90 protein-coding genes, 4 tRNA genes, 1 rRNA gene and 1 pseudogene (1 of these 96 cut by a window edge) are annotated in these 107,406 nt (G+C 33.8%); 24 read left to right on the plus strand and 72 right to left on the minus strand.

Annotated elements, in window-relative coordinates:
• The 6 genes from pcnB to sppA all read left to right on the plus strand — a co-directional run.
• Positions 1-1,244, plus strand: the 3' portion of a protein-coding gene (gene pcnB, locus J3U24_RS03795) for a polynucleotide adenylyltransferase PcnB (protein WP_065734779.1). 58 nt of this gene lie to the left of the window's left edge; the window shows 1,244 of its 1,302 coding nt (coding positions 59-1,302); its start codon lies beyond the left edge, outside the window; the stop codon is at positions 1,242-1,244.
• A 74-nt stretch (positions 1,245-1,318) separates the two neighbouring features.
• Positions 1,319-3,700: an LPS assembly protein LptD gene (lptD, locus tag J3U24_RS03800; protein ID WP_267336696.1), complete on the plus strand. Its 2,382-nt coding sequence runs from the start codon at positions 1,319-1,321 to the stop codon at positions 3,698-3,700.
• Between the two features lie 62 nt (positions 3,701-3,762).
• On the plus strand, positions 3,763-5,076 hold the full coding sequence (gene surA / locus J3U24_RS03805) for a peptidylprolyl isomerase SurA (protein WP_065562371.1): 1,314 nt from the start codon (positions 3,763-3,765) through the stop codon (positions 5,074-5,076).
• Complete coding sequence (rsmA, locus tag J3U24_RS03810; RefSeq protein ID WP_220225160.1) at positions 5,069-5,866, plus strand: 16S rRNA (adenine(1518)-N(6)/adenine(1519)-N(6))-dimethyltransferase RsmA; 798 nt, start codon at positions 5,069-5,071, stop codon at positions 5,864-5,866. Before surA ends, rsmA begins: the two co-directional genes overlap by 8 nt.
• A 4-nt stretch (positions 5,867-5,870) precedes the next feature.
• Positions 5,871-6,683, plus strand: coding sequence for a bis(5'-nucleosyl)-tetraphosphatase (symmetrical) ApaH (apaH, locus tag J3U24_RS03815; protein WP_065562373.1), 813 nt, complete (start codon positions 5,871-5,873; stop codon positions 6,681-6,683).
• A gap of 32 nt (positions 6,684-6,715) precedes the next feature.
• Positions 6,716-8,533, plus strand: coding sequence for a signal peptide peptidase SppA (gene sppA, locus J3U24_RS03820; protein WP_267336694.1), 1,818 nt, complete (start codon positions 6,716-6,718; stop codon positions 8,531-8,533).
• Between the two features lie 27 nt (positions 8,534-8,560).
• Here sppA and J3U24_RS03825 read toward each other — a convergent pair whose 3' ends face one another.
• The 4 genes from J3U24_RS03825 to moaC all read right to left on the minus strand — a co-directional run bounded on the left by J3U24_RS03825 (position 8,561) and on the right by moaC (position 11,751).
• Positions 8,561-10,375, minus strand: a complete 1,815-nt coding sequence (locus J3U24_RS03825; RefSeq protein ID WP_267330031.1) for a sulfatase-like hydrolase/transferase — start codon at positions 10,373-10,375, stop codon at positions 8,561-8,563.
• Between the two features lie 192 nt (positions 10,376-10,567).
• A complete protein-coding gene (gene moaE, locus J3U24_RS03830) occupies positions 10,568-11,011 on the minus strand; it encodes a molybdopterin synthase catalytic subunit MoaE (protein WP_255305717.1) in 444 nt (147 codons plus the stop codon).
• A 4-nt stretch (positions 11,012-11,015) separates the two neighbouring features.
• Complete coding sequence (gene moaD / locus J3U24_RS03835) at positions 11,016-11,261, minus strand: molybdopterin synthase sulfur carrier subunit (protein WP_267330030.1); 246 nt, start codon at positions 11,259-11,261, stop codon at positions 11,016-11,018.
• A gap of 4 nt (positions 11,262-11,265) precedes the next feature.
• Entirely contained in the window at positions 11,266-11,751 is a 486-nt protein-coding gene (gene moaC / locus J3U24_RS03840) for a cyclic pyranopterin monophosphate synthase MoaC (RefSeq protein WP_065562378.1), read from the minus strand.
• Positions 11,752-11,939: 188 nt separating this feature from the next.
• Here moaC and priA point away from each other — a divergent pair, with 188 nt between their 5' ends.
• Complete coding sequence (priA, locus tag J3U24_RS03845) at positions 11,940-14,096, plus strand: primosomal protein N' (protein ID WP_267336693.1); 2,157 nt, start codon at positions 11,940-11,942, stop codon at positions 14,094-14,096.
• Positions 14,097-14,140: 44 nt separating this feature from the next.
• On the opposite strand, the gene J3U24_RS03850 is transcribed toward priA, so the two are convergent.
• From J3U24_RS03850 to accD, 21 genes are all read right to left on the minus strand, one after another.
• Complete coding sequence (locus J3U24_RS03850; RefSeq protein ID WP_267336692.1) at positions 14,141-14,440, minus strand: ComEA family DNA-binding protein; 300 nt, start codon at positions 14,438-14,440, stop codon at positions 14,141-14,143.
• Positions 14,441-14,592: 152 nt separating this feature from the next.
• The gene (locus J3U24_RS03855) at positions 14,593-16,464 is read right to left on the minus strand and encodes a SurA N-terminal domain-containing protein (RefSeq protein WP_267336691.1); all 1,872 of its coding nucleotides are present in this window, start codon (positions 16,462-16,464) and stop codon (positions 14,593-14,595) included.
• Between the two features lie 127 nt (positions 16,465-16,591).
• On the minus strand, positions 16,592-19,027 hold the full coding sequence (gene lon, locus J3U24_RS03860; protein WP_267330026.1) for an endopeptidase La: 2,436 nt from the start codon (positions 19,025-19,027) through the stop codon (positions 16,592-16,594).
• A gap of 162 nt (positions 19,028-19,189) precedes the next feature.
• A complete protein-coding gene (gene clpX, locus J3U24_RS03865) occupies positions 19,190-20,455 on the minus strand; it encodes an ATP-dependent protease ATP-binding subunit ClpX (RefSeq protein ID WP_065734766.1) in 1,266 nt (421 codons plus the stop codon).
• A 19-nt stretch (positions 20,456-20,474) separates the two neighbouring features.
• Positions 20,475-21,077 (minus strand): ATP-dependent Clp endopeptidase proteolytic subunit ClpP, encoded by a 603-nt coding sequence (gene clpP, locus J3U24_RS03870; RefSeq protein WP_305054763.1) that lies wholly within the window; start codon positions 21,075-21,077, stop codon positions 20,475-20,477.
• Positions 21,078-21,166: 89 nt separating this feature from the next.
• Positions 21,167-22,468: a trigger factor gene (gene tig / locus J3U24_RS03875; protein ID WP_267336690.1), complete on the minus strand. Its 1,302-nt coding sequence runs from the start codon at positions 22,466-22,468 to the stop codon at positions 21,167-21,169.
• Between the two features lie 105 nt (positions 22,469-22,573).
• Positions 22,574-23,602, minus strand: a complete 1,029-nt coding sequence (lpxD, locus tag J3U24_RS03880; RefSeq protein WP_267336689.1) for a UDP-3-O-(3-hydroxymyristoyl)glucosamine N-acyltransferase — start codon at positions 23,600-23,602, stop codon at positions 22,574-22,576.
• On the minus strand, positions 23,602-24,090 hold the full coding sequence (locus J3U24_RS03885) for an OmpH family outer membrane protein (RefSeq protein WP_065734762.1): 489 nt from the start codon (positions 24,088-24,090) through the stop codon (positions 23,602-23,604). The genes lpxD and J3U24_RS03885 overlap by 1 nt, the downstream gene beginning before the upstream one ends.
• A 41-nt stretch (positions 24,091-24,131) precedes the next feature.
• A complete protein-coding gene (gene bamA, locus J3U24_RS03890; protein WP_267336688.1) occupies positions 24,132-26,555 on the minus strand; it encodes an outer membrane protein assembly factor BamA in 2,424 nt (807 codons plus the stop codon).
• 25 nt (positions 26,556-26,580) lie between these two features.
• Positions 26,581-27,891, minus strand: a complete 1,311-nt coding sequence (gene rseP / locus J3U24_RS03895; protein WP_267336687.1) for an RIP metalloprotease RseP — start codon at positions 27,889-27,891, stop codon at positions 26,581-26,583.
• Between the two features lie 13 nt (positions 27,892-27,904).
• Entirely contained in the window at positions 27,905-28,741 is an 837-nt protein-coding gene (locus J3U24_RS03900) for a phosphatidate cytidylyltransferase (protein WP_267330021.1), read from the minus strand.
• Positions 28,735-29,460 carry an isoprenyl transferase gene (locus J3U24_RS03905; RefSeq protein WP_065734759.1) on the minus strand — a complete coding sequence of 242 codons (726 nt, stop codon included), beginning with the start codon at positions 29,458-29,460 and terminating at the stop codon, positions 28,735-28,737. Before J3U24_RS03905 ends, J3U24_RS03900 begins: the two co-directional genes overlap by 7 nt.
• 47 nt (positions 29,461-29,507) lie before the next feature.
• Complete coding sequence (crp, locus tag J3U24_RS03910) at positions 29,508-30,140, minus strand: cAMP-activated global transcriptional regulator CRP (RefSeq protein WP_034903327.1); 633 nt, start codon at positions 30,138-30,140, stop codon at positions 29,508-29,510.
• A gap of 85 nt (positions 30,141-30,225) precedes the next feature.
• Positions 30,226-30,432: a YheU family protein gene (locus tag J3U24_RS03915; protein ID WP_065734758.1), complete on the minus strand. Its 207-nt coding sequence runs from the start codon at positions 30,430-30,432 to the stop codon at positions 30,226-30,228.
• Between the two features lie 126 nt (positions 30,433-30,558).
• Complete coding sequence (locus tag J3U24_RS03920; protein WP_267336686.1) at positions 30,559-31,659, minus strand: hypothetical protein; 1,101 nt, start codon at positions 31,657-31,659, stop codon at positions 30,559-30,561.
• 117 nt (positions 31,660-31,776) lie between these two features.
• On the minus strand, positions 31,777-34,452 hold the full coding sequence (locus tag J3U24_RS03925; protein WP_267336685.1) for an inverse autotransporter beta domain-containing protein: 2,676 nt from the start codon (positions 34,450-34,452) through the stop codon (positions 31,777-31,779).
• Positions 34,453-34,909: 457 nt separating this feature from the next.
• Positions 34,910-36,424 (minus strand): amidophosphoribosyltransferase, encoded by a 1,515-nt coding sequence (gene purF, locus J3U24_RS03930; RefSeq protein ID WP_065734755.1) that lies wholly within the window; start codon positions 36,422-36,424, stop codon positions 34,910-34,912.
• A gap of 18 nt (positions 36,425-36,442) precedes the next feature.
• A complete protein-coding gene (locus J3U24_RS03935) occupies positions 36,443-36,928 on the minus strand; it encodes a CvpA family protein (protein ID WP_065562475.1) in 486 nt (161 codons plus the stop codon).
• A 70-nt stretch (positions 36,929-36,998) separates the two neighbouring features.
• Positions 36,999-37,553: an SPOR domain-containing protein gene (locus tag J3U24_RS03940; RefSeq protein ID WP_065734754.1), complete on the minus strand. Its 555-nt coding sequence runs from the start codon at positions 37,551-37,553 to the stop codon at positions 36,999-37,001.
• Positions 37,543-38,832, minus strand: coding sequence for a bifunctional tetrahydrofolate synthase/dihydrofolate synthase (gene folC / locus J3U24_RS03945; protein WP_416380469.1), 1,290 nt, complete (start codon positions 38,830-38,832; stop codon positions 37,543-37,545). The genes J3U24_RS03940 and folC overlap by 11 nt, the downstream gene beginning before the upstream one ends.
• A 3-nt stretch (positions 38,833-38,835) precedes the next feature.
• On the minus strand, positions 38,836-39,726 hold the full coding sequence (accD, locus tag J3U24_RS03950; protein WP_065562398.1) for an acetyl-CoA carboxylase, carboxyltransferase subunit beta: 891 nt from the start codon (positions 39,724-39,726) through the stop codon (positions 38,836-38,838).
• Between the two features lie 307 nt (positions 39,727-40,033).
• Between accD and tmaR the strand changes: the two genes are divergently transcribed.
• Entirely contained in the window at positions 40,034-40,354 is a 321-nt protein-coding gene (gene tmaR / locus J3U24_RS03955; protein WP_065562399.1) for a PTS system regulator TmaR, read from the plus strand.
• A gap of 62 nt (positions 40,355-40,416) precedes the next feature.
• Here the strand turns inward: tmaR and yciH are convergent, their stop codons facing one another.
• From yciH to tmk, 7 genes are read right to left on the minus strand one after another with little or no spacing between them, the layout of a single operon-like run.
• Entirely contained in the window at positions 40,417-40,737 is a 321-nt protein-coding gene (gene yciH, locus J3U24_RS03960; RefSeq protein ID WP_065562400.1) for a stress response translation initiation inhibitor YciH, read from the minus strand.
• Positions 40,738-40,742: 5 nt separating this feature from the next.
• The gene (gene pyrF / locus J3U24_RS03965) at positions 40,743-41,447 is read right to left on the minus strand and encodes an orotidine-5'-phosphate decarboxylase (RefSeq protein WP_065734751.1); all 705 of its coding nucleotides are present in this window, start codon (positions 41,445-41,447) and stop codon (positions 40,743-40,745) included.
• A gap of 30 nt (positions 41,448-41,477) precedes the next feature.
• Entirely contained in the window at positions 41,478-42,653 is a 1,176-nt protein-coding gene (locus tag J3U24_RS03970; protein WP_267336683.1) for a hypothetical protein, read from the minus strand.
• Positions 42,646-43,905 (minus strand): DUF459 domain-containing protein, encoded by a 1,260-nt coding sequence (locus tag J3U24_RS03975; RefSeq protein WP_267336682.1) that lies wholly within the window; start codon positions 43,903-43,905, stop codon positions 42,646-42,648. Before J3U24_RS03975 ends, J3U24_RS03970 begins: the two co-directional genes overlap by 8 nt.
• A gap of 18 nt (positions 43,906-43,923) precedes the next feature.
• On the minus strand, positions 43,924-45,324 hold the full coding sequence (locus J3U24_RS03980) for an MBOAT family O-acyltransferase (protein WP_267336681.1): 1,401 nt from the start codon (positions 45,322-45,324) through the stop codon (positions 43,924-43,926).
• A 58-nt stretch (positions 45,325-45,382) separates the two neighbouring features.
• The gene (gene holB / locus J3U24_RS03985; protein WP_267330013.1) at positions 45,383-46,372 is read right to left on the minus strand and encodes a DNA polymerase III subunit delta'; all 990 of its coding nucleotides are present in this window, start codon (positions 46,370-46,372) and stop codon (positions 45,383-45,385) included.
• Positions 46,373-46,383: 11 nt separating this feature from the next.
• Positions 46,384-47,010: a dTMP kinase gene (gene tmk / locus J3U24_RS03990; RefSeq protein ID WP_065562405.1), complete on the minus strand. Its 627-nt coding sequence runs from the start codon at positions 47,008-47,010 to the stop codon at positions 46,384-46,386.
• 452 nt (positions 47,011-47,462) lie between these two features.
• Between tmk and J3U24_RS03995 the strand changes: the two genes are divergently transcribed.
• The 3 genes from J3U24_RS03995 (at position 47,463) to frdD (ending at position 49,169) form a co-directional block, all read left to right on the plus strand.
• The gene (locus tag J3U24_RS03995) at positions 47,463-47,981 is read left to right on the plus strand and encodes a hypothetical protein (protein WP_267346972.1); all 519 of its coding nucleotides are present in this window, start codon (positions 47,463-47,465) and stop codon (positions 47,979-47,981) included.
• Positions 47,982-48,366: 385 nt separating this feature from the next.
• Positions 48,367-48,798 (plus strand): hypothetical protein, encoded by a 432-nt coding sequence (locus tag J3U24_RS04000; protein ID WP_065562410.1) that lies wholly within the window; start codon positions 48,367-48,369, stop codon positions 48,796-48,798.
• 14 nt (positions 48,799-48,812) lie between these two features.
• Complete coding sequence (frdD, locus tag J3U24_RS04005; protein WP_065562411.1) at positions 48,813-49,169, plus strand: fumarate reductase subunit FrdD; 357 nt, start codon at positions 48,813-48,815, stop codon at positions 49,167-49,169.
• 63 nt (positions 49,170-49,232) lie between these two features.
• Here frdD and J3U24_RS04010 read toward each other — a convergent pair whose 3' ends face one another.
• The 5 genes and pseudogenes from J3U24_RS04010 to J3U24_RS04030 all read right to left on the minus strand — a co-directional run bounded on the left by J3U24_RS04010 (position 49,233) and on the right by J3U24_RS04030 (position 55,972).
• Positions 49,233-50,093, minus strand: coding sequence for a hypothetical protein (locus tag J3U24_RS04010; RefSeq protein ID WP_065735187.1), 861 nt, complete (start codon positions 50,091-50,093; stop codon positions 49,233-49,235).
• Between the two features lie 231 nt (positions 50,094-50,324).
• Positions 50,325-51,908 (minus strand): annotated as a pseudogene (yejF, locus tag J3U24_RS04015) (microcin C ABC transporter ATP-binding protein YejF); the annotation flags it as partial.
• Positions 51,905-52,936: a microcin C ABC transporter permease gene (locus tag J3U24_RS04020; RefSeq protein ID WP_267330009.1), complete on the minus strand. Its 1,032-nt coding sequence runs from the start codon at positions 52,934-52,936 to the stop codon at positions 51,905-51,907. The gene J3U24_RS04020 and the pseudogene yejF, both read right to left, overlap by 4 nt.
• Entirely contained in the window at positions 52,936-54,024 is a 1,089-nt protein-coding gene (locus tag J3U24_RS04025) for a microcin C ABC transporter permease YejB (protein WP_267336678.1), read from the minus strand. The genes J3U24_RS04020 and J3U24_RS04025 overlap by 1 nt, the downstream gene beginning before the upstream one ends.
• A 1-nt stretch (position 54,025) precedes the next feature.
• A complete protein-coding gene (locus tag J3U24_RS04030) occupies positions 54,026-55,972 on the minus strand; it encodes an extracellular solute-binding protein (RefSeq protein ID WP_267346975.1) in 1,947 nt (648 codons plus the stop codon).
• A gap of 400 nt (positions 55,973-56,372) precedes the next feature.
• Here J3U24_RS04030 and J3U24_RS04035 point away from each other — a divergent pair, with 400 nt between their 5' ends.
• Positions 56,373-56,531, plus strand: a complete 159-nt coding sequence (locus tag J3U24_RS04035; RefSeq protein WP_267336676.1) for an HD domain-containing protein — start codon at positions 56,373-56,375, stop codon at positions 56,529-56,531.
• Between the two features lie 33 nt (positions 56,532-56,564).
• Here J3U24_RS04035 and J3U24_RS04040 read toward each other — a convergent pair whose 3' ends face one another.
• From J3U24_RS04040 to J3U24_RS04095, 12 genes are all read right to left on the minus strand, one after another.
• Positions 56,565-56,798: a hypothetical protein gene (locus J3U24_RS04040; RefSeq protein ID WP_267336675.1), complete on the minus strand. Its 234-nt coding sequence runs from the start codon at positions 56,796-56,798 to the stop codon at positions 56,565-56,567.
• 37 nt (positions 56,799-56,835) lie between these two features.
• A complete protein-coding gene (locus J3U24_RS04045) occupies positions 56,836-57,351 on the minus strand; it encodes a ClbS/DfsB family four-helix bundle protein (RefSeq protein WP_267336674.1) in 516 nt (171 codons plus the stop codon).
• A 1-nt stretch (position 57,352) separates the two neighbouring features.
• Positions 57,353-57,670 (minus strand): chorismate mutase, encoded by a 318-nt coding sequence (locus J3U24_RS04050; RefSeq protein WP_065735181.1) that lies wholly within the window; start codon positions 57,668-57,670, stop codon positions 57,353-57,355.
• Between the two features lie 84 nt (positions 57,671-57,754).
• Positions 57,755-57,830: transfer RNA gene (locus tag J3U24_RS04055), tRNA-Ala, on the minus strand.
• A 120-nt stretch (positions 57,831-57,950) separates the two neighbouring features.
• Positions 57,951-58,949 carry a protein translocase subunit SecF gene (gene secF, locus J3U24_RS04060; protein WP_065562478.1) on the minus strand — a complete coding sequence of 333 codons (999 nt, stop codon included), beginning with the start codon at positions 58,947-58,949 and terminating at the stop codon, positions 57,951-57,953.
• Positions 58,950-58,961: 12 nt separating this feature from the next.
• Entirely contained in the window at positions 58,962-60,818 is a 1,857-nt protein-coding gene (gene secD, locus J3U24_RS04065; protein WP_081303426.1) for a protein translocase subunit SecD, read from the minus strand.
• Between the two features lie 45 nt (positions 60,819-60,863).
• Positions 60,864-61,193, minus strand: coding sequence for a preprotein translocase subunit YajC (gene yajC / locus J3U24_RS04070; protein ID WP_065562420.1), 330 nt, complete (start codon positions 61,191-61,193; stop codon positions 60,864-60,866).
• A gap of 123 nt (positions 61,194-61,316) precedes the next feature.
• Complete coding sequence (locus J3U24_RS04075; RefSeq protein WP_267336672.1) at positions 61,317-62,819, minus strand: NADH-quinone oxidoreductase subunit N; 1,503 nt, start codon at positions 62,817-62,819, stop codon at positions 61,317-61,319.
• Positions 62,820-63,026: 207 nt separating this feature from the next.
• Positions 63,027-64,565 (minus strand): complex I subunit 4 family protein, encoded by a 1,539-nt coding sequence (locus J3U24_RS04080; protein ID WP_065735177.1) that lies wholly within the window; start codon positions 64,563-64,565, stop codon positions 63,027-63,029.
• A 17-nt stretch (positions 64,566-64,582) separates the two neighbouring features.
• A complete protein-coding gene (locus J3U24_RS04085) occupies positions 64,583-66,430 on the minus strand; it encodes an NADH-quinone oxidoreductase subunit L (protein ID WP_267330001.1) in 1,848 nt (615 codons plus the stop codon).
• On the minus strand, positions 66,427-66,729 hold the full coding sequence (gene nuoK, locus J3U24_RS04090; RefSeq protein WP_065562424.1) for an NADH-quinone oxidoreductase subunit NuoK: 303 nt from the start codon (positions 66,727-66,729) through the stop codon (positions 66,427-66,429). The genes J3U24_RS04085 and nuoK overlap by 4 nt, the downstream gene beginning before the upstream one ends.
• Before the next feature lies 1 nt (position 66,730).
• Positions 66,731-67,222, minus strand: coding sequence for an NADH-quinone oxidoreductase subunit J (locus tag J3U24_RS04095; RefSeq protein ID WP_065562425.1), 492 nt, complete (start codon positions 67,220-67,222; stop codon positions 66,731-66,733).
• 324 nt (positions 67,223-67,546) lie between these two features.
• Between J3U24_RS04095 and ppc the strand changes: the two genes are divergently transcribed.
• Positions 67,547-70,189 carry a phosphoenolpyruvate carboxylase gene (gene ppc / locus J3U24_RS04100; RefSeq protein WP_267336671.1) on the plus strand — a complete coding sequence of 881 codons (2,643 nt, stop codon included), beginning with the start codon at positions 67,547-67,549 and terminating at the stop codon, positions 70,187-70,189.
• Positions 70,190-70,200: 11 nt separating this feature from the next.
• Here the strand turns inward: ppc and J3U24_RS04105 are convergent, their stop codons facing one another.
• The 5 genes from J3U24_RS04105 to aspS all read right to left on the minus strand — a co-directional run bounded on the left by J3U24_RS04105 (position 70,201) and on the right by aspS (position 75,629).
• On the minus strand, positions 70,201-71,274 hold the full coding sequence (locus J3U24_RS04105) for an SEL1-like repeat protein (protein WP_267336670.1): 1,074 nt from the start codon (positions 71,272-71,274) through the stop codon (positions 70,201-70,203).
• Positions 71,275-71,465: 191 nt separating this feature from the next.
• Positions 71,466-72,929, minus strand: coding sequence for a 4-hydroxy-3-polyprenylbenzoate decarboxylase (gene ubiD, locus J3U24_RS04110; RefSeq protein WP_267336669.1), 1,464 nt, complete (start codon positions 72,927-72,929; stop codon positions 71,466-71,468).
• A gap of 50 nt (positions 72,930-72,979) precedes the next feature.
• Positions 72,980-73,396, minus strand: a complete 417-nt coding sequence (locus J3U24_RS04115) for a hypothetical protein (protein WP_267329999.1) — start codon at positions 73,394-73,396, stop codon at positions 72,980-72,982.
• Positions 73,397-73,411: 15 nt separating this feature from the next.
• Entirely contained in the window at positions 73,412-73,861 is a 450-nt protein-coding gene (gene nudB / locus J3U24_RS04120) for a dihydroneopterin triphosphate diphosphatase (protein WP_267329998.1), read from the minus strand.
• A gap of 10 nt (positions 73,862-73,871) precedes the next feature.
• Positions 73,872-75,629 carry an aspartate--tRNA ligase gene (aspS, locus tag J3U24_RS04125; RefSeq protein WP_267329997.1) on the minus strand — a complete coding sequence of 586 codons (1,758 nt, stop codon included), beginning with the start codon at positions 75,627-75,629 and terminating at the stop codon, positions 73,872-73,874.
• Between the two features lie 285 nt (positions 75,630-75,914).
• On the opposite strand from aspS, the gene J3U24_RS04130 reads away from it, so the two are divergent.
• From J3U24_RS04130 to dusC, 6 genes are all read left to right on the plus strand, one after another.
• Positions 75,915-76,460 (plus strand): cysteine hydrolase family protein, encoded by a 546-nt coding sequence (locus J3U24_RS04130; protein WP_267329996.1) that lies wholly within the window; start codon positions 75,915-75,917, stop codon positions 76,458-76,460.
• A 32-nt stretch (positions 76,461-76,492) separates the two neighbouring features.
• The gene (locus J3U24_RS04135) at positions 76,493-77,269 is read left to right on the plus strand and encodes a DUF3100 domain-containing protein (RefSeq protein WP_267336667.1); all 777 of its coding nucleotides are present in this window, start codon (positions 76,493-76,495) and stop codon (positions 77,267-77,269) included.
• A 10-nt stretch (positions 77,270-77,279) separates the two neighbouring features.
• Positions 77,280-77,789, plus strand: a complete 510-nt coding sequence (locus J3U24_RS04140; RefSeq protein WP_267336666.1) for a hypothetical protein — start codon at positions 77,280-77,282, stop codon at positions 77,787-77,789.
• A 20-nt stretch (positions 77,790-77,809) separates the two neighbouring features.
• Positions 77,810-79,129 (plus strand): amidohydrolase, encoded by a 1,320-nt coding sequence (locus J3U24_RS04145; protein WP_267336665.1) that lies wholly within the window; start codon positions 77,810-77,812, stop codon positions 79,127-79,129.
• Positions 79,130-79,205: 76 nt separating this feature from the next.
• Complete coding sequence (locus J3U24_RS04150) at positions 79,206-79,985, plus strand: molybdopterin-synthase adenylyltransferase MoeB (protein WP_267336664.1); 780 nt, start codon at positions 79,206-79,208, stop codon at positions 79,983-79,985.
• Positions 79,976-80,926 (plus strand): tRNA dihydrouridine(16) synthase DusC, encoded by a 951-nt coding sequence (dusC, locus tag J3U24_RS04155; protein ID WP_267336663.1) that lies wholly within the window; start codon positions 79,976-79,978, stop codon positions 80,924-80,926. Before J3U24_RS04150 ends, dusC begins: the two co-directional genes overlap by 10 nt.
• 1 nt (position 80,927) lies before the next feature.
• Here the strand turns inward: dusC and J3U24_RS04160 are convergent, their stop codons facing one another.
• The 5 genes from J3U24_RS04160 to J3U24_RS04180 form a co-directional block, all read right to left on the minus strand.
• On the minus strand, positions 80,928-81,857 hold the full coding sequence (locus J3U24_RS04160) for a hypothetical protein (RefSeq protein WP_065735166.1): 930 nt from the start codon (positions 81,855-81,857) through the stop codon (positions 80,928-80,930).
• A gap of 28 nt (positions 81,858-81,885) precedes the next feature.
• Positions 81,886-83,424, minus strand: coding sequence for a murein biosynthesis integral membrane protein MurJ (murJ, locus tag J3U24_RS04165; protein WP_267336662.1), 1,539 nt, complete (start codon positions 83,422-83,424; stop codon positions 81,886-81,888).
• 138 nt (positions 83,425-83,562) lie between these two features.
• Positions 83,563-84,918 (minus strand): citrate/2-methylcitrate synthase, encoded by a 1,356-nt coding sequence (locus tag J3U24_RS04170; protein WP_065562440.1) that lies wholly within the window; start codon positions 84,916-84,918, stop codon positions 83,563-83,565.
• Positions 84,919-84,935: 17 nt separating this feature from the next.
• Positions 84,936-86,198 carry an NADP-dependent isocitrate dehydrogenase gene (icd, locus tag J3U24_RS04175; protein ID WP_267336661.1) on the minus strand — a complete coding sequence of 421 codons (1,263 nt, stop codon included), beginning with the start codon at positions 86,196-86,198 and terminating at the stop codon, positions 84,936-84,938.
• Positions 86,199-86,217: 19 nt separating this feature from the next.
• Complete coding sequence (locus J3U24_RS04180) at positions 86,218-88,482, minus strand: aconitate hydratase (protein WP_065562442.1); 2,265 nt, start codon at positions 88,480-88,482, stop codon at positions 86,218-86,220.
• Positions 88,483-88,874: 392 nt separating this feature from the next.
• Here J3U24_RS04180 and J3U24_RS04185 point away from each other — a divergent pair, with 392 nt between their 5' ends.
• On the plus strand, positions 88,875-90,434 hold the full coding sequence (locus J3U24_RS04185) for an AbgT family transporter (protein ID WP_065735161.1): 1,560 nt from the start codon (positions 88,875-88,877) through the stop codon (positions 90,432-90,434).
• Between the two features lie 21 nt (positions 90,435-90,455).
• Positions 90,456-91,685 (plus strand): peptidase T, encoded by a 1,230-nt coding sequence (pepT, locus tag J3U24_RS04190; RefSeq protein WP_267336660.1) that lies wholly within the window; start codon positions 90,456-90,458, stop codon positions 91,683-91,685.
• 52 nt (positions 91,686-91,737) lie between these two features.
• Here pepT and J3U24_RS04195 read toward each other — a convergent pair whose 3' ends face one another.
• The 9 genes from J3U24_RS04195 to znuA form a co-directional block, all read right to left on the minus strand.
• Positions 91,738-93,843 (minus strand): TonB-dependent receptor, encoded by a 2,106-nt coding sequence (locus J3U24_RS04195; protein ID WP_267336659.1) that lies wholly within the window; start codon positions 93,841-93,843, stop codon positions 91,738-91,740.
• 321 nt (positions 93,844-94,164) lie between these two features.
• Positions 94,165-94,240, minus strand: a tRNA-Lys gene (locus tag J3U24_RS04200).
• Positions 94,241-94,376: 136 nt separating this feature from the next.
• Positions 94,377-95,120 carry a tol-pal system protein YbgF gene (ybgF, locus tag J3U24_RS04205; RefSeq protein ID WP_065735159.1) on the minus strand — a complete coding sequence of 248 codons (744 nt, stop codon included), beginning with the start codon at positions 95,118-95,120 and terminating at the stop codon, positions 94,377-94,379.
• 67 nt (positions 95,121-95,187) lie between these two features.
• Complete coding sequence (gene pal / locus J3U24_RS04210) at positions 95,188-95,661, minus strand: peptidoglycan-associated lipoprotein Pal (protein WP_065562447.1); 474 nt, start codon at positions 95,659-95,661, stop codon at positions 95,188-95,190.
• Positions 95,662-95,832: 171 nt separating this feature from the next.
• Positions 95,833-97,128 (minus strand): Tol-Pal system beta propeller repeat protein TolB, encoded by a 1,296-nt coding sequence (gene tolB, locus J3U24_RS04215; RefSeq protein ID WP_065735188.1) that lies wholly within the window; start codon positions 97,126-97,128, stop codon positions 95,833-95,835.
• Between the two features lie 373 nt (positions 97,129-97,501).
• Positions 97,502-98,311, minus strand: a complete 810-nt coding sequence (mutM, locus tag J3U24_RS04220; protein WP_267336658.1) for a bifunctional DNA-formamidopyrimidine glycosylase/DNA-(apurinic or apyrimidinic site) lyase — start codon at positions 98,309-98,311, stop codon at positions 97,502-97,504.
• Between the two features lie 13 nt (positions 98,312-98,324).
• Positions 98,325-100,649 carry a bifunctional glycosyl transferase/transpeptidase gene (mrcB, locus tag J3U24_RS04225; RefSeq protein WP_267336657.1) on the minus strand — a complete coding sequence of 775 codons (2,325 nt, stop codon included), beginning with the start codon at positions 100,647-100,649 and terminating at the stop codon, positions 98,325-98,327.
• 124 nt (positions 100,650-100,773) lie between these two features.
• Positions 100,774-102,135: a murein DD-endopeptidase MepM gene (gene mepM, locus J3U24_RS04230; protein WP_267329985.1), complete on the minus strand. Its 1,362-nt coding sequence runs from the start codon at positions 102,133-102,135 to the stop codon at positions 100,774-100,776.
• A gap of 29 nt (positions 102,136-102,164) precedes the next feature.
• Positions 102,165-103,097 carry a zinc ABC transporter substrate-binding protein ZnuA gene (znuA, locus tag J3U24_RS04235; RefSeq protein WP_267336656.1) on the minus strand — a complete coding sequence of 311 codons (933 nt, stop codon included), beginning with the start codon at positions 103,095-103,097 and terminating at the stop codon, positions 102,165-102,167.
• Positions 103,098-103,191: 94 nt separating this feature from the next.
• Between znuA and znuC the strand changes: the two genes are divergently transcribed.
• The 3 genes from znuC to J3U24_RS04250 all read left to right on the plus strand — a co-directional run bounded on the left by znuC (position 103,192) and on the right by J3U24_RS04250 (position 106,405).
• Complete coding sequence (znuC, locus tag J3U24_RS04240; RefSeq protein WP_220225240.1) at positions 103,192-103,962, plus strand: zinc ABC transporter ATP-binding protein ZnuC; 771 nt, start codon at positions 103,192-103,194, stop codon at positions 103,960-103,962.
• Positions 103,962-104,762, plus strand: a complete 801-nt coding sequence (znuB, locus tag J3U24_RS04245; RefSeq protein WP_267336655.1) for a zinc ABC transporter permease subunit ZnuB — start codon at positions 103,962-103,964, stop codon at positions 104,760-104,762. Before znuC ends, znuB begins: the two co-directional genes overlap by 1 nt.
• Before the next feature lie 119 nt (positions 104,763-104,881).
• Positions 104,882-106,405 (plus strand): YifB family Mg chelatase-like AAA ATPase, encoded by a 1,524-nt coding sequence (locus J3U24_RS04250; protein ID WP_267336654.1) that lies wholly within the window; start codon positions 104,882-104,884, stop codon positions 106,403-106,405.
• A 4-nt stretch (positions 106,406-106,409) separates the two neighbouring features.
• On the opposite strand, the gene J3U24_RS04255 is transcribed toward J3U24_RS04250, so the two are convergent.
• From J3U24_RS04255 to rrf, 4 genes are all read right to left on the minus strand, one after another.
• Positions 106,410-106,748: a DUF413 domain-containing protein gene (locus tag J3U24_RS04255; RefSeq protein WP_267336653.1), complete on the minus strand. Its 339-nt coding sequence runs from the start codon at positions 106,746-106,748 to the stop codon at positions 106,410-106,412.
• A gap of 134 nt (positions 106,749-106,882) precedes the next feature.
• Positions 106,883-106,958, minus strand: a tRNA-Trp gene (locus J3U24_RS04260).
• A gap of 8 nt (positions 106,959-106,966) precedes the next feature.
• Positions 106,967-107,043, minus strand: a tRNA-Asp gene (locus J3U24_RS04265).
• A gap of 32 nt (positions 107,044-107,075) precedes the next feature.
• A 5S ribosomal RNA gene (rrf, locus tag J3U24_RS04270) occupies positions 107,076-107,191 on the minus strand.
• Positions 107,192-107,406 lie beyond the last annotated feature (215 nt).

A 107,406-nucleotide genomic window follows, 5' to 3' on the forward strand; every position in this document is an offset into this window, starting at 1 on the left:
ATAATATTTCTCGTAAGAATATAAGCGAAAATGCGTTGAAAGTACTTTATCGATTGAATAAACAAGGATATGAAGCCTATCTCGTAGGTGGTTGTATTCGCGACCTTCTATTAGGTAAAAAACCAAAAGATTTCGATATTGCGACAAATGCTACACCAGAACAAATTCAAAAGATCTTTCGAAATTGCCGCTTGATAGGTAAACGCTTTCGTTTAGCTCATATTATGTTTGGAAAAGAGATAATTGAGGTTGCAACGTTCCGAGGTGATCATGATGATCAGAGTGAACAAAAGAACATATCAAAACGATCACAAGCAGGTATGTTATTACGAGATAATGTCTATGGAACGATAGAGCAAGATGCCGTTCGTCGTGATTTCACAATGAATGCACTTTATTATAGCGTCAAAGATTATACAATTCGTGATTATTGTGGTGGACTAAAAGATTTACAAAATGGCATTATTCGATTAATTGGTGATCCACAAACAAGATATCGTGAAGATCCAGTCAGAATGTTAAGGACAATCCGTTTTGCAGCAAAACTTAACATGAAAATTGACCCAGCTACTGCTGAGCCAATAAAAAAACTGGCTCCATTATTAAATAATATTCCTTCAGCCCGTCTTTTTGATGAATCATTGAAATTACTACAATCAGGATATGGTTACGATACTTATATATTATTAAAGCAGTATCATTTATTTAAACAATTGTTTCCAGTGGTTGAACGTTTATTTACACATGACCATGAAGGAAATATGGAAAAAATGATTGCTCAAGTGTTAAAAAATACTGATTACCGTATAGCAAATGAGCAACGCATAAACCCTGCTTTTTTATATGCAGCATTTTTTTGGTATCCAATTATAGAACAAACTCAATTAAACTGCATTGAGAGCGGTTTGCAATATTACGATTCTTTTTCTATGGCAATTAATGATGTACTAAATGAGCAATGCCGTATTATCGCTATACCAAGACGTTTTACAGCGGTTATGGGTGATATGTGGCGATTACAATTAAGAATGAAAAAACGAGAAGGAAAGCGTGCATTTGTCATTTTAGAGCATCAGAAGTTCCGAGCAGCTTATGATTTATTAGAAATGCGAGCTTCAATCGAAAAAGGTGAGCTTTTAGATTTAGCTAAGTGGTGGGATGAATTTCAACAAGTATCGACTGAAAAGAAAATAGCCATGGTAAGACAACTTGGTAAAACGAATAAACGACGGACTAAACGTTAATTTTCATTCGCACTTTTATAAATAACCGCTATAATGTTTCAATTAAAATAATCATAATCATATTCTAATCATTAATGAAAAAATTATCGCTTTCTCGTATTGCTATAGCTGTAACATTTTCTTTGTACAATTATAGCAGTTATGCAATAGATTTACCCCAAAATGACACTACTAATCCGCAGTGTCTTGTTGGTGTACCTAAATTTGAGCGACCAATTGTTAATGGAGATATAAATACATTACCTATTAATGCAGAGGCAGATGAGTTTGAAGGACTTTATCCTAATTTAGCTATTTACAAAGGTCGTGTTTATGTAGAGCAAGGCAATCGTACAGTTTTAGCTGATAAAGTGACGATTGACTCAAAAGATACAAATAATCGGATGGTTACACTCGATGGTGATATCACTTATCAAGATAATATGATACAAACCAAAGGTAACCACGCATCGATGAATCTAAACAACAATGATGCCAATATGAATCCAAGTGAGTATCAATTAGTTAATAGACTTGGACGAGGTGAAGCCGATGAGATCAAACTTGATAAGAATCGCTATGTAATTCTTAAAAATGGTAGTTTTACCTCCTGTCCTGTAGGAGATAGTGCTTGGAATATTACAGGTTCAACAATTATTCACGATAATGAAGAACAGTTGTTAGAAGTTTGGAATGCGGTATTTAGAATAGAGAAAGTACCTGTTCTTTACTCACCTTATTTACAATTGCCTACAGGCAATAAAAGACGATCAGGGTTGTTAATTCCTAGTTTTGGTTACGATAGTGTTGATGGTATCGATTTTTCATTACCGTATTATTGGAACATTGCTCCAAATTATGATGCGACTATAACACCGCGAATACTACAACACCGTGGTGTACAGTTACAAACTGAGTTTCGCTACTTAAATCAATTAGGATTAGGGACTTTCGCTTTTGACTGGTTACAGCATGATAATCAATACAGTGACGATAGAAAAAAATCAACAAATGGCAACAGATACGATAACAATCGTAATCGATGGTTATTCTATTGGAAAAACGACGAATTAATTAACTACAATTGGCGTTTTATAGCTGATACTACACGAGTCAGTGACAATCAATATTTAACAGATCTCAGTTCTAAATATGCGTCTCAAACAGCTGGATATCTGACTCAGTTTTATAAATTAGCATACAATGATGAAAATTGGGATGTTGCTTTAGGTTACAAACACTTCCAACCATTCCACTATGATATTCTTTACCAAACTCAGCCTCAATTAGATATCAACTATTATAACTACGAGCTGGGACCATTAAAATTTAAGACTTTTTCACAACTTTCTCATTTTATAAATTCAACAGATAATGAACCCGAAGCTTGGCGAGTCCATATAGAACCAACTATCAATTATACAGTTACAAATTCTTGGGCAAATTTATCTGCAGAAACTGGTTTTATGGCAACTCATTACAACCAGAAAAACATATTTAAATATAATAATAATCTTGAACACATAAAAGAAGGGATAAAGTTAGATCGCACTGTAAATCGTTTTATACCGAAATTTAGTATTGATGGTAAAGTAATTTTTGAAAGAGACTTTGATCTAATCGATGGGTATAGCCAAACACTCGAACCTAGAGTGAAATATACTTATAACCCTTATCGTAACCAATCAAATATTGGAAATTACGATTCCACACTCTTACAAGCTGATTATATTGGTTTATTTAGAGATCAAACATATAGTGGTTTAGACCGTATTGCATCAACAAATAAACTTTCAACGGGTGTAACTACACGTTTTTATGATAGTAACAAAGTTGAAAAATTTAATATGTCCTTAGGGCAAATTACCTATTTTACAAAATCTAAAACCGGTGATCACAATAATGAATTAGATAAAAATTCTGATACGGGTAGTGTCACTTGGGCAACAGATAATTTCTGGCGAATTAGTGACGATATTATTTTCCGAAGCGGGATTCAATACGACACCCGTATCGATACTATTTCGCTAGCCAATACAACGTTTGAATATCGACCATCGGGTGACAAATTAATTCAATTATCTTATCGTTATGCCAATCGTAACTATATTGACACTGTAGATGACAGGTATAAGTATTCCGCATATAAAGGTTACAAACAAGATCTTTCTCAAGCCGGCATTATGGTTAGTTGGCCACTATCTGAAAAAGTGAGTGCTGTGGGATCTTATTATTATGATATTAAGCAAAAACAGATTTCAGACAGTTTTATTGGGGTAAATTATAGCGATTGCTGTTGGGGAGTAACCGTACAATATGGACGCAAATTAACCGACTGGGATAACACAGAACATATAAGTAAATACAAAAACAAACTGTCAATTAACTTTGAACTTAAAGGTTTAGGAAGTAATCGTGACACGCAAGCCAAAATGTTAAACTTTGGTAAATTACCTTATACAACAACATTTGAATAAACATACTAATAAATTTATTGTGGTAAATTTAATACCGCAACAACATAATGAGTTGAGTAAATATGAAATTATTAAAACTTTTTATTGCATTAAACTTGAGTGTTAATTTAGTGCTCTTTACACCTTTTTCAGCAAATGCAGCTCCAAAAGTGGTAGAACAGGTTGCAGCTGTTGTGAATAACAACGTCATTTTAGAAAGTGATGTTAGTGACATGCTCAAAACGATTAAAGCGAGCGCCGATCCTAAATCTTTACCTAATGATAAAATACTTAGAAAACAAATTATTGATCGCCTTGTTGTTGAAAAATTAATTTTACAAAGAGCGGCTAAAGCAAAAATTACTATTAGTGATGATGAAGTTACCGCCGCAATCGATAGAATAGCTGCTGAAAATGGTATGACAATAGATCAACTAAGAAGCAGATTATCAACTATGGGCATGAGCTATAGCACTTATCGTGATCGTATTCATACTGATATGCTAATAGAACAAGCGCGCTTGCATGAAGTTCGACCTAGAATCAAAGTCTCTAACAGAGAAGTAGAACATTTAACCAAAACAATAGCTAACCAACCAACTAACAATATTGATGTTAAAATTAGTCATATTCTAATTACTATTCCAGAAAAAGCGTCTAAACAACAAGTTGATAGTGCTACCAATAAAGCGATGGACATCATCAATCGAGCAAAAAAAGGGGAAAATTTTGCTAAATTAGCCGCGTCATACTCAAATGATGATCTTGCTTTAAAAGGTGGATCAATGGGCTGGAAAAAGTTAAATGAGTTACCTACTATTTTTGAGGAACGACTAATTCGAGCGCCAAAAGGAAGTATTATAGGACCAATTCGCTCTGGAGTTGGGATTCACATATTAAAAGTTGACGATAACCGTTCTGAAACACCACAAAAAATTACACTTCAAGAAGTTAATGCTCGTCATATTTTAATTAAAACCAACGTATTAGTTACCGATCAGGTGGCTAAACAAAAATTAATTAACATTCGCAAAGCCATTACCAGCGGAGCAACAACTTTTGCTGCAGCAGCAAAAGCTAACTCAGAAGACACAGGTTCAAAAGATAGTGGTGGTAATTTAGGATGGAATAGGCCAGAAGTTTATGATGAAGGTTTCAGGACTGCATTATCACAATTGAAAAAGGGTGAAATCAGTCAACCAATAAAATCATCTTATGGTTGGCATATAATCCAACTAATTGATACCAGACAAACTGACGGTACAAACTTAGTTAAAAAAGATCAAGCTTATCGGATGATTTTCAATAGAAAATTTGCTGAAGAAGCACAAGTTTGGATTCAAGAGTTAAAAGGTGATGCATATATCAAAATTACAGGTGAAGGTAAGAATGAATAATCGTGTTCATCAAGGTCATTTTGCCCGTAAACGATTTGGTCAAAACTTTCTACATGATAATTATATTATTGAAAGTATTGTGGCAGCCATACAACCTAAGAAAGGAGAAGCACTAGTTGAAATAGGACCAGGGCTTGCCGCATTGACAGTACCTGTAAGTAAATTGGTAGATCATTTAACTGTTATTGAGATTGATAGAGATTTAGCTAGCCGATTAGTTGAAAATCCTTTTTTACAAAATAAAATCAGTGTGATTGAACAAGACGCACTAAATTTTGATTTCAACAAATTGTCCGATACATTAGGTCAACCTCTGAGAGTTTTTGGTAATTTACCTTATAATATTTCAACACCATTGATGTTTCACTTATTCGAATATGCACCAATCATTACTGATATGCATTTTATGCTGCAAAAAGAGGTTGTTACTCGTTTAGTTGCTGCACCTAACAGCAAAAGTTATGGTCGATTAAGTGTTATGGCACAATACTACTGCCAAATCATCCCTGTTTTAGAAGTACCACCTACAGCTTTTAAACCAGCACCTAAAGTTGATTCAGCTGTAGTTAAACTAATACCTTACAAAGAAAAGCCCTATTTAGTTAATGATATTAAAGTACTATCACGTATTACTACCGAAGCTTTTAACCAAAGACGTAAAACAATTCGTAATAGCTTAAGTAATTTATTTAACAGTGAGCAAATAGCTGAATTAGGTATTGACCCGAATTTACGTGCGGAAAATTTGACAGTACAACAATATTGTCTATTAGCAAACGCTTGGAAATAACCTTATGGCAAATCTAATAATTGGTGATATTCACGGCTGTTATGATGAGTTTATGCGACTATTAGAGAAAGCTGATTTTTCATCATCTGATACCTTATGGCTTACTGGGGATTTAGTTGCTAGAGGACCAAAATCACTTGAAGTTCTTAGATTTGTAAAACAAAACAGCGAACAAATAAGATTAGTTTTAGGTAACCACGACTTACATTTACTCTCAATTTACGCCAATGTTACACCATCAAAAAAGAAGGATAATCTTGACGAACTCATCCACGCTGATGATTTCGATGAACTAATGAATTGGTTGCGTAAACAACCATTAATTCAAATAGATGAAAAATTAAAACTTATTATGACTCATGCCGGAATATCTCCACAATGGGATCTTGAAACATTGAAAAAATGTGCTAATGATCTTCATCAGGTTTTAAGTAGTGACTCATATCCCCTCTTTCTTGACAAAATGTATGGTAACTTTCCTGATGAATGGTCATATGAATTACAAGGGTTAGATCGATTACGCTTTATTGCTAATGCTTTAACAAGAATGCGTTACTGTTACGAAGATGGACGGCTTGATTTTTATTGTAAAGATCAACCAGATGAGGCCCCATCGAAACTTAAACCATGGTTTTCATTACCAAGTAAAATTCCGTCAGAATATAGTATTGCTTTTGGTCATTGGGCAGCATTGAATGGAAAAGGAACACCTGAAAATATTTACGCACTCGATACAGGGTGCTGTTGGGGTGGCAAATTAACATGTTTACGATTTGAAGATAAAAAATATTTCAAAAAGAAAAACATGAAAAATTAAAAATAAAAGAATAATTAAAGGGTTATTTTATTATGTCTGTACTAACTGTTATAAAATCAATTTGGAAAGGTATCAATTTAATTAGAGAAATATTTCTTAACCTAATTTTCTTAATCATAATCCTATTGATCTTGAGTGGTATTGCATTTTTTAAAGAATCACAAAAGCAAGACATCATTCCTCAATATGGCACATTAGTTATAAATCTTGAAGGCGTTATTGTCGACAATTCACTTTATAGTGATGAATTGTATGAAATACAAAATAAATTATATGGTAAAAGAGTAAATCTATCACGTGAAAATAGTTTATTCGATTTAGTGCAAAAAATATCACAAGCTACATCAGATCCTAATATAAATAGCATAGTCCTAAAATTGGATAACTTTGTCGGAGCAGACTTGAGTTCTTTGCAATATATTGGTAAATATTTAAACAGATTCAAAGAGGCAAATAAGCCTATTTACGCTATTGGTTCAAGCTTCAATCAAAGCCAATATTATTTAGCGAGTTATGCTAATAAAATCTATTTAACCCCATTAGGTGCAGTTAATGTTTTTGGATTATCCGCCAATAATTTGTACTACAAAACATTATTAGACAACTTAAAGATTAATACTCATGTTTTCCGTGTAGGAACTTATAAATCAGCTATTGAGCCATTTATCAGAGATAATATGTCAGAAGAAGCAAGAAGTAACACTTCTCGATGGTTAAATTTAATGTGGAATAACTACCTTAATGACATTTCTGCAGAACGCAAAAAAGCACCTACACAACTAGTTCCTTCAGCCGATAAAATGTTATCAGAACTAAAATCTGTTAATGGTAATATGGCCCAATACGCTTTAGCAAACGGTTTAATTGATGCGATAAGTGATGAATTTGATTTTGAACTTGAACATAAAATAAAACAAAAAGTCAGTATCTATGATTATAGACTTAAGGAAAATGCTGAAGAATCAAACAAAGAACCAAAAATAGCTGTCATTTTTGTGAATGGAACTATTACTAACGGCGCAAATAGCAGTAATGTAGCTGGTAGCCAAGATATTGTTAAACAATTAAGAGATATTCGTAATAAATTACAAAGTAATAACATACAGGCTGTCGTACTCAGAGTAAATAGTCCAGGAGGAAGTGTCGAAGCTTCAGAAGCAATTCGCAGTGAACTAGAAACTTTACGTCGTTACCAAATCCCGGTTGTTGTTTCTATGGGCGGAATGGCTGCTTCCGGAGGATACTGGATATCAACAGCTTCTGATTATATTGTCGCTAGTCCGAATACGATTACAGGTTCAATAGGTATTTTTGGCATTGTACCAACTTTTGAAAATTCACTTTCTCATATTGGTGTTTATAACGATGGGGTTTCAACCTCACCATTGGCAAATAACAGCTTAACTCAAAATTTATCCGATGAAATGAATCAATTTATTCAAATGAATATTGATAATGGTTACTTTAATTTCATCTCTTTAGTAGCAAAAGCTCGTAATATGACCTCAGAACAAGTAGATCATATAGCTCAAGGGCAAGTTTGGCTCGGCTCCGAAGGAAGTAAAAATGGCTTAGTGGATAAATTAGGGGATTTTGACGATGCGGTTGATATGGCTGCAACATTAGCCAATATTTCTAATTATAAAATAGATTGGCAAAAGCCTGAAGGCAGTTGGTTCAATGCACTTTACTCAGATATGTTTGCTATGATGCCAAAATCAACAGCAGAGGCATTTTTTGAGCATATCCCAGAAGTAAAACAAATTAAGCAACAAGTTTCACTATGGGATAAGTTCCAAGATTCACAAAACCGTTATATTTACTGTCTAAACTGTGCTGATGTTCGATAATAAAAATCCACCTTACGGTGGATTTTTTTATTTTTGTGTTTGGAAAAAATAACGCATATCATTCATTGCCGCTTGGATTGTTTTATAATCAGGTGTTTTATCGACCTGATTATTATGACAATCAAAATAGTGGCTTATACCAAGACGATTAACAAAATAGATGTTGTCTCTAGTCCGAACGGCATAAGAACTATAATTTGACATTAATAGCCAATCTCGATCGATTATTGGGCTAAATAAATCATAACCTGTCGAATAATCTGAAATATCATTTTCCACATGCAAATAATGTCGCATTATTGTTGGAACGACATCTTCATGGCTGGTAAATTTATTTATATTATCTGTGATATATTTAAGATCTTTTGCTCCAACTATGATAAAAGGTACTTTAGTTTGAGCATCAGTATAGTTACCATTATGCCCCCAAAAACCCAGATTATTGTCATTCATTTCTTGTGAATGATCACCTGTTATAAAGATTAACGTATTATCTAGCGAGCCTGATCGTTCAAGTTCATCATAGACCTTTTTAAGCAAATAATCATCATAGTAGACACTTTGTTTATAACGATTAAAAATGGGAACAGGATCTGTATCATTGCTTAATGTCATATAATTCAGCTCGCCAATTGGATTGAATTTAACTTCAAAATAATTGGGAAAATCATAAGCATGTGGTGCATCAAAAAATAAAAATGAAAAACTTGGTTTAGATGTATCTCTACTCTTATACCAGTTTAGCCAATCATCAGTTAACTGTTTATCTCGACTCGATGCAGATCCATCTTTACTACTAATTCTTAAGTTTTTAATGGTTAAAAATGCCGTACGATCGAATTCTGGCGCAGTAACTTTGGCTGAAGTAAATATACCTATATTATAATTTTCTTTTTGCAATGTTGTTATGAATAACGAGGGAATTCTATTTCTTAAAAAAGCATCCCAATACGTGCCGGGGATACCATAAAAAAGTCCAAAAATACCAGTTCGAGTTGCATTCCCTGTTGAGTAATGATTATTAAAAATTATTCCATTATTCTGTTTCACAAAATGGTAAGTATTGGGTGAAATCTCTTGACTAAAAGTATCATAACGCCAAGAATCTAAGACAATAAACATAATATTGGGTGTTGTAGTATTATGAGGGTTAATCATCAGCTCATTTTTAGGATAATAGATAGTTGCGTGTTGGTTCTCCTTTTCTATAAGTGTCTTACGTTGCCCTGATTTATCAAACAATCCCATTATCTTTTTCGAGGTAAATGGACGATATAATGGAATATATTCTTTAACAATCATGATGGGGGAATAGGCATAATAAAACGCAACCATATGGATTAAATGACTAATAAAAAAACAACCGAAGAGAAATACTGTCGATACGATTAATATTCTTGAACGTTTTTGGCTAAATTTTTTATCTAACAAATAAAGAATTAAATATTCTGCTCCAAAAGATACTAATATTAACAAAAACATCAAAACATAAGTGATCGTTGAAAAATCGACAACTTGCCCCGAGAAAACCATTGATAGCACAGATTCATTGATATGAAATCGATACTGCTGAAAAACAATAGTATCAACATACAGCACAATCTGTAACAAACTAAATAAAGCAGCTAAACAAATATTACTTAACGTTCTCTTCACCCAAATAAACGGAAAACATAAAATAAAAAGTAATAAATAAACAGAGAAAAAATGGCCTAACACGGCAAATAGAGAAAAAAAGCTTCCATCCCAACTAAACGATGAACCAGGCACCCAAAAATATCGGATAGTAATGATAGACGAAATAAAAATATTTATTAATACGAACGAATAGAGTTTTTTCATATAGCTCCACGAGCAATAGGATTAAAAATTTTTAATAATAGCGATTTTTCTACTTAAAATTAGTACTTTCCTCAAAATTTTTAACAAAAAAAGATAAATATGAAGAGATTAATATAAGCTTAACAAAAAAGGCTCTTTTTTGAGCCTCTGAAGACATTTTGATGATGAAATCTATTATAGACTAAATAAATATTAATACCATTTCTTCAATGCATTTATATCCGATTGCTTGGCTTCTACCCAATTTTCGCCACTAGAAGTCTGTTCCTTCTTCCAAAATGGAGCCTCATTTTTTAGTACATCCATAATAAACTCCGCTGAAGCAAAAGCATCACTGCGGTGTGCTGCACTAACCCCAACAAAAACAATACTTTCATTTGCATAAATTTGACCGACACGATGGACTATTGCAACACGATTAATCGACCATCTATCTCTGGCTTGATTAATAATATTGCACAGCACCTTTTCAGTCATTTCTGCATAATGCTCTAACGTTAAACTTATAACTTGGTTTTCAAAACTACGCACCTTACCCATAAAAGTCACTACAGCACCATCTATAGGCGATTGATAAAGCCAAGTTATTAATGAATTCACATCAATGGGAGATTGGTTAACTTGAATAATGTTCACGCTGTTAACCACCTGTAACTGGAGGGAAAAAAGCAATTTCATCACCCTTTTTAATGACATAGTCATAGTCAACTAAAGTCTGATTAACTGCACATAATACTGTTTTTTCTTTTAAAGCTAATACCCACTTATCACCACGCAAACTAAGGTGATCTAAAAGTTGATTTATTGACATTTGCTCTACCGATAATTCAAGTTTTTCAACCCCAATTAATTCTCTAATTTGTGCAAAAAAAATAATTTTGTTCATAGTATCACTGCTCTGCCGCATTAAATTCGCCCGATTTACCACCAATTTTATTCAGTAACCGAACTTGATTAATAACCATATCTTTTTGATTAGCTTTACACATATCATATATCGTTAATGCAGCAACTGAAGCAGCAACTAAGGCCTCCATTTCGACACCTGTTTGGCCCCTTAGCCGACAAATTGTTTCAATCCTAATGCTGTGATTTTCAAATACAGGTTCGATATTGACTTCAATTTTACTTAGAAGTAGTGGATGACAAAGTGGAATCAAATCCCATGTTCGTTTAGCCGCTTGAATACCAGCAATTCTTGCAGTTGCAAAAACATCACCTTTATGATGTTTCCCTTCAATAATTAGGTTAAATGTTTCAGCATTCATTAATACTATTGACTCGGCTCGAGCTTCTCGTAAAGTTAACTTTTTTTCAGAAACATCAACCATATGTGCATCACCATGTTGATTAATGTGTGAAAATGATGCTGACATTTTTAACTACCTTTAAATATTATGCTTTAACTTGCCGTTCAAGATAACAAATTTTGTTTATGGATACTACTATCATATAAATAAAGTTATTAGATAGTTAACTCAAAAATAATTAATTTCTCTATGTAACTTTTGCGAGTTAAATAAAATCTGCGTACAATATCAATTTTTAATAATAGTGATTGTTAATGCTGATTGCCCATGTAGCCTTACCGGTACCCCTTTATCGACTGTTTGATTACAAACTAACAGTACCTGCTGAAATTGGTGCGCGGGTTAGAGTACCTTTTGGTAAAAGGGAAATGATTGGAATAATCATTAAAATTGATCAGCAATCGACCTTTGATAGCGAAAATTTAAAATCAATTACCGCAATTATTGATACCAAAAACCCCTTTCCTCAACCAATTTGGCAGTTATTGAATTGGGCAACAAGTTATTATCACTTTCCAATTGGCGAAGTCATATTTCATGCCATGCCAGTTCTATTAAGGCAAGGTCGTCAAGCTATCAAGGATGATATAAAACAGTGGCAATTAACACCTCTAGGGCAACAAATTGATTTAAGCTTATTATCACGTGCACCAAAACAAAAGTTATTATTATCTTCACTTAGAAACAACTGTTTAAATGAAGACGAATTTAGTTCAAATTTATATCAAGAATTACAAAAAAAACAGCTTATAGAATTAGTTTATCAACAACCTGACAATATTTGCTGGCAATACTCGACCAACCCAACATCGATCCAATTAAATGATGAACAATCTAATGCCATAGAGACTATTAATAAACAGAATAAACAATTTGGTGTATTTTTGCTTGATGGTATAACTGGTTCAGGAAAGACTGAAGTTTATTTAAATATAATTGCAGATGTGTTATCACAAGGTAAGCAAGCTTTAGTTTTAGTTCCTGAAATTGGTTTAACACCTCAAACAATAAAGCGTTTTAAACAGCGCTTTAATGCCCCGATTGATATTTTACATTCAGGCTTAACAGACAAGGAACGTTTAGATGTTTGGTTAAGAAGTAAAGAGGGTGAAAATGCCATTGTCGTAGGTACTCGTTCTTCGCTTTTTACTCCCTTTAAAGATTTAGGTATCATTATTATCGACGAAGAGCATGATAGTTCTTACAAACAACAGGAAGGATGGCGTTATAATGCTAGAGATCTAGCAATTATCCGAGCTAGAATTGAAAATATACCTATAGTTTTAGGTTCCGCAACACCTTCTCTTGAATCGATTAATAATGCACAAACTCATAAGTACCAGCATCTCAAACTTACTCAAAGAGCGGGTAACGCCCAATTAGCCAAACAATCTATTTTAGATATTCGCGGCATGGCTTTAGCTTCAGGTTTATCTCAACCACTTATAGAAAAAATAAAAACGCATTTGAATAACAATAACCAAGTTATGTTATTTCTTAACCGTAGAGGGTTCGCACCATTAATAATTTGCCATGATTGTGGTTGGATAGCGGAATGCCCACGTTGTGATCGCCCTTATACTTATCATAAAAAGCAGCATAAACTGATTTGTCATTATTGTGATACGCCAAGGGAAGTGCCAAAACAGTGCCCTAAGTGTGGTTCGACCCAGTTACTACCAATTGGATTTGGAACGGAGCAACTTGAAAAACAACTTAATATTTTGTTCCCAAATATAAAAGTTACTCGTATTGATCGCGACACGATAACTAAAAAAGAAGCATTGAATACCTATTTAAATGATATTCATAAAGGCGGAGCTCATATTTTAGTCGGTACACAAATTTTGGCTAAAGGTCATCACTTTCCTGATGTAACGTTAGTTGGCATAATTGATGTTGATGGCGCCTTATTTTCAAGTGATTTCAGAGCAACGGAAAGATTTGCTCAGATTTATACTCAAGTATCAGGCCGAGCTGGTCGTGAAACAAAAGCTGGCGAAGTGATTCTACAAACCTATCATCCAGAGCACCCTTTATTAAATACTTTATTAAATGAAGGTTATCAGGCATTTGCAAAACAAACACTAATTGAACGTCAACAAACTTTACTGCCACCATTTAGCTATCAAGTGTTAATTCGTGCTGCTGACCGTAATAATTTACAGGCACCAAAATTTTTACAGCGCATCCATGATTGGTTAAAGTCCAATTATGACCATAATTTATGGCAACTTGGTCCAATGCCTGCTAGTCAACCTAAAAAAGCGGGTTATAATCGTTGGCAATTATTATTACAACATACGAACAGACAATTATTACAACAAATATTAGATAATCTTATAACTGAACAGTGGAGTGAAGCATCAAACGTAAGATGGAGTATTGACGTTGATCCAATTGATAATTAAAAATATCTTCCAACAGATAGATTATCTCTTGGAAGATAGGATATTTATAAAGTGATTTTTCCTATATTTTTATCCAGCGTTGCTTGACCAATACCAGAAACTTCCTTTAATTGTTCTATAGAAACAAAAGGACCAAATTTTTCTCGATACTCAATAATTTTCTTAGCTTTACTCATCCCAATACCAGTTAATACTTTACTTAGCTCTTCAGCTGTTGCCGTATTAATATTGACTTGTACAATTTGCTCATCTTTTATAGTGACATCTGCTTTCGAATCAGCAAAACTAACTGTTGAAAAAAGTAAAGATGAAAATAAAAGGCATAATAGTGTAAAAATTTTCATGTAAATTAACTCCAATATAATTATGCAACTAAATTTGCTTCATAACTATCTCATGGAATTAATTTGCTAAATTTTAATATTCATAAAAATGCGAAAAGCCACCAAAGTGGCTTCTCTTTTTTTGATTTATCACCAAAATTTTTCGATCTTTATCACAAATTTGCATCAGGCATGATTTCAATCTTCGCTTTAGAACGAATATCATTTGCAAGATAATGAAAAGTGTTAGACATAGATAATGGTAATAATTCTGGTGAAATATCTTGATACTCCTTAGGCGTATCAACTTTAATTAAGGTGAAAATATAAGCAGTATTATTTTCTAAATATTCCACATTAAACTCATCAGATTTAACACCTGAAATTGGTGGTTCTAAACTAAAAACCATATCAACTACTTTTTTGTCTAAATCTTTCGAATCTCTGTGCAAAACATATTTCTTACTAAAGCTTACTTTATCTGAATTTCCAGTAGTATTTAACTCATTTAAAAGGCTTTCAACATTAGCTTTAAAACGACTCTCGGAGATATTTTTAGATAGTTTTTTATTAATTTCATCTTTAACCTCATCAAACGGAGCTATCCCCTCTGGGTGATAGTCAGTAACTTGAATAATAAAATCATAGCTACCATGAGATCTTTCAACTGGAATTAAGTCTGATAATTTAAGAGTCGGTTGCCCATTAGCGATCATTTCTTCGCTAAAGACTAAATCACTAATTTCAGGATGAATCATGATTGTAGACATATCTTTATAAGTTGTCCAATCAGTTGTTTGAACTTCAAGACCCGTTTTTTCAGATAACTCTTCAATTGATTTAGGTGATTGAGATAAGGCATTTTTCATTTTATCTTCAACAGCATTAAATCCATTTTGTAATTTTTGTTTAGTTAAATTCTCGTAAATTAAAATTGAAGCATAATCAAAATCCATAGCCTTTGGTGGTAACTCAGCATCAAGTTTAATTATGATAAAGCCATCATCAGTCGGAATTGGATTTGAAATTTGATTAACTTTTTTCAAGTTTGCTTTTTTAAAGAACTCAGGCAGAGAATCATCATCAGCAAACCAACCTAAAGAACCATTCTTACCATAAGCTGAAATATTATTATTATTTTGATTTAGACTTTCAGCTATATTTTGAAAATTTGCGCCTGAAGATAACTCTTTAACGATCTTGTCTGCTTGCGCTTTGTCTGTAACAAAAATAGCACTAAACTCTTTTTTTGCTGGGTAGGTATATTTTTTTAAATTTTGTTCATATTCTTTTTTTACATCATCATCAGTAACCTTAATGGTTTTAGCGATGTCATCTTTTGAATTATAAATAAATTTTAATTTTACTCGCTCTTTCCTCATAAAATCATTTTTATGTTCATCATAATACTTTTTCTCATCTTCTTCGGTAATATTAATGTCTTTCATATCATCTATTGAAGAATCAATCTTAGTAGCATAGATAGTTCTTGTCTGATCTTTTAACAAGGAAATTTCAGATTCAGAAGGTAAAACAAAGCTAGTTGTGACTAATGCACCAATAACTTGTTCTTGTTGTAACGATGTTTTTAATGAGCTTGCATAACTTTCTGGAGTAAAACCATTTTCAGCAAGTAAATTTAAATAATTTTGATTATCAAATTTTCCATTTATAAAGAAAACTTTCTGATTTTTAATAAAATCTTTTACGCGCTCGTTACTGATTGCTGCATGAATATTTTTTGAAAATTGATAAGCTAAATAATTATCTATTTGCTCAGATAACACTTTTCTTCGGATTACTTTGGTAAGCGAAGCATCACCACCTGTAATTTTACTTAATTCATACTTTACTTGAGACTCAAATTGAGTTCGACTGATCCCTTCTCCGTCGACTTTAGCAACGTACAATTGCTCATCATTTGCACCACTGCCACCACCAAAGCCTAAAAATCCAACACCAGTAAAAATAAAACATAAAATAATAATAGCAAAGATTATTTTAACAACAAGACTGTTTGCAGCTGTTCTTATTTTTTCCATCATAGCTTGTCATTCTCCATATACCTGAATTTTAATTTCGCAAGTATATCATATTTGCCAAAATTGGCTATTATCTAATTAAAGGTCGAAAAAAAAGCCAACATAAGGTTGGCTTTTTGATTGGTTTATTTTAGTTCAATCGAGTTGAAATATTTGCTGTATTTTTAATTTTTTTAACAGATTTTTTAACTGGCGACTTTATTTGAACTTTTTCCTTAACCGGCTCAATACCAAATGGATTATTTTGCAATGCAATCGTCAATACATCATCTATCCATTTAACAGGTTTTATATCAATTTCAGCTTTAACATTTGCTGGAATTTCTTCGAGATCTTTAACATTATCAATAGGAATTATAGCTGTTTTTATGCCACCTCGGTGAGCAGCCAATAATTTCTCTTTTAATCCACCAATTGGTAATACTTCACCTCGTAGAGTAATTTCACCAGTCATGGCAACATCAGCACGAACAGGGTTACCCGTTAAAGTAGATACTAATGACGTACACATTGCAATACCTGCACTCGGACCATCTTTAGGTGTAGCACCATCAGGAACATGCACATGTATATCACGCTTTTCATAGAAATCGCTATTAATACCCAATTTTTCAGCGCGCGAACGAACAACCGTAAGTGCCGTTTGAATAGATTCTTGCATAACGTCACCAAGTGAGCCGGTATAAGTTAATTTTCCTTTACCAACAACACTCATTGATTCAATGGTTAGCAAATCACCACCGACTTCTGTCCATGCCAAACCATTCACTTGACCGATCCGGTTTTCACTTTCGGATTTACCATAATCAAAACGCTGTACACCCAAGTAATCTTTTAAGTTAGTTTGAGTTACACTTACTTTACGCAAACGCTTGTTTAAAGCCAATTGTTTAACAACTTTACGGCAAATTTTAGCAATTTCTCTTTCTAAGCTTCGGACCCCTGCTTCACGAGTGTAATAGCGAATAATGCCAATTACAGCTGAATCATCAATATCAATTTCATTTGCTTTTAGGCCATTATTAGCAATCTGTTTAGCGATTAAATGTTGTTTAGCAATGTTCAATTTTTCATCTTCGGTATAACCAGATAGCCGAATAACTTCCATTCTATCAAGTAGTGGTGCTGGAATATTCATTGAATTAGCTGTCGCAACAAACATGACATCAGATAGATCATAATCCACTTCTAAATAATGGTCATTAAATGCATTATTTTGTTCAGGATCCAGAACTTCTAGTAATGCCGATGCAGGATCACCACGCATATCAGAAGCCATCTTGTCAATTTCATCTAATAAAAATAGCGGGTTTTTTACACCAACCTTTACCATACGCTGAATTAATTTACCTGGCATTGAACCAATGTAGGTTCTTCGGTGTCCTCGTATTTCCGCTTCATCGCGCACACCACCTAAAGCCATACGAACATATTGTCTACCCGTAGCTTTAGCAATGGATTGACCTAATGATGTTTTACCAACGCCTGGAGGCCCGACTAAGCATAAAATTGGACCTTTAACTTTATTTACTCGACTTTGTACAGCCAAATACTCTAAAATTCGGTCTTTTACACGATCCAGCCCATAATGATCTTTATCTAAAACTTTTTGTGCAGCATTAATATCTTTTTTTACTTTACTGCGTTTATTCCAAGGAACTTGTAACATCCAATCAATATATCCGCGAACAACAGTTGCTTCGGCAGACATAGCAGGCATCATCTTAAGCTTATTAAGCTCAGATAGTGTTTTTTCCTTTGCCTCTTTTGGCATTTTTGCTTTAGTAATTTTTGAGTTTAACTCTTCAAATTCATCAGGTTTATTATCTATATCACCTAACTCTTTATGAATTGCTTTAATCTGTTCATTTAGATAATATTCCTTTTGCGCTTTTTCCATTTGTTGTTTGACGCGTTGACGGATATTTTTTTCAACTTGCAACAAGTCAATTTCTGATTCCATTAATGAAATAAGCAACTCGAAACGTTTTTCTAAATCAGCAGTAACTAAAATCTCTTGTTTTTGTTCAACTTTTATATATAAGGTAGCAGCTATGGAATCTGCTAATTGAGATGATTCTTTAATTAAATGAATTGAATCAACAACCTCTTGAGTGACTTTTTTATTAAGTTTCGCATAATCATCAAAATTTGATAATAAGACTCTTATCATCGCTTGACTAATATTATCAGCTTTCTTAGCTTCTTTTAGCGGTTTAATATTTGCAATTAAAAAATCATCATCTTTTCGTTCAATAATATCAACAATTTTAGCTCGCGCGACACCCTCAACCAGAACTTTAACTGTACCGTCAGGTAATTGAAGTAATTGTAAAACATTGGCTATAGTACCGACTTCATACAAGTCCTCTACATCAGGTTCATCTTGTGAAGGATATTTTTGTGTTACAAGAAAAACTTGTTTATCCATCTCCATTGCACTTTCCAAACAACGGATTGATTTATTACGACCAACGAAGAGAGGAATTACCATATGTGGAAATACAACAACATCACGCAATGGTAAAATAGGCATAATCATTTGTTTAGTTTGTTTTGTCTTCATTTTATTCTCTCGGTAGTACAAACTTATCTGTCTTATATTGGGGTGATTTTAAGATATTCAAGCTTATCCTGTTTTAAATACGTAGTACAATAAATGTACATACGTATTTCACTTTTTACATAAATGCTGCTTACCAGTTTGAATAGGATAATTGCTTATCTATTATGCAGATAGTTCTGTATCTTCACGAAAAATCAATTTAGGTGATTGCAAATGATTTACCGTATCTTTCTCAACAAGTACTTTTTTTACGTTTTGCATTGATGGTAAGTCATACATTGTATCTAACAGTATATTTTCGACAATTGAACGTAATCCTCGAGCACCTGTTTTACGTTTCATCGCATTAATTGCAATGGCATCTAAAGCTTCTTTAGTAAATTCCAGTTCTACACCATCCAACTCTAATAAAGCATTAAATTGTTTGGTTAAAGCATTTTTAGGTTCGGTTAATATATTAACTAAAGCATCTTTATCAAGTTCTGATAACGTTCCAATAACAGGTAATCGACCAATAAATTCAGGTATAAGACCAAATTTAACCAAATCTTCTGCCTCTATCTGAGCTAATAACTCAGATTCTGTCGCTTTATTCTTAGTGCTTTTTACATCAGCACCAAAACCAATACCTGTGTTGGTAGAGACTCGATTTTCAATAACTTTATCTAATCCACTAAATGCGCCCCCACAAATAAAGAGGATTTTAGAAGTATCAACTTGTAAAAACTCTTGTTGTGGATGCTTACGTCCGCCTTTAGGAGGAACAGATGCAACAGTACCTTCAATAATTTTTAATAAAGCTTGCTGAACACCTTCACCAGAAACATCTCGAGTAATAGATGGATTATCTGATTTTCTAGAAATTTTATCAATTTCATCAACATAAATAATCCCACGTTGCGCTTTTTCTACATCATAATCACAACTTTGTAATAATTTCTGAATAATATTTTCTACATCTTCACCAACATATCCAGCCTCAGTCAATGTAGTTGCATCAGCCATGGCAAAAGGGACATCAAGAAAACGTGCTAATGTTTCAGCTAATAATGTTTTACCACTACCCGTAGGACCAATTAATAAAATATTGCTTTTACCTAACTCAACATCACTACGGTTAGAATAGCTACGTAAACGTTTATAATGATTATAAACAGCAACTGATAATACTTTTTTAGCCCGTTCCTGACCAATAACATATTCATCAAGATGAGCTCGTATTTCGTGCGGTGTCGGTAATGGTTTACTAATAAATTCTTCATGTGAAAGAAAACTTTTTGTTTCTTCTTTTAGAATATCATTACATAGTCCAATACATTCATTACAAATATAAATAGATGATGGCCCAGCAATTAGCTTACGGACTTCATGTTCACTTTTGCCACAAAAAGTACAATAGAGTAATTTTTCTGAGTTTTCTTTATCCACTTTCTTTACCTATTTATTATTAAGATCGTTTACTGTATATGGCGTCAACTAATCCATATTCAACTGCTTTCTCGGCTGACATAAAGTTATCACGATCTGTATCTTTTTCAATTACACTAATATCCTGACCAGTATGCATTGATAAAATATTATTTAATCGGCTTTTAACCTGTAATATTTCTTGAGCATGAATTTGAATATCTGACGCTTGTCCTTGAAAACCACCTAATGGTTGGTGGATCATGACGCGTGCATTAGGCAGGCAAAAACGTTTACCTTTAGTACCAGCAGTTAAAAGTAATGAGCCCATTGAACATGCTTGTCCAAGACAAATAGTACTCACATCTGGTTTAATAAATTGCATCGTGTCATAAATAGCCATACCAGCAGTCACTACTCCACCAGGGGAATTGATATATAAATGGATATCTTTTTCAGGATTCTCAGCTTCAAGAAAAAGCATCTGAGCAATAATCAAATTTGCCATATTGTCTTCAACTTGCCCAGTTAAAAATATAATTCTTTCTTTTAATAATCGTGAGTAAATATCATAAGCTCTCTCGCCACGAGAACTTTGCTCAACAACCATTGGAATCACACTCATGTATGGTTCTAAAGGCATTTTCATCTCCTAATTAAACAAAATAGCCCAAACAATTGATCCTTATTTGGGCTTATAATGAATTTTAATTAAATAAAGTGACAAGCTGCTTAAGCAACTTGTTGATTCATTAATTCTGAGAATGAATAAGTCTTATCTGTCACTTTTGCGCTAGCTAATAATAAATCAACTACTTGATCTTCTAGTGCAACAGAACGGATATTATCCATTGCTTTCTTATCTTTACGATAATAATCAACCACTTCTTTAGGATCTTCATAAGCAGTTGCAATTTCATCAATTAAAGATTGTACTTTTGCTTCGTCAGCCTTTAACTTGTTACTTTCAATGATTTCGCTAAATAATAATCCAACTAACACACGGCGTTTAGCTTCTGCTTCGAATAACTCTTTAGGTAGATCCATTGATTGTTTAACATTACCGCCAAAACGAGTTAAGGCTTGTTGACGTAAGACATCAATTTCGCGATCAATTAAAGCAGATGGAACTTCAATATCATTATTTTTTACTAAACCATCAATGACTTGTGTTTTGATTTTATTGCGAATTGTTGCATTAAGTTCACGTTGCATATTTTTACGGACTTCTGCTCGTAAACTTTCAACTGTGCCATCAGCAATACCAAATCTTTTCACTACTTCTTCAGTTAATTCTGGTAACTCAAGTTCTTCAACTTTTTTAAGTGAAGCAGAAAATACTGCTGGTTTACCTTTTAAATTCTCAGCATGATAATCTTCTGGGAATGTAACATTGATATCAAATTCATCTCCAGCTTTGTGACCGATGATTGCATCTTCAAAACCAGGGATCATTCGACCTTGTCCTAATACAAGTGCAAAATCATCAGCTTTACCGCCTTCAAATTCAGCACCATCAACTTTACCTAAAAAGTCAAGCGTGACACGATTTTGTTCTTTTGCTGTCTTTTTAACAACTTTCCAAGTACCTTGTTGTTTACGTAAGGTTTCAACCATTGTTTCCACATCAGCATCAACAACTTCAGCTACGGGTTTTTCAACTTCGATTTTATCTAAATCTTTGATTTTAATTTCCGGATAAACTTCAAATTCAACAGTGAAAGTATAATCTTCACCATTTTTATATTCTGTTGGAATATAGGTTGGCGCACCAGCTGGATTTAATTTTTCTTGGATAATAGCATCGATGAAATTACGTTGCATCAAATCACTTAGAGCGTCTTGTAAAATAGAAGCACCATAGCGTTGTTCAACAATTTTTAAAGGTACTTTTCCTTTACGGAAACCATCAATACGGACTTTTTTTGCTGTATTGATAAGTTCTTTATCAACTGCTTTGGTAATATCTTCTGATTTAATTGTAATTGATAAACGACGGCCTAAACCTTCTGTTGTTTCTACCGAAACTTGCATCTTTATACCTCGGAATTATTGAATATATTTGCTCATAATTATAAATTGATTAATTGAGCTAATTAAATTTATAAAATAGGGAAGCATTATACCGACCGTAATCGTCTACGTCGAGACATTTAATAGCTTCTTCTCAAGTGCTTTCAAACGTTTATTCATTTCATCAATATGTAAAACTAATGAAGCTGTTTTACGCCATACTTTATTTTGTTGTAATGGAATACCCGATGAATATACACCCGGCTCAGTAATTGGTCTCATAACCATACCCATTCCAGTCACAGTTACTTGATCACAAATTTCCATATGGCCGTTAATAACACTCGCACCACCAATTAGGCAATGGCGTCCAATCTTTAAACTACCCGCCATAATAACACCACCAGCGACAGCAGTATGATCACCAATAATATCGTTGTGCGCAATTTGACATTGATTATCAATAATGACGCCATTACCGATGACAGTATCATCTAAAGCACCACGATCGATTGTTGTTGATGAGCCGATTTCAACGTTATTACCAATTACTACTCGACCAAGCTGAGGAATTTTTATCCATTTACCTTTGTCATTTGCATAACCAAATCCATCTGCACCTATTACTGTTCCTGATTGGATCAAACAGTTTTCACCAATAATACAGTTATGGTATATAGATACATTAGACCATATTTTTGTGCCTGCACCGATTTGAGTATCTTTCCCAATAAAACAGCCAGCACCAATACAACAGTTATCACCAAGATTTACACCACTTTCTATAACAGCATTTGGACCAATTGATACATTTTGTCCAAGCTTAGCAGTAGAATCAATCACCGCTGATTGTGCGATACCTTTAGCGGGTAACGGTGTCGTATCTAAAAGTTGTGCTAATTTTGCATAAGTAAGATAAGGATCTTTAACAATCAAAGCAGCCCCATTCCAATATTTAAGGCTATCTTCTGTCATAACAACTGCTGAAGCGTTACAAGTTAATAAATTGTTTTGGAATTTTTTATCCGACAAAAAAGTGATTTGACCTTTTGTGGCACTTTTCATTGATGCTACACCGGTGATAGTTAATTCACCATCACCATATAATGTAGCATCAAGCTTGTCAGCTAATTGCTCTAAACGAAAAGCAAACATTATTTTTTAACCTTCTCCAAAACTTTGTCAGTAATATCTACAGCGTCAGAGGCATATAAAACCGTATCTACTCTTAAAATAAGATCATATTTTTCTTCAGCAACAATGGTTTTGACTGCTTCTTGAATTTTGGTTAGTAATTTACCAGCTTCTTTTGTTTCGCTATCACGATATTCATTTGAGAAAGCTGTGGCTTTATTCTGAAAATCTGCAATAGTTTTATTTAATTTAGTTTTTTCAGAAGATGACAAAGTTAGCCCTTCTTTCTTTAAACGTGCAGCTGCTGCATCAGCAAGCTTTTGTTCTTTTTCTAATGCTTTAGCTCTCGCTTCAAATTTTTGGTTCAATTCTTTACCGATTGCTTCTCGTTCTGGCATACGATCCATTACAGATTTAATATCGATAACACCAATTTTAGTTTCAGCGTTTGCAAAGCCTGTAAAAAGTAGAGCAATACTGATGCCAACAACAGATATAATTTTTTTCACTTTATTCACCTATGTGTATTTTAGTTATTAACAACATGGCATTACCATGTTGAACCTATATTAAATTGGAATTGCTGAGCTGAATCACCATGATATTTCTTTAACGGCTGTGCATAAGAAAATACCAATGGCCCTAATGGCGACATCCATTGAACAGCAAGACCAGCAGACATTCTAATATCAGATGGGGAACTATAATCAGGAATATTTTTGCCTTTTAGATCCCATTCACTATCCCAAACCGTTCCTGCATCAAAAAATACTGATGTTCTAATACTATCTGTATATTTTTCACTTGCAAATGGTGTTGGAACTATTAGCTCCGTACTTCCGAATGCTAACGCATTACCACCTATTGCATCTTTAGAACTAGTACATTGAGCTGTATCACCTAAGGTTCTACATCCGGTTTTATTAAAATATACCGCTTTAGGGCCGACAGTATTTGCTTTAAAGCCACGCAATACAGTTGAGCCACCTGCATAGAAATTCTCATAGAACGGTAATTCTTTTCCACCTAATCCAGCACCATAACCTAATCGGCCACGAGCTAAGAATACCCATTTATGATCGGTATCAATTGGATAATAATAAGAAGCATCACTAACCATTTTATAGAATCTATTGTCAAATACTGGCACTGTCGCTTTTAAATTAGCGGTTAGTTTTAACCCATCTGTTGGGAAATAGCCGCGATTTAACGTGTTATATGTCCAATAGGCATTCAATAACAAATCATTGGTGTCATATGAATAAGACTTATCTTTATCTTTCATATTTTCACCCATAGACTCAAAATAACGCCACATATTATACTGTGGTTGCATATCAGTTAATTTATGATTAGCGTATTCTGTACCAAAACGGACAAAGTTATTTTCACTAATCGGGAAGCCTAAGTCTAAATTAGCCCCCCAAGTTTTACTTGAATACTCAGATTCATCATCATCACTATCAGTTTTATAAGTATTGTAGTAAACGCTACCACCTAAACTGACACCATCAACAGTAAAATAAGGATTAACAATCGAAACAGATGCAGTTTTATCACTGCTGGTTGTATTAATATCAAATGAAACGCTATTACCCGTTCCTAACCAGTTATCTTGAGAAATTCCAGCATTAAAACTTAAACCACTGTCTGAGCCGATACCCACGCCAAATTTAATACTACCGGTATTACGTTCAGCTACTTTATAAATAATATCAACTTGATCATCAATGCCAGGAACTCGTTCAGTATTCGCTTCAACACTTTCAAAGAAACCTAATCGATTTAAACGTTCTTTACCAAGTTCAACCAAACCATTACTTAACCATGAGCCTTCCATTTGACGAAGTTCACGACGAACCACACTCTCACTTGTAATGGTATTGCCGACAATTTTAATATTGCGTACGTAAAAACGTTGCCCTACATCAACTAATACTACTAATTTAACAGTATGTGATGAGTCATCCATTTCAGGCTGAATAGCTACTTGAGGATAAGCATAGCCAAAATTAGCCAGCAATCGCTTAATATTATCCTCAATATCAGTTATTTTTTTACCATTATAAAGTTCACCTACAGTAAGCTTTTCTTTGGCTAGTTTTTGTATTGCCTCTTCATGTCCTGCAAAGTTACCTTTAAAATCAAAATCGGCTAACTTATATTGCTCACCTTCATGAATATTAATAGTGACATAAATCCCTTTTTTATCTGGCGTTAAGCTAACTTGTGTAGACTCAATATTAAATCGAGCATAACCTCGATTTAAATAAAAGCTTTGCAACTCATCTAAGTCCGATGCCAATTTTTGCTTTTGATATTTACGATCACCAAGCATATTCCACCAAGGCACTTCATCACGTAATGAAAAACGTGAAATAAGCTCTTCAGATGAAAAAGCTTTTGCACCCACGATATTGATTTGATCTATTAAAGCAGATTTACCTTCAGCAATAACTAATTTTAAATCAACACGATTTCGAGATAATGGTGTTACGACCGCTTTGATTTGAGCATTATATTTACCAACACTATAGTAAAAATCTTCTAGACCTTTCTCAATTCCCGAAAGCATTGTACGATCTAATGCATCGCCTTCACGAATACCGGTACTATCTAAATTCTTTTTCAACATGTCATCTTTGACAGATTTATTTCCGGAAAAGGTAATACTTGCTATAGTTGGGCGTTCTTGGACATGAATAATTAATCTGTCGCCATCACGAGAAACAGTAATATCATCGAAATTACCGCTGGCGTAAAGTGATTTAATAATGCGGCCTAAATCAGATTCATTCACATAGTCACCGACTTGAACAGGCATTTCAAGCATTGCAGCACCGATTGTGACTCGCTGCAAACCTTCAAACTTGATATCCTTAACCACAAAATCATCAACACAAAATGCATTGGAACTATATACTGTTGTGGTACTAAACAGCAAAGATGCTATAAGTAATTTATTTATTTTCATCGTATATATTTATAACCTCATCCCATTACAATCGTAAAATATCATTAAATAGTGCAATTCCCATTATTACCATTAATAAAACAAATCCGATACGAAAAAAACGCTCTTGTGCTTTATTTGATAAGGCATTTCCTTTTATTTTCTCAAAAAATAAAAAAAGCAACTGCCCGCCATCTAACATAGGTAATGGAACAAGATTGATAACTCCTAAACTTATACTAATAAAGGCTAGAAAATATAAGTAAGGGGTAAATCCATAACTTGCTGTTTGCCCTGCGCTTTTTGCTATTGTAATTGGTCCTGATAAATGTTTTAGACCAATCACTCCTGTTACTAATTGATAAAGAGAACGAACCGTTAACTTAGTCGTTAACATTGTTTGTTTCATCGCTTTATCGAATCCATTAAAAAAATCATATTGTTTAATTACTGCATCAGATGTCGGATAGAAACCAGCAACACCTTCCCCATTTCTATTTCTTTTTGGCTCAAGTGTAAGATCGACGTCTTTATTGTTCCTACTTACCTTCAGTTTTATAATTCGAGCTTTTTTTATAGTATCAGTAAAATCATTCCAATTTTGATAAAGGTGCTCATTATAACTGATTATTTTATCACCTACTTTTAAACCAGCTTGAGCCGCTGCTGAATCGGGTACAATTTTACTCACAATTGGATAAATTTCCAATTGTTTAGGTATAAATCCAAATGCTGCGATTGCAGATTCCTTTTCAATATCAAAAGACCAATTACTAATATTAACATCCCGACTAACTTCTTGTTGCTCAATATCAGTACGATAGGTAACATTAATATTGCTTTTACCTAAAGCAGAAATCAATGCTGCATTTACATCATTCCAAGTGTCTATTTTAGCATTATCAATCATTCTTAACTCGGCATCTGCTGGCATATTTATAGATGCAGCTGGTGTTGAAGGTATAATACTTTTTATTTTAACAGGATAATCAACCACACCCGTCAAAAAAATAACCCAATAAATAATTAAAGCTAAAACAAAATTAGCAAATGGCCCTGCAAAAATAATTGCAGCCCGTTGCAAAATACTTTTTTTATCAAAAGCGCGTTTTTCTAAATTGGGGGATAATTCACTCGTTTTGCTATCGAGCATTCTAACATATCCGCCAAGTGGAATCATAGCGATAACTAATTCAGTTCCGTTTGAAAATCTATGCGACCATATTTTTTTTCCAAACCCGATTGAAAAACACTCTACATGCACTTTACATAGCCGAGCAACAAAAAAATGCCCAAACTCATGAACTGTAACTAATATACTGATAGTAATAATAAATAACAACAGTGACCAAAGCAAAATCAGTAACCCTTTAGAATAAATGCAAAGATAATACAGTAAATACAGGAACTGCCGACGTTAAACTATCAATACGATCTAAAATACCACCATGTCCTGGGATAAGATTTCCACTATCTTTAATTCCTGCTTCACGCTTAAACATGCTTTCAGTCAGGTCACCTAATACCGAAGCCAAAATAGCCAATAGGGAGCTAAATAAAAATTGAGTAAAATTAATATTAAAATAACCAGTTAAGTAAGCGATCACACAAACTAAAGTTGCTAAACTGACACCACCGATAAAACCTTCTACCGTCTTTCCTGGTGAGACTTTGACAGCTAATTTCCGTTTACCAATCGCTCTTCCAGCAAAATAAGCACCTGTATCGGTTGCCCATACTAACACAAATACATAGAGCAACCAAATAGCCCCAGTATAACTATTAACACTGTAATTAATAGTTCGTAATTCAAGCATTCCTATAAAAAAAGGGACTAAGGTAAAAAAAGCAAACAACAGCTTAATTAATGATGATTTAGACCAGTATTTTGCTGAGTTAGGATAACCTACAACTAATAACAAAGCGGTTAACCACCAAATAACTGATAAGCAAATTATTAAAGCAAATAACTGACTTTTTAGTGTTGACTCAATGGGGATGAAGTAAAGCAAAACTATTGAAAAAACAATAAAAAACAAAAGAACTGTTTTCTCGGTTCTTTTTGCTAAAAAATTACGCCATTCCCATGCTGCTAATGCACAAACAGCGATGATTAAATAAGAAAATATCGATAAAGGTGCAAAAAATAGTGCAATAATAACAAGGGGAATAAGTACGATGGCAGTTAAAATACGCTGGATTAGCATGAAAGGTCCTCATTTAGAACGCCACCAAAACGCCGTTCTCTAGTGTTAAAAATATTTATCGCTTCATCAAATGATGCCTGATTGAAATCAGGCCACAATGTGTCAGTAAAATACAATTCTGCGTATGCACATTGCCATAATAAAAAATTACTAATTCGGTATTCGCCACCGGTGCGAATAACTAAATCAACTTCAGGTAAATCATTCATACAAATAATCGAGCCAAAATATTCCTCATTGATATCCTGTGGCGTTATTTTACCATCTAAAGCTTGTGAAGCTATTTTTTTAGCTGATTCAACAATATCCCAACGACCCCCATAATTAGCTGCAATATTCAAGGTAAGGCCAGTATTATCTTTGGTTAAAAGCTGAGCATTAATAATAAGGTTTTGAAGATTTTGATTAAATTTTGATATATCACCAATGATATTTAATCGAACATTATTTTTATTTAAATTTTTAATTTCGCGATTTAACGCATAAATAAACAGTGAAATTAAAGCAGTAACTTCATTAGCTGGACGTTTCCAATTTTCACTACTAAAAGCATATAACGTAAGCACTTTTACATCTAATTTTGCTGCATATGTGACAATTTTACGCACCGCTTTTAAACCAGCTCGATGGCCTTTAGCGCGTAATTGATTTCTTTGCTTAGCCCATCGACCATTACCATCCATAATAATCGCCACATGGTTGGGAATATATTGTGTCATGTATAATCTCGTTATATATCTATCATATTAATGATAATTTCGATAAATCAACGGGTGCCATAAACAACTATCGTCTTACCATGTGCTGAAATTAGGTGTTGATCTTCAAGCATTTTTAAAATTCTTCCAACGGTTTCACGTGAACAGCCGACAATTTGCCCAATCTCTTGGCGGGTTATTTTTATTTGCATACCATCTGGGTGAGTCATCGCATCAGGCTGTTTAGTTAAGTTTAATAGTGTTTGTGCAATTCGTCCCGCGACATCCAAGAAAGCTAGATTACTGACTTTTTCTGATGTAACTTGTAACCGGCTTGCCATTTGACTAGCTAATCGCATTAATATATCTGGGTTAACTTGCACTAGCTGTTTAAATTTTTTATAGGATATTTCGGCCACTTCACAACTTGTTTTCGCTTTAACCCAAGCACTACGTTCTGTACCTTCTTCAAAAAGACCTAATTCACCTAAGAATTGATTTTGGTTTAAATACGACAAAATCATTTCATTACCTTCATCATCTTTAATCAATACCGCTACAGATCCTTTTAAAATATAATAGAGAGTTTCGGCTTTTTCACCTTGATGAATAAGGGTACTTTTAGCTGGATATTTATGAATATGGCAATGAGATAAAAACCATTCCAATGTTGTATCTGATTGCTGTTTACCAATCATTATTCCTTCCTCTCTATTCAAATTACTACAGTAACACTATAACAAAGTTACAGAATAAATCATATACTCACTAAAATGATTTTAATCATTATTTAATAAATTTAATATCTACTGTTTCATGTAATTCAGACCAAAAAATTGCAGCTGAACCATTAATTAAATGAAGTTTTACATCATTCACTTTATCTTCAAGTGATTTTTCTTGCTCACCATAATCAGTCCCTTCACGTAAAACAAAGTATTCTATTAGATTGTTTAGAGTAGTTGAATCAAGAGATTGCCAAGGAATTATCATAATTATATTTGCTGAGTTAACTTACATTAATTTATTTTAACAAGTTAATTATAAGAAGTGCATATGGAATATTAAATAAAAAAACCACTCAGTTGAGTGGTTTTAATTAGTTTCATTAAATAATGATTAGTTTGCAGTGACTTTAAGTTTGAAGCCTTGAATACCTGCATCATAGCCATCGCCACTATTAAGGCTACCGTATACTGTATTATGTTTTACACTACCAGTGCCACCTAACTTAATCACGCCATAACCTTCTGGGCTAGCATCTGCATCTCCAGCCGGTACACCAGCTAGAGTATCAGTTGCTGCAGCAGTTTGAGATCCATTTGCAGCACTATTATTACCATCTAGACTCCATGTAAATGTGTAAGATGCTGATTGGTTTGTATCTCCTCCAGGACCAGTGGTGAAGTTAGGCGTTGTGCGAGTATCAGTTGGATTAGCTTTCAACCATACAACAGCCGCTAGTTTATCACCATATTTTGGTACTGTAGTAGAAGTACTAGCAGCAAGGTTGTCCGCAAAATCTACACTACCTGAAGGAGTATATTTAAATATACCTAACGTTGTAGCACCAGGATATTCAATAGGACCTACAGGGATATCTGGATCTTTATCACCAGGACCGTGTTGATCTTGACCTGGATCTGTAGGATTAGAAGAACCATGACCTGGAGTAGTAGTACCATCCCAAATATCACTTACCCATAACCATTCATTTTCTCTTGGAGCACCATAAGGAGTAATTTCTTCAAGTTTGAAACCGATTTTTGTAGCACCCGCCATAGAAGGACTAATTTTGAAATAAATATGACCTTCTTGATCATTGACGGTAAAATCTTTAGTTATATCTGAAATTTCAGTCCAAGTACTAGTAGTGCCGATTTTAGCATAAACTGTAAGTGTATTTAATACAGCCTTTTTAGTAGTTGAATCTTTATCTCCATCTGCATCTACTAAGTCATAAAAGATATGAATGTAATCACCAACTTTAGCTTTTACACCATTACCAAGAGATGTTGCACCTGTTGTATCATTTGAAATACGAAGAGTCAAAGATCTTTCAGCTGGGGCGCTAGTATGTGCACCTTTTGACCAAATTACTGGTTTATTACCTTCTATTGAATTTTGAGTTATTGCTGGACCTACTGCATAAGCACTGCTAGCAGCATAACCTGCTAAAAACAAACTTAATGCAACTTTTTTAATTGCTAATTTTTTCATGTTTAACTTCCTATTTTCTCTAATAAATTAACATGTTATATTTATATAAATACACCGTTTTTATTGGTGTTGCCTTTTAAATCACCTTCGATAATTCGAAGATGATTAAAAACTTTTTTAATTAACTGAAACTTGTAATTTAAATCCTTGATCTCCAGCACATGCTACTGGTGATGCTGTTACCTGGTTTAGATCTAAATATGTAGGAGCTCCAGCCACAGCAGGAATACTTGTGCCTGTTGTTGCATAACTAGTCATATTAGTTCTAATAGTGTAAGGTGCATTTGGTCCCATACTTACATTAAACCAAGGGCCATTAGGACTATCAACATAACTTGGTAATGTTGTCATTGCACTTCCAGGACACGCCGGGCTATTTGAACCAACAAGTGACCAGATAACAAATGGGTTGGTAATTTCTACAGCTTCAGTATCATCGACATAAGCTTTTACGGTATATTCAGTACCTACATACCATCCAGTAATACCTGGTTCAAAATCAAGTACGTTTCCATTTTGTCTAGCAACTAAAGTGCCATCACTACGATATACTTTAATGTAGCCCGCTCTACCACCACCAAAATTAACCGTAGCTTTGTTGAAAGACTGACCATAACCATCTAATTTGATAGAAAAATCAACTGCTCCATCAAAGTTTGACGCAACGTCGATGGTATAAGTATCACCAATAGCTGTTGTGCCTGCTGCGGTAGAAGCATTTGCTGAAATGCTGTCACCCATTTTGACTTTTTCAAAAGATTTAACAATGACACAACGTTCTGAGGTAGGGCAACTTCTTACCGTACCAGAAGTACCATCAATCAAAGTGACTTTTGTACCATTACTGGTTGCTGTCCATAAATCAACTACTGAGGATTTGAATGTATTGCCTACTTTAGACATCAATGATTGGTCACTAAAACCATCATAACCATCCCCAAAGCTTCCACTTCCAGTAGGTGTTCCAGGGGTAACCAAACTAGCTAATAGCGTTACTGAAGTTGTACCATCAGCTGTATTTTGCACAGAAGTTGCTGGATCTCCTGAGCTATCAACCGCCCAAACACCTATTTTACGAATACTTAAATTAGGAAGAACTTCAAACGAAACTGAATTAGATGTTGCTGATTTTCCTTTGCTATCAGTAACCGTTACTGCTAGGCTATAAACGCCATTTGTACTAATTGGCAATCTGTTCCCATTTCGATCTACATAACTAGGTGCAACAATCTTCCAATTCTTAACATCAGCAGGAGGTGTTAACCATGAAGAGCTAGTACATACTCCCGCAGCAGAACACAAGAAACCACCACCATTATCAATATCTTGCATATTGCCTGACCAAGCTAAGCTTGATATACCTTTGGCGTTATGAACACCTATAACTAGATCATGAGTAGTACCTTCGAGTAATTGAAGAGAATCTAACCCTAAATCAACAGTCATTTTCTTTTCTTTATATTCAAGAACGATATAGTTATTACGATCAACTAAATCATATCGACTGCCTTTTAAAGAACGAGCCGCTTGAACCATATCCGGATCTAGCTGATCTTTTAACGGTGTACCAATACGATAATTCATGGTTAATTCAGCAGATGTGACTTTTTTACTATCCTGTCCGCGCTTATGTTGAGCTTTAACGGTAAATAAAGGAACCGGGGTATAATCCAATCCGACTGTGATCGCTCTTGGATCTTTTTGTAAATTATCCTTACCAAATAAAGCAACCTTATCACCATAGTATTGTTCATACATAAGTGATCCGCCTAAATGAGGATATTGAGGTAAATAGCCCTGAAAGCGAATATCAAAACCTCTAGCAGCTCGTTCTAAATAGTCATCAAAGTCTCTTGAATCTTTCCAATCAGACAGTGGATGATAATAGTTAGCTGCGAACTTCATATAATCAGTCCAAGCTTCAGCACCTAGGCCTAAACGATTGTGTGAACGTTGGAAATCATGATCAAGAAAGGCGTTATATCCTAATAACCATGTATTATCAGCAACATCCCAACGTTGACCAATACCAAAGTTACCAATATGACGATTATGTTCATATTCTTGGAATGATAACTGACTAAAAATCAATGTGCTGTCAGTATCAATCAATGGGCTAAATAATTTAACATTGATATTATTGAATTCACCCTTATCGCCTAAATCGAACTGTAATTGAGCAGTACCAAAACGCCCTAAAAAATTTTGAGCAGCGCTACGAAGAGGATCGACTACTTGTGAATGAATACCATTGCGAACATAGTTTTCAGCATAATCTTTACCTTTGTTTTTCAAATGGCCAGAGATACCGCCATTATCTGCTGAAGTAATATTTTTCCAATCTTGAGTTGCAAGAGTTTGCAAGGTGGTAGCTACTTGGCTTGATAGTGCATCTTTGTCTTTTTTTACATCGTAACTATCATCAGAGCCTAGCGAAGGTAAATTTGAGTATTTATCTTTTTTATTATTATTATTTATTGCAGGTAATAAAGGAGAATTTTCAGGTAAAACTAGTCGTTCATCGACTTCAACCATATCTTTTTTATCGAAACGACCTGCATTCATAGCTCGTAATTCAGAAATTGAAATATTGCTTAATAATGCAATTTGGTACAAACTGCGTTTTTGATTATTAATCATTTCTCGAGCTTTAGTACCATTTTTTAATTCAATGATTTTATTGCTATCAACCTCATTCGACGATAGCTGAGTATCAATAGCATAAGCATAATTCCAACTTAACGTAGCTATTACAAATGCTGAGATAACTCTTAATCTAAGATTCTTTCTCACCGTAGTCATTCCTTATATCTCACTAACTTTACAAATGCATCGTATTTATTTACGTTGTAAGTAAAGTTTTTATTATTTAATGTGTTGTTTTTAATATGCGATTTTAAAACTAAATAATATTCGCCTAAAAACTAAAACTTCTTTACAAAACAGCTAAGTTCAGGAGGATTTTATTACATAAATGTAATTTATAAAACTATTTTGTAACTTTTTTTGACATCTTTTTGTAAAGACGTTTTTTTGATATATTAATCAACAAGTTAATTAATTATATTTTTGTTTAAAACTTACTATTTTTATTAATTAATCAATTTTATATTACTTTTTAGTAATAGAAATCAAACAACAATATGTCAATTGTAAAGAAGAAAGGCTAATTTTGGGGATGAAAATAAGCTTGAACTGTTCACTTCAAGCTTATTTATGACTTTAGGTTATATTTTAGAAAATTAAATGACTAGTATTGACCTTCATTATAAATTTCAAGATTTTCAGATTCTGGCGTGATTGATTTGTTTTCAGCTCTGTGATGCTCTAGCGTATCAAAATAATTATCATCAATTCCTTCAGTAACATATTTTCCATCAAAAACAGAACATTCTAGATGATGAATATTAGGATTTTGCTCTTTAATACAATCAATTAAATCCGAAAGATCTTGAAATATTAATTTATCTGCTCCAATTTCTTTGGCAATTTGACCAACAGAGCGGTTATAAGCTATAAGTTCACTAGCAACTGGCATATCAATACCATAAACATTAGGATGTCTAATTTCAGGCGCTGCCGAAGCGAGATAAACTTTTTTAGCACCAACTGAACGCACCATCTCAAGTATTTTTTCCGATGTCGTTCCTCGAACAATAGAATCATCAACTAGAAGAACATTCTTACCTTCAAATTCAATACGATTAGCATTTAGCTTTCTTCTTACTGAAAGTTTTCGTTCCGCTTGACCTGGCATGATAAAAGTACGTCCAACATAGCGGTTTTTAACAAATCCTTGTCGATAGGGTTTATTCAGAATTCTGGCAATTTCAAGCGCGGCATCACATGATGTTTCAGGAATAGGAATTACTACATCAATATCAATGTCTTTCCATTCTCTAGCAATTTTTTGACCTAGTTTCTGTCCCATTAATATACGGGATTGATATACTGAAACACCATTCATCAATGAGTCAGGGCGGGCAAAATAAACATATTCAAAAATACATGGATAATATTGAGGATTATTTGCACATTGTTTTGAATAAAGTTGTCCATCTTGAGTAATATAGATAGCTTCACCTGGTTCAACATCACGCATAAATTCAAAATCGAGAATATCTAAAGCAACACTTTCCGATGCAACCATATATTCTGTCTTTTGATTATCAAGCACTTTTTTACCTATCACCAAAGGACGAATACCATATGGGTCACGAAATGCGACTAATCCATGTCCAATAATCATTGCAACACATGCATAAGCACCTTTAATGATTTGATGTACCCGATTGATAGCGGTGAAAATATTTTCTGCAGTTAATGGATAGGTAGGGAATTTATCAAGTTCGCTAGCAAAAATATTAAGTAATACTTCTGAATCAGAACTTGTATTAATGTGGCGTCTTGCTAATTCAAATACTTTATTTCTTAATTGGTCAGTATTAGTTAAATTACCATTGTGTGCAAGTGCAATACCATAAGGTGAATTGACATAAAATGGTTGCGCTTCTGAAGGACTTGAGCTGCCCGCAGTGGGATAGCGAATATGCCCTATTCCTAAATTACCTTGTAAACGCAACATATGATGTTCTTGAAATACATCTTTAACTAAACCATTTGCTTTACGTAAGCGAAAACGATTTTGCTCGTCGATAGTTACAATCCCCGCAGCATCTTGTCCTCGATGCTGCAAAACAGTTAAAGCGTCATAAATAGATTGATTAACTGTACTGCATCCTACAATACCAACAACACCACACATACAATGATTACCTCAAAGTTATTGAACTAAAAATGAAGACGACTGCTGTATAAAATCAAAAAACCAACGAATAATAAAATGAAAATGCGGAATTAGCTGCGATTGCTCCCATTCAGGAGATTGGGATAACGGTGTGAAAGTATCGACAAAAAAGAGCACTGCCGCCACAACTAAAATACCCCTTAATACACCAAAACAAATACCTAATACGCGATCTGTACCTGATAGTCCTGTTTTTTGAACCAATTGCCCAATAATATAAGAAACAATGGCACACACAATTAGTGTAGCAATAAATAAAATAGCGATAGCTACAGCAATACGAATTACATCACTATCAAAATAAGTTAAGTAACTAGTGATATGCATGTAAAAACGACTTGCTATAAAAAAAGCCAGAACCCAACTTATTAGGGATAACGCTTCTTTAACAAAACCTCTAATAATACTAATTAGTGCAGATAAAATAATCACACCAATAATCGTATAATCAACCCAATTCATCATAATAACTCACAATTTTATATTAATATTTTTATTTAATGTTTGTACTCATTAAAGAGTAAAATAATTTTTAATTTGTAACAATGACACCTTTTAATTTTGTTAAATTGTTTAGGTTACTAAGCAACTGCTCTGCTTGCTCTTTTTTTGCATAAGGACCGACCTGTAATTTTATTAATTGATTAGGTCCTGGATTACTTGGAATGATTCTAACGTCATAATTGTTAAGCCTTAATAATGCCACTAATTCCTCAATTTTTTTCTTATTTTTCAATGCGCCAAGTTGAATCATGTAGGGCTTATCTGTTTGTTCAGAAATAGATGAAGCATCGCTATTATCATTATCAGGTGATGCTAAAGGGCTAGTATATTGATCAGAATCAGGTGTATAAGATTGTTCAAATCCTGAACCACCATTAATAGTTGACTCATTTTGTGATGTAATCACTTGATTTTGTTCATTTACTACTTCTGGTTGTAAAATAGGAATTGTAGGCGTATGTAAATTAGATTTATCTGTAATGATATTAGGTGCAATTATAGCAATAGTTAGCAATAATGTAGCAAAACCAACTAGTTGATTCCTAATTTTATTTGAAGTAGTTTTCTCTTGATTAGTATCCATGATTACATTTGCCTAATTTATCTAAAACGGCAGATACAGTATAAAATGAACCACAGACGACAATAATATCATCTTCTTTTGAATCTTGCATGACCTTTTGATATGCATTATCAACTGATTCAAACGTAGTTATATTTTCTACTTTATTATCTTGCAAATACTGCTTTAATACCTCAGCATTACATCCACGCTCACCGTAAAGTGAAGCACAATACCATTGATCAGCATTTAATAAAGATAGAGTGCTTTTAATATCTTTATCTTTCAACATACCAATGACAAACCTAATCTTACCAATAGTAGGTTGTTTCTTTACCAATAACTTAATTTGGTTAGCTAAATAGTTAGCAGCATGAGGATTATGTGCAACATCAACAATTACAATTGGTGATGTCTGTATTATTTGAAATCTTCCAACTAAATTTGTTTTTTTAAGACCCTCGATTATTTGATTCTGGTCAATTGAAAGCGAAGAATAAGTTAGTGCTGCTATTGCAGTAGCAGCATTAGCTAAAGGCACATTGGGAATAGGCAATTGATCATACTGTTTTAACGGTGAAATGAATTGCCATAATGAATCATCAATTTGTTGATATGTCCAATCTTTATTAACTACATAAATAGGACAATTTACAGTTTTAGAAACATCTATAATAGATGATGGTATCTCTGGCTCACCAATAATAGCAATACTATTGGGTTTAAAAATACCTGCTTTTTCTCGACCAATACTTTCTCGAGTATTGCCTAAATATTCTACATGGTCGATACCGATTGTAGTAATAATTGCTATATCAGCATCGATAATATTGGTGGCATCAAGTCTTCCACCTAAGCCTACTTCTAGAATAACTACATCCAATTGAGCCTGTTTAAATTGATATAATGCAGCTAACGTTGCATATTCGAAATAAGTTAAGGAAATATTTCCTCTCGCTTTTTCAATTTCAACAAATGCATCAACTGTGTCTTGTTCTTTTGACTCTTGATTATCTATTCTAACCCTTTCAGTAAAACGCACTAAATGGGGAGAGCTGTAAACTCCAACACGCTTATTTGCAGCAAGTAATATCATCTCAAGCGTGCGGCAAGTCGTTCCTTTGCCATTAGTCCCTGCCACCGTAAAAACATAAGGGGCTGGCTGCAAAAGATCTAGACGCTCTGCAACTGTTCTAACACGCTCAAGTCCTAAATCAATGGTCGTTGGATGTAATTGTTCCAAATAAGAAAGCCATGTTTCAAGATTAGACATGGCATCAGGAATTTCAGGTCGCATGATTAATTAAATAGTCTCATCATTAACGATAGAATCAAAAGGAACTGGGAGTTTCATTAATTTAGCTAACAGACCTGCAATTTTAGGGCGCATATCACGACGATCAATAATCATATCAATTGCACCTTTTTCTAATAAGAACTCGCTACGTTGGAATCCTTCTGGCAGTGTTTCACGCACTGTTTGTTGAATTACTCGAGGCCCCGCAAAACCAATTAACGCTTTAGGTTCAGCAATATTAATATCACCTAGCATCGCTAGACTAGCAGATACACCACCCATTGTTGGATCGGTCATCACAGAAATATAGGGTAAACCTTCATCTTGCATTTTTGCTAAGATAGCACTCGTTTTTGCCATTTGCATTAATGAAAATAATGCTTCTTGCATTCGAGCGCCACCACTGGTAGAAAAACAGATTAATGGGCACTTATCTTCAATTGCCTGTTCTGCGGCTCGAGTAAATAAAGCACCAACCACAGACGACATCGAACCACCAATGAAAGCAAATTCAAAGCAGGCAACAACGACTGGAATGCCCAGTAATGTGCCTTTCATTACTACCATCGCTTCTTTTTCATGTGTTTCTTTTTGAGCGGCAGTTAAACGATCTTTATATTTTTTGGTATCTTTAAACCTCAAAATATCTTTAGGAGCAAGTTCTGAACCAATCTCTACATCAGAACCTTCATCTAAAAAACGATATAAGCGAACTCGGGCAGGAATATGCATGTGATGATCGCATTTTGGGCAAACTTCTAAATTACGATCAAGTTCAGCTTGATAGATAACCTGTTCACAATTACTACATTTGGTCCAAACACCACCTGGAATATTTGCCTTTTTATGATCTGACGATATATTATTTTTACTCAGAATTTTTTCAATCCAGCTCATTATGATTCTCTCATTTGGTACTCTTTTCAATTAACGACACATTGTATAATACTTTGCAATAATTCTTAATAGTTGTTTTTATTTTTATCGCAATTAGAAGGAAAATCGATAAATTTATCGACAATTTTATAAAAATATTATTATTTCATACTTCAAAAAATTTGATTTAAAACAAAACTCAGCAAGCTTGATTGATATTTAAATTTAACATTTTTCAATAAAAGTATATTTAGTATGACCTTAAAAAATTATTGGTATATAATTAACTCAGAATCGTTTTCCATTTTTTAGAAATAAGGGGTTATAGATGGACAAGGAAAAATCAGCCGCACCATCATTTCAAGATGTACTTGAATATATTCGTTTATCACGTCGTTTAAATAAATTAAAACGTGAAATTTCAGATAACGAGAAAAAAATTCGTGATAACCAAAAACGTGTGCTATTACTTGAAAATTTAAGTGATTACATTAAACCTGATATGACTTACGAAGAACTTCAAGCTATTATTGCTAATATGAAGAGTGATTATGATGATCGTGTTGATGATTATATAATCAAGAATGCTGAAATTTCTAAAGAAAGACGTGAAATCAGCAAAAAAATGCGTAGTTACCGTTCTAATTAATGTTTTTATGAATAACAACGCCCTTTTTCTCAATAGGGCGTTATTACTTTATTTTTAATCAATTAACCGCCAGCAAATTTAACTTTAAAACCTTTATCTTCTAATAATGATTTTAATAGTTCACGTTTGTCGCCTTGAATTTCAATTTTCCCGTCTTTAACTGAACCACCGCAACCACAACGCTTTTTCAGCTCAGCTGCTAATTGCATCAACTGAGAATCCTCTAAATCGAATCCCTCGATAACACAAACTCCTTTACCTTTACGCCCTGATGTCTGGCGTGAAATACGAATAAAACCATCGCCTTTAATACGAGGTTTAGCAGCCTGCTTTGGCGTAATTCGACCATGTTCAGTTGAATAAACAATAGCGTTATCAGACATAATTATTAACTCTTTGATAAATCTAGTGTTGTTAAAATAGCATGTAATGCTTTGGTTGGGTCTTCCGCTTGAGTAATAGGACGCCCAATAACTAAATAATCTGAACCAGCAGCTTGTGCGCGTTGAGGTGTCATAATACGGCGCTGATCATCAGGTGTTGATCCTGCTGGACGAATTCCTGGAGTAACTAATTTAAAATCACTTCCTAGTCTAGTTCTAAAACTTTGTACTTCTTTAGCAGAACATACAACTCCATCGAGTCCGCAATTCTTTGCCAGTAATGCCAGCTTTGTTGCTTGCTCTAATGGTGAAACGTTAATACCTATTTCTTTAAGATCAGAAGACTCCATACTCGTTAATACAGTCACTGCGATTAACATTGGTGCATCCTTACCGTATGAATAAAGCGCATCTTTTGCAGCTTCCATCATACGAGCACCACCACTAGCGTGAACATTTGTCATCCAAACACCTAAATCGGCGGCTGCAGCTACTGCTTTAGCAACAGTGTTAGGAATATCATGGAATTTAAGATCCAAAAAGATATCAAATCCTTTTTGTTTTATTTGCCTAATAAAGTCAGGACCTGCATGAGTAAATAATTCTTTGCCTATTTTAAGACGACAATCTTTTGGATCAACTTGGTCTATAAAGTTCCATGCTGACTTAGTATCTGAAAAATCAACAGCAACAATGATTGGAGATGACATAACTTATTTGTTCCTTTTTAATTATATATTCTATCTTTTCTTCTTAATAAACTCATTAAAACCAGTATAGAAAATTTTAGCACTTTCTTTGTAGCCTTGTAAGGTTTGATGTACTAAATCTGGTCGAGTCAGTCCACGTTTTTGCCAAACTTTAACTGAACCAGCTCCCCCCATAGCTGCTTGCCAATTCCAATATAGTGTCCTTTCAGATTTAGCTACTTGCTTTTGAATACTCATAATTGCTAAAAATGATTTAGGGATACTATTTTCATTTACCATTGTATCTGGAGGTGTCATCAATAAAATGGCTGCATTAGGTAATGCTCTACGAATTTGGCGAATATTATTCACTAAGTTTTTGCGGTAATCATTAACATCTAAAGTTTCATCAAAACTTTCATTTGTTCCGTATTCAAGAATAACTAAATCACTTTTTGAAGCAGATAATTCTTTCAACCAACTTGAACCCCATTTTTGCCATATGCTCTGTTTAGCGCCATTAGTTGCAATTGAAGATACAATAACCCCTGATTTTTTTGAGCGATTTAACCAAATTCCTCCAATTTCAACATCACGGTTTCCTTTAATCGTAAAAGGGTTTTTAGTCACAAATGACACCGTTTGCCAAACACTACTTTTGGGTAAATAACTTATATTTATTTTTTTACCGTCAGCATCATAAATACTCAATAAATTAGGGGTATTCTTCAATGCTCTGAAGGTTAATTTTACTTGCCAATTTTTGTTATCTAAACTTTTTGGTATTATTTGTATAGTGGCTGAATCGTTAGTCGCTTTTGCAATAAATCCACCCATTGGAAAATCTACGTCACTTACTGTACGGCTACTTATTACACGCCAATCTTTTACTTTCCAACCAACTGCTGTATGATTTTGACCTTTAATGGCAACAGGTGTAACCCAACCAATTCCGGCATCACCGTATTTTTGTTGCATTAATGTTCGAAACTCACCAGTAAAAAAATCTGCCGCTGAATGAGAATCCCCAAATTGAATTATATTAACGACTTGATTGCCATTTTTATTTCTAGCTAATGAATTTAACCGTTGAGCTAATTGTTTTGCATTTGGGTCACCAAAGTCAACAACAGTAGATTGTGCATCAGTTTTACTTTCTGCTACACTGCATCCTACTGAAACAGTGATAGTCACTATAGTAATAATATACTTTAAAAGTTTAATCACTATCGTCATCCTCAAATTGTTTAAAAATGATTTTATCCATAATTGCTTTAGCTAAAATTTTTTGGCCTATAAGTGTAAAATGGATTCCATCATCAACTCTAACTTTTATTTTATCTTTATTCGATTCAATAAAACTATTAAATGTTTCATAAGTACAACCTAATAATTGATTGGTTGTTAAAAAGTGTTGTTGTCTCTTTTCTACTTCAGACTGATACAGCGTATTTAAATAAACCATCCCTAAATTTAGTTGCGGTTTGCGCATACAAGGAGCAGCCAGCCAAAGCACTTGAACATTATGTTCACTAGCACTATTTAAAATTGTGGCGATACGTAAACGGTATTGTTCTTCCCACAACTCGGATTTAAATTTAACGTATTTAGCATAACCTTTTACAGGAAAGTCCCAAGGATCATTAGGTCCTAAAAAAACAACAAGTAACTTGATAGAAGGATCGGCAATTAAATTATCATTGATTGTTTTTGGCCAATTGAAAGCCTTTGGATAAGCGAGCCCAGTACTTTGTTTGCTTAGATTTACACTTTCTATTTTATATTGTTTAAATAACATTTTTTTAACATATGGTGCAACGCCTTGCATCAAAGAGTCGCCAACAAACAATACTTTGTCATTTTGAGTTAATACAATCGGTAAGGGCTCATGAATTAATGGAATATTTTGAATTTTAGGTGCTTCATCTTTAGCTTCGGTATCTATTTGTTCAGTTACTGGCGTTCCATCAAACCTAGTTTTGCTTAATTTAGTATTTTCTTGCTTAATTGATATTGGTTGAACATGAATTTTTTGCCTTTTTTTATCTTTTTTAATATTAACCATTTCGGATGGTGAAATAACTAACACATTTTTTACTGGTTGGTTTAAATGTGACTCATCATCAATGGAGCTAATGACATTATTTTGATCAATAACTACATCTTTCGAATATTCTTCTACTCGACCATCAGAATCGTCTAGATCCATTTTTTGGGTCATACTTCTTGAATTAAATAGATCATGATGATACGTTTGTTGCCAATAAATTAATACCGATTTGTGATAAATTGCTATTAATGCTATTGCGGTAATCAATAGCATAATAAAAACATATTTAGGTGAAAGTGATTCTTTTTGAGTTATTGCAGCTTCTGATACTTTAGTCTTAGCATTATGCTTTCTTGATTGCTCATGTAAGCCATTTTCGAACAAATCAATTTGTTGTCTATTTTTTGATAATGTTTTTTTATATTTCATTTTTATTGTTCTTCATAATCAAAAATTAGCATAAATAAAATTTGGCACTCCAGATGGTGCAAAATAGATAGTTAGCCATAATATAAATATAAAAATGATAGGCAAATAAATCCGATTTATTTTGCTAAGTTGTAAAGCGCACCAATCAGGAATATTTTTAAATAATGGGTATAACAAAAATATTACACATATACTTAGAAATACCTCAACATAATGTGACTCAATTAAAAAGTTATGGCCTAGAGCCGTTAAATAATCTAATGCGTCAGGTAAGCTTGCACAATAAAAAAATAACCAAGTAAAACAGATATAATGCCAAGTAATTAATCTAGCAATAATTGGGAAACGTTGAGTAATCCAACCTCTTCCCATATAACAATCTAATATATTAAGAACAATAATCCCCAAACCATGACATCCTCCCCAAATAACAAAATTAATCCCAGCTCCATGCCATAAACCTGACAATAACATAGCTGACATAACATTAATTTGAGTGCGAATAAAACCACGACGATTGCCACCAAGAGGGATATAAATATAATCGCGGATCCAATGAGATAAACTAATATGCCAACGTTCCCAAAATTCGCGGACATTACAGGCTAAATAAGGAAAGTTAAAGTTGATAGGAAGTCGAAAACCTAATAATAAAGCAATACCTGTAACAAGGTCGGTATAACCAGAAAAATTCAGGTAAATTTGTATAGCATAACCGTATAAGCCTACCAATAAATCAAGAGTACTGTATTCTAATGGATTTGAAAAAATCGGAGTTATCCAGTTTTCGCTAATTAATCCACCTAAACAATAAACTTTTATCACGGCCAGAATAATTAACGTAAATGCCCGAAAGGGTTCTAAAATCTCTCTAGGTTGACTCACCACAATTTGTGGAATAAATGTTTTTGCTCGATTAATTGGACCCGCAATTATACAAGGAAAAAAGGATAAAAATAAGGCAAAATCCGAGAATTTAGCAACAGGTAATTCTTTCTTTTTTATCGAAACTAAATAGCTTACCGAGTGGAACGTATAAAAGGAGATGCCTATTGGAATAAAAATGGTTATTGCTGGCAATAAAATAGATAAATTTAGATAGTTAAGCAATGATTGTAATTCATATCGAAAAAAATCAAAATATTTGAACAATGCTAAATTGATTATTGCGGCACTTAATCCTAGAACCAGCCATCTTTTTGCGTGTTTTTTAGACGTTGCAATCATTATTGAAAAGAAATATATCACGCTAGTGTAGCTAAAAAGGATAACAGCAAATTGAACACTATAACTAGCAACAATAAGGTAACTTGAAATCAAAAGTAAATTATTTTGGAATTTTGGTAATAATCTAAAAGACCAATATAAAGCAAAGAGAACTACAAAAATTAGACCAAATTCAATTGATAAATAACTCACTGCAATCCTTTCATATGTAAATCTACTATTGACCTAAAATTTTATTATTCTATAAAGTCTATTTCTGATACCCAATTAATTGTGATTGAGCAAGAACATTATAAACAATCAACTCCCTATTTAACCCATTTATCGATAACAAGTTTTTTGCCTTTAACCACAGTTGATAAAGCGAAATAATTTCATCATTACTTTTTGTGGCAAGTAGCCTAACTAACGGAACCTGATCACGATTCACAATATATCGACCAACTTTCTGTTTAGCTTTTAACGCATCACCTAGCAATGCACAAAACCAAGTGATACGCTCAAAAAAGTCCTCATGATTAAATGTCTTTGCTAATTGCCAAAAATTGTTTTGTGGCAAGACATTTAACAAGTTTTCACAAAATAATTTTCGTTGTTGCCAATTTTCGGGTTGCAACAGAAGAGCTGCATTTAGTGGCGCATTTTCACTCAATAACAGAGCAGTGGCAAGCTCATTATCACTGTATAAATCATTATGTATCTTTTTTAACCAATTAATAGATTCTTCTATTTTTGGTATTTTTAAAAAATAACAAAAACAACGGCTATGAATTGTAGGTAAAAATTGACTATTATGGTTATCACTTAAAATAAAATAGGTATTTTCTGGAGGTTCTTCTAACGTTTTAAGCAACGCATTTGCAGCGGCTTCTGTCATAAAAGCAGCATGTCTAATCCAGATGACCTTATTACCTCCCTGTTGGGATTTTTCATAGATTTTTGTAGAAATATTCCGTATTTGATCAATACCAATCGATTGTTTTCCCTGTTCATTTGTTATTTGGTAATAATCAGGATGATGTTGAGATAAAAATAACTGACAACTATGACATTTACCGCATGGTTCCAACTGTTTTGAAGATTGACAGAGTAATCGATTAGCTATTAAGTTGATTAATTCTTCTTCACCACTACCTTGAATATAATTGATTAACAAAGCATGATGAGCACGATGATTAACAATCGTTTCTGCTAACTGTTCAAAAGGTAATTTAAGCCATGGATATTCGTTGAAAATCATAAAATCGAAACCTAATTTGTTAACCATGAATTTAATGTTGTTTCAATCTGAGCTGTCACTTCTGTAATTGATTTTGAAGCATCAATAGTAATGATAGTGTTATCATTTTCAGCTAACTCTAAATAACGCTGACGAATTCGCTCAAAAAAAGGCAGTGATTGTTGTTCAATACGATCAAGTTGCCCTCGAGATCTTGCCCTCATCAATCCAAGTTCTGGAGAAATATCTAAATACAACGTTAAGTCTGGTTTAAAATTACCTAAAACCTGAGAGTGTAGTGTTTCGATAAAAACTCTGTCTAACTCTCGTCCGCCACCTTGATAAGCTTGAGTAGATAAATCATGTCGATCACCAATGACCCATTTCCCCATTTTCAGTGCAGGCTTAATCACGTTATCGACTAATTGAATACGCGCAGCATATAACATAAGTAATTCAGCTTTATCAGTTAATGGCTCATTATCTAAACCATTTTTAATAATATTACGCAATGCTTCAGCAATCGGTGTACCACCCGGTTCACGAGTAAATTGCAGATCGCAAATATGATGTTGATTCAAAACACGCGCAACAGTATTTATGGCAGTCGTTTTACCGGCGCCTTCCAAACCTTCGATGACAATAAATTTGCCTGTCATACTTATTTCCTAAACTAATTAAGCTGATGAACGAGTAAACATTGCGCTATTGTACGCTATTTTTACCAATTATTTTAGTTCGTATCGTAAATACCTTGTTAATACTTATCAAATATGAGTACTTTTTAATATACCGACATAGTAAAACTATCCTGTTTAATTATTAGCGATTCGTCTATAAGATCAAAATAAAAATAGTTTGAAGTTGTTCATTAATAGGAAAATCATTGAGTATATGAACTTTGTATTTATTACCTTCTAGAAAAGAGATATCGATTGATATTTTTCACTCACTTATCATTTGTTTAGTAAACAATTCATAGTATTATGAATTAGTATTTAACACTGTGTTGCTAGAGAAAATAAAGTTTTTAGATTATAAAATCATTAGGCGGATTTCCAACCATACCTGAACAAGAATATAAAACAAAATTAATCTGGAATGCCAAAGAATGAAAAAAATACTCCTACTATTAGTCGCATTTATGTCAATAGTAACATTAACCAGTTGCAACAAAACACCTTTAGAAAAGGTTTTAAAAGATGTAAAAAACAATCATCCTAAAACCATAACCTTATCTGATTATACCAATTTTAAATGGGATGAAGTTTGGATAATCAGTGGCAGTATTAGTGGACGGTATATCATATTAATGCGAGAACATAATATTGATGTCAAAAAAGTAGAAAAACCTAAAAGGAAATATGGAAAATATCAAGAGCTTTCTAAGACTGTAGTGTATGTATATAATAAAAAAGTTGTCTATTACGAATTTCCTCCGGATAACAGGGACAGGGAGTTTTCTCTTTTAGGTTTTGTAGAACCATATGCACTTTTAGATTTTAACTTAGAAAGAGGACAGATAATGGTTGTTTCCAGTAATAATTCTGAGTTTGAAGTAAAAGGCAAAACATTAATCCCCATTAAGCCAATTAAGATCTACGAAAACATGGATAAAAAATTGAAATGATACCTAATGAATTAACAATTCTAGATATTCTGAAAATTTCAAATGCCATGATTTTTATATTTACTTATTGAAATATTATCCCCAATTAAAAAATATAAAAATCTATCGTACACAATTTAGTTTTTATGATATCTAGTGTTTAATCATACTAATTATCTGCTTAAAGGTAATTTGTTAATCTCGCAACAATGCGATATAGATTTCTTTTATACTTAATATGAATTAAGCCCAACGCACTTTCTGCCTAGTGTTGATAAGTAAAAAACCGATATCATTCGTGACTTTAATTTGACGATATTAATCACTTAGTGTTTATAATACTGAAATGAACATTGATCGCTTAAAAGATTAATAACGTGATAATACTACCTCCATTGAGAATGTTATGATTAAAAAAAATAATGAAAATTATCAATCCAATACTAAGTTAATTAATACTAACAATCAGCCTGAACATATTAATTTATCAAAAAAACAGGCGCGATTTTTTTCAATTGTTAATAAATTAACCCCTTTTTCCATGATTTGGGTAAGTATAATATTGATGTATGGGGTTATTTGTATGTACACAAACGCAATGGGGCAAGACGAGTTTTATCGTTTTATCTTTTTCTTGCAAAAGCCTTTAGTTGTTGTCATCAATTCTATTGCTTTATTACTTGCTTTATTTCATTCAATTAATTGGTTTAGATTAATACCGAAAGTTATTTTTAAGCAAGATTCGCATAAAAAGGGTAAAGTATATTTACTTATTATTGGCTTTTGGTGTGTAACACTTTTACTTTCATATTACTTACTATTATTGATTATTAAATAAGTGGTGTTTGATTAATGAAAAAACAAGAAAATCAACCAATACGCTCTGATTCAACAGTGGCAAAAGGACTATTTGCTTTAGGTGGACTTTGGGCAGCTATTTTTGCTCCCGTGGTATTGGGTATCATTGCATTTATTATCCCTTTTGGTGATGCAATAACGCGTTCATCAATTCTTAAATTAGCCAACACTGAATTAGGCAAACTATTTTTATGCTTAATGATTTCGCTACCAATTTGGTGTGGATTACAACAGATTCTAACTTTGCTGCATCATTTCAACATACATCCAAAACGAGAAAAGCTACTAACTTTCTGTTTAGCATTCGCATGGACTGCTCATGCAATTTATATTTTATTTGTCAGAGTCTAAAGCTACTTTGATATTAATTTATTGGCGCTATCGATTACTTTTGATAACGCCATTTAAATTTGATTAATAATAGGTAATTTGTCGAACAATATTAGTCTGTTTGTTTTTTCTATTTTGTTTAGACTGACTTGCACTAAGCCAATCATTTTTTTCATTAAAAGTTAAGAAATCGGTTATATAATTTGTTGTATCTTTACCCACCATTGAATAAGCTGAATGAATGGCCATTAATCGGTTAATTTCATCAAATTGGTAAGAAAAATTACTTTCATTTTGGGTTTTATTGCTATATTGCGCTGACACTTTTGCTAATTGATGATTTTGGTAAGTAAATGAATATACCGAAGCACCTTTTTGAACAGTTCCAACTACATCTCCATTAGCATTCAACTCTTTTAGCTGCCATTGAACATTTTTATTAACTAAACAATTGTTATTATCAAACTGATAATTGTCATTCTCAATAAATGTAAAATCAGGAGCCTTCTTTATTTGTTCCGACGCAATAATACGGCCTTTTTCATCTGTTTTGAATTGAATCGTACTGTTAGTTTTATCTTCAATATCTTGAATAACATTTTGCCAACCAAATTCTGTTTTTTGTAGATGCTCAGAATAAAGTTTTTCATTTTTATCAGAATAAAGGTCGTAATGACTTTCAGTAATTAAGCCATTGGAATCATAATTTAAACTATGTTTCGCAATTGAACGGATCGCACCTGTATCTGATGTGATTGTTGAAGTTCTAACTTCTTGTTTTATACCTTTAGCTTTAGAATCAATAAAATCTAATATTTTGAAGATATAATTATTTGCCTCAACTTTATTTTGCTCAACATCATCAGAACACGTTAATGCCATGACATTTATTGAGACAAATGATAAACATGAAGCAGTTAAAAATCGGAATACTCGTTTTTGCATAATTAACCTGTTTAATCTTTTTTACTAAATTAAATTTTTAATTATGGCCTATACCTAAGCCGTATAAATTTATTTTTTGCGCATTAACAATGCATCTTCCCAATTGACCTTTTTTTCTTCTTCACCATCATGCTTTTCAACCTTTTCTATATTTTCTTCTGTTTCAGCTTTCTGCGTTTTTTCAAGAATATCAGCATGAATTAGGGTTTTAGTCGCTTTTCTAGGTGGTTTATCTAAAAATGAAAGTAAATCTTTTGTATAGTCAGTTTCAGGCGTATAGAAGATTTGTTCACGAGAGCCTTGTTCAATAATTTTTCCATCTTTCATCACAACAATTTGGTGACAGAAAGAATAAACTAAGGCAAGATCATGACTAATAAATAGATAGCTAAGATGGTGTTTTTCTTGCAATGATTTAAGCAAATTAATTATTTGCTTTTGAATAGTATGATCTAATGAAGAAGTTGGCTCATCTAAAATCAATAATTCTGGTTGTAAGATTAAAGCTCTAGCAATGGCAATTCGTTGTCGTTGTCCGCCAGAAAATTCATTAGGGTAACGAAAACGCATTTCAGGCTCTAATCCAACTTCTTGCATAATATCAATCACGGCTTGTTCACGCTCTGTTTTACTCAATTTCTTATGAGTAATTAAGCCTTCACTAATAATTTGTTCAACGTTTAAGCGCGGATTAAGTGAAGAGTATGGGTCTTGAAATACCACTTGGATTCGGCTGCGAAACGGTAATAATTTTTTAGCGGATAAATTCTGTATAGGATGGCTATCGAATAAAATATCACCTTGTGATTGAATTAAACGCAAAATAGCTAGTGCAGTAGTACTTTTACCTGATCCTGACTCGCCAACTATACCCACAGTTTCACCTTGGTGCACCGTGAAGCCAATATTATCAACAATTTTCTTCTTTTTACTACTAAATAATCGTTTTTGCGCGATAACTTCAACATTTAGATGATTAACACTGAGCAATATACCCGGTGTATCAGGTAAAGGAACGGGTTCACCACTAGGTTGTGAATTTAATAATGTTTGGGTATATTCTTGTTGAGGGCGCAAAAAGATGCGTTGTTTATTATTGAATTCAACAATTTGCCCATTTTGCATTACTGCCACTTTATCTGCCAGTTTTTTTACAATCCCCAAATTATGTGAAATAAATAGCATACTCATATTAAGTTCTTTTTTAAGTTCTTTGAGTAAATCAATAATTTGTGCTTGAACTGAAACATCTAAGGCTGTAGTTGGTTCATCGGCTATTAATAATTTAGGATGCGTTAAAATTGCCATTGCAATCATGACCCGTTGTCTTTCGCCGCCAGACAATTGATGAGGATAAGCAGAAAGTTTAGTTTTAGGCTCTTTGATTCCAACACGATCTAAATATTGTAAAATCTCCCCCCGAGCAACATTATGTCGCATACCACGATGTAATGATAATACTTCGTAAAGTTGTTTTTCCACTGTATGTAATGGATTAAGTGATACCATTGGTTCTTGGAATATCATACTTATTTCATTACCACGAATTTTGCGTAACTCTTTTTCAGGCGCATGTAATAACGATTTATCCTCAAAAATAATATCGCCAGATGGATAGATCACCTGCTCTTTGGGTAACAATTTTAAGATCGATAGTGCAGTCACACTTTTACCAGAACCAGATTCACCAACTAATGCAACCGTTTCTTGTTCGCCGATATCAAAGCTAATATTTTCGACAATTTGACTTTGCAAGTCTTGACCAGTTTTAAACGCAATACTTAAATCAACAATCGATAATAAAGGAGAACTCATTTATATACTCCTTTGTTTGGATCAAATGCATCTCTAATTCCTTCACCAATAAAAATTAAAAGTGACAATAATATAGAAATAACTAAAAAAGAACTAATACCGAGCCAAGGTGCTTGTAAATTGTTTTTACCTTGTAGAAGTAATCGACCTAAGGATGGTGAATCAATGGGCAAACCAAAACCTAAAAAATCCAATGCAGTTAACGTTGAAATTGAACCACAAAGAATAAATGGTAAATATGTTAATGTGGCAACCATCGCGTTGGGCAACATATGTCGAAACATGATTTTACTATCACTCACTCCCATTGCTTTGGCAGCTCGAATATAATCAAAGTTACGAGTACGTAAAAACTCGGCTCGCACAATACCAACTAAAGCCATCCATCCAAATAATACTGTAATAGCTAATAACCACCAAAAATTGAGTGGTAAGATACTTGCAAGTAGAATAATTACAAATAATTCTGGTAATCCGCTCCAAATTTCAATGAATCGTTGTCCCAATAGGTCGACTTTTCCGCCATAATAACCTTGGATTGCACCGATAAGTACACCAATAATGGAAGTGAAGAAAGTTAAAAATACTGCAAAAAACATCGATATTCTAAATCCGTATAAAATATTGGCTAATACATCAAATCCAGCATCAGTTGTGCCAAGCAAATGCGTTTTAGATGGTGGTGTTGGAAATGTGCTAGCTGTATCATGAATTACAGTATTATAGGTATATCGGAATGGAGGCCAAAATATCCAACCATCTGATTCAATCTTATTTTGTACTGCGGGATCTAAATAATTAGTTTGCGTTTGAAACTGCCCACCAAACTCTGTTTCCGGATAAAAATGAAATATTGGCGAGTAATAGTTATTTTGATACTTTATGAAAATGGGGCGATCATTAAATATAAAATCAGAAAATAGACTTATTATAAATAATATTGAAAATAGCCATAACGAATAATACCCACGTCGATTGCGTTTAAATCGTTGCCAACGTAGCTGATTAATTGAATAGTGCATAGTCATCAGTTGCGAGCCTCAAAGTCAATACGTGGATCAATTAACATATAAGTTAAATCTGATAAAAGTTTAGTGAGTAGGCCAATTAATGTAAATATATATAATGAGCCAAAAATAACAGGATAGTCACGTTGAATAATTGCCTCATACCCTAATAAACCTAATCCTTTAAGTGAAAATATCGCTTCAATAAGTACAGAGCTAGTAAATAAAATTCCGACAAATGAGGTTGGAAAACCCGATACGATAAGTAAGGTTGCATTGCGGAAAACATGTTTATACATAATTTGCCTTTCACTCAAACCTTTAGCTCTGGCAGTCACAACATATTGTTTGCGAATTTCATCTAAAAATGAGTTCTTAGTTAGCATAGTTAATGTTGCAAAACCACTAACCACCATAGCAATAGTTGGTAAGCAAATATGCCAACAATAATCTTTGACTTTGCCCCAAAAATCTAATTGTTCAAAATTATTTGAGATTAATCCTCGAAGCGGGAAAATATCCCAATAACTCCCCCCAGCGAAAAGGACTATTAGCAACACGGCTAATAAAAAAGCGGGTATTGCATAACCAATAATGATTAAAGTACTTGTCCAAAAATCAAATACTGAACCATCTTTAACTGCTTTACGAATCCCTAATGGAATTGAGATTAAATAAATGATTAATGTACTCCATAACCCCAATGAAATAGAAACAGGTAAACTTTTTGCAATTAAACTTAGCACTGATTCACTTTTGAAAAAGCTGTTACCAAAATCAAACTGAATAAATTGTTTCAATGTATTAATGTAGCGTTCCCAGATCGGTTTATCAAAACCATATTGCTTTTCAATCATTGCCACAATTTCAGGATCAAGACCTCGCCCGCCCTGATAATTTGATTGTTTTTTTTCTTCTTTTAATATTGTTGGGCTAGTTTCACTGCCTGGTAACAAGGTTTGTCCTGCTTCTGGTCCATTTTCAATCATAGACAATGCTTGATCAACAGGACCGCCGGGTGCAATTTGTACAATAAAAAAGTTGATCGTCAAAATGATTAGCAATGTTGGAATAATTAGCAATAATCGACGGATAAAATAATTCAGCATATTAGTGTTCTCTATTCTTTGATAAGCTAGCTGCTTTATCTTCATCATACCACCAGCTATCAATTCCTATTGCATAAGTTGGTTGTTGGGTTGGCTGGCCAAATTTATTCCAATATGCATAAAAAGTTTTACTGTTATACCACATTGGAATCATCGGATATTCTTGCGTCAAAATTCGATCTAGTGCTCGTCCAAGTGGAACTAATTCCTCCTGGTTTCCAACATTTTTAATTATTTCATTAATAATTGAATCAATTGCCTGATTATGTAAGCCTGAGCCATTATATGTAGAGTTTAAATACTCGGTTCCCCAAAAAATCATTAAACTTGAGGATGGATAATCTATCGAACTATAATTACGTGGCATCATATCATAATCACGTTCACGCATTCTGCGATTGATCTGCGCGTAATCAAGTGAGATTATGTTCATTTTAATACCTAAACGAGCTAAATTTTGCTGGAAAGGGATCGCATATTTGATGTCGTCACCAAGGTAAGTTAACAATTCAAATTCAAAAGGTTGTTGGGTTTTAGGATTAATTAATTTACCGTCTTTAATGATCCAACCTGCTTCTTCCAATAATTTAGCAGCTGTTAATAAGTTATTGCGATTAAAACCTTGCCCATCACTTTTAGGAACAGTAAAAGCTTCATCAAACGCTTGTTCAGGAATAATATTTTTATAAGGAGTTAACCATTTAAGCTCAAGTTCACTCGGTTTACCTTTGGCGGCATAAATAGTATTTTCAAAAAAGCTAGATGGTCTTTTATAACTATCATAATAAAATGCATGATTTAACCATTCAAAATCAAAAGCTAAGGTAATCGCTTTTCGAACTTTTATATCTTTAAAAAAATCTTTCTGCAAATTAAACGCTAACCATTTAGTATCTACTGCTGTTTCAACGATTTTTTCTTTTTTAATGATATCTTTTGAATCAAAGTATTTTCCTTGATATTGAGTAAACCAATTTTTCGGTTGCCCTTCACCTCGAAAATCATACTCCCCAGCTTTAAAAGCCTCTAAAGCAATGCTCGTATCCATATAATAATCGATACGTTTTTCATCAAAATTATTAAGACCTTTATTAACCGGTAAATCTTTTGCCCAATAATCAGGATTTCGCTTATAAATGACATACTGTCCCATTTTATAATCGCTAATATAATAAGGTCCGCTACCAATCGGAGGCGTACTTACTGGCTCGGAAAAATTACGATCTTTCCAATAATGTTCAGGAATAATATGCATATTACCAACAAAGGATAGTAATTTTTCACGGTCGGCTTCAGGTAAGTCGACACGAACGCGATAATCGTCTATGGCTTTAACATTTATCCCTTTGTTGTAAACCCGATATTGTGAAACACCTTCAGTCATAAATTTTTGAAAAGTAAATTCCACATCATGTGCGGTTATTGGCTTACCATCTTGAAAACGCGCATTAGCATTAATTTCTACCTCTGCCCAGCGATAACTATCTGAATAAGTGATTGAAGTGGCAATTAGTGGATAAAAACTCGAAATATCATCAGCTGTTGTGGTAAATAGAGAATCATATAAGGAGCCGGAATAATGTTCAGGTGCGCCACGACTTGCGAAACGATTAAAATTATCAAAAGTACCTATTTCATACAATTTAATAATTCCACCTTTAGGAGCATTGGGATTGACATAGTTAAGATGTTCAAAATTTTCAGGGTATTTAGGTTCACCTAACAATGAAAATATAGTTTTGTGATAAATATGTTCATTAGGTTGAGAAGGCTCAACATTATCAATTGATTCTATAGTCTCAGTTGAGGAATTAACCTCTTCTACCGTCTCGGTTTGCAACGTGAGATTTGAGTCTTCGGCATAAGCAGTCATTGAACAAAGGAAAAATCCACTCAAACAGCTTGAGATGAATAACCTCTTAATAATTTTTTTTCTTTGACTAATCATCCTAATTTAGTTCCTGTTTTATCTTCAACCTACCAATATGAGATTTTACTTTAATTGAAAATTTTAAATTATCTAAAGTACTTAAAATAATACATAGTAAGTTAGCTATTTTGCCAAACTTCAATCAAATGAGCAAAACCTAATTCATAAACTTAATAGCTAATATTAATTATCCCATTAATATTTATCGATATTTGTTTAAGATATATCCTGCTATCGTTAACCGAATATTTTTTAGTACACAAATGTGATAGCCAATTAAAAAAAGTTGAGGAACGGGGTTTTTGAGTATAAAAATTTAGCAATTTAGCCAATATTCTTTTATTATTCTAATATTAATGGTAATACACAGCTTCACATTTCAAACAATTGGCTGATAAAAATAGGGATATCCTTTTTAATGTGCGAATCATTTAATCAATATTGGGGAAAGTACCAACCAGTCGATCAATCAAGTGATTATCATCTTTTACCTTACCACAATTTAGATGTCGCCGCGTGTGGATACCATATTGTCAAAAATAATGACTTAAAATTAGGATTTATCACGTCTATATAGAGACCAATTTAATAGTTACAGCAAAAAAATCAATTAACATTGATTGACCAAAGCCAAAATATTTTGGATTGCGGTTTTTGCCTGATGGCTGTTTTTCCAACATGATGATCCGGTTAATAAGGCACCTTTATTCAGTATTTCATCTAAAGAAGTATTACGCAACTTTTCAAATGAATCGAATTCCATCTGTTGTAATCTTTCTATGATTTTATCGCCAACGTATTTTAGTTCTAAAAGGTGTTTCTTTTCTTGTTCTGAAAAAGCCATACAGTTCCTTATCTTTTTGGGAATAAATGTTATGATTTTACTGATTTGAATTTAATTTTTTCCATTTTCTAATTTTAGCTCTAAAGGATTTAAATGGTGCAACAGAATTAATATGGATAAATCGTGCAACAGTCCATGCTGGAGGAAAAGGTTTAGTCCAATTACGCGTGTCTTTTATGAAAAGTGTACTATCATCTAATGAGTTAATCCAATTATTCCAGATAACAATTTTCTCATTAAATAATTTAATCAGTTCTTGTAATGAATAATCCTGATAAATCTTATAAAAGTGTTGATATAATGTGCCTAACTGATTCCATTTGTAGCCTTCTGCTGGTAATGTTGGGGTTTCTCCAGCAAGTTCAAGATCATCCCAAGACTTAACAAGATCCAACCATCCTAACTGATAAGCAATCATTTGACTTGGAGTTCGATCTACTCCATCTATTAACTTATCTTTATCTAGTTCGGATAATTCGCTGAATTCATCAATAAATAGCTTAGCAGTTTTATTTATCTCATCCAATAGATGCTGTTTGTTTTCATAATTCATCTTATTTATCTGCCTTATTAAAATGTTTCATTTCTTCATTAATAAAATATTTAACTAAGTTAGCATACAATTGTTTAATCACTTCACCATCAAGTCCCAACTCATTAGCCCAAAGCATACGTTGCTCTAACATACTGTTAAAACGAGCTTGAGCCTGCACATCAGTGACATTTTTTTTGAATTGGCTTGCAGCTTTAACATACTCGAACCGAGCGGCTAATAATTGAATTACCAAATGATCTATTCTGTCGATTTCAGCTCGAATATCATTCATATCACGACATTCATTAGCTAATATTTTTGAATGGTATTGAATCATATAGAGTACTCAATAGTGAATAGTTTTGCTATCTTAGCACTAGATATATGTATTTGAAAGAATTTGATTTAAGAAATGGGGAATTGGTGGAGCCAAGGGGGATCGAACCCCTGACCTCAACGCTGCCAGCGTTGCGCTCTCCCAGCTGAGCTATGGCCCCAAATAGGTAAAACTTTGGCTAATAATATGCAACTAGTTAGAGGGTGTCAAATAGTTTGGTATTATTCGCTTAAAAAACAGTCTAATAAAGCTCTGCCAAACCATGACAGAGCTTAAGTAGTTAATGAATAATTGCGTTTTGATCTGCACCTTCAACTTCAACTTTTGGTGGCATAAAGTGCTCACGTTTAACACCCAACTTAAGTGACATATATGCAGCCACATAGATTGATGATATCGTGCCTAACACAATCCCTACGCCTAATGTTTCAGAAAAACCTTTTAACATTGAACCGCCAAATATATACAAAATAATAACAACAGCTAAGGTTGTACCTGATGTCATTAAGGTTCGATGTAATGTTTGAGTTAATGAGATGTTGATCACATCGTATGGCGACGCACGTCGAATTTTTCTAAAATTCTCACGAATTCGGTCAAATACAACGATGGTATCATTTAGCGAATAACCAATGATAGATAACATCGCTGCGATAATAGTCAAATCTAACTCTCGATTAAATAACGATAAATATCCTGCGGTTATTACAACGTCATGCGCTAATGCGACAACAGCACCTGTACCAAATCGCCATTCAAATCGAAACGCAATGTAGATTAAAATACAGATTAAAGCAGCACAAATCGCTAATATTCCATCTTGAGCTAATTCAGTACCAACTGTTGGGCCAACGAATTCAATTCGTTTAATTTCCGCATTACTATCAATATTTTTATGCACTAAATTTGAAATTTTCATACCTAATGCATTATCAATCGTTGATGATACACTACCTTCACTTTGGTTGGCCGTTGGTAGTCGAATAATGATATCTTTACTGCTACCATAATATTGAACGATTGGTTCATGATAGCCCTCATCACGTAAACTGTTACGTAGGTCATCAAGGTTTATAGCTTTAGTAACGGTTAACTCAACAGTTGTCCCACCAGTAAAATCTTGTCCAAGATTAAATCCTTTAACAAAAATTATTACAAATGACGCCACAACTAATATCATTGAGATGGCAAAAGCAATAAAACCAAATTTTAAAAAGTCGAGGACTCTGCGGCCATGATTTAGCTCTCTAACATCATGATTTTCTTTTTTATCAACAATCACAATAAACCTCTAAATTGATAACTTATCAACACGACGACCACCATAAATAAGATTGGCCAATGCTCGAGTCCCTACGATCGAGGTAAACATCGATGTTACAATACCGATACCTAATGTAATAGCGAAGCCTTTAATTGAGCCAGTACCAACCGCATAAAGAATAACCGCAGTAATCAGTGTGGTGATATTGGCATCAAAAATACTACTCCAAGCACCCGCATAACCCTCGCTAATTGCGTGTTGAACACCTCGTCCGTTACTTAGTTCTTCTTTTATTCGCTCGTTAATCAATACATTAGCATCGACTGCCATACCTACGGTTAAAACTATACCGGCAATACCTGGCATACTCAATGTCGCACCTGGTAATAATGACATGGTGCCAACAATCAAAATTAAGTTCGCTACCAGTGCAAGACTTGCAAATACTCCAAATAGGCGATAAACCACCAGCATAAATATGACAGAAATTAATAATCCCCAAACACAAGATTCTAAGCCTTGTGTGATATTTTCTTGCCCCATTGAAGGACCTACTGTTCGTTCTTCAATTATTTGAATCGGAGCAATCAACGCACCAGCTCTAAGTAATAATGATAAATTCTTAGCTTCATCAATACTACTTATGCCTGTTACTTGGAATCGGTCACTAAAAATACCTTGGATAGTTGCGACATTGATGACTCTCTCTTGTTTTTCAAGAATAGGTTTATCATTTTCATCACGTTTTCCAGTATCTTTATACTCGACAAAAAGTGTTGCCATTGCTTTTTTCAGATTTTTTTGCGTGAAACCAAGCATGGTTTTACCACCAGCACTATCAAGAGTGATAGAAACCTCTGGTTGGCTATATTCGTTTACTCTAAATGAAGAATCGGTAATATGATCACCTGTTAATACTACACGTTTATAAAGTAAAACTGGTCGGCCGTTTTCCATATATTTAATTTCAGAACCATATGGAACACGCATATTGCCGTTTAAAATTGCAGCTAAGTCAATTGAGCTATCATCATTCACTTGCCTAAATTCAAGGGTAGCTGTCGCACCTAAAATGCGTTTAGCCAATGCAGTATCTTGGATACCGGGTAATTCAACCACAATACGATCTGAGCCTTGGCGTTGAACAATTGGTTCAGCCACACCTAACTGATTAACTCGATTACGTAAAATGGTAGTATTTTGTTGAACTGCATCATTTTTCGCTTGTTGCAGTCTCTGTTGACTAACACTAATGACAATGCTGTTTTCATCTTGTGAAGTTAACTCATAATCTTGTAATCCATTGATCTTAGTAATAGCTTTATTTCGATCTTCAACATTATCAAATTGCATTGTTATTTGTTGATTAGGATTTTTGCTGATTGTTTTATATACAAGATTGTTTTTATTAAACTCTGCTTTTAAATTTTCAATCGACTGGTCTGTCAATTTACTTAATGCAGTAGTCATATCTACTTCCATTAAGAAATGAACACCGCCGCGCAAATCGAGGCCTAATTTCATTGGCTCGGCGCCAATCACAGCTAACCACGATGGTGTTGCTGGTGCTAGATTTAGCGCAACAGTATAATCTTCACCTAATTCTTGTGATATTAATTCTTTAGCTTTAAGCTGAGTATCATTATCACTTAATCGAATTAAAATAGATTTATTTTCATATACGAGTGATTTAGGTTCAATTTTGTTTTTCACCAAAAGTTGCTTAACTTTATCTTGCATAGCAACATTAATTTCGGTACCGTTTGAACCTGAAATTTGTATAGCAGGATCTTCACCATAAATATTTGGAAGCGCATAAAGCAGGCCGACGCAAATTACGACGACCAACATAATGTACTTCCACAAAGGATAGCGATTTAGCACGACATTTTCTCTTGTGGAATTAGATAATTAATACAATGAAATTTATTATAATGATTTCATTGTTCCTTTTGGTAAAACAGATGTGATAAAGTCACGTTTGATAACAACTTCTGTTGTATCATTTAACTCTAACGCAATATAACCATTGTCGTTAACTTTTGAAACTCGACCAATAAGTCCACCATTAGTTAATACTTCATCACCTTTAGAAATTGATGCCATTAACTCACGATGCGCTTTAGCGCGTTTTTGTTGTGGGCGCATAATCATAAAATAGAAAAATAACCCGAATACCACTAACATAATTGGCATTAAATAATCAGCACCAGGCTGAGCGCCATCGGCTGCATATGCATTAGAAATAAAAAAGTCCATATCGGTCCTCTTAATTATTACAAAAATATTAAAGTTCAGAATTATAACACAATAAATATGTCGATAATTAACTATTTCTTGTCAATGTCTTTTTAATCAATCTCAAGAAAGTAACAAAAATAATTAAGTCGTTAAATATTGAGCCATACTAACTAAGTTAACTAACCATTTTGGATAGACACCACATACAATCGTTAAAACTGCTGCAAGAACAATTAGCAATTCGCTCATTTTTATATCCTGCCATTTTAATCTGATGTTCGAATTCAGCTGTTCATCATTGGATGGTTTGATATAAAGGTTGAGAATAAGTCTTGCATAAAAATAAAGTCCTAGTGTGCTACCAATAACCACTGCCGCAATTAACCACCATAATTCAGCCGTTACACCCAACAATATTAGAAGGAAACGCCCAACAAAACCAGCTGTCAGTGGAGCACCGGCTAAAGAGAGTAAACCTATACCCATTGCTAATGCTAAAACAGGACGACGCCAGAATAATCCTGAAAGATCGACTTCGTTTTCATGATCCTGTAACTCGTTGGAATGTGATTCTAAACTGATCACGCCCAAAATACAGATATTGGCAAGAATGTAACCAATCAAATATACACCAATGGTTTCTAAGGCCAATACTTGATATTGCACCGCAATTAAAGCAAGTAATAAATAACCAAAGTGAGCTACGGATGAATAAGCTAATAAACGCTTTAAGCTACTTTGCATTAAAGCAGATAAATTACCCCATAGTATTGAACAAAAAGCCATAATCACCAAAATAATACGAATTGTTTCATTATTAACAATTGGCGCAAGTAAAAATAATCTGGCAATAGCACAAAATACTGCCACTTTTCCTACTGTTGATAATAATAATGCTACTACAGTCGGCGCACCTTGATAAACGTCAGGCAACCAAAGTTGAAAAGGTACCAGTGAAAGCTTAAAACCAATTCCCACTAATATTAAACAAATGCCAATTAATAATAATGTACTTTGATAATTCATGGTTGAAAGCTGGTAACTTAAACCACTAAATGTAAGCTCTCCAGTTGTTGCATAGTAGAAGGCTATTCCCATTAACAAAAATGAACTAGCTATTGCAGATAGAATCATATATTTGATCGCAGCTTCTAACGCATGTGTTTGTATATATTGATAACCGATCAATCCAATAAATGGTATCGAAAGTAATTCTAAGCCCAGGAAGAATGACATTAAATGACTTGCATAAACTAAAGTTACGCCGCCTAATGCCATAAGTAATAAAATTACATAGAATAAACCATGTACGACCAGTTCTTGTACAAACCATTGATAAGCGAGTGAAGCAACTACAATAGAAATAATCAAAATCAAACTGGTATAAAGTAATCCATAGCCATCACAGGTAAATAACGCTGTAACTTGATGAGCACGCCATTTATTATCAGTATTATCATCAGTTTGTGTAGTATCAATAACATTCTGAGGTGGGCCTACAAAATCTTGTTGAACCATAGGTTCAGAGTTCTGGTCATTTTGAATGGATGATGTTTCCGTTGGAACTTCATCAACGGCTATAGTTTGCTCACTTGATAAATCAGTATCAGTTGAACCTTGTGAAGTAGGTACAGATATTTGCATATTGTCACTACTAATATCAGTTATTGCGGGTGTGTTATGAGAAATTTTAAAGCCTAGAATTGATGAACAAATTAAAGCGCATATCAACCCTGATATAGCTAAAATAGCGCATTTTTTAGTTCCTACTTTAAAAACAAAAAGCGCTATGAGCAAAACAATTATGGCAAAGCTCAATATGAATATTGGCAATAAAGCTATCATAAATTTTTACTCTCCCACTCGTTCTGCTGTTATATACTGCTGTGTTTGGTTGACAGTAGAATAAGATATATCTAACACTATCTTAGGGTACAACCCGATAAAAATTAGAACAATCAAAACACTAGATAATAATAAAATATCTTTTTTACTTAAAAAGTGTTTGGTTACATCTACTTTATCAACTACTCCATAAAAAATAGGTTGCATACGAATAATTAAGGAAATTGACAGTAACAGCAACCCAATAACCAGCAAAATTGTATAATATGAATAAGAGGTATAACTACCTAATAACATCATATAATTACCAACAAAATTAGCTGTACCTGGTATGCCTAATACAGCTAACATAAAAAATAAAGTAAAAGAGGACAGATATCTCACTTGCTCTTTTAATCCAATAAATTGGTTTATATTCCGAGTTAAATAGCATTCAGCCAATAATCCGCTAATCATAAACATGCCAACGATAGCTAGGTTTATGGCTATCATTTGAATAACAACGCCTTGAAATGCTATTACAGATCCACTATAAATAATTGTAGTAACAAACCCCATTAACGCGATATGGATATAAGCAATTAATTTTTTTATATCTGTTTGGTTAAATGCTAGTAAAGCAGCATAAAAAACAGTAAACATAGCTAGTATTGAAATAACAGGCATAATGGCCAAAGACGCGTTTGGAAAAAGGGGGATTACAAAACGTAATAAACCAAATGTTGCCGTATTAAGTAATAAACCACTTATCATCATTGAACCACTTGTTGAAGATTCAATATGTGCTTCAATAAACCAATTGTGAAAAGGAACTAAAGGAATGCGTATAAGGAAAGCTGCTAGAAATCCTAACATTAATAAAAATTCAGTATTACTTGAAATTGGTGTTTTAGTTAAAATTTGATAGTCAAAAGTCCATTGACCGGTTAAATTCCAATTAATTAGTGCTAATGAAACAATAGATATTAGCATTAATAAACTACTTATTTGTGTGTAGATTAAAAATTTATTAGCACCATTGAAGCGTTGTGAATTTAAATCTCTCCTTCCCCACAATGAAATTAAGAAATAAATCGGAATAGCTACCGCTTCCCAGAAGAAAAACATCAAAAACAGATCAGTAATGACAAATAACATCATAATGGCTGATGTCATAAATAATACACATAAGTAAAACAACCCAAGGTTATTTAGGTTTTCTTTGCTAGAATAAATAATAACTAGTAGTACAATGAAAAGTGTCGAAGTAATTACTACCAACGATAGACCATCCAATAGAAGATGAAAATGGATACCAAGTAATGGGATCCAGTCATAATTAACCTCTTTACTCCAACTTGTATCTGGTTCTACATTTATTGCATTCGCCCATAAAATTATGGCTAATATTAATGTGATTAATATAGTCGTGAAAGCAACCATAATTGGTAAACGTTGCCAACGCAATTGTACATCAGTTGATACTACGATTCTTTGTAAGAATACTTGACATAACCAACCAATGAATCCGCCAATTACAGGTAAGAAGACAAGCCATAACAACATGAAAGTTCACACCTTTATTAAATAAAAATCAATAACATTAATATAATAATGCTACCTATGACCATTGAAACCATATACCATCGTATCTGTCCATTTTCTAGGCTAACAATATATGAGTTTATTTTTTTAATTCCCCACATTATCCAATTGTCCCATATCGCTAACGGATCTTTTTTCAGGAAATCCGCTAAATAGATATAAGGTTTTACGAAGATATTGTTCAAGACAAAATCAAATCGCCAATTGCTTTTACATAATCTTCCTAAAAATTTGACCATCGGAGTATTAAGTATTTCATGAACCTCACTATTAAGATGCCCATAAAGAATATAAGCAATAACTAAACTCAATATAGTCACTGCACTTAATAATATCCGAAATGGTAACTGTTCCTGAGTATCAAGATGGGCTATAGGAATTATTCCTTGTATCGGTAATGGGAAATAAATAAATAATGCAGTAGTAAATATTAACAATATAAAAATTGGAAAATAATTTATCGTTTTAATTTTTATAATATGATCCATTTTATGGGTATGATGGAAAACTAAAAAGATTATGCGCCAAATGCCCAAACTTGATAATAAAACACCTAATAAACCTATGGTGCCAGCCATCAAGCTATCTTGTGCCATTAATCTCCAAATAATATCGCCTTTAATATAAAAAGATGCAGAAATATAAGGGAATGCACTAAGTGAAAGCATTATAATTAGAAAAATAGCATATAATATTGGGTTAGATTTTAATAAACCACCAATTTTGCTAATGTCTCTTTCACCTTGGCATTGTTTTAATAAAATTGCTGAAGCTAGTATTAATAATGTACTGGTTACAGAATAATTTATCAAACAATTTAATGATAAATTCCAACTTTGAGTTGAAAAGGCAAAAAATAGGTAACTAATTTGAGCTAAATTAATATAGGTTATAATTCGTTTTATATCATTTTGAACCAAAGCAATACTACTAGCAAATATAATAGTTAAAGATGCAAATAAAAGCATTATATAAAGTGTATCACTAGACATCATAAACAAATTGCTTAATCTTAAAACAAGATAAACTCCGGCCAATATGACAGTTGAAGACTGTAATAGAGCAACAGCTGGCATTGGTGCTAATGTGGTTTCTGTGAACCATGTATGCATTGGAAAAAGAGCCGATTTACTCATAGCGCCAAGGAACAACATAATGGTGATCCAAAAGATAATATCTGAATCGATAGCTAAATCGTTATGTGCTTTAAATAAAATCTCGCTGATTTTTAATGTTTCTACTGTTTGATAAAGTAAAAATATACCAATAATTAGAAATATGTCGGTTAAATGCATCATAACAAAAGCTTTAACGGCAGCATAACCATTACGAGCCTGTTTGTAATAAATACCAATAAGTAAGTAAGTGCTTATACTCACACCTTCCCAACCGAGTAGCATCACAAACAAATTATCAACAAGCACAACTGTTAACATGCTAGTTATGAGTAAATTACTATATGCATAGAAAGTATAAATATCTTCCCGTGATTTTAGATAACAGGCAGCAAAGATAGAGATCAATAAACCAAAGAAAGAAATTAGCACTAAAAAAGTTAGCGATAACCCATCCAAAGTTAAGGAAATCGGAACTTCAAAATCACCGACAGAAAACCAAGTCCATAGATTTCTTGTATAAACGAGTGTCATATCTGGGACGGTATTGGTAGAAAAATCAATACATGAAAATATTGTTATTAAACCAACAATAAATATAGTACTAATTCCGATTAACTTAACATTAATGGATTGTATTTGTCGCCCAAAACAAACCTGTATTAGAAAAGATAGTAATGGAACAATGATAGTTAAATAAAGTAAATTCATCCTTTCATTTCGCTCAATGAATCAATATTAAAGTTTTTACGTCGATAAATTAATTTAACAAGTAAAGCAAGCCCGACACATATTTGAGTTAAGACAGTAATTACAGCTAAGATAGCTAAAACGCCACCATCTGATTGCTGCCAATAACTACTCGCGACAAACAAAGCTGCTATTGCTCCATTATTCATGATAATAAGGCTTAATAATAAAAAATAGAGATTTCGTCTAATCATTACACCTAACAGCCCGATTACAAACAAGATAGAAGCAAAAATTAGCCCATGCATAAGTGGTATCACGTTATTTCTCCGAAAACATTCGATGCATAAAATGATAAGATATAACTACTGCACCTAATAACAAAAATGCAGCTAACTCCGTCATCAAAATATAAGCATAGATAGACATTTGATGCATTAATTCATGTGTTTCTTTAAGTTGTGAATAGTCAGTGCTTACTACACCATATATAAGAATAACTAACAATATGAATGCCAAAACTAATGGCCCCAACCAAATCTTAGGACTTATGCCATGTTTATTATTTTCAACATTATCATTACGAATTTTAAGCTTTAAAGAAACACCCCAAAAAAGGATTATGCCACCGCAAATAAAAAAGAGGATATATAAAGCAGCTGAAATATATGTTTGTAACAGAATAAATATTAATGCTGATGCAAAAAGTGAAATAGCGAGATATAAAATTGCCTTCTCTACCCTTCTACAAAAAATCACTTTTAAACTAGCAATAATAGCTATTATCGATGCAATATAAAAAACAACGATCATTAGATAATCCAATACTTATTCATAATGATATTAGTATATACCCAATCGACGACAATATACAGTTTACTAACGTTTCGTTAATACAAAAAATTCTTTCTAAATAATTTATTATCTTTATATAGTCAACAGAATGTTATTTTTACCAAATATAATAAAAACGATGGAAATAATAAAAACTATAAGATTTTATTATTTAAATTCAATACAACATTGTTATAAAGTATATATCCTGAGCAATTAACTTATATTTATACCTTTTTCTTTAATTTTTGGTCATACAGCTTAAAGGCTCTTAGGCAAAATATAAACAAAGTAGAGAATAGAATGAATAGCCAATACTCATCAATGCGAAGCAACGTCAATATGCTAGGTACATTATTGGGCGATGCAATTAAACGAGCAACAGGGAATGAAACTTTCGATTTGGTCGAAAAAATAAGGCAGTTATCAAAATCAGCTCAACAAGGTAACAAACAAGCACATAATGAATTACTAAAATTGATTGAAAATCTTAATGATCAAGATTTACTCCATGTTGCACGTGCGTTTAATCAATTTTTAAACTTAGTTAATACTGCTGCTGAGTATTATGGAATTTCACCACATGGGGAAGCATCGAGCAGCCCTAAAAAAATGACCGAATTATTTAAAACACTTAAAAATTTAAATTTCGCGCCTAAAACAATTGAACAAGCTATTGATAATTTATCTATTGAGTTAGTGCTTACTGCACATCCAACTGAAATCAATCGCCGAACAATGATTAATACTTATACCGCTATTAATAATTGTTTGTCACAACTTGATCATAACGATTTAGCGGATTATGAAAGAGAACGTATCATGCGTCGCCTTAAACAACTTGTTTGCCAAGCATGGTACACCGACGAAATTCGTAAAAAACGCCCTACTCCTCTTGATGAAGCTAAATGGGGATTCTCTGTAATTGAAGATAGTTTATGGGAAGGCGTCCCGTTATTCTTACGTGAGTTTAATGACCAATTAGTTGATGCATTCAATGCTGAACTATCTGTTGAACATGTTCCAGTGAAATTTACCTCTTGGATGGGGGGAGATCGAGACGGTAACCCAAATGTAACAGCTAAAGTTACAGGAAGGGTGATGTTGCAAGCTAGATTAAAAGCAATTGAACTATTTTTAGCTGATATTCAAATTTTAGTTCGTGAATTATCAATGACTGAATGTAGCCAATCAGTCATTGACTTATTAGATGAACAAAATAAAACAGCAACAGAGCCTTATAGGGCTGTAATGAAACAGTTACGTTCACGTTTAACTAAAACCCATAGCTACATAGTTGCATTATTAAATAATGAACAAGTTTTAGCACCTAATGATCTTTTAATAAAAAATGAGCAATTATGGACACCACTTTATACATGTTATGAATCATTAGTTGAAAACGGAATGTCAACTATTGCTCATGGCCCACTATTAGATACATTAAGACGTATTAAAAGTTTTGGATTGCAATTAGTTAGATTAGATATACGTCAAGATAGTTCAGTGCATACTGAAGCGTTAGACGCCTTAACTAAAGAGTTAAACTTAGGCAGCTATGCTTCATGGTCAGAAGAAGAAAAACAAGAATTTTTATTAACCGAATTACAATCTAATCGACCATTACTACCCTATAATTGGCAACCAGATGAAATGGTTAAAGAAGTATTAGACACTTGCCGTGTTATCAAAAAAGCAGGTGAAGAATCGATTGCGTCTTATGTCATTTCGATGGCAAAAGCACCTTCTGATGTCCTAGCTGTTTACTTACTTTTAAAAATTGTTGATTGCCAAAAAAATATTCCTGTTGCGCCTTTGTTTGAAACCTTAGAAGATTTAAATAATGCAAAATCTGTTATGCAAAAGCTTTTAGATATTCCTTGGTATCGTGAAAAAATCAATGGCAAGCAGATGGTTATGATTGGCTATTCTGATTCAGCAAAAGATGCAGGAACTCTCGCAGCATCATGGGCACAGTATCGTTCACAAGAAGAATTAGTTAATTTATTTGAACAATATAATGTTAACTTGGTGTTATTTCATGGTCGTGGAGGTTCAATCGGACGGGGAGGCGCTCCTGCTCATGCAGCTTTACTGTCACAACCACCAGGATCATTAAAAGGTGGCTTACGTGTTACAGAACAAGGTGAGATGATTCGGTTCAAACTTGGTTTACCTGAAGTTGCACTTAGTAGCTTAATGCTTTATGCATCAGCTATATTACAAGCTAATTTATTACCACCACCTGAACCGAAGCAAGTCTGGCGTGATATTATGGATGAAATGTCTGATTATTCATGCCAATGTTATCGTAGCTACATAAGAGAAAAAGCTGAATTTGTTGATTATTTTAGATCAGTTACACCAGAAACCGAACTTGGAAGATTACCTCTAGGCTCTCGACCACAAAAACGTCGTACCGGTGGAGGAATAGAAAGTTTACGAGCAATTCCGTGGATTTTTGCTTGGACTCAAAATCGCCTAATGGTTCCATCATGGCTAGGTGCAGGAAGCGCACTTAGGCAAGTTATCAATGAGGGCAAAAAAGAACAACTTAAAGATATGTATCATAATTGGCCATTTTTTAATGCCCGATTAGGTATGTTGGAAATGGTTTACGCTAAAGCGGCGCCGAATATTCATGAGTACTATGAACAAAGGCTAGTTTCTCCTACATTATGGCCATTAGGAGAGGAGTTAAGAAATTTATTAACCGAAGATATTAATACCGTATTAACGATTACTGATGATATTAGCTTGATGGCAGACTTACCTTGGATTGCGGAGTCTGTTGCATTACGTAATACATATATTGAACCACTTAATTTATTACAAGCAGAATTATTAAGTCGTTCTCGTAAAAATGATAACGAAAATACTATAGTTGAACAGGGATTAATGATTACCATTTCTGGTATTGCGGCAGGAATGCGAAATTCAGGATAAGAAAAAAGGGCTTATTCGCCCTTTTTATTTTTTTTAGCTATCTCTTCTAAATAAGCTTTAGCGTCGGTATCCCCTTGCTCACTAGCTTTAGTAAACCAATAAACTGCTAGGTTATCATTTTTTTTAACGCCTTCACCTTCTAAATATTTAATACCTAAATTATATTGCGCATCAACACTTCCTTGCTTGGCTGCTTTGGTATACCAATCGATTGCTTTTTGTTCATCTTTAGGAACTCCCCCGCCAACATCATACATAACCGCTATATTATATTGTGCATCAGCGTTACCACCTTCAGCGGCTTGAGTAAACCAATATGCGGCTTGAGTGTTATCTGGTCTTGTTCCTGTTCCGGTTGCATACATAATGCCTAAATTGTACATTGCTAGTACATAACCGCGTTCGGCCGCTTGAGTATAAAAATAAAGGGCAGCAACATTATCCTGGGTTAAACCGTCACCAGTTTGGGACATTAATCCTAAATAGTATTGTGCTTCTGGATTGTTATCTTTTGCGGCTTTACTAAACCAATCGGCCGCTACCAGGCGATCTTTATCAACGCCATCACCCGCAAAGTACATAATGCCTAAATTTAAATAAGCATCATAAATACCTTGATCGCCAGCTTGGGTAAAATAATCAATTGCGGTAGACGTTTTTTTTTCTACGCCTTCACCATTTTTATACATCAAAGCTAAATTATATTTAGCTAAAGCATAATTTTGATCGGCAGCCAATTTAAACAATTTGAATGCCTCAGATAAATTAGCTTTAGTCCCTAAACCATTTTGGTACATATAAGCTAAATTATTTTGAGCTTTAGCTAAACCTTGATCAGCGGCTTTCTTAAACCAGAAAAAAGCCTTTAGATCATTAACCTCAACCCCTAAACCCTGCTTATAAATTGTTCCTAGCATATATTGTGATTGCATATCACCCTTTTCAGCAGCAATTAACAACGAAGGAATTAATGAACTAGGGTCACTTACTTTTAACTCAGTATCCGATTGTGTTTTAGCTTCGCTTGCAACTGCTCCACAAGAGATAGATAACACCAAAGCCAATATAATTTGAAGTTTTTTCATAATTTTTTAAATGTCATAATATTAGCAATAATTATACATAATTGATTAAAAGGGGAATAGTTTTGTTTTTTTAAATATACTTTTTTTTATTATTTAATTGAAAGTTAAAGTTATTCAAATATTGTAAATATTATTAAATCGCTTAATCGGACTCATTATAAAAAATATAATTAATTATTTAACAAAAGCTATCACAATCCAAGTTTGTCCCAAATTTCATCAATATGAGCGACTACTTTAGCATCTTTAGTAATAATTTTACCCCACTCACGATTAGTTTCACCCGGCCACTTGTTAGTTGCATCAAGTCCCATTTTAGAGCCTAAACCGGAAATAGGTGAAGCAAAATCCAGGTAATCAATTGGCGTATTATCAACAAATGTTGTATCTCGATGTGGATCCATTCTTGTCGAAATAGCCCACATAACATCTTTCCAATCTCTAGCATTAATATCGTCATCACAAACAATAATAAATTTAGTATACATAAATTGTCTTAAATAAGACCATACCCCCATCATCACTCTTTTAGCATGTCCCGGGTATTGTTTTTTGATTGTCACAATGGCAATACGATAAGAGCAACCTTCAGGAGGTAGATAAAAATCAACAATTTCAGGAAATTGTTTCTGTAATATCGGGATAAATACTTCATTTAATGCTAATCCCATTACAGCCGGCTCATCTGGAGGTCTACCTGTATATGTAGAATGATAAATTGCATCTTTACGTCTGGTTAAATGTGTAACTGTGAAGACAGCAAATTTTTCTACTTCATTGTAATAACCAGTATGGTCACCATAAGGCCCTTCCACAGCTTGCTCATGGGGATCAATATAACCTTCTAAAATAATTTCGGCGGTTGCAGGAACTTCTAACTCATTTGATAATGATTTGACCACTTCTGTTCGGCTATTACGCAATAATCCAGCAAAAGCATATTCAGATAAGGTATCAGGTACTGGTGTTACTGCACTTAATATTGTTGCAGGATCAGCCCCAATAGCTACACTAATAGGAAATTTTTCATTTGGATAAGATTGTTGCCATTCAGCAAAATCAAGTGCCCCACCTCGATGGGACAACCAACGCATGATTAATTTATTTTTACCTAGTAGCTGTAATCGGTAAACACCTACATTTTGACGATCTTTATGTGGTCCTTTAGTTATAGTTAGTCCCCAAGTTACAAGTGGAGCTACATCATCTGGCCAACAATGCATAATAGGCAATTGAGTTAAATCGACCTCATCATTTTTAAATATTAATTCCTGACAAGGCGCTGAGGAACGCCGTTTTACCGGCATATTTAGAACTTGTTTATATTTAGGTAATATATTAAAAAATTGTCGAATACCTTTGGGTGGCTCTGGTTCTCGCAAAAAAGCTAGTAATTCACCAATTTCTCTTAATTCTGTAGTCTTTTCTCGCCCCATCCCCATAGCAACTCGTTTAGCTGTACCAAAAAGATTGCAAAGTACAGGAATGTCATAGCCAATTGGGTTTTCAAATAATAGAGCTGGTCCCTGAGAGCGTAAAACTCTATCAGCAATCTCGGTCATTTCAAGATGAGGGTTAATTGGATAAGTAATGCGTTTTAATTCACCTTGCTGCTCAAGGTAATCTAAAAAATCACGAAAATTAGACAACGACATTATTACTCCTTTTAACTCTCGCTATTGAAATACTAATTGATGAAGATTAACTAATCTTCATCAAAGTTCTCACTATATATGGGAAGTTGTTTTGTTTGATTACATTCAACGATTTTAGGTAATAATGCTTCAAATTGTTTTTGGTCAACTTCAATAATTTCGTTTTTATCAACTTGATAAAATAGATAAGATTCTGATTTATCATCAGTTTGTATCGATGCTAACCAATAATTACGATCTTCACTATTTTCATTTGTAAAAATTTTAATAATGCTATTTTCTCTTTTTTCAGGTTGATTATGTAACTTGTAATCAATAATTTTTTCAGCAATTTGTGAATCATATTCATCAAAAATTAAAGCTTCTTCTTTAGTTACTTTGCATTTTTTTATATTCATTTCTGCATGACTGATAGATATTACAAAAAACAAGCTGAATAACGAAATAACATAATGGCTAAGTTTCATTTTGGATCTCTTGTATTAATTTTTATCAATTGAGCCAATTTTACTAATAGCCTCACAATTATTTGGCGATATAGTAAGATTGGCTGCACTATTTATAGTTAACCATTGATAAGATAAATGTTCAGTAAGCAATGGCGTTATTTCATCATTAAGAGCTAAATAAAACCAATGTTCTTTATTTATCTTTACTTCTGGTGCGTACCGATATCTAAACTGTGGAAAAATTTCAAACTCAACCGTATGTTTTGCATCAATTAATTTAAGATTTTCTTCGCTAATATCTATACCGGTTTCTTCAAAAACTTCACGAATTGCCGTATCTCTAGGTAATTCATTATCTTCCATACTACCTGTAACTGATTGCCAAAAATTAGGATCATCCTTACGTTGCAACATAAGAACACGCAAAGTCCGTTTACAATAAATAACGACTAATACTGACTCAGGGTTCTTATATTTTTGCATATAAATATCGCTATTTTTTGCTCACTTCTATACCTAATTCCATTAAAGCTGTAGGATTTGCAGGACTAGGCGCATCAGTTAATAAACATGTTGCTGCAGTCGTTTTCGGGAAGGCAATAACATCTCGAATATTATCTGTTCCAGTTAACAGCATAGTTAATCTATCTAGGCCAAATGCTAAACCCGCATGAGGTGGCGTACCATATTTTAATGCATCAAGTAAAAAGCCGAACTTTTCACGCTGATCATGTTCATCAATTCCTAAAATAGAAAAGACAGCCTGCTGCATTTCACTGCGATGAATACGTACAGAACCACCGCCAACTTCATAACCATTGATTACCATATCATATGCATTAGCTACTGCATTTTCAGGATTGCTAATTAATTGCTCTGGGGTAAAATCTTTTGGTGATGTAAATGGATGATGCATTGCACTTAAGCCTTCGTCAGTTTCCTCAAACATAGGGAAATCAACAACCCAAAGTACCGCCCACTTACTCTCATCGGTAATACCTAAATCTTTACCAACTTTCAAACGCAATGCACCTAATGCATCACTCACTACTTTATAACTATCCGCACCAAATAATAAAATATCACCATCTTTAGCATTGGCACGATTAAGTAATGCTTCCATTTGAGGTTCATTAAAAAATTTAGCTACTGGGCTTTGCACACCTTCAAGGCCTTTACTACGATCATTAACTTTGATCCAAGCCATACCTTTAGCACCATAAACTGAGATAAATTGCGTATAATCATCTAATTGTTTACGTGTTAGTTGGGCTCCATTTGGAACGCATAATAAAGCCACTCTTCCTTTAGGATCATTTGCTGGTGTTGAAAATACTTTAAAATCGATATCTTTAACCAAATCCGCCACATCAATAATTTCAAGCGGATTACGTAAATCAGGTTTATCACTACCATAACGACGCATTGCCTCAGCAAAAGTCATAATTGGGAATTTGCCTAAATCAATATTTTTAACATGCAACCAAAGTTCGCGTATCATTTTTTCCATGATTTCGCGCACTTGTTCAGCTGTCATAAACGAGGTTTCAACATCTATTTGTGTAAATTCTGGTTGGCGATCGGCTCGTAAATCTTCATCACGAAAACATTTAACAATTTGATAATAACGATCAAACCCAGACATCATCAGTAACTGTTTAAACAGTTGTGGAGATTGAGGAAGCGCATAAAACTCACCATTATGAACTCGACTTGGAACAAGATAATCTCGAGCACCTTCTGGTGTTGCTTTGGTTAACATTGGTGTTTCGATATCTAAAAAACCATGCTCATTCATAAATGAACGGACAAATGCCGTAATTTTTGCGCGAGTTTTAAATATAGTCGCCATTTCTGGACGGCGTAAATCTATATAGCGGTATTTTAAACGCTGTTCTTCACTATTATTTTGGTTGAAATCAAGCGGTAAAACATCACTACGATTAAAAATCACAAGCTCAGTCGCCAGTATTTCAACCTCACCAGTTACCATATCTTTATTAATTTGGCCCTCTGGTCGTGCTCTTACTTTTCCTTTAATTTGAATACAAAATTCATTACGTAATTCGCCAGCTAATTGATATGCTTGTTGATAATCAGGATCAAAAAAAACTTGCACAATTCCTTCACGATCACGCATATCAATAAAAATCATCCCACCTAAATCTCGGCGTTTATTGACCCATCCACATAGTGTGACTTCTTGATTAATATAGCTTGCGTTTAGCTGTCCGCAATAAATTGTTCTCATTAAAAATATCCTGTGTACAGTTATCAAAAATAATAATTATTATAGAGCAATTTATCAGGGTATAAAGACTATGTTTGAAAATAATCACTATTTAATTTATTTATACTCGATTTATTATAATAATTTTACTTTATACATTTTTTTACAAACTATTTTAAATTCAATTAGATAATAAATATAAAATCGTTTTATCTTGATAAGCTTTTAAAATGATTTATTTAAGAGCTTGTCTTATCAGATATTTATTACTAAGCTTTAGTATTATTTGGATATTACTCATATGATATGAAAGCTTTAATTTCAATTGACTATACTAATGATTTCATCGCTGACGATGGCGCTTTGACTACAGGTTCTGCTGGGCAACAAATTGAGTCAGAAATATTAAATTTAACTAAATCATTCATTCAAAATAATCAATTTATCGTTTTTGCGATTGATTCTCATGACCCTTCAGATAAATATCATCCAGAAAATAAACTCTTTCCCCCTCACAATATTATTGGAACTTTTGGGCAACAGTTATTTGGTAATTTACATCCTCTTTATCAAAAACATCAGAATTCAGATAATATTTATTGGATGAATAAACGACACTACTCGGCATTTTGTGGTACGGATCTCGATCTACGCTTACGCGAAAGGCATATTACTGAAATCCATTTAGTTGGTGTCTGCACAGATATTTGCATATTACACACAGCGATTGATGCCTATAATTTAGGCTACAAATTGATTATTCATCAAAATGCAGTTGCTAGCTTTGATCCAATCGGTCATCAATGGGCTTTAAAACACTTTCAAAACACTTTAGGGGCAACCGTAATATAAAATATAGATAAAAATTAAAATAAGGAGCAGGAATGGAAGTTTTACGAGACTATAAATTGCATATAATTGCACTGTTAGTAGTAATTATTTGCGAACTAATCGGTAAACAATCAATATGGATTATCGCCGTTTATCCAATGTTATATGCAATGATCTTCGGCGGTGTAATCAGCCTACCAAAGCTAAAAATATTAACTAAAAAAAATATGCAGCATGCCAGTTTAGTGATGATGGTTACATTAATATTACTTATTGCAAAGCTTGGTGTAGCTGTAGGTCCTAAAATTGACATGATTTTAAACGATGCCAAGTTAGCCCTAATTTTTCAAGAATTAGGCCATTTCGCAGGAACAATTTTACTAGGATTACCATTAGCTATGTTATTAGGTATGAAAAGAGAGGCAGTTGGTGCAACCTACTCTGTTGCTCGCGAACCTAATATAGCTATTGTTGCAGATAAATATGGGCTAGATTCACCTGAAGGACGAGGTGTTATGGCTATGTATGTATGTGGGACTCTTTATGGTGCAATTTGGATGAGTATCCTTGCAAGCATAATAGCACAATTGAATATTCTTCACCCTTATGCTTTAGCAATGGGAGCTGGAGTAGGTAGTGGGAGCATGATGGCTGCTTCATTGGCACCGATAAGTGATTTATATCCTGACTTATCAGAAAATATCAATGCTTATGCAACAACAGCGAACTTAATGTCTGGTATTGTAGGCATATATATATATACACTATTTTCTTTGCCTTTCGCTTCTTTCATGTATAACACTTTAGCTCGCCTTCGTCGCAATAAATAAGGAATCGAATATGAAAATTTTAGAAACAATTTTTGTACTTATTTTAGTAGCCGTTATCATGGCAGCAGGTAACACTGTAGGATCCTCCGATATTGATTGGTCTAATCTAATTCGTATCATGGCAGCAGGTGAAACTGTAAAATATAAAATTGATTTTATGCCATCGCTTGAAGCATTAGCTGTGTTAGTTGTCATATCTATTGCAGGATTATTAATAAGTAAATTACCTGTTTTAAATAAACTCCCTGTAATTCTATGGGTATCCGTTGTTGCTGCTATTGTATCAGCACCGATATTCCCATATCATCAAGAAGTCGTTGCAATTACAGATCAAGTCTCATTACTTGCTGTTTGTACACCAGTACTTGCTTATGCGGGACTAGCGATTGGTAAAGATCTTGCGCTATTTAAAAATATATCTTGGCGTATCATTCCCGTATCTTTAGCTGTTTTTTCTGGTACGTTTATTTTTGCTGCCCTAATTGCTCAAATAACTTTACATTGGGAAGGCGTTATCTAATTTGGATAAGGATTTTATTTATGACTAAAGAAGAACTAAAGAAAAAAGTCTGCGATGCAATTGCAAATCGAAAAGCAGATATCAAGTCGATTGCTGAAGCAATTTGGTCAGAGCCAGAACTTGGTTACAAAGAACATAAAACAGCTAAAAAAGTAGAAGACGCTTTAGAGAAATTAGGTGTTCCATTTAAAAATAAATTAGCCTTAACTGGTGTTAAAGGTCGATTAAAAGGTGGGAAAGGAAGTAAATATAGCATTGCCATTATTGGCGAGCTCGATGCAATTATTTGTGCCGACCACCCTGCCGCAGACGAAACTTCAGGAGCGGCTCACTGTTGTGGACATAATGCGCAAATCGCTAATATGATGGCTGTCACTATGGGGCTAATTGACTCAGGTGCAATGCAATTTTTAGCCGGGGATGTGGTACCATTTGCTGTCCCTGCAGAAGAATATGTTGAAATTACCTATCGAAACCGATTAATTGAAGAAGGCAAAATCAAATACATTGGCGGAAAACCAGAATTGATTTCACGAGGTGATTTTGATGATGTTGATATGGCATTACAAATACATTTAACAAGCGTCCCAAATGAACGTCAGGATGGTTTTATTGAAATCTCAACCACAAGTAATGGTTTTATCGGAAAATTAATTAAGTATAAGGGAGAGGCAGCTCATGCGGCAGCAGCCCCTCATGCTGGCGTAAATGCTTTAAATGCAGCTATGATGGGGATGATGGGTGTTCATGCTATTCGCGAAACCTTTCAAGAAAAAGATTATATTCGCTTCCATCCAATTATTACCCAAGGTGGTGACTTAGTAAATGTTGTACCAAGCGATGTAAGAATGGAAAGCTATGTACGAGCAGGTAATGTTCCTGCAATGATCGATGCGAATGAAAGAATCAATCAAGCATTAAAAGCTGGTGCAATGGCTGTTGGTGCAACTTGTGAAATTAAAGATTTACCAGGCTACCTACCATTACATAATAACCCAACACTTAATGACCTTTTAAAGCAAAATGCTGAAAATTTAATTGGTGAAGAAAACGTTTCAATCGCACCACATATGACTGGAAGTACAGATACTGGCGACCTATCTCATATTATGCCAGTAAGTCACCCTTGGATTGGTTCGGTTAGAGGTATTTTACATGGAAAAGACTATACCGTATTTGATGAAGATATGGCCTATATTCGCCCTGCTCAAATGATGGCTTGTACCATTATTGATTTGCTCTATGATGATGCGAAACCAGCCGAAACATTAATGGTGAATTACAAACCGTTAATGTCTAAGGAAGAATATTTAAAATTCCTATCGGGTTTTGACAAATAAAGTTAAAAACTTGGCACAATCTTGTGCCAAGTTTTTGTTATACTATCCACTTCATCATCAACCTTTATAACTTCATATGTTAACGCTTACCGACCAAGAATTGTTTCGTTATGACAGGCAAATAGCTTTGCATGGTTTTGATATTGATAAGCAGCAAGTTTTAAAAAACAGTACAGTTTTAATTATTGGATTAGGCGGGTTAGGTTGTGCTGCATCCCTCTATTTAGCTGCATCTGGCATAGGCAAAGTGACTTTAATTGATTTTGATACCATATCCGAATCAAATTTGAATCGACAAATTTTATACACGCCAAAATCCATAAATCAATATAAGGTTGATATAGCTAAGCAAAAATTAAGCCAAATCAATCCAAATATGATTATTGACACCATTAATCAGAAGCTGGTTGATAGTGAATTAATGACAGTAATCAAACAGCATGATATCGTCATTGATTGCACTGATAATTTAACGAGTCGTGAACAAATTAATCGTTGCTGTTTTCAAGAAAAAAAACCTTTAGTTTCAGGCGCTGCAATTCGAATGGAAGGTTTACTGACTGTATTTAATTATGAAGATGATCAACCATGTTATCATTGCTTAAGTCAATTATTTGGTCAAAACCAGCTTACTTGTATTGAAGCAGGCATAATGGCGCCATTAGTCGGTATGTTTGGTTCAATTCAAGCACTAGAATCCATCAAAGTACTTACCAAGTATGGGAAACCTCTAGTTGGGAGAGTATTGATGGTTGATGGCATGACGATGGAGTTTAACCAATTTACATTTGCTAAACAAAGTAATTGTATTATTTGTGGAAATAAACATACTAAACAGGCCATAAAATGCAAATAAATCGAATTATTTTAGCACCAATGGAGGGAGTGCTTGATTATCATGTTCGAGAAATATTAACTGAAATTAATAAGTTTGATTATTGTGTAACTGAATTTGTAAGAGTGACCAACCATAAATTATCTAATCGAACTTTCTTCCGACTATGCCCAGAACTTCATAATGATGGCAAAACAATATCAGGAACGCCTGTACGTATTCAGCTACTGGGACAATCACCTGAATGGGTAGCTGAAAATGCCGTTAAAGCTATCGAGTTAGGCTCTTATGGTGTAGATATTAATTTTGGCTGTCCGGCTAAAACAGTAGTAGGCAACCATGGTGGTGCTTATTTATTACAATATCCGAATCAGATATATAACATTGTGAATCAAGTTAGAACAGCAATAGGTTCTAATCCCGTATTATCAGTTAAAATTCGATTAGGATGGGAAGATAAATCCCGTTGTTACGAAATTGCAAAAGCAATTGAAAATGCAGGAGCAAATGAAATTGTCATTCATGGTAGAACAAAAATAGATGGATATAAAGCTGATAAAATTGATTGGTCAACAATTGGAAAGATAAAACAAAAACTAACCATTCCAGTTATTGCTAATGGCGAAATTTTTTCTATTGAAGATGCCTACAACTGCATAAAACATAGCCAAACAAATGACATCATGCTTGGCCGTGGGATACTAAATATTCCTAATTTAGCTAATAAAATTCGTTATAAACATTCATCATTAATCTGGCAAGAAGTCATAAAAATACTACTTAGTTATGCGATGACGGCTATTGACGATGTAAAGCCACTTTATCATTCTGCTCGAATTAAACAATGGTTAGCTTATTTAAAACAGCATTATCCAGAAGCATCGGTATTACTTCCTGAAATAAGACAATTAAAATCACAAATTGAAATCTGTGATTTTTTGAAAACTAAATTAAATAATTAATCTAACTGGTTTTGGCACTCTTGAAATTTGTCTTACCAAAATAATATTTAGTTATTTTATTAAGTACTAGGCAAATCCATAAAATAAGAAATATCAATAAAAATAATATACGAATATACTTAAATAATATATCAAACAAATCAATATAGTATTTGGTTGGATTGTCATAAATAATGGTAAAGATAATATAAACAACGGCTAAAATTAAAATATTTGATATTGATACACTCTTAAAAAGTTTTATATAGATAACTTTATTAGAAAAAATATGAAACCATCGTTTGCTCAATACAAGACCCAATAATAAAGCACTCAGATAAATAGCAGTAAAAAAATTAGAAATATCAAATTTTTTTGAAAGAGGTTCATAAAGAAGGTTAAAACCTTTAATCAATATAAAGCCACTAAAAATAGAAAAAAGAATAAAGTGAATTTCAGAGGAATTTTTTTTAGTCAAAATAAATTCATTTTGATCTTTAACAAAATAAATTTTAGAAAAGTCAATTAAATAATACAAAAGCAAGACTTCGAGTGAATAACGAATAATAGCAAATGCTAAACTAAATAATATTGAATAAAGGTGATAATTTTGGGGTTTAACGTTTGTATTAATTGCAATGAAAGATGCAATAATTGAATAAATCAACATTAAAATGATTAGTGAAACTATATTAGCTTTATTAACAATATGAATATGGAAAGAATAAAAGAAGACCGCTAAAAGACCAAAAACCCATAATGCTTCTATAAAACTTTTTTCAAATAAAAACCGAAATAAAAAATCTGATTCAAAAAAGAAATACCAAAACATATTATCTGGAATTGAAGCATTGTGTTGCAAATATAAAAAAGATGTATTCAAAAATGTGCTAAATAAAAAATAAACTAAACATCCTGTTAACGGCAATTTAAAAAAAGATACTTTTTGCATTTAACTTCCTTGTTATCAATACCACAACTTATTCAATTCTTTTAATAAAATGTTTTATTTTAAAGCCCATCAAGGCCAACGAGCCAAAATAGATACAAATACCAACAATAACTAGCAAGAATAAATATCCAATTCTAGTTAGCATTGAGCCTGTAGACCAATCGGGTAATAACTGAGCTCCAAACCACAACGCTACTGACATCAATAAAACAGCAATAATAACCTTGAGTAAAAATCGATACCAACCTGGTTGTGGTTGGTAGAGTTTCTTCTTACGAAGTTGCCAAAACAATAAACCAGCATTAAAACATGCTGCAAGTCCAATTGATAATGAAAGGCCTGCATGTTGTAAAGGTCCAATAAAAGCCAGATTCATCAATTGCGTTAAAATAAGGGTTATTATTGCAATTTTCACCGGTGTTTTAATATCTTGTCTGGAATAAAATGCGGGGGCTAATACTTTAATCAAAATTAATCCAAGCAAACCAATTGAATAAGCGACTAATGCGCGTTGAGTCATCAAAGTATCATTTAAAGTAAATTGACCATACTCGAAAAGGGTTGATATTAATGGTTTAGAAATAACACCTAATGCCACAGTACTTGGCAAAGCTAATAAAAAACAGAGGCGAAGTCCCCAATCTAACAACTCTGAATATTGTTTGTGGTCACCTTTGGCAAAACTTTTGGCTAAAGAGGGTAACAAAATAGTTCCTAATGCAACACCTAGTACACCTGCAGGAAATTCCATTAATCTATCAGCATAATACATCCATGAAACAGAACCTGAAATCAAAAATGATGCAAATATTGTATTAATAATTAACGATATTTGACCGACTGATACACCTAAGATAGCAGGACCCATCTGCTTTAACACTCGCCAAACACCACTATCTTTAAAACTAATACGAGGCAAAACCAACATACCAATCTTTTTCAAATAAGGTAGCTGATATAGCAATTGTAAAACTCCCCCCACCACAACAGAAACAGCTAACGCAAGCACTGGTGGATTAAAATAAGGGGTTAAGAATAAGGTAAAAGCAATCATGCTAATATTTAACAATGTTGGCACAAATGCAGGTACAGAAAAACGATTCCAAGTATTAAGTATAGCGCCCACTAATGATGCAAGTGAGATAAAAAAGATATAAGGAAAAGTAATTCGTAGCATAATTGTTGCAAGTTCAAATTTATCTGATGATTCTTGCATAAAACCTGGTGCAGTTATCATTATAATAAATGGTGCAGTTACAACACCAATTAAAGTAACGATAGCTAATACCAGTGTTAATAAACCTGCGATATAAGCCACAAAAGTACGTGAAGCCTCAATGCCTTGCTGATTTTTATACTCAGCTAAAATCGGTACAAAAGCTTGGGAAAAAGCCCCTTCAGCAAAAATTCGTCGAAGTAAATTGGGCAGTTTAAAAGCAACAAAAAATGCATCCGTAGCCATTCCCGCTCCAAAAAAACGGGCAATAATAGCATCACGAACAAACCCCAAAACGCGTGAAACCATTGTCATTGAGCTAACTGTAGCTAAAGATTTTAAAAGATTCATATACGATTTATGTACCAAGTACATAGTCAAAAACGATTAATGAAGCATAGTCTACAAACTATTGTTCTAAATCACCATGATTTTTTAATAAACAGCCATTTTAATATCACCGTCAGAATGATACTGACGGTATATGTATCAACGATCTTTCAAAGGAATAAAAGGCATAAGTTCGCCAATGTTTTTATAGGCAGGACGTATAATTCGACGATCATCAAAATTAAGTTCTTCAATGCGATGAGCACACCAACCAACGATTCGCGACATAGCAAATAGTGGCGTGTAAACTTCTTTTGGTAACCCAATCATGTCATAAACAAAACCTGAATAAAAATCGACATTAGCACAGACTTGTTTTTTAGTTCTGGCATTTTTACGATTAACTATTGCATGAATCGCACGTTCCTCAAGTAAGTTTAGAAAGTTAAATTCTTTTTCTCGGCCTTTTTCTTGAGCAAGTTTATGGGCCATCTCTTTTAGCAACATGGCTCTTGGGTCTGATACGGTATAAACCGCATGACCAATACCATAAATTAACCCTTTTCGATCAAACACTTCTTTATCTAAAATACGTTGTAGATATGCATCAATTTCATCTGCATCAGTCCAATTTTTAATCTCTTCGGCAAGATGTTTAAGCATTTTTCCTACTTGCAAATTAGCCCCACCATGCAATGGACCTTTCAATGATCCTATACCTGCAGCAATAGATGAGTAAGTATCGGTACCCGTAGAACTCGTTACGCGAACGGTAAAAGTTGAATTATTCCCGCCACCATGTTCAGCATGAATAATCATGGCTAAATCAAGTACTCTTACATCAAGTTCTGTGTATCGACCGGATCCTTTCATCATATAGAGAAAATTTTCTGCAATTGAAAAATCTTCGTGTGGATGGCGGATATGCAGTGATTTACCTTTAGCACTATGACTTAACATATTGTAAGCATAAGCAATAATTGCTGGGAATTTAGCAATTAAATCGATGGATTGACGCATTAAATTATCACGTGAGGTATCATCAGGTTCAGGATCATAAGTATACATTTCAAGAACAGTTCTAGCCAAAATGTTCATCACATCATGGCCTTCAAGTTCCATTATGGCAATCTTAGTTTGTTTTTCTAACGCCATCGACTCACAGAGTAAACGTGAAAAATCTCGTAATTCTTCTTTATCGGGTAAGTAACCAGATAATAATAAATAGATAGTTTCTTCAAACCCTGTTCGTCGCTCTTGTTGAGCATTATGAACCAGCTCTTCAATATCAATTCCTCGGTATAATAATTTACCGGCAATTGGTTTTAGTGAACCATCTTCTAAGCGTTCATAGCCTAATACATCACCAATTTTGGTTAATCCAACTAATACACCAGTATGATCTGCATTACGTAATCCACGTTTTACATTAAATTGTTCGAATAACTGCGATTCAATTTTACTAGTATTTTTAATGGTTTCCGATAATTTATAAACCAAGAACTTTTCTTTCATTAACCATCCCCTTTGAATTATAAATTATCGATAACTGCTTGAGTAAATTCAGTTGTTGATAATGATTGTCCATTTTGCATAAAGCGTGCTAAATCAGTTGTTGCTTTACCTAATTGAAACAAACTTTCCATCGCATTAGTGATTAATTGTCCTACTTCATGCCAACCTAAGTATTCAAACATCATCACTCCTGACAATATAAGTGATGATGGATTGGCTTGATTTTGACCTGCTATATCAGGTGCGGTACCATGTGTTGCTTCAAATATAGCATGTCCGGTTAAATAATTAATATTAGCACCTGGCGCAATACCAATACCACCAACCATGGCAGCCAGCTGATCCGATACATAATCACCATTGAGATTTAATGTTGCAACAACAGAATAGTCCTCAGGTTTTAATAATGTATTTTGTAAAAATGCATCACAAATAACATCTTTAATAATTAATTTAGAGTTTGCTTTAGCGGTTTGTAATGCTTGTTCTGCTGCTGCTTTACTTTGGGCCTTCTGAATTTTTGCATATTGATTCATGGTGAAAACTGCGTCAGCAAATTCTCTTTCCGCAAGTTCATAACCCCATTGCTTAAATCCACCTTCGGTAAATTTCATAATATTACCTTTATGAACAAGGGTCACAGACGGTAATTTATGTTGTAATGCATACTTGATTGCTGAGCGTATTAGGCGTTCAGATCCCTCAATTGAGACAGGTTTCACTCCAAAAGCTGAGGTTTTAGGGAACCTAACTTTAGTTACTTTCATTTGTTCAGATAAAAAATGATAAAACTTTTCAGCATCATCAGAACCTTGTTGCCATTCAATACCGGCGTATATATCTTCGGTATTTTCACGAAAAATGGTCATGTTTACTTTTTCAGGATGCTTTATTGGTGATTCAACACCTTTGAACCAACGGACAGGGCGCAAACAAACATAAAGATCTAATTCTTGTCGCAATGCAACATTTAGTGAGCGAATCCCTCCGCCAACAGGTGTCATTAATGGTCCTTTGATACCAATAAGATAATTTTTGAAGGCACTCATGGTCTCTTCAGGTAGCCATGATCCATTTAAATTAAACGACTTCTCACCAGCAAGTACTTCTTTCCATTGAATACTACGCTTACCTTGATAAGCTTTTTCAATTGCTTTATCAAAAATAGCTCGAGCAGCGTGCCAAATCTCTTTACCCACACCATCACCTTCAATAAAAGGAATCGTTGGATGATTTGGGACAAGTAATTGTCCATTTTCAATTGAAACTTGCTGATTCATATTGTCTATTCCTCTTATTTTACTTAACTTCTTCTTTTAACTTATTCAATGCACTACCTGCCTTGAACCATTCAATTTGTGCTTGATTGTAAGTGTGCGAAACGGCGAAAGACTCTTTACTACCATCACGATGATGAAGGGTTAATGTTAGATTTTTTCCCGGAGCAAAATTACTGAGTCCTGTAATGCTAATTTGATCATCTTCACGAATTTTGTCATAGTCATCTTTATTGACAAAGGTTAAAGCAAGCATACCTTGTTTTTTTAGATTGGTTTCATGAATACGAGCAAACGATTTAACTACGATGGCTTTAACATTTAAAAAACGTGGTTCCATTGCAGCATGTTCTCTTGATGAACCTTCACCATAATTCTCTTCAGCAACAACTATTGACCCGATTCCTTGTGATTTTAATTTACGCGCTAATGCAGGTACTTCAACATAATCTCCCGTTTGAGCATCCAACACACAGTTCGTTTTTTGATTAAAGGCATTAACCGCTCCTATTAGCATATTATTTGAAATATTATCTAGATGACCACGAAATTTTAGCCACTTTCCAGCCATTGAAATATGGTCTGTGGTACATTTACCAGTTGCTTTAATCAATAGTGGTTGCGAAATAATATCTTTGCCATCCCAAGGAGTGAAAGGTAAAAGCTGTTGTAGTCGATCTGAATGAGGATCGATACGAACTTCAACTGCACTACCATCAGCTATTGGCCCAATATACCCAGCATCATCAACCGCAAATCCTTGTTTTGGCAACTCATCACCGAGTGGCTCAGGAAGTTTCACTTTTTCACCTTTAACATTAATGAGATGGTCAGTAAGTGGGTTAAAGCTTAATTTACCTGCAATTGATAATGCCACTACAATTTCTGGGGAACAAACAAACGCATAAGTGTTTGGGCTACCATCATTACGTTTAGCAAAATTACGATTGAACGAGGTGACAATCGAATTTTTGTGTTCATCGGCAACTTCATCACGACGCCATTGCCCAATGCAAGGGCCACATGCGTTAGCCATAATAGCAGCACCTGCTTGTTCAAAACGACTTAAAATGCCATCACGTTTAGAAGTATATTTAACTTGCTCTGAGCCAGGATTGATAATTAATTTTGCATTTACTTTTAAGCCTAATTTATTAGCACTATCAATAACTGAAGCTGCGCGCATCATATCTTCATAAGAAGAATTAGTACATGATCCAATAAGTCCAACTTCCATATTGTCTGGATAATCGTGTTCTTTAACGGCAGAAGCAAGCTCTGAAATAGGATAAGCTAAGTCAGGTGTGAATGGACCATTCACATAAGGTTCTAAGGTCGATAAATTAATTTCAATAACTTGGTCATAATAATTTTCAGGTTGCTTTAAAATTTCTTTATCAGGATTGAAACAATCTACCAATGTATTAGCTAAATCCACTACTTCTTGACGACCAGTCATGGCAAGATAATCAGCAGATTTTTTACTGTAAGGGAAGATTGAGGTTGTTGCGCCAACTTCAGCTCCCATATTACAAATTGTTGCTTTACCAGTAGCTGATAACGACTCAGTACCTTCTCCAAAATATTCAATAATTGAATTAGTACCACCTTTAACGGTTAAAATGCCAGCTAGTTTTAAAATGACATCTTTTGGTGATGACCAGCCAGATAATTTTCCAATCAGCTTTACACCAATAATTTTTGGCATTTTTAGTTCCCACGGCATACCCGCCATCACGTCAACAGCATCAGCGCCACCAACACCAATGGCAATCATGGATAGGCCACCTGCATTAGGGGTATGCGAATCGGTACCGATCATCATACCACCAGGAAAGGCATAATTTTCAAGCACTACTTGGTGAATGATTCCTGCATCAGGTTTCCAAAATCCGATGCCATATTTGTTCGAAACATCACGTAAAAATTGATAAACTTCATGGTTATTACTTTCAGCAATGATGAGATCATCATGGGCATTTTTATAAGCTTGAATAAGGTGATCACAATGGACTGTTGAAGGTACCGCAACTCGTTTACGACCAGAATTCATTAATTGTAATAGTGCCATTTGTGCCGTTGCATCTTGCATAGCGACACGATCTGGGGAAAAATTTACATAATCTTCCCCTCTTTTATAAGCTTTAAGCTCTTCACCTTCAGCAAGATGGGCATAAAGGATTTTTTCCGTCAAGGTTAATGGTTTTCCAATTTTCTGGCGAATAAGATCAATTTTTTGCGGGTAATGTTGATAAATATCTTTTATTAAATCAATATCGAAAACCATAATTAAGCTCCCATTGCTTATATTATAATATCCTTTAGAGCCTTACTCACAATCAGGATGATTGAATATTTATTCTTTTTTTATGATTAAATATTCAGACAATATAGCATTATTTTTGTTTTATGCAATCTTGCAGCAATACTTATTGTTAACTTTGATTAAAAACAATAAATCTAGATGTCATCGTTAACAGGAATTCTATACTAGCGAAATATTAAATATTATGCACATTAAAGAAAATTCAAAATTAGTAAATCCCATAAGTAAAAATAATGTAAAAAAAGTTGAGGAACGGGGTTTTTTAAGTCATTAAAATCGCGCCAACGCATTGTTTACTTACATTATTAAACTATGTTACATTGTTTTCCCGAATAATATTTACACTTTTTTTCATGAATCAAATAAAAAATACGTCACCATTAAAAACTGGTGGATTTTTAAATACAATAGAACGAATTGGAAACAAAATTCCTGATGTTACAACTCTTTTCTTTTATGCATTAATAATTTGTCTGGTTGCTTCATTATTACTTTCTTTTGTCAGCTTTAATTATATTAATCCAGTGACGCAAGAAAAACTGGCAGTAGTGAATATGTTAGCACCCAACCAATTAGTTACCTTTTTTACAAAACTTGTATCAAATTTTGTCTCATTTCCTCCTCTTGGAATTACCATTGTAGCTACATTGGGTATTGGTATTGCTGAAAGCAGTGGCTATATTCATGTTCTGCTCAAAAAATTATTAGCTATCACACCTAAAAAACTGGTTACTCCATCAGTTATTTTTGTCAGTATGGTTTGTCATATCGCATCAGACTCTGCTTATGTAATTTTAATGCCTGTGTCAGCAATGATGTTTTATGCGACAGGGCGTCACCCATTAGCGGGGATTGCTGCTGCATTTGCAGGATTAGCTGGAGGTTTTAGTTCAAGCTATACCCCTTCAATTATTGATCCAATAATGCAAGGCTTTACACAAAGCGCCGCTCAAATTATTGACCCGACATATCAAGTCAATGTTCTTTGTAATTACTTTTTAAGTTTTGGTGGTACTTTCTTTGTATTGATAGCCTGCTGGTTTGTTACAGATAAGATTGTTGAGCCTCGCTTAAATGCCACGATGCCTTTAAACAATGATATTCAATTAGATAACATTGCTGATTCTCCTGAGATTTCACCAATTGAAAATAAAGCATTTAAAATTGCATCAGCTGTTTTTTTAATTATTGCTGTCGGTTTAGTATTGGTTTTATTACCAGAAGATTCTTTATTACGCGCACCCGACGGTAGTATGACGAGTAACAAAGCACCAATCATGCAAATTATTGTGCCGTTGTTATTTGTATTTTTTGCAATACCAGGCTTAATTCATGGCTTTATCACTGGCGCATTTAAATCATCGCGAGATATCGTCAAATCAATGGAAAATATTACTAAGTCACTTATTCCATTTATTGTTTTTGCTTTCTTTTGTGCGCAATTTTTATATGTATTTTCAAACTCACAAATTGGTACCTTAATTGCTATTGGTGGAGCTGAGTTTTTAAAAGCATTACATTTGCCATCAGTTGTTACTATTTTTGGCGTAATAATTCTAACTAGTCTGCTTAATGTGTTAATCACTTCAGCCTCTTCCAAATGGGCTATTTTAGCGCCGATTTTTGTTCCGATGCTTATGTCTGTGGGGATCTCGCCAGAATTAACCCAAGCAGCTTATCGTATCAGTTCAGCAGTTAATGTTAGCACGCCTATGTTTGCTTTTTATCCTTTGATCATTGCTTATTGTCAGCAGTATTGTAAAAACACTGGTGTGGGTACTTTGAGTTCGATGATGATCCCATATACGGCTGCTCTCTTAATTGCTTTGACAATAAATTTATTACTGTTTTGGTTTTTAGGTCTTCCTATCGGTTTTGATAGTGGTTATGTCTATCCTCCAATAACTAGTTAATCGCAGATAAGGATTTTAATCATGAATATTACCGAACAATTAGTTAAACGATTTTTACGTTATGTAAGTATTCCAAGCCAAAGCAAAGCTGGCTCGGCAGTTGTGCCCTCTACTCCAGGACAAACTAATTTAGCAAAACAACTTGAACAAGAGTTAATTGATTTGAAATTACAAGATGTTCACCTTGATGAACATAGTATTGTGACAGCCAAATTAACCGGTAACCAACCTAATGCGCCAAAAATTGGCTTTGTTGCGCATCTTGATACTGTAGATGTCGCACTGTCAGAGAAGATTAATCCACAAAGGGTGACTTTTACTGGTGAAGATATCTTATTAAATAAAGACAAAGATATTTGGTTTAAGGTGGCAGAACATCCAGAGTTGAAGAAGTATCTCAATGAAGAGCTGCTCGTTACAGATGGTACCAGTGTTCTAGGCGCTGATAATAAAGCAGCAATTGCAGTTGTCATGACCATGTTAGATCAATTGCAACAGCAAAATTGCCTACATGGTGATATTTATGTTGCTTTCGTGCCAGATGAAGAAGTTGGGTTAAATGGCGCCAAAAAACTGGATCTGCAACGTTTTAAACCTGATTTTGCTTATACCATTGACTGCTGTGAATTGGGTGAAGTCGTTTATGAAACATTCAATGCTGGCTCGGTTACGTTTGAAATTGAGGGTGTATCTGCTCATCCTATGTCAGCAAAAAATGTCTTAATCAATCCAATTCGCATAGCGAATGATATTATTAACTGTTTTGATAGCTTTGAAACACCTGAACATACCGAAGGTAAAGAAGGATATTTTTGGTTTAATGATATTATTGGTAACCAAAGCACAACTACATTAAAAATGAGCATTCGTGATTTTGATTTAACTCGATATGAAGCTCGTAAAACTTACATTCAAGATGTGGTTAGTTTTATCAGTCGTAAATATCCTAAAGCAAAAATTGAATGTCAAATTACTGATATCTATAGCAATATTGCTAATTATTTAGGTGATGATTGTCGTTGTATTGATTTGATTTACCAATCATTTGAATTATTAGGTATTAAACCAAATACTATCGCCATGCGTGGAGGAACAGATGGTTCAGCACTATCAGCAAGAGGACTCACCACGCCAAACTATTTTACTGGCGCACATAACTTCCATTCTTGTTTTGAGTTTTTACCTTTATCATCATTCTTGAAATCATTCGAAGTCACGATGAAAATTATTGAACTAGCGGCGAAAGTTTAAAAATAATCAACAAGAGGGAATACCATTCCCTCTTAAAAATACTTATCGAATATTATAATTTATAACTTGCAGTTAATAAAAATGCGCGAGGAGTGCCTGGCATACTACTTGAGCGCCAATATTTTTTACCCAATAAATTGGTTAATGCTAAGGTTAGATCAACAGATCGTGTTTGATAACCGATTGCGGCATTCCATGTTCCATATCCAGGGCGTTTAACGAGGTTTTTATCATCATTATACATTGAACCTTTATAATCAAATCCCACTTCCGTGAACCAATCTTCATGAGGAAGGTAGCGAACACTTAGATAGCCACTATGTTTAGCTGTATTAGATAGGTATTTTCCTTGGTTAGCTGGTGTTTTTTTATCTTTATGCACTTTAGCTTGTTGATAACCAATACCGCTATTGATATACCAATTTTTACTTAATTGTCCAATAGCACTCAACTCTATTCCCTGACTGCGATCACTGCCTCTAACTTGCCAATTATAAGGATCATTGACCGAGTCAGGTTGATACCTAACATTATAAAGTTCAAGATCATAGAGTGCGATTTGAGTAGAGAGCTTATCATTAAACCAATCACTTTTGACACCGATTTCATACTGACGTGAATACTGAGGCTTATCATCATAAACAGTTTTAGAATCTGTAGCTATGGTTATTAAACCTCTACCACCATAAGGTGCAAAGTTTTTACTATACGAAGCATAAAAACTTTGAGACGCAATCGGTTGCCAAATTAAACCAATACGTGGACTTAAAGTGTGACCATCATATGACCGATTTTGATGATTCAATTTGTTATCTGAAGCAAATTCATAATTATCATAACGTAATCCTGCAAGTAATTTCCATTGTTCTGTAAAACTGATGAGATCCTGCCAATATAACCCTCTAGAAGTAGCTTTATGATTAGTTTTGGTATTCAATGTTGTGAAGTGAGGCTTTTTAGAGCGCCAATGAGGATGATAAGGATCCACAGCTTCAGGATATTGGCTAGCTAAAGCTAATCGTGGTTCCCTTTTTTCAATGTTATATTCAACACCGATTAACATATCATGGGCAATACTTGCAGTATTAAATTTACCGGCTAAATCAAGGGTATTACTGTAGGTTTTGTTCGAAGTTTCTTGCCAAGCGCGACGGAATTTTAATTTACCTTTGTAATTACACGGCTTACCATTGTTTAATTTCCCATTCCAATCACAATAATTACCAGCATAAAGATGATCGAAATTTTGGTCAGCTTTACGATACATATTTGTTAATTTAATAGACCAATGATGATCAAATTCATATCCCATCACCGAACGTAACGAATTAAAATTATCTTTCACATAATCATCTGGGTGAGCATAGGCCGTTTTGATTGAAACACCTCTTGGTAAATCATAATAAGCCGGCGCCCTATCTGGTTTACGCCATAATTTATCTTTTGTATATTGTACTAACCAATTAAATCCGTTTAGATTATCATACAAAACGCTTGGCGAAACCATTGTATCTCGTTGTTTAATGCCTTTACGAAAACCTTTATCTGATTGGTGATCTATAGTCATTCGTACGGCAAGCTCATCACTTAAAACATGGTTAACATCTATCATTCCACCATATTTATCCCAAGATCCACCTCGTAAACTCAAGGTAGACGGTGAATCAAAATTTGCCTGCTTACTGATCATATTTATGATTCCACCACCTGAACCTCGACCATAAAGTACCGAAGCAGGTCCCTTTAAAATTTCAATTCGCTCTATATTAGCTGTACTTTGTCTAACTTGTCCGCTAGCACGGACACCATCTCGGTAAATATCGCCGGAACTAGCAGAAAACCCTCTAATTTTGATACCTTCATCTCGCATATCATAAGTTGCATCGACTCCGGGTAATTTATTGACAATGACACTGAGATCATTTTGTCCATAAATTTTCTGTTGTTCAAGGTTAATCGAATTAATGGTTTGAGGAATATCCTTTATTTCAAAGGTTTGTTTAGTTGCAGTTGATGATAGTTTTATGCGCTGATCATTATTATCCTTAGCGACTACCTTCATAGTTTCAATATCATCATTAACTTTATCTTGGGCGTAAGCTATAAAAGTAAATAAGCCCAGAGTACATGGGAAGACTAATTGATTAACTAATTTCATTATTTTTCCTATTGTTTGATTAATTTTAAAACAACAGTTGTTAATGATAATGATTGTTATTTGCGATTACAACTTTTTTCTATCTTGACGGCTTTCAATATAAACCTTAAATCATATTTTTATAAAAATATAAATTTGATTTGAAAGTCTCTAAGTTAATTAGTGGATGATATGGTAATATTTTGATTATTTGATTTTTTTGAATTATCTTCTAATAACTAACAGTGGATTTTATTAAAATAGATTTTTAATCAGAGCACTAACCGACAAGTTTAGTATGTCTAGTTTGTTTGGATGATAAATTCATTATGTAAGAGGAAATGGTGGGTCGTGAGCGATTCGAACGCTCGACAAACGGATTAAAAGTCCGCTGCTCTACCGACTGAGCTAACAACCCATTTTGATAGAATTACTTTCTGCTTTATTACTTAACGCTTCAAGCAATTTCGGGTTGCTATAATACTTATAATTATAAGGCGGTGCAACCCTTTTATTGCTATTTTTATTCAATAGCTGGTTATTTATACACTTTATTATAACGATGCTATTTTTTTATTTGCTAGATCAACTGTTTTTTTATCTTTAGGGTATTTATTTACGACTTGTTGAAAAACAGTTTTGGCATTCTTTTTATCACCTTTATCAAGTAAAATTAAACCCACTTTGTAAAGGCTATCTGCTGCTTTTGGAGAAGATGGAAAATCTTTTACTACTGTTGCGTAATAAAATGATGCATTATCTTTTTTTCCTTTTTTATAACAAAGTTGACCAAGCCAATAATTTACATTTGCACGGTAACTTGTCTTTGGGTAGGCTTTTAGATAATTTTGAAAGGCTATAATTACGTCATCACTCTGTTTGTCATCATTAATATATTGCATGACGTAATTATAATCCGCTTTATCATCACCTGAAGTAGACCATCCAGATAAACCTGAAGATGATGATGGCGATGCCCCAGCATCAGTACTTGATGTTGAATCAGAACTGTCACCTTGGGTTTCATCATTTGGATTTGATGAGAATCCTGTCCCATTAGTCATTTGCTGTAATATCATTTTTTGGCGTTCAATTGTTTGGTTAAGCTGATGCTTAGTTTCTTCCAATTGACCTCGAAGTGTATCTACATCTGATTGTAGATCATTAATTTTTTGTTGATTCTGGATTATCAACTGTCCTTGTGCTTGTATTGTTCTATCCACATCAGAACTACCAGCAGCACAACCATATCCAGCAAATAATAAAAATAAGGACAATGTGAGTATTTTTTTATACATATTATATAAACTCGACGTGAACTTAAACATAAAAAACGGCTGATAAATCAGCCGTCATAAGATGGGATTAATATCCAGCGTAAGTAATTACTGCACGACGGTTTTTAGCATAAGCTGCTTCGTTGTGACCTAATACTGCTGGTTTTTCTTTACCATAAGAAACGATTGAAAGTTGTTCACCAGAAACACCGTTACTTTGTAAGTAAGATTTAACTGCTGCTGCACGACGTTCACCTAACGCGATATTGTATTCTGGAGTACCACGTTCATCGGCATGACCTTCAATAACAACATTTAAGAATGAATTTGCACGCATAAAGATTGAATGTGCATTTAATAATGTTGAATATTCTGATTTAACATTGTATTTATCATAATCAAAATAAACTGTATTGATTTGTTGTAATTTTTGTAATTGAGCTAGAGCTTCTTTAGATAAAGAACCGTTACCTGCTTTGCTGCTGCTGTTTGAAGAACATGCTGTCACAGCAATTAATGGTAAAGCAACTGCAGCTACCTTAAGAAATTTAGAAAATTGCATTGAATTAACTCCTTTGTGTTTAAATAAATTATTATTTATATTTTGTATACTTCTAACCAACTTCAAAGTAACACCTGTTACCAACTAGAAAGATTAGAAGTATATATTATAACGACCTTCACATTTACACAATTTTAATAATTATATTATTGCTTAAAATTTAGTCGTTCCTCATAAATAAGGTGACCACGATGGGAATTTTACTTGTCCATCAGTCGCTGGTAACCTTGCTTTAAAATTACCATCAGTTGAAACAAGATTTAAAATTGTACCTAAACCTTGCGATGAACTGTAGATAATCATAGTGCCATTTGGAGCAATACTCGGTGTTTCATCTAAAAACGTATCAGTTAATCGTTGATAAGTATTCGTTTCTAGATCATATCGAGTAATATGTTGCTCACCATTATTAGTAGAAATCACAGCAATAAACTTACCATCAGGAGATACGCGAGCATTTTGATTCTGCGTATTATCCCAAGTTATACGTTGTGATGCTCCACTATTAATGTTAATTGAATATAGTTGAGGACGTCCCGCCTGATCAGATGTATAAACTATAGTTTCATTATCAGGCATCCATGAAGGTTCAGTGTCATTACTGCGGCTAGAGGTAATTTGTGTAATTTTCTTAGTTCTTAAATTCATCATATATAAATTTAAGCTACCACCTTTTGATAAGGCAAAAGCTAATTTGCTACCATCTGGTGAAAATGCTGGTGCACCATTATGCTGTGGAAAAGATGCAATAGTTTCAACTGCACCACTTTCTAATGTTTTTAACACTAATGCAGAACGACCACTTTCAAAAGTTACATAGGCTATTTTTTTGCCATCAGGTGACCATGTTGGTGACATTAATGGTTCTTTTGAACGGTGTACGGTGACTTGATCAAATCCGTCATAGTCAGATACACGTAATTCATGTGTGTAAGGACCCTTACTATTTTTAACGACGTAGGCAATACGTGTTCTAAAAGCACCCTTGATACCAGTTAACGCTTCAAAGATTTCATCACTTGCAGTATGGGCTGCATAACGTAACCAACGTTGTTCAATAGGAAACTGATTTTCAACTAAGACAGCGCCAGGACGTTCAACTGTATCAACTAATTGATAGGTGATAAGATATTTTCCTGATGCATCAGGTTGGATTGTTCCGACTACAACGGCAGAAATACCAATATTGCTCCAAACACTAGGATTGACTTCAGAAGCGGTAGTTGGTTTTTGCGGCATTGCTGCTACATCAATTGGATTAAATTTACCACTATTGCGTAAATCAGAAGCAATAATATTATCCACAACTTGTGGAGGTTCGCCACTACCTGTCCATTTAAATGGTATGACCGCAATTGGTTTAGCAGAACTTACGCCATCAGTGATTATAATTCTAACTTCAGCAGTAGCTATCATTGTATATAAAAAAACAAAACAAGCTATCAAAAAGCGAGAAGCAAATTTGATCATCTTAAATTCCTTAATCAAAAAGAAATATATTTAAGTTAAAATAAGTATAACAACCGTATTTAAATACAAAAAGATAAAACCTTTTAACAATTAATAAAATGTTATTAAATGGTATCACTCTTTACAAAATATAAATATCAGCGTGAAAGATAGCCGAAATTGCGTAACAAGTCCATAGCTATTTGAGTAAAAAAGATTTTTCTATATAAATTATTTAATATTCTTATATTCGCAATTACTGTCGTTTATTTACTATACTATTCTGATTTGGGTGGAGTTAAAAGTAGTCGCCAAAAATTTTTATTTAAATTAAATATAATCAGGCTAAAGATATTAAAGAATGATCAATAAGAATATATTTCCAAATTTGCTATTTTTGGCATTTTTCACAATAGAATGTATTGCGTTGGCCTATTCGATGAGACTTTATGTCAGATTTACAAATTAAACACTTTTCGCCTTCTCTACCATATACTTGGAGCTTTTGTACAAAATAACCCGGTTTACCATCAGATTGAACAAAGTCTTTAAGTGTAGTACCACCTTGTTCTATAGATTTGGTGAGCACTTGTTTAATTGCTGTGACTAATCGTTCAAATTCTTCTAAAGTTAAACTATTTACTTTCCGGTGCGGATTAATTTTTGCCATAAACAATGATTCTGAAGCATAAATATTACCAACACCAACCACAATATGGTTGTCCATAATCCAGCTTTTTATAGGAATATTTCGATTAGTCGCTTTTTCGAAAAGATAGTTTGCTGAAAACTCCTCGCTTAGAGGTTCTAATCCTAAATGCTTCAATTGTTTAAGATCATCAATAGAATTAGTCCAAAGCCACGACCCAAAACGCCTTGGGTCGGTATAACGTAATGTCACACCATTTTCTAATACCAAATCAACATGATCATGTTTATCTGGTTTTTGGTTTGATTTTACTATGCGTAAGCTACCAGACATACCTAAATGAATTACAATCCAATTTTGCGTCAACTGTAATAATAAATATTTAGCACGTCTTGTAATATCTATTATTATTTGACCTTGAGCATCGGAAATAGCCACATCAATAGGCCAACGAAGCTTGGGTTGTCGAACAACAACTTGTTTGATAATTTGGCCTTTTAAATAAGGTATAATACCACGCCGACTAGTTTCTACTTCTGGTAATTCAGGCATTTAATAATCTCATTTAATTATTGAACATGTCAGTAACCCAGCTAGGAGCCGATTGATTTGTCTCAGTTTGAGAACTGACAGCACATAAACTTTGCGGATTGACCGTCCATGCAGGTAAAGTCCTTACTCCTCCTCCATCGCATTGCCATTGGCCACTACTATCAATAGGTACCATAAAGATATTTTGTGGTACTGAAAGTTGTAATTTTTTCGGTGGATTATTTTGTAAGTATTCACTATATATTTTTAATGCACCTGTAGCGCCTGTTAATTTCATAGGTGAATGATCATCAAGCCCTATCCAAATGACTGCAACATTTTTTCCATCAATACCAGTAAACCAACTATCACGCGAATCATTACTTGTTCCAGTCTTGGCAGCTAAATTGAATGATCCATATTTAGCTTTCAATGAACGTGATGTTCCTGATTCAACGACTTGTTGCATAGCGTAAGTGGTTAAATAAGCCGATTGCTGAGAAACCGCTTGAATTTGTTGCGGGTAATTTTGATAAACAAGTTCACCTTTATCAGTTAATACATACCGTAGTATTGTGAGCGGTGCACGTTGGCCATTATTGGAAATAGTTTGGAACATTTGTGCTGTTTCTAATGGTGTTAACTCTAGAGCACCTAATAAGCGAGAAGGCAAATTAGGGATACGATCTTCAGGTACCCCCAATGCTTGTAAAGTCGTTTTAGTTGCGTCTAAACCTAATGACATACCTAAGTTAACTGTAGGTACGTTAAGTGAAAGAGCTAATGCATCAATTAACATCACTTTATCGCGAAACTTTCGATCAAAATTCTTCGGTTGCCAATAACCGCCGTTATCAAGTTTGATTGATAATGGGTTGTCATTTAACCAAGTATTAAGCTGATAACGTTCTGGCTGACCTAATGCAGTTAAGTAGGTTGACGGTTTTGCCAGTGAACCAATTGCTCGTCTAGTTAACCACGCTCTGTTATAACCAGGGTAACGTGGCTCAGCGCTACCAATAATAGAACGGATTTCACCTGTCTCACGGCTAACAATAACCATTGCTGTTTGTAATTCTTTATTAGTCGATTTACGTAATGTTTCTATTTCATCCGTAACCGATTGTTCTGCTGCAGCCTGAGCAACTGGGTCGAATGTGGTGAAAATTTTCATTCCTGACAGGTGGTCTGCTTTATCACCCAACTGTTTTCTCAGCTCACTACGGACAACTTGCATAAATGCTGGTTGCGGTGATATCACACCACCTTTTGGTAAGACTGAAAGTGGGCGTTGGCTGAGTAAATTATATAATTCCTCATCAATAATTCCTTGTTGCTCAGCAAGTTTTAATACAACATTACGACGTTCAATCACTTGTTGTGGTTGAGTCCAAGGATTATAGTACGAAGCACCTTTTACCATACCTACTAATACAGCTTGCTGATCTAATGTCAATTCATTAACTGGTCGACCAAAATAGTAAAGGCTTGCTAATGGGAAGCCATGAATTTCTTCACTACCAGCTTGACCTAAATAAACTTCATTTAAGTAAAGTTCTAAAATACGTTCTTTACTATATCGAGCATCTAAAATGATAGCCATATAGGCTTCACGTATTTTACGACTGAGACTTCTCTCATTCGTTAAAAAGAGGTTTTTAACCGTTTGTTGTGTTAGTGTGCTTCCACCTTCAGTACGACCTGTTGTTAAATTAACATATATAGCTCGACCAATAGAATATAAACTTACACCATGGTGGTCATAAAAACGTTTATCTTCAGTTGCAACTAAGGTTTTTATTAACGAGTCAGAAAATTCTCTTAAAGGCACAAAAAGCCGTTGTTCACCATTTGGGGAATGCATCATCGTTATTAATTTAGGATCAATCTTAAGTAAACCAAAATCACGACCTGTGTCTAAATTAGATATGCGATCTATCCTGTTTTCATAGAAAGTAATTTTGACACGAAAAGCTTTTTCTTCACCATCAGGAAATGTAAATGGACGACGGTAAATTTCAACAGCACCATTTTGAACAATAAATTCGCCTGGTCGAGTTGCTTTACTATCTTGCTGACGATATTGTGCACCTTTTAGCAAAGTAACAACATCACTAAGACTATAATCACTATCTGGTTCAAGGTCGACTATCTGTCCATAGACAGCCGCAGGTAATTCCCAAACATCACCATCTATACGTTCTTTAATTTGTTGATCTAAATAAATCCCATAAACGACAGTTACAGCAACAAAGATAAGACATAATTTGAAAAGCAACGACCAAAGTCGACGCCACAATGATTTCTTATTTTTTTTTGAAGCCTTTTTAGTCGATTTCTTTTTAGTTGGTCTGTTCAAACTGCACCCAATATTAAGATTAAATAAAATTAACTTATAATAACATAACTTTTTAATGAAGCATTGAGCTTCTTATCAATAAGATATTTTAGTTTAAATAATATAGTAGAATATATAAAATCAATTAAAAACTAAGTTGTGGCTGAATATTTTTAACTTTTTCTATAAATGCTTTTTTAGACTTACCGGTTAAACCTTCATTAATCGGTAAACTTGCTGTTAATGGATTAACAGGTTTATTATTGATATGTAATTCAAAATGCAAATGTGGTCCAGTAGAACGCCCTGTATTACCAGATAAACCAATTTTGTCACCCTGTTTAACTTGTTGGCCTGGTTTCACTAAAATTTTGTCTAAATGCATGTATGCCGTCATATATTGCCTACCATGGCGTATAGCGACATAGTTACCTGCTGAGCCGCTGTATTTCGCAATAACAACTTCTCCATTTCCTACAGATAATACTGGCGTTCCTCTAGATACTGCAAAATCAACACCATTATGTGGTGTAACAACGCCTGTAACTGGATGTAACCGACGCGGATTAAAACCTGATGATACGCGAGCTTTTTTAGCTAAAGGATATCGGAAAAAACTTTGAGATAAACTACCTGCATTAATATCATAGTATTTACCATCATCAGCTAGAATCGCATAATAATCTTTAGACCCATTTTTAATGCGAACACCAAGTAATTTACTATTTGATAAACGATTTCCATGCATTTCACGAGATAAGTATACCACGAATTTATCGCCTACTTTTAAACGTCGAAAATCCAAACGCCACTGCAATGCACGTGTAATAATTCCAATCTCATTACTCGTTAAACCAGCTTTACGCGCATCAGCTACAAAACTGGATTTCAGCTCACCTTTAATAACATTATTTTGTGAGACACCTTCTACTGTTTCAGTACTTTCTATAAATTGATTGCCTGACTTTTCAAAAATTCGAACATTATTAGTTGATATTGTCCAGTTAAAAGTGAGCAAATTGTGATTATCATCGGTCGTCCAACTAACCTGCTGACCAATTCTCAAATTGGCTAGTTGTTTATACTTACCTGTTAACTGTGCAATATCATTTTTATTTACATTATAACGATTCAAAATATCGTGTAATGTATCACCACGTGATATGGTGTATTGCACTGTGTTATCTTTTTCTTCAGCAAGATCATCTAATTCGTCTTTAGCTATATCATCTTCAGGAACATCAGACGACTCTGTAACATTGTCAGTTTTAGATTTATCACTAAGCATATCAATTCGCCCATCGCCAATAACAACTGAAGACGAAGGCGTATCTGTAACTGTAGTTTGAGCTTGAGAATTTAGAGGGACGTACACTGTGCGATCTAAATTTAAAGGTCGCCACAATATAGTTACAAAAATAACAACAACAAGGGCTCCTAATACTGAAAAATAGGGAATTTTGAATTTATTTTTTGCAATATTAGGGGATTTAATCTGCTGTGCCAAAATTAACCTTAACTATCTTATAATCTAAACTATTTTTTATCTAAACAATCCAACAGCTCCTGAGTTAATGTTATTAAAAAGTGTGAATAGGCACCTTTTTCGACAATGATACCTGTCCCTAATGGATTTAATTCACCAATTTTAACATTTGTACCATTTACTAACTTCTTTATAACTGCAGGGCTAAACTGTGGCTCTCTAAAAACACAGACTGCTTGATGTTCCGCTAGCTTTTTTTGAATTGCATAGACAGTTTGAACGCCAGGCTGTACTGCTGGGTTTATGGTAAAACTTCCTAGATTTTTTAATCCGAACTGTGATTCAAAGTACCCATATGCATCATGAAACACAAAATACCCTCTATTTTGTACGCTAATTAGTTTTTTTGCAATGTTTTGTTCTGTTTCTGATAGATTTGTAATGAATTCGTTCAGATTTGCATCAAGCAACTGCACTTTATTAGGATACAGTTCTATAAGCTTATCATGGATTGATTTTGCAATAATTTTAGCAATTTTTGGCGAAAGCCATATATGTTCATCATATTCACCATGATGATGGTCATTATCATCATGAGGTATTTCTTCATCGTGATGATTGGTTCTAAGCAAACTCTTAATTTCGGGAACATCCATTAATTCTATCTGCTTTTGTTCATCAACATTTTTTAAAACAGTTGGCATAAAAACTTCCATATCTTCACCAACCCAAATTATTAAATCAGCATTCTTAATTTTAGCCAAATCGGAGGGTTTCAATGAATAAGTATGAGGAGATGCGCCATCCGGCAATAGTATATCTGTATTTGTTACACCTGATGCAATTGCTTCAGTAATAAAACCTATCGGCCTTACTGAGGAAATTACAGTGGCATTAACACTATTTGTTAATCCAATAACGATTAGCGTAAGTTGAGCAAGAAAACGTAGAACTTGTCTTATGTTTTTAGTTAAATTTTTCACTTTGTCATCCAATATTTATAAAATATGATGGAATAAAACCACATTATTGTTATAATATAACATAACATATTGATCGGCAAGGACTATCGATATCATGACACAATTAATGGCTCTAAATAATATTTCGGTTAAAATAAATCAACAAAAAATATTATATGATGTTTCATTGACGATTAACTTAAGCCAAATTATTACGATTCTAGGTCCAAATGGTGCAGGAAAATCAACACTCGTCAAAGTTATTTTAGGATTAATTTCACCTACAACAGGCACCATTGAACGTGCTTCTGATTTGACTATCGGTTATGTCCCTCAATCAATAAATTTGAATCCAACTTTACCTATAACCGTCAAACGGTTTATGCAGCTAAATAAACAATTAAGTTATGATGATATCATCCAAACATTATCTTTAGTAAAAGCTCAATACCTGATTGATCGATCTATGCATCAATTATCAGGCGGGGAGTTACAGCGAGTGCTACTTGCTCAAGCATTAGCAAAACGCCCAAAACTACTTATTTTAGATGAGCCTACACAAGGTGTAGATGTAAATGGACAAGTGCTATTGTATGATTTAATTATTAATGCTAAAACGAAGTTTAGTTGTGGTGTTGTAATGGTTTCACATGATTTACATTTAGTTATGGCAAAAACAGATGAAGTAATTTGTTTAAACCATCATATCTGTTGTTCAGGAACACCGGCTAGTGTCTCAAACGATCCAGAATTTGTTTCTTTATTTGGACCTCACGGCGCATCACAAATCGCTTTATATAAGCACCATCACAATAATGATTGTTGCCAGCATCACAATGATCATAATCGAAAAATTATATTACCTGATTCAAGAGGAACAAAATAATGATTGAGTTACTCTTACCCTCTTTACTTGCAGGTTTATGCTTATCGTGTTTAACCGGTCCATTGGGTACATTTGTTGTTTGGCGAAGAATGTCTTATTTTGGAGATACGTTATCCCATGCAGCGTTATTAGGGGTTGCCTTTGGCTTCCTTTTTGATATCAATCTATTCTATGCCATCGTTTTAGTGACACTGATATTAGCTATCGGGCTGTTATGGTTAGAATCTCAAAAACAACTACCTGTTGATACATTACTGGGTATTTTAGCTCATAGCGCTCTTTCACTTGGTTTAGTTGTGATAAGTTTAATGAATAGTATACGCATTGATTTGATGGGTTATCTATTTGGTGATCTTTTATCTATAACAATGTTTGATGTTTATCAGATTTTAATTTGTGTAGTAATAATTGGAATTCTGTTGATATGGCGTTGGAATCAATTTTTATTTATCACTGTTAGTGAGGAACTAGCATTTAGCCATGGCATTAATGTACCACTAACAAAATTTATGCTTACAATACTTTTAGCATTAACAATTGGTATTGCTATGAAATTTGTTGGAGCTTTAATTATTACTGCACTATTAATCATTCCTGCTGCTACAGCTAAATATTATGCTAAAAACCCAGAATCAATGGCATTTTTTGCAATATTAATTGGGATGCTATCTATTTTGGGTGGGATTCTGTTTTCATCAATTTATGATACTCCAACAGGTCCTTCTGTTGTATTAAGTAATACTTGTTTATTTTTTATATCATTATTTATTTCTAAATTCTTTTTAAGAACTAAAAATTAAAATATCAGTAAAATTAGAAAATTTATTGCGAGAGAACACGCATTTTTAGTTCTCTATTTGTTCACATTATTTAATTACTAATAAAGTGCTAAAAATCAGAAACTAATGAAGACAAAACTATGTCTCTCGCAATTATTTATACAAGAGCCTCTATTGGAATACAAGCACCTCAAATTAATGTTGAAGTACATATTAGTAATGGATTACCAGGTTTCGTTCTGGTTGGTCTTCCAGAAGCAACGGTTAAAGAATCTAAAGACCGAGTTAGAAGCGCTATTATTAATAGTGGCTTTACATTTCCAGCAAAAAAAATAACTGTTAATTTATCTCCAGCAGATCTTCCTAAAGAAGGTAGTCGCTTTGATTTGCCTATAGCTATCGCTATTCTTGCAGCAACCGAACAAATACCTAACGATAATCTAACTAAATATGAATTTTTAGGTGAATTAGCCTTATCTGGGGAGATTAAGGCAGTAAAAGGTGCTATTCCTGCTGCTATATCATCTAAAAAAAATAATCGTACATTGATTATTTCTAGAGAAAATCAATCTGAAATATCATTAATCCATCATAATAATACGTTAATTACGCATAATTTATTAGAACTATGCCAATATCTATACAATGAAATTAATTTACCTACTGTTGAATACAGAGAATACAAAGATGATGATGAGCAAATAATTAACCTACAAGATATAATTGGTCAAGAACATGCTAAAAGAGCCTTAGAAATTGCCGCTGCAGGTGGACATAATCTATTGTTAATTGGTCCACCAGGTACCGGTAAAACTATGCTAGCCACTCGGTTAACTTCATTATTACCATCATTATCAGATGATGAAGCACTTGAAAGTGCAGCAATCACCAGTCTTGTTAGCGCTAATGGTTCGATTCAAAATTGGCGTAAAAGGCCATTTAGAGCCCCGCATCATAGTGCATCAGCAGCAGCTTTAGTTGGTGGCGGCTCAATACCTAAACCAGGAGAAATTTCATTAGCACATAATGGAGTGTTATTTTTAGATGAATTACCAGAATTTAACCGTAAAGTATTAGATGCCTTAAGAGAACCCATTGAGTCGGGAGAAATTGTTATATCTAGGGCAAATGCAAAAATAAAATTTCCAGCAAAGTTTCAACTCATTGCCGCTATGAACCCTAGCCCTACGGGTCATTATCATGGAACTCATAATAGGACAACACCACAACAAATTATACGTTACTTAAATCGACTTTCTGGTCCATTTTTAGATCGTTTTGATATATCAATTGAAGTACCATTACTACCTAAAGGTACACTAAGTCAAAAAGTTAGTGTAACTGAACCAACTGATAAAGTGAAAAAAAGAGTTATGGATGCTAGAAAAATTCAAATGATAAGAAATAAAAAGTTAAATAGCCAATTATCACCAAAAGAAATTCAAATTCATTGTTTGTTAACTGATGAAGATAATGAGTACTTAGAACAGGCTTTAATTAAATTAGGACTTTCTGCTCGAGCTTGGCATAGAATATTAAAAGTATCTCGGACTATCGCCGACTTAGATTGTTCAAAGAACATAGAACGAAAACATATTTCAGAAGCACTGAGTTATCGTTCTATGGATAGATTATTAATTCAAATGCACAAAAATATTGGCTAATAAATTAATCATCACTATCGACAAAGTCATCACTCACGTCAACTTGAGGTTTTCCACCTGATAACGTGTGAAAACGTTTTGGTTTGTTAATTTTAGAAAGGTACTTTATCCATGTTTTTTCATAATCTGTAACTGGTTCCTTTTTTCGTTTACAAACTGCAACAAAAGATTTCTCTTCTGATGTAGTTGGCTTTTTAGTTTCTGCATCGAGATCTCTAAAAGCACAACCATATTTTTCTAAGATCTGTGCTTCTTTGATAGTAAAATCGCCATGACGAGAAAATCCTCTTGGATAATTCTTATTATCAAAAAAACGTTGTTGACTTACAAAACTTTCAGCCATGTTATATCCTCTAGATTATAAAAGTTGTTGGGCGGGAATTATAATTGACAAAGTTAATCTGTAAACAAAATTTTTTTATTTATATAAATAAAATTGAATAAATGACTAAAATTAGAACAAATCTATTATTTTTATGGCAGGGGCGGAGAGTCTCGAACTCCCAACACCCGGTTTTGGAGACCGGTGCTCTACCAATTGAACTACGCCCCTAGATAAGGTGGCGGAACGGACGGGGCTCGAACCCGCGACCCCCTGCGTGACAGGCAGGTATTCTAACCAACTGAACTACCGCTCCACCGTATTTTTTGGTGTGTTTATAAATTAAAAGTCTGGCGGCACCCTACTCTCACATGGGTAATACCCACACTACCATCGGCACTACGGCGTTTCACTTCTGAGTTCGGCATGGGGTCAGGTGGGACCACCGCGCTATTACCGCCAGACATATTCTGTCTTCTCTTTTTCAACTGATGATGATTATCACATATCTTCACCAATCGCTCAATCCGGAACAAACTGTTTTATTAATCTTTAACCATCTTTCGATGATTTCTTAATCTCAACTTCGCGTATCCCAAAACAACTCCGAGTTGTAAGGTTAAGACTCTCGGTTCATTAGTATCAGTTAGCTCAATGTATCACTACACTTACACACCTG

The sequence above is a fragment of the Gilliamella sp. B2785 genome (assembly GCF_026537005.1).
Taxonomy (GTDB): Bacteria; Pseudomonadota; Gammaproteobacteria; order Enterobacterales; family Orbaceae; genus Gilliamella; species Gilliamella apicola_E.

Coding starts and splice junctions, on each gene's coding strand:
- lptD (WP_267336696.1), top strand. CDS start 1,319: ATGAAAAAATTATCGCTTTCTCGTATTGCTATAGCTGTAACATTTTCT.
- surA (WP_065562371.1), top strand. CDS start 3,763: ATGAAATTATTAAAACTTTTTATTGCATTAAACTTGAGTGTTAATTTA.
- rsmA (WP_220225160.1), top strand. CDS start 5,069: ATGAATAATCGTGTTCATCAAGGTCATTTTGCCCGTAAACGATTTGGT.
- apaH (WP_065562373.1), top strand. CDS start 5,871: ATGGCAAATCTAATAATTGGTGATATTCACGGCTGTTATGATGAGTTT.
- sppA (WP_267336694.1), top strand. CDS start 6,716: ATGTCTGTACTAACTGTTATAAAATCAATTTGGAAAGGTATCAATTTA.
- J3U24_RS03825 (WP_267330031.1), bottom strand. CDS start 10,375: ATGAAAAAACTCTATTCGTTCGTATTAATAAATATTTTTATTTCGTCT.
- moaD (WP_267330030.1), bottom strand. CDS start 11,261: ATGAACAAAATTATTTTTTTTGCACAAATTAGAGAATTAATTGGGGTT.
- moaC (WP_065562378.1), bottom strand. CDS start 11,751: ATGTCAGCATCATTTTCACACATTAATCAACATGGTGATGCACATATG.
- priA (WP_267336693.1), top strand. CDS start 11,940: ATGCTGATTGCCCATGTAGCCTTACCGGTACCCCTTTATCGACTGTTT.
- J3U24_RS03850 (WP_267336692.1), bottom strand. CDS start 14,440: ATGAAAATTTTTACACTATTATGCCTTTTATTTTCATCTTTACTTTTT.
- J3U24_RS03855 (WP_267336691.1), bottom strand. CDS start 16,464: ATGATGGAAAAAATAAGAACAGCTGCAAACAGTCTTGTTGTTAAAATA.
- lon (WP_267330026.1), bottom strand. CDS start 19,027: ATGAAGACAAAACAAACTAAACAAATGATTATGCCTATTTTACCATTG.
- clpP (WP_305054763.1), bottom strand. CDS start 21,077: ATGCCTTTAGAACCATACATGAGTGTGATTCCAATGGTTGTTGAGCAA.
- tig (WP_267336690.1), bottom strand. CDS start 22,468: ATGCAAGTTTCGGTAGAAACAACAGAAGGTTTAGGCCGTCGTTTATCA.
- lpxD (WP_267336689.1), bottom strand. CDS start 23,602: ATGTTTGCTTTTCGTTTAGAGCAATTAGCTGACAAGCTTGATGCTACA.
- bamA (WP_267336688.1), bottom strand. CDS start 26,555: ATGAAAATAAATAAATTACTTATAGCATCTTTGCTGTTTAGTACCACA.
- J3U24_RS03900 (WP_267330021.1), bottom strand. CDS start 28,741: ATGCTAATCCAGCGTATTTTAACTGCCATCGTACTTATTCCCCTTGTT.
- J3U24_RS03905 (WP_065734759.1), bottom strand. CDS start 29,460: ATGACACAATATATTCCCAACCATGTGGCGATTATTATGGATGGTAAT.
- J3U24_RS03915 (WP_065734758.1), bottom strand. CDS start 30,432: ATGATAATTCCTTGGCAATCTCTTGATTCAACTACTCTAAACAATCTA.
- J3U24_RS03920 (WP_267336686.1), bottom strand. CDS start 31,659: ATGAAAAAATTAGCAATTAAAAAAGTTGCATTAAGTTTGTTTTTAGCA.
- purF (WP_065734755.1), bottom strand. CDS start 36,424: ATGTGTGGTGTTGTTGGTATTGTAGGATGCAGTACAGTTAATCAATCT.
- J3U24_RS03935 (WP_065562475.1), bottom strand. CDS start 36,928: ATGAATTGGGTTGATTATACGATTATTGGTGTGATTATTTTATCTGCA.
- J3U24_RS03940 (WP_065734754.1), bottom strand. CDS start 37,553: ATGGATACTAATCAAGAGAAAACTACTTCAAATAAAATTAGGAATCAA.
- accD (WP_065562398.1), bottom strand. CDS start 39,726: ATGAGCTGGATTGAAAAAATTCTGAGTAAAAATAATATATCGTCAGAT.
- tmaR (WP_065562399.1), top strand. CDS start 40,034: ATGGACAAGGAAAAATCAGCCGCACCATCATTTCAAGATGTACTTGAA.
- yciH (WP_065562400.1), bottom strand. CDS start 40,737: ATGTCTGATAACGCTATTGTTTATTCAACTGAACATGGTCGAATTACG.
- pyrF (WP_065734751.1), bottom strand. CDS start 41,447: ATGTCATCTCCAATCATTGTTGCTGTTGATTTTTCAGATACTAAGTCA.
- J3U24_RS03975 (WP_267336682.1), bottom strand. CDS start 43,905: ATGAAATATAAAAAAACATTATCAAAAAATAGACAACAAATTGATTTG.
- holB (WP_267330013.1), bottom strand. CDS start 46,372: ATGATTTTCAACGAATATCCATGGCTTAAATTACCTTTTGAACAGTTA.
- tmk (WP_065562405.1), bottom strand. CDS start 47,010: ATGACAGGCAAATTTATTGTCATCGAAGGTTTGGAAGGCGCCGGTAAA.
- J3U24_RS03995 (WP_267346972.1), top strand. CDS start 47,463: ATGAAAAAAATACTCCTACTATTAGTCGCATTTATGTCAATAGTAACA.
- J3U24_RS04000 (WP_065562410.1), top strand. CDS start 48,367: ATGATTAAAAAAAATAATGAAAATTATCAATCCAATACTAAGTTAATT.
- frdD (WP_065562411.1), top strand. CDS start 48,813: ATGAAAAAACAAGAAAATCAACCAATACGCTCTGATTCAACAGTGGCA.
- J3U24_RS04010 (WP_065735187.1), bottom strand. CDS start 50,093: ATGCAAAAACGAGTATTCCGATTTTTAACTGCTTCATGTTTATCATTT.
- J3U24_RS04020 (WP_267330009.1), bottom strand. CDS start 52,936: ATGACTATGCACTATTCAATTAATCAGCTACGTTGGCAACGATTTAAA.
- J3U24_RS04025 (WP_267336678.1), bottom strand. CDS start 54,024: ATGCTGAATTATTTTATCCGTCGATTATTGCTAATTATTCCAACATTG.
- J3U24_RS04030 (WP_267346975.1), bottom strand. CDS start 55,972: ATGATTAGTCAAAGAAAAAAAATTATTAAGAGGTTATTCATCTCAAGC.
- J3U24_RS04035 (WP_267336676.1), top strand. CDS start 56,373: ATGTGCGAATCATTTAATCAATATTGGGGAAAGTACCAACCAGTCGAT.
- J3U24_RS04040 (WP_267336675.1), bottom strand. CDS start 56,798: ATGGCTTTTTCAGAACAAGAAAAGAAACACCTTTTAGAACTAAAATAC.
- J3U24_RS04045 (WP_267336674.1), bottom strand. CDS start 57,351: ATGAATTATGAAAACAAACAGCATCTATTGGATGAGATAAATAAAACT.
- J3U24_RS04050 (WP_065735181.1), bottom strand. CDS start 57,670: ATGATTCAATACCATTCAAAAATATTAGCTAATGAATGTCGTGATATG.
- yajC (WP_065562420.1), bottom strand. CDS start 61,193: ATGGACTTTTTTATTTCTAATGCATATGCAGCCGATGGCGCTCAGCCT.
- J3U24_RS04075 (WP_267336672.1), bottom strand. CDS start 62,819: ATGCAAATATCTGTACCTACTTCACAAGGTTCAACTGATACTGATTTA.
- J3U24_RS04080 (WP_065735177.1), bottom strand. CDS start 64,565: ATGTTGTTATGGCTTGTCTTCTTACCTGTAATTGGCGGATTCATTGGT.
- J3U24_RS04085 (WP_267330001.1), bottom strand. CDS start 66,430: ATGAATTTACTTTATTTAACTATCATTGTTCCATTACTATCTTTTCTA.
- J3U24_RS04095 (WP_065562425.1), bottom strand. CDS start 67,222: ATGATCGTTGTTTTTTATATTGCATCGATAATAGCTATTATTGCTAGT.
- ppc (WP_267336671.1), top strand. CDS start 67,547: ATGAATAGCCAATACTCATCAATGCGAAGCAACGTCAATATGCTAGGT.
- J3U24_RS04105 (WP_267336670.1), bottom strand. CDS start 71,274: ATGAAAAAACTTCAAATTATATTGGCTTTGGTGTTATCTATCTCTTGT.
- ubiD (WP_267336669.1), bottom strand. CDS start 72,929: ATGTCGTTGTCTAATTTTCGTGATTTTTTAGATTACCTTGAGCAGCAA.
- J3U24_RS04115 (WP_267329999.1), bottom strand. CDS start 73,396: ATGAAACTTAGCCATTATGTTATTTCGTTATTCAGCTTGTTTTTTGTA.
- nudB (WP_267329998.1), bottom strand. CDS start 73,861: ATGCAAAAATATAAGAACCCTGAGTCAGTATTAGTCGTTATTTATTGT.
- aspS (WP_267329997.1), bottom strand. CDS start 75,629: ATGAGAACAATTTATTGCGGACAGCTAAACGCAAGCTATATTAATCAA.
- J3U24_RS04130 (WP_267329996.1), top strand. CDS start 75,915: ATGAAAGCTTTAATTTCAATTGACTATACTAATGATTTCATCGCTGAC.
- J3U24_RS04135 (WP_267336667.1), top strand. CDS start 76,493: ATGGAAGTTTTACGAGACTATAAATTGCATATAATTGCACTGTTAGTA.
- J3U24_RS04140 (WP_267336666.1), top strand. CDS start 77,280: ATGAAAATTTTAGAAACAATTTTTGTACTTATTTTAGTAGCCGTTATC.
- J3U24_RS04145 (WP_267336665.1), top strand. CDS start 77,810: ATGACTAAAGAAGAACTAAAGAAAAAAGTCTGCGATGCAATTGCAAAT.
- J3U24_RS04150 (WP_267336664.1), top strand. CDS start 79,206: ATGTTAACGCTTACCGACCAAGAATTGTTTCGTTATGACAGGCAAATA.
- dusC (WP_267336663.1), top strand. CDS start 79,976: ATGCAAATAAATCGAATTATTTTAGCACCAATGGAGGGAGTGCTTGAT.
- J3U24_RS04160 (WP_065735166.1), bottom strand. CDS start 81,857: ATGCAAAAAGTATCTTTTTTTAAATTGCCGTTAACAGGATGTTTAGTT.
- murJ (WP_267336662.1), bottom strand. CDS start 83,424: ATGAATCTTTTAAAATCTTTAGCTACAGTTAGCTCAATGACAATGGTT.
- J3U24_RS04170 (WP_065562440.1), bottom strand. CDS start 84,918: ATGAAAGAAAAGTTCTTGGTTTATAAATTATCGGAAACCATTAAAAAT.
- icd (WP_267336661.1), bottom strand. CDS start 86,198: ATGAATCAGCAAGTTTCAATTGAAAATGGACAATTACTTGTCCCAAAT.
- J3U24_RS04180 (WP_065562442.1), bottom strand. CDS start 88,482: ATGGTTTTCGATATTGATTTAATAAAAGATATTTATCAACATTACCCG.
- J3U24_RS04185 (WP_065735161.1), top strand. CDS start 88,875: ATGAATCAAATAAAAAATACGTCACCATTAAAAACTGGTGGATTTTTA.
- pepT (WP_267336660.1), top strand. CDS start 90,456: ATGAATATTACCGAACAATTAGTTAAACGATTTTTACGTTATGTAAGT.
- J3U24_RS04195 (WP_267336659.1), bottom strand. CDS start 93,843: ATGAAATTAGTTAATCAATTAGTCTTCCCATGTACTCTGGGCTTATTT.
- ybgF (WP_065735159.1), bottom strand. CDS start 95,120: ATGTATAAAAAAATACTCACATTGTCCTTATTTTTATTATTTGCTGGA.
- pal (WP_065562447.1), bottom strand. CDS start 95,661: ATGCAATTTTCTAAATTTCTTAAGGTAGCTGCAGTTGCTTTACCATTA.
- mutM (WP_267336658.1), bottom strand. CDS start 98,311: ATGCCTGAATTACCAGAAGTAGAAACTAGTCGGCGTGGTATTATACCT.
- znuC (WP_220225240.1), top strand. CDS start 103,192: ATGACACAATTAATGGCTCTAAATAATATTTCGGTTAAAATAAATCAA.
- znuB (WP_267336655.1), top strand. CDS start 103,962: ATGATTGAGTTACTCTTACCCTCTTTACTTGCAGGTTTATGCTTATCG.
- J3U24_RS04250 (WP_267336654.1), top strand. CDS start 104,882: ATGTCTCTCGCAATTATTTATACAAGAGCCTCTATTGGAATACAAGCA.
- J3U24_RS04255 (WP_267336653.1), bottom strand. CDS start 106,748: ATGGCTGAAAGTTTTGTAAGTCAACAACGTTTTTTTGATAATAAGAAT.